Below are 114,618 nucleotides of genomic sequence, written 5' to 3'. Positions count from 1 at the left end.
TCGTGACCAAGCCGAGGCAAGATCACGTACCTTTTGTTGTAAGGTTACGGCATTAGAGCTTGTTTTTAAGAAAGAAAATTCAGGATTGTTCTTTAAGTCAACAATTTTATTAACGAGGTTGGTGGCATTGACAAACTCATTTTTAGCAAACATCTCAAACGATATTGCCAGCATGTGATTCCAAACAAAACGTGCTGAGCCGACAAGATTATTTAGAATAATCTCCTGCTCTGCATTAGGCTCAAGCCTAAATTTATACGCTTTGTTGATTTTCATAAACGCCCATTCATTTTACTGATTTTAATGTGATTTTTTTAATGTAAGTTCTAAAGTTTATTATAGCTTGTTTCAGTATATAATTTTTATGACTATATAATAAACACTAAGCGAAACTCACCTCTACCCTAATGTCGGGTGGCGCCTCTTTCGCGGTTTTGATAGAGAAAAATAAGGCCTGTGCAAGCAGCCTTGTTTAGACAACGCATCTATCGCGCGCCCTATGATACGTGATTTTTGATACAGACTCAAAATATTCACGTTGAATGACACAAACTAAACCGATAAAAAAAGCACCTAATGACTAGGTGCTTTTTTTCGTTCACTTCTCGTTCATATAATCATTGAGATTACAATCTAAGCCATGAACGTTCATCTATTATATGACTCATAGTAAACGCTGTCTTTATGCGTGTCATACGTTGTTATCAGCGTCCACTTTAAAAGAGTGGCTTAGTTTAAGCGCTCTTTTAAGTTTTTACCAGCTTTGAAGCTTGGTACTTTACTTGCTGGAATGCTAAGCTCTTCACCAGTCTTAGGGTTACGGCCAGTGCGGGCTTTACGGTCTTTTACGCTAAATGTACCAAAACCAACTAGTGAGATGCTATCGCCAGCTTCTAATGCTTCACCAACACTTTCCATAACAGCATTCAATGCATCGCCAGCTTGAGTCTTATTTAGACCACTTTTGTCTGCGATGCTATCAATTAATTCTGACTTATTCATAAAATTTCCTTCAAGTTTAAGGGGGATAATAAACGCTCACGCCAAGTATTGTAACGCTCTCATCGCATTTAAGCAATAAAAACCACCTGACTGCGTATTAACAGGTTTCGCTTTGTTATCGTCTTTATATCAAGGCAGCATAAGGAGCGCAAGCGATTTTACATATTTTTGTCCACTGTACTACGTATTTGACACTCAATGTTACGCAAAGCCTTTGCAACTGTCTGATTAGCTCGCTATTTTAGCTAAGATATAAGGTGTTTTTTGACATAAAACGGTTATCAGTTACCCCTCATAGTCACTAACCCACTGTTTTCATCCATACTAAGCATCAATATTAGTGTGGTTATTGACCATTAAATTATCAGTTAATAATTTAGCAACTGACAGAAACGAGCGTTACTTTTTACTATAAAGGCGTTACTATAAGCAAAATATCACTGCAGAACGGTGGGTAGACTTTAGCCCTTTATTTGCCTTTTGCCTCTGATTTATCAAATAAAAAACGGATTATTTTCATGAAGCGTTCTACGTTGTCTCACTCTTTTCTTAATATTATTTTGGTGTTCATCGAGTCGGCGCTGACACTATTGTTACGTTTGGACCCTGAACTACGTAAAGCTGCCTATCCCCTTGCCAAGCAAGGTACGGTCGTGGCGTTGCGTTTGTATTTGCCCCATGTCGAGATTTTTGCCACCTTTAGCCCCAAAGGTGTCTTACTAGATGCTCAATTGCCCGTGGGCCGTAGTGAACCTGATGTCGTTATTAATGCCTATAGTATCCAAATCATTAATGCGATCACCACTCATGATAGCGAAACCACTGAAAAACTCCAAATGCGCGGTGAGTCTGTTCAGGTGCAATTGGTGAAACAGTTCATCATGCAGCTTGGTCTTGGTAGCTTAATTCAAGGTTTGATTAAGAAATTCAAAGGTGGCAAAGGCAAGCACCAGCCTTCTGAAGCTGAAATGGCGGATAAAAAAGAAAGCTATCAGCTACGTATTAAGGAACAACAGACCCAAATAAACACCCTAACCATCAAAAATCGTGAGCTTGAAACCACGCTAAAAGAACTGCAAAGCAAACAAAAAACCCTAACTATCGTCGCTGTGGTGGCTGTCATTGTTATGATTGGGGCTATTATCGCACTGTTAATGAGTTAGTTTTGACCGTATGATCGTTCATAATTGACTTCTGCTGCTAACGACTGAAAAAAAAGCGCTTAACACTTCTTAAAGGGTGTTAGACGCTTTTTTCTATATTTTCAGGTTTTAGAAGTAAACTTACCATTGTATTTTAAAACCGTTAAATTCGCTTTATCCTCTCTTTAGTGCTCTTACCACTCCCACCTTTTATCAGCCATTGTTTTTATCAATCGTGTTAATAAGCTAGATTAACCATTTAACCACACTTTAATCTTGACTAAATTACTCAGGATTAAGTATAATTGGCTTAATCGTTGCACACATCGGGTTAATCATCTGTTGTTTAATAACGATAAGACACAACTTAGTCGCTTTGATGTTCATCCAATAGCTTTTAAATGACTTTATAAGCCATTGCGAATCTCATCTGACTAAGATCGTTGTTAAATAAAAATGACATAAAAGTTTGGAGATAACACATGCGTTTGACTACTCGAGGCAGATATGCCGTTACTGCGTTACTAGATTTGGCGTTACAAACCAGCCAACAAGATAGCGCCGTATCCCTATCTGATATAGCCAAGCGGCAATCGATCTCGATCTCTTATCTCGAACAGTTGTTTTCCAAACTTCGTAAACGTGGCCTTGTTACCAGTATTCGCGGCGCAGCGGGTGGTTATCATCTAGCAAAACCATTACATGAAATAGATGTAATGAGCATTATCTCTGCTGTCGATGAATCTGTTAATGCAATGCAATGTGAAGGACGCGGAGACTGTCAAGGTGGTACAATGTGCTTAACCCACGATTTATGGTGTGCGTTGTCTAATCACATTGAGCAGTACTTGAAAAATATAACATTAGCGCAATTATTAGACATGGAAAATGTGCAATCAGTGTCAGAACGTCAGCACACATCCACTAAAGATATTTCTATAAAAGACATCAATACTATTACTCTATCGAACAGCGAGGCAAACCCAGCATGAGCCAACATAACAACCTTATATACTTAGATTATGCCGCCACCACGCCAGTTGCTAAATCAGTAGCGGCTAAAATGAGCGAGTATCTGACTGTAGATGGCATCTTTGGTAACCCAGCCTCGCGTTCGCACGGTTACGGCTGGCAAGCGGAAGAAGCGGTAGAAACCGCTCGCGGGCAAGTCGCTGAAGTGATTAACGCAGATCCACGCGAAATTGTCTTTACCTCTGGTGCGACCGAATCTGATAACTTAGCTATCAAGGGTGCAGCCCATTTTTATCAGTCTCGTGGTAAGCACATTATTACCAGTAAAATCGAACACAAAGCCGTACTCGATACTTGCCGTGAGCTTGAGCAAGAAGGTTTTGACATTACCTATCTTGAGCCACAGCCAAGCACTGGTCTGATCTTACCTGAGCAAGTAAAAGAAGCGCTACGTGAGGACACCATTTTAGTGTCACTCATGATGGTAAACAACGAGCTTGGTACGATTACTGATGTCGCTGCCATTGGCGAAATCACTCGCGAAGCTGGCGTGGTATTCCATGTTGATGGGGCACAATCGGTCGGTAAAATAAAAATCGATCTCGAAAAAATGAAAATCGACTTGATGAGTTTCTCAGGTCATAAAGCCTACGGCCCTAAGGGCATTGGCGCCCTATTCGTTCGTCGTAAGCCACGTATTCGCCTGAAAGCAGAACAGCACGGCGGTGGTCACGAACGTGGCATGCGCTCAGGTACATTACCTACGCATCAAATCGTCGGCCTTGGTGCCGCATTTGCCTTAGCCAATGAGCGCTTTGATAAAGACCACGCCCATGTTGCCAAACTACGCCAAAAATTGTGGGATGGCCTGCAAGATATCGAAGAGATTTACTTAAACGGTGATCTTGAACATAGCGTCCCTAATATTGTGAATATTAGCTTTAACTTCGTTGAAGGCGAATCTCTCATGATGTCGCTAAAAGACTTAGCAGTGTCATCAGGTTCAGCCTGTACCTCAGCGACACTTGAGCCATCGTACGTGCTGCGCGCTATTGGTCGCCCAGATGAGTTGGCCCACAGCTCCATTCGTTTCAGCTTCGGCCGTTATACCACTGAAGAAGATATCGATACGGTCATCAAGCAAATGCATGAAGCGGTTGATAAATTACGCGCCCTATCCCCACTTTGGGATATGTACCAAGAAGGGGTAGATCTAAACTCAGTCGAATGGGCTGAGCACTAAAATACAGAATAAAAGAGCAATATGGTTATCAAATATAACCATTACTCCGTTCATCAGACAATTAAAGTTAAGTGTTTGACCCCAATTATCGATGAGTAGATAGCGTTTCAAAGTTAATAAGTGACTACTCATCACCTAACTAGGAGAAAACCCCATGGCCTATAGTGACCAAGTTATTGATCATTACGAAAATCCACGCAACGTTGGCAATCTTGATAAAAATGCCCAAAATGTTGGTACCGGTATGGTTGGTGCCCCAGCCTGTGGCGATGTGATGCGTCTACAAATCCAAGTGGATGATAATGGTATCATCGAAGATGCACGCTTTAAAACGTATGGCTGCGGTTCAGCGATTGCTTCAAGCTCACTCGTAACTGAGTGGCTCAAAGGCAAAAGCTTGGATCAAGCTGGCGAAATCAAAAACAACGATATCGCTCAAGAGCTGGCGTTACCACCTGTCAAAGTGCATTGTTCTGTACTAGCAGAAGATGCCATTAAAGCTGCGATTAGCGACTATAAAGGTAAGCATGGCACGGCAGCAGTAACAGAAGAAGCCGCCAGCTAAACCAATTAGCGTATGCGCTATTGTTTTATCAGCAATGCTTTGGTAGCGGTTCATTGAACCGCTACTAATGCTAAAGAGGTGACAATGACGCTTATGTAATTGTCACCTTTTATTTTCTAAACGTTGTTAGCATATTATTTTGGCAAGCTCGTCGTTTTGGTTGCCAGTTTATATAGAATTTTATTGATATTTATTATTGATAGTCAATGGGAGTTGGCATGATTGAAATGACAGAACGCGCCGCTCAGCATGTTCGAGATTTTTTGGACAATCGCGGCAAAGGTGAAGGTATTCGAGTTGGTATCCGTACAGCGGGTTGCTCGGGCTTGGCGTATGTTTTAGAGTTTGTCGATACACCGGACGAAAATGACACGCGCTACGAAAGTCGCGGCGTCAGCATCTTTATTGACCCTAAAAGCTTGGTCTATTTGGATGGGTTATTGATGGATTATGAAAAAGAAGGGTTAAACGAAGGCTTTAAATTTACCAATCCCAATCAAAAAGGGGAATGTGGCTGCGGTGAATCTTTTACCGTTTAAGGTCTCCAGTTTACAGTCACTGTGATCAAAACGTCTAATTTTCCCTTCGAGCAGTGATAAAATATTATGGCTACAGTGGTAGCCAGTATGATAAGCCTGTGCGCAAACATAGCTAGACAAAGAATTTAAAAATAAATAAAAACAAGGCGTATGATATGACAGACATTACTCCAGAAGCACAGTTTGATAACTTCTTTGCCTTATTTGAGCAACCTGTACAATTTGAAATCCATCAAGAGCGTCTTGATCAACAGCTACGCCTGCTACAAAAGCGTTATCATCCGGATAATGTGGCCAAAAACCTAACAGATACTGCTCAAGCCCAACAGCATTCTGAGCAAACCTCAGCACTAATCAACCAAGCGTATCAAACATTAAGCGCCCCTGACAGTCGTGCTAGCTATTTGTTAGATCTAGCAGGTCAAGCGCAAAATGTCGAACACTCCATCGCAGACTTAGACTTTTTAGAAGATGCGATGCAGATGCGTATTGAGCTGGATGACGCCATTGAGGGCAAAGATCGCCAGACCTTAACCCAGTTACATCCACAGATTGTAGAACGGCTGTCTAAACAGTCCAAGCGTTTTGAGGACGCCTACCAGACCAAAGACTGGCAAACGGCGATTGACGCCACCCAAAAACTAAAATTCTTAGTTAAATTAAATGCTGATGTGACCACGGGTCTTGATGAGGTAGCGACATCTGAACATTCAGATGATGACGATTTGTACGTCTAAATATCTAACAGCTAGATTTACATGATCCACCCTATCTACCAGCGTTTATGTATGAACATTTTTAACTTATGACTCTTATTTAAACGTCATGGTTAAAATAGTACCAACTATACCGTATAATCTCTTATTTTAAGGCACGCTTAACCACTACGTGCTCTGTCTTTAGAGTAAGGTTACAGCCGTTACATGGCCCTAGTGCCTGTGGTGTATTGGCTTTATTTCACTTATTTATTTTATCTCTGAGTTATCTTATGTCTTTATTGCAAATTGCCGAACCCAATCAAAGCGCCCAACCTCATCAACATCGTTTTGGCCTAGGAATTGATCTTGGTACCACGCGCTCATTGGTCGCAGTGGTACGGTCAGGCAAGGCGCAAGTCTTAGAAGCAAGCTCAAGCGCCGATAATTTACTACCTTCTGTTGTCTATTATCCAAGTACCGGCGCACCACTTGTTGGCTATGAGGCCCTATCTCACTTAGCGGATGATCCAAAAAATACGATCGTCTCGGCTAAGCGTTTTATGGGTCGTAGCCAAGCTGATATCAAATTCTCTCATCCTTATGAGTTGAGTGGCAGCAAAGATGATATGCCAGCGTTCGTTACTGCTCAAGGCGACATATCCCCTGTTGAAGTCTCAGCGCGTATCTTATCAGCGCTTAAGCAGCGCGCTGCGAGCGCATTACCTGATGACAGTATCGAAGGTGCGGTGATTACCGTACCCGCGTATTTCGATGAGGCTCAGCGTCAGGCCACAAAAGATGCGGCACAAGCAGCTGGTATCACTGTGCTGCGTTTATTAAATGAGCCTACCGCTGCTGCAGTCGCTTATGGTTTGGATCAAACCGATCAAGAGAATAACAAAGAAAGCCATTACCTGATTTACGATCTTGGGGGCGGAACTTTTGACGTCTCTATCTTAAAGCTGACGGATGGTGTTTTTGAAGTATTGGCAACGGGTGGTAATAGCGCACTAGGTGGGGACGATATTGATCGTTTGATCACCAATTGGCTTATCAAGCAGTTAGATATCGATCCTAAAGACGTGAGCCGTCATGACAAATCGATACTTGCACAACAAGCCAAAGCTTACAAGCAAGCATTGACGGATACTGAACAAGTCAGTATTGACATCACGGTTAATGGGCGATCTTATCAAGGAGTCTTAGGCCGCGCCGATATACTGGCTATCATAGAACCCGTTAGCCGTCGTACGCTAAGCGTGTGCGAACAAGTACTGCGGGATGCTAAGCTCTCTGGCGCTGATTTAGACGAAGTTATCTTGGTCGGTGGCTCTACTCGTATGCCTGCCATACAGCAAGTGGTTACTGAGTTTTTTGCCAAACAGCCACTTTGCCGTCTGAACCCTGATGAAGTCGTCGCCTTAGGGGCGGCACAAACCGCACATCAGCTGGTCAATGGCGATAGCGATAGCAATCTACTGTTATTGGACGTAACGCCTCTGTCACTTGGTCTTGAAACCATGGGCGGGTTGGTTGAAGTGCTCATTCCGCGTAATACCCCCATCCCTGTCAAAAAACGTCAAGTGTTTACCACGTATCAAGATGGTCAAACGGGCATGGTTATTCATGTCGTACAGGGCGAACGCGAAACGGTAGAAAACTGCCGCTCACTGGGCCGCTTTGAGCTGTACGGTATCCCACCAATGAAAGCGGGGTTTGCCCGTATCGAAGTAACCTTTAGCATTGATGCCAATGGACAGCTGACCGTCAGTGCGCAAGAGACCACAACCAAAACAGAAAGTAAGATTGAAATTGTGCCTTCATATGGCTTATCAGATGAACAAAAAGAGCAATTACTGGTTGCCGGGTTTAAGCACGCAGAAGAAGATAAAAACGCGCGCTCTTTGATTGAAACCAAAGTAGAGGCTGAGCGTGAAGTACTCGCTTTACAATCTGCCCTGAACGAATTTGCTACTTTACTGTCCTCTGAGGAACAGCAGGTATTGGCAGAGCAGATACAAAAACTACAAACAGCGCTTAGTACTGATGACCTAGCTCTTATCGAAGCCGAGCAAGCCCAACTCAAACCCCATAGTGATGCGTTTGCTGCTCGGATTATGAATCAAAGCGTAAAAGCCAGTATGGCCGGTACAAGTGCCCAAGATTGGTAAGTGGATACATTGAGCAAAATAGCTTAGAATTCGTACTAAGCTGGCCTCTTATATTTTTTATTTTTTAAATTGATTAGCATCGGAAAGACAATTTATGCCAAAGATTACTGTACTCCCCCATCATGAGATTTGCCCTGAAGGCACTGAAGTCGAGCTAGAGGCTGGTGAAAATTTGTGTAAAGCTCTCTTAGAAAAAGGTATTAAGGTTGAGCATGCTTGTGAGATGTCAAAAGCATGCACCACGTGTCATGTGGTGGTACGTAAAGGCTTTAATAGTTTAGAAGAGATGGATGATATTGAAGCTGACTTATTGGATCGCGCTTGGGGACTAGAGCCTGACTCACGCTTATCGTGTCAAGTAATGCTTGATGACGAAGACTTAACCATCGAGATTCCTAAATACACGCTCAATCATGCAAAAGAAAATCACTAAACGCTCGTAGCAAATACTACTTAGCTATTTAAGAAAAAGCCAGCTAGTATCATACTAGCTGGCTTTTTTATACCCGATGTCGAAGGCCATTTTTTCAACAGTTACTTATGAACAGCTACTTATGATGATTGTCACTGTGTTTGGCTTCTGCCGCGATAGTCACTGCCACTTTTTCTTGCTCCTGCTCGATACGTTCAAGCGCAAAATTTAAGCGATCCCTAATATCTTGATAGTCATCATCTTTCATGTCTTTAAAATTGAGATGCAAGTTAAAACCCGGTAAGGTGTGGTCAACCCATTTTGATAGATGACCTTTATGCGCATCCGGATCCAGTACTTGCCACGCATTTACCTTGTTATCAAAGCCTTTTAGCTGAAACGCACCCGCATGGTGACACTCATAATTATGGCAGATATAATCGTAGGTGCTTTCACTGACCAATATCTTGTCTTTACCCGCGCTAGCCTCAAGTCTTGCTGCCAGATTGGCCTCTTTGCCAATCAGTGTGTAACTCAGACGATTGTTACTGCCAAAATTGCCAACGTGGCAATAGCCCGTGGTAATACCGATACGTATGTATAATCCCTCAAAACCCATCAAGCGCCATTTTTGTCTTAAGGTACGCATTTCACGGCGCATGTCTATCGCCATTGCCACACAGTCCAGCGCATCTTGACGCGGACCACGACTGTCAGGCTCACCAAAAAAACACACCATACCATCGCCAATGAATTTATCAAGCACCGCACCGTGCTTGTTAGCAATCAAGGTCATACAGTGCATATAAGTATTCAAAATATCGGCTAAATTATCAGCGCTTAAACTATCCGACAGCTCGGTAAAGCCTATTATATCTGAGAACATAATTGTCAGTTTTGCCCGCTTATTGGACACACTCACTGGGCTATCTGCTCTTACAATTGGCTCCCAAACTTGTGGTGGTACAAAACGAGTCAACTTATTAATAACCGAAACCATGGTACTCAGACGCCCTGTTGCCTGTTTAGCACGGACTTTATAACCCGTATACTCTTGATAGACGCGCCGAAACTGACAGAGCACAACCACCATACTGGCCAACAGTATCGTGTTTGACAGCCAACCTTCACCACAGTCCATATCCGTGCCATCTAAGATGGTACTCACATAGTAAAAAACGATGGCCGTCACCAAGGCCACTGTGATTAATTTTAGATAATTTTCAGGGCCACTAATGATGATGCGTATGCCAATCAGAAACACCAAACTGAGGGAGATGACAGGGCAAAACTGGAGCGACCCAACGACTACGGAAAATAAAATAATGACAATATTAGACGTCCAAAAGCTCATTTTGCGCCGATAATTGTAAATAAGAATCATCAAACTCGGTAGAGTTGTGATAACCAGTAGTGCCATTGAGGTGGGCCGAAAATCATAGTGCAAAGCAAGCAGTACGACCGTCAGAATTAAGACAAAAACCTCTGGATAATCAAATCGACAAACTCCTTCATTTTTTGACGGGAGCTTCGGTCTCAGCATGTCTAAAAAAGGCATATGGAGTGTTCGCTTTATCTAGCAGGCTATCGAAAAGACTAAGGTGAATAAGAGTAATATAAGTACATCTTTGGTTTTATGACTGTCATATATAAGACGATCTAATAATACATTATACTTTTTAAATAAGACAAAGCCTAGGTCATCGACAACTAAAAAAGTACCATTTATCATTTAGATAACTGGCTCTCTCCTGCTGTCCCTTATCTATACATCATGGATTCATTTAAAGACGATTAGTGCTGCTGGAGTAAACTTTGCGCAGCCTCTGTCTGCGTAGACGCAGCAAGCAAGTAAAATTTATGCCAGCAAAACGTGACAGTTTTATTGAGGCTGAGTTATAACCTGTCTAAATAAATAACACCAAAAGACAAAGCCAGACACTACTACGTATCTGGCCTCTTAGAAGCTTTCGTATACACCAAAATCAAAGTCGCTATTACTGCCATAGGCTATATGAAGACAATAAAATCAAACTTTAAACATCAAATCAAAAGTCTAAAGTATTATTTCATTTGCCAATCAAACGGCATTTGGTGATGACCACGTAATGCCATCATTAAGGTCTGCTGCATTTGTGCCAACACTTCTTTGGTGTAAGGAACGGCAGGCACGCCCCATACTGGATTTGGCCACTGCATATCGTTTTGATAGCGGACAATATGATGAAAATGCAACTGCGGCACTTGATTACCGAGGGCTGCCACATTCATTTTATCTGCTTGAAAGGTTTTAGCCAGTTGGCTTGACAACCAACTTGATTCGCGCAAAAACTGCGCTTGATCAGCCTCAGATAACTCATACAGCTCTTTAATACCAGACACGCGCGGCACAAGAATCAACCAGGGAAACTGACAATCATTGATTAGGCGACAAGTAGATAATGGAAAGTCACCCACTAAAAAACTGTCGGCCGCAAGTTTATGATGGAGTTGGAACATAATGACGGTTCTCTTGTTATGAATCTTAAATAAAAGGAAATAAAGGCAAAATACAATTAGAGTACGTTAAAAATACAACAGATTGAAGAATAGTGGCGCTATTTTATCAGTTATCCGGCGGATAAAATAGCACCATCACCCATTGTATGGATCGCCTAACTCACTTAGCCAAAATACCCAATACCCAGTTACTGTTACTGTTACTGTTACCAATCAGTCAAACTAAGCCGACTCTGCCACCATATGCTCACTAAAGTAGCGGAGTAACTCTTGAATCACCGTAACGCGCTGTTGCGGCGTTGCCAGTTTTTTGGCATCTTGATAGCGAATACCAGAGGCGCCATTCATCCGATAGTGCTGTCCATCTTTTTGGATTAGCTTAATAATAGCCAATGCATCGACTGGGGTGTCCGGTGCAAACTCCAGAGTCATACTACTGCTATTGGCATCAATTTTATTAATTTTAAGCGGCTCCGCTTGTAAGCGTAACCCATGAACGGCAAATAGCTGCTTGGTTTGATCAGGCAAAGTACCAAAACGATCAATCATTTCAGTACGTATATCGGTAAGTGCCTCTTTGTCATCGGCGTTGCTGATGCGCTTATAAAACAACAAACGCTGATGAACATCGTGCAAATACTCTTCTGGTATTAGCGCGGAGCTGTGCAGATTAATCTCACTGGTTAGCGACAAAGGTGTACTCAAGTCAGGCTCTTTACCCGCTTTAATTGCCTTAGTAGCGCGCTCCAGCATATCCATATATAGACTAAAGCCAATCGCCTGCATATTCCCGCTTTGCTGCTTTCCTAGGATCTCCCCTGCGCCTCGAATTTCTAAATCTTCGCTTGCCAGCATAAAGCCTGCGCCGAGCGTATTCGCCCGCTCAATCGCATGCAATCGGCGCTTGGCGTCACCTTTTAGACCTTTAATAGATGGTACGAGCAAATAACAATAGGCTTGATGATGGCTACGACCAACACGACCACGCAGCTGATGCAGCTGAGCAAGACCAAACTTATCAGCGCGCTCAATAATAATAGTATTGGCATTTGGAACATCAATGCCCGTCTCGATAATGGTCGAGCAAATCAACACATTGAATTTTTTATGATAAAACTGCTGCATCACTTGTTCAAGTTGGCGCTCTTGCATTTGCCCGTGGGCAACCCCTACGCGTGCTTCGGGTACAAGCTCACGGATGGTTTCTGCCATACGCTCGATACTGGCAACATCGTTATGCAATAAATATACCTGACCACCACGCAGCAACTCACGTAGGATCGCCTCTTTTAGCAAGGCTTCTGTTTTTTGCATCACAAAGGTTTTAATCGCCAGGCGACGGGCAGGTGGCGTGGCAATGATCGACATGTCACGCATCCCTGAGAGCGCCATATTGAGCGTTCTAGGAATCGGTGTGGCTGTCATCGACATACTATCTACATCGGTCTGAATGGCCTTGATACGCTCTTTATGACGCACACCAAAGCGATGCTCTTCATCGACAATCATTAACCCTAGATTGTAAAACTTTACGTCAGGTTGCAATAACTTATGCGTACCAATCACAATATCAACCTTACCATCAGCCAAATCAGCCAGCACTGTGTCTTGATGCTTTTTGCCACCAAAGCGCGATAACGTCTCGATACGTACTGGCCAATCAGCAAAACGATCTCGGAAATTGTCTTCATGCTGACCTGCCAGCAGCGTCGTCGGTACTAATACAGCCACTTGATAGCCTGCACTAACCGCAATAAAAGCGGCACGCATGGCGACTTCTGTTTTTCCAAACCCTACGTCGCCGCAAATGAGACGATCCATTGGCTGGTTTTGTCTCATATCCTCCATCACTGCATGGATAGCATGGGTTTGGTCGGGCGTTTCTTCAAAGGCGAATTGGCTAGCAAACAGCTCATACTGTGAGCTGTCTATTTTAAAGTGAATACCGACCTTGGCTTCGCGCCGTGCTTGCATATTTAGAAGCTCTGCGGCAACATCATGAATTTGCTCTAGTGCTTTTTGCTTTGCCTTGTCCCATTTGCCACTACCAATCTTATGCAGCGGTGCCAATGCTGGATCTCCGCCACTATAGCGATTAATCATTTGCAAATTGGCCACAGGTACATAAATACTGGCATCATCGGCATATTTTAGGTGAATAAACTCTTGCTCACCATCCCCTACATCTAAGGTAATCAAACCATGGTAACGCCCGATACCATGCTCGATATGGACAACAGGGCTGCCTTCCGTTATTTCAGTCACGCTCTTGACCAAAAACTCTTCTGACACACCACTTTGACGGCGGCGGCGCGTTTGCAGAACCTGCCTACCAAATAGCTGCGTTTCACTAATCAACACCAGCCGTTCCGGCACATAAACGCCACGCTCAATAGGAGCAACCGTTAAACCGACCTGTGGACGTTGATTATCGTTAAGATCACTGTCGTTATCTGTCGCTAAAAAATCCTCAAAGCTATCGTAAGCTTTGATATCAATTTTGCCTTTAAATAACTCAATTAGAATCTCGCGTCGACCCGCTGTTTCAGCAACCACCAACACGGGTGTCACCGTTTGTGCTTGTAGATTTAAAAACTCTAACAGGGCACTCAAAGGCTCAGCTTTTTGATGGTTCACTGCCAGCTGCGGTGGCTCTTGAGCGCTTAGGGTCACTAACCCTGGTTGGTTATTGGCTGTAAGACGCTCTAGTGCTGCGTTTTCACTGTCTACTGCCGCGACATTAGTCATGGACGCCAGTTCATCACGCGCGCTCAGTATAACGCGTGGGTAACGATTGAGATGCTCATTTAGGGTATTTGATAACAGATATAATAGCTCAGGGGCGACGATAGGCTTATCAATATCGTGACGGCGCTCTTCGTAGCGGCGCTGGATTTGCGACCAATAGTCTACCTGTTTTTCGTTAATTAACTCATCAGTAATAAACAAGGCATCGCTTGGCAAATAGGCAAATAGACTACTCTCTGCCTCCCAATCCTTTAGATCGAAAAAGAGCGGTTGGTAGTACTCGATGCCACTGCTTGCAATGCCTGCCATCACATCTTTATGCAGCTCAAACTTACGACTACTGGCATTTGGAAACATCGCTGCAAAATTGGTACGGAACGTCTCACGCCCTTCATCGAGCGGAAACTCCTTTGCTGGTAGTATTTGAAACTGTGCAATAGGTTTTGAGATGTCTGGCAGTTTATGAAGTAGCGATAGTGACTCTTTCGCCATACTCATATCATTGCCAGTCATCATGGCATTGAGATCCTCAACGGTCAAAGTGCGCTGCGTCTGCGGATTGAAAAAACGGATGGTCTCAATTTCATCATCGAATAAATCTAGACGCAGCGGAAATGGCTGACCCATCGCAAAGATATCAATGATACTACCCCGGACGGCAAACTCACCCGGCTCAAACACATTTTCAACCGCTCGGTAACCTGCTTTTGCTAGTAGTCCACGCTGCGTATTGATATCAAATTGATCGCCAACGCTTAAATCAAAATGTTGCCCAATCAGCCAACTTGGCGGTGCCACGCGGTGCATCAGCGCCTGTACTGAAATCAGCAACACACCTGATGTTGGCATATCCGTCAACAGGTTAATACGCTCGCTCACGATGTCTTGATGCGGGGACAGCTCATCATACGTCAGGGTCTCCCAATCGGGAAACACGTAGGCATCGACACCGCAAAATGCCAATTCCGTCTCTATTTGATTGAGCTGATTTTGGTCGCGAGTCACCACGACTTTGAGACGGTCAACCACATTCCATATCGGTGCCTGCATCAAACTTGCCAGCCACAAACTACTGACCGCACCATGCACCGGGGCTAGCCAACGCCGCTGTGCATCTTGAATAGGAAACAACTGCTGGTTAATAGGATCAAACGCGTCAGTCAAAGCAGTGATAGGCATAAAGAATAGGGTCAAAGTTAAGAGTCAGATGGCTATTATACGAATATTTGAGCAATTACCAAAATTTATGCCGTAACGGTTTGTCACTTAGAAATGTCACTTAGAAATGTCACTTAGATACGCTACTTAGAAACGCCACTTAGGTTTGTTTAAAAAACCTCAGCCCACGGGTGGCCTGAGGTTTTAGTTTATGTACACGCACTTGATAACAGGAGGTTAGATGAGCGCTTTATCACTGGCGATGATGCCATTATTATCTGCGTAAATAAACATGCCCGAGTTTAGAGTTAAATCTCCAAAGCTGATTTCAAGATCCGTTTGACCTTCATCGCGACGAGTCGATTTACGAGGGATACAGCCTAGTGCCATCACACCAATATCCATCTCTGCCATATCATCCACATCACGCACGCAGCCATACACGACGACGCCAGCCCAGCCATTATCGATAGCTGCTTGCGCAATCATATCGCCCAACAGTGCACAGCGCATCGAACCACCACCATCGACCACCAGCACCTTGCCATTACCATCATTGTCTTTGCCATCACTGTTCAACAAAGATTTAACCCGGCTATTGTCTTCAAAGCACTTTACCGTCACAACTTCACCGCAAAATTTGGTTTTGCCACCAAAACTGTAAAACGACTTGCCTTCAATATTAGGCAAACATACCTGAGATTCAGGATTAGCATCCAATAAGTCACACGTCACAAAATTCTCTTTACTCATCTTTATTGCTTCTGACATGGTAGTCTCCTTGTTGTTAACTGACAGCACGGTTATTAGAAATTTTCCTTCATCATAGGACTAGACTTTTTTCTAGTAGTTAATGTTTTACTCGGGTCATCGCAAGCATCTGCTTATTTTCGATCACATCAACTTGTTGAGTCATCGGCTCAGTGCGGTATTTGTTACGCTCATAAATACCATGCGCACTCATTGCCATCGCACTAGCGACCCGCTTGGCAGAAATAGGATGCAATGACAATGATTCTGAGACTAAAGGGGAGATAAGTTGAAACGCTTTTTGACCAATACTTTCAAGCGGACGGCCTTTATGTTTACCAAGTAGCAGTGAAGGCCGAAAAATAACCAACTGCGTAAAACCTAACGCTATAATAGACTGCTCCGTCTCTGCTTTTACCCGATTGTACAAAAAGCGACTGTCCATATCAGCATTCATTGAAGACAATAAAAAGAAGTTTTCAACGCCTTTTTGTTGACAGAGCTTAGCAAAATTCACGTTATAATCACGGTCAACTTTTCGAAAGGCTTCATCGCTACCAGCCTGCTTTTTTGTGGTGCCAAGGCAGCTAAACGCGTCTGTCTTACGGTCCACGCCAACGCTGGTAAATATTTCAGCCAAGTTGTCAAAATCATTAACCTGATAAAAGCGCATACTCGCATTGATATAGCGTGGCGGACGCCGTGCAATCACAATTAACGTGTCATAAAGCTCACTAAGCTGCTTAACAAGATGCTGTCCTACCAATCCTGTCGCACCAATCACAATTGCTTTTCGCTGCATACCCTATCCACTTATATACGGTTAGAAAACGTCTAATGATGAGAAGATGTGTCTTTTAGCAGACCATCGCTTTAGTATCATACCTAAATTAATAGAGCACTGACGCTATTCTACAGAATTTATTGTAAGAGTTTTTATCAGCTCTGATGTTTTGAAGCCAATAATCTTAGCAGTGACCCTGATAGACACTCTAAAAACGAAACATCCATGTGCCAGCATAACTTCTTTCAGCATTAATCATCAAATATATTGTCCTAAGCGCGATAATTTGCTAAGATAACCGGCTTTACACGTCAACGCTGTTTAATTATTCCAAACAGTTCTGACGCTTGCGATGACCTACTAATATTAGATCGTTTAATATTAGACATCGACATCATATTTGACGAGACGGCTGCTCGTCACCGATGATTGTTAAACCCATTATTGCAATCAACATTCATATTTTATCTGTCTTTATCAAGGAGATACGCGTGGCTAATACTGCACAAGCTCGTAAACGCGCCCGTCAAAACACCAAACGTCGTCAGAACTCTGCGTCACAACGCTCTATGGTTCGTACTTACTTAAAACGTGTTGATGCGGCTATCGCAGCTAAAGATTATGACGCGGCTACCGAAGCTTACAAAAAAGCGGTACCGGTTCTTGATCGTATGGCTGACAAAGGTATTATTCATAAGAATAAAGCTGCTCGTCGTAAGAGCCGCCTAAACAAAACAATCAAAGGCTTACAAGCTTAAGATTTTTAGTGTTTAGACCACATCGTGCTTTAATAGTGAGATGACTAAAACCTTGTCACTGGTTCTAATACTGGGGCAAGGTTTTTTTACGTCTGCTCAAAATACAGCCATTCAAACAATGCCTAACCACCCAAACAATTTTGTAGACGTTCTCTTAGTGTGCTTAAAGTTGACATTACGTCCATTTCACTTCTGGAGGCAATAACAATTGATTAGGATGCAAGCCACCTGCACGGTAGCTGTCCAATAAAGAGCTAATCGGCCGTATATACACCTCACCGCGCCATACGAAATGCGCGTTTGCCTGCTCAAACGGCTTATCATCAAACCACAAAAACACCCCTTCCATCATCTTTGGCCAGTCATTCCAATCAATCTCAATCACATCAAACATCACCGCTAGAAATGCAGACAGCAAGGTATCATGACTAACCGCAAGCATTAGATGTCCATGCTGGGGCTGGCTTTGATAAAAAAGCGACAAAATATCTAGCCCCCCTTGATAGGCATTTTTAGTCCCTTCAAGATTGCCTTGTAAGAAGCGATTGATAAAATTAAGCACGCCAATTTCTTTAAACACGGGATTGGCAATTTCAGGCTCAGTGACAAGGCTACCAGGCTCAACCAATAATGACTGATGCGAAATATCACGTCGCAGCCCTGCTCCTTCTTGCATCAGTTGCGCGGTATCAATACAGCGACCAATCGGACTTGAGATACTATCGACATCAAGTGAATACGGCAGATGTCCTGCCAGCCAACGTCCCCAAGATTTCGCCAAGACACGGCCCTTTGGGGTTAGTGGTAGCTGATAACTGGCAAAACCATTCCCATCAGAGCGCTCACGAAGGGAGTGTCTGGTAAATAATATCAGCCGTTTATCTTCCGGTAGTAAGCGGACGGAAGAAATCATGCTGTCAGGTAAGTGTGATGGTGCTGGGGCGCTTGGACTGTGACTCGCAAGCTTAGCAGCGGACAACTTGGACGGGGTGGTAATAAGATATTTACTCATGCTAGCAAGCGTAGCAGATTTTTTATCCCGAAAGAACAAAATATAAATTCAGTTGCAATATAAGTATGAGTAAGTCTATTAGATTAGAAAAAGGACGTCTGAACGGAAATCCTATAATACCAATAGTAGCAAAGGCATTTGTACTTATTGGTTTGATTCTAAAAAATATCAACTACTTTATCCCACGCAAACGCTAATGCTGTGCTACTAATCTCGTTAGGATATGCTCGCGGATTAACAATCACCCGTGTCTTACCAATCCGGTAATCAAACGCTTCATGAGTGTGGCCATGTACCCAAAGCACTGGTGCCCAGTCCTGATACATCCATCCAGACAAGTCACTGACGAACGCTGCATTGCTGGGCAGATTGGCATACTTCTCAGACACAGATAGAGGGCTAACACTATGATGGCTCATCACGACCGTTTTTTTGCCAAGCACTCGCGCCGTTATTAACGCTTGCTGCAGCCACTGGCGCTGCTCAGCATGGATTTTCATCGATACCTCAGGAGAAAATAATTCACTACCGGCATAGATTTGCTTATAGTCACGCATAAAGCGTTTGGCTGCAGCCATAGTATCGTCATTGGCTTGATACTGATAATCTGTCCACAGTGTACAGCCTAAGATGCGTATATCCCCAATATCAATATACTGACACTGTAGCACTTTAACACCCTGCTGCAACTCATCACTATAGTTGTCCCAAGTCGCTAACTTTTTATCAAAATGCAGCACATCTTCATTAAAGTACTCGTGGTTACCAGCAATAGTAATCAATGGCACTTGTAAGCGTGCTGCTTGCTCTTGTAGCCAAGGCATACCACTGTCACTGTTGGCCGTGTCTCCTGCGACTAACAGCATATCTGCGTCGGTTTTAGGGATCTGCCCCACAGAACGCGATTGCCGTGCATAACTGTCAATATGTAAGTCACTTAAAATCTGTAATTTCATATTGTCCAACGTCATCCAATAATGTCATTATTAAAATTTGAGTATCAAAAAAAACCTTCATCACTCACGTTCCCGTCTAGGAAGTTAAACGTATTTGATGGCGTCCCTCATACTCTCGAGAATGGTATCAGTCTAAATTTAAGTAGTGTAGCAGCTTTTTCTCTACCATCAAAAAGTAAAAAGACAGCGGTTTAGGCTGTCTTTTATTTCTCTATAATAAGTACAACTTACATACTTTGAAGTATTTTCTGCAATTTAGCAGCGGGGTCTGCGGCTTGGGTAATGGAACGACCAATCACCAGATAATCTGATCCAGCGCTCAACGCCTGTTTTGGGGTACAAATGCGTTTTTGATCGTCAGCACTATCCTCTACCAATCGTATACCAGGCGTGACTAGTTTAAAGTCAGGCCCACATAGGGCTTTGAGCGTTTGAGCTTCTTGAGCGGAACATACCACGCCATCCAGACCCGCTTGCTTGGTCAATTGTGCCAATCGACTCACTTGCGTATCCAAACGATCAGGGATGCCCGTTTGCATCAACGCTTTCGCATCCATAGATGTCAGGACCGTTACCGCGATCAATAAGGTCTTAAGATCATTGTCTAACAAACGCTGTTTTGCCAATGACATCGCCTCTAAACCAGCGCTTGCATGGACATTAACCATCCACACGCCAAGCTCAGCGGCTGCTAAAACGGCTTGGGCAGTGGTATTAGGAATATCATGGAACTTTAAGTCCAAAAACACCTCAAAACCACGCTGATGTAGCGATTTAACGATATCTGGGCCACAGCGAGTGAACAGCTCTTTACCTACTTTTAATCGACACAATGTTGGATCTAATTGGTCAGCTAGAGTTAGAGAAGCCTCCATGGTCATATTGTCTAACGCGACTATGACTGGAGAAAGGACGGTTTTATTCATAGGGGTGCCATTTCATATCAAGGTTATCAAATTATTATGTATCGCCTGCACAGCAACTGATTCATCCTGTCACCAATCAATAATCTCGCTTTTTCTTGGTTAAGGTCGCACCTTCATCTAGACTGTGTGATGTTTCATCGTGCACGTTAGTGGCAGTCGCCCCATAAACCGCTTCCTCTACCGAAGGCGCATTTGCTTGGCGGTCAATAACGACATTGGCTTGTGTCAACTGCTCTTGCAGATTGGCATTGGCCTTTTGAAGGCGCGAGATTTCCCACTTATTCTGTAGCACGCGAAAGATAAGCAATGCTAGTAAAATACCAATGATAATGCCAAGTATCAGACAAAGGATCAGCAGCAACCCTAGATTCATCGTAGGTGCTTGTAAAAATAGTAGATTGACGCCAACTTCGGTATTATTTGCCAACACCAAACCAAGGGCGTAAGCAAAGCTTAAAAACAATAAGACAAACAGTAAAAATCGCATGAGAGGGATACCTCGGTTTGGAGTGTCATTTGTATGTTGAAGTTAAAGCCATACAGAAGCCGCTGATAAACCAGATTAATACTGGTTTTATCTCATTACCGCTTATGACTACTAACTGTTTGCAACTTTATCATTGACTGCTTCACGTAGCGCTTTACCTGGCTTAAAGTGTGGAATGGCTTTCGCGGGTACGGGTACGCTTTCTCCTGTTTTAGGATTGCGGCCCATGCGAGCACGGCGATGATGTAGACAAAAACTGCCAAATCCGCGAACTTCCACCCGACCATCATTGGCTAACGTGTGGGTCATTAGGTTTAATATTTCACGCACTGCATCATCGACCACGGTATCAGTCACATTTTCGCAGTTCGCACTCAGATTACTAATAAATTCAGACTTGTTAATCGTTTGCTGCATTATTACGCTTGCCTTGTTGATTGCTGGATAAGATGATTATGAATCAGACTTTTTTTTCAGTCACTGCGCTTAATTAGCGATTTTTTAAAAACTATTTTTAAACACGTAAGTACCTTAGAATCATAAAAAGAAAACTTCATAACTCAAACAATACTACGGTCTTAAATAATCTGTGATTCACATCTCGTTACTCAATGTACGAAATGATAGCGGATATTATCGTAAATGGAAATAAGAGTTTACCGGTTTAGGCAAAAACCTTACCGATTAACCACCGGATCAAAATTTAGTCACAAAAAAAGCGACCGGAGTCGCTTTTTTCACATTATTTTATATCAATAATCTATCGCTTACTGCATTTGTTCTTTGATCAAGTCACCAATGGTTTTTGGCTGAGCATCAGAACCTGCTGCTGCAGTCGTGTTGGTGCTACCAAGATCTTTAATCGCTTGACGCTCTTCAGCTTCGTCTTTCGCTTTGATAGACAAGTTGATGTTGCGTGTCTTACGATCAACACTGATGATTTTCGCTTCAACGTCATCACCGACAGACAGATGCTTAGTCGCATCTTCAACGCGGTCACGCTGAATCTCAGAAGCACGTAGATAAGCTTCAACTTCGTCAGCAAGCTCAATAGTAGCGCCTTTAGCATCTACTTCTTTTACTTTACCATTTACGATAGCACCTCGGTCGTTACCGACTAGGTACTCGTTGAATGGATCAGAGCTTAACTGCTTCACGCCTAGGCTGATACGGTTGGCTTCTGCATCTACAGACAATACCATTGCTTCTACAGTGTCGCCTTTATTGTAGTTACGGATAGCGTCTTCGCCAGTTTCGTTCCAAGAGATATCAGATAGATGAACAAGACCATCAATACCACCATCTAGACCGATAAAGATACCAAAGTCAGTGATTGATTTGATCGTACCAGTGATTTTATCACCACGCTCATGTTTCTTATCAAACTCATCCCATGGATTGGCTAGAGTCTGTTTGATACCTAGGCTGATACGGCGACGTTCTTCGTCGATATCAAGAATCATTACTTCAACTTCATCGCCCACTTGAACAACTTTTGATGGGTGGATGTTTTTGTTGGTATGATCCATTTCTGATACGTGTACTAGACCTTCGATACCTTCAGAAATCTCAGCAAAACAACCATAATCAGTCAAGTTAGTTACGCGAGCTTTCACTACGCTACCCACTGGGTAAGTACCGCCCACGTTGTCCCAAGGATCAGTACCAAGTTGTTTTAGACCTAGGCTTACGCGATTGCGCTCACGGTCAAACTTCAATACTTTAACTTTTAGGTCTTGACCAACTTCAACAACTTCAGATGGATGCTTGATACGGCGCCATGCCATGTCAGTGATATGCAATAGACCATCGATACCACCTAGATCAACGAACGCGCCGTAATCAGTAAGGTTCTTAACGATACCTTCGATCTCGATGCCTTCTTCAAGTTTGTTCAATAGCTCTTCGCGCTCAGCTGAATTTTCAGCTTCCATGACGGCACGGCGGCTAACAACAACGTTGTTACGCTTTTGATCAAGCTTGATAACTTTGAATTCTAGCTCTTTGCCTTCAAGATGCGTCGTATCACGGATAGGACGTACATCTACCAATGAACCTGGTAAGAATGCGCGTACTGAACCGATATCTACCGTGAAACCGCCTTTAACTTTACTTGAGATAATACCTTTTACGATCTCATCGTTGTCAGCGATTTTTTCAAGGAAGTTCCAAGTTTCAACACGTTTGGCTTTTTCGCGTGACAGTAGGGTTTGACCCATACCGTTATCAACCGCTTCAACTACGACATCAACGCTATCGCCAACTTCAACTTCAAGTTCGCCTTCTTCGCTTAAAAACTCTTCACGAGCGACGATACCTTCAGATTTAAGACCAGTATCTACTGTGATCCAATCGCTATCGATGGCCACAACAGTACCTGTAATAACCGAGCCACGCTCGATATCCAGGCCCTGCTCTTCAATGCTCGCTTCAAATAGTTCAGCAAATGATTCCATTATGTCTACCTTTGTATAGCCGTATCCTGTCCAGCACAGTACGGATCAAATTTATGACTGCATAAAACGAGAATACTGGTTTTATATCTTACGCAGTCATATAAAAAAACGTTTGTTGCTAATAAGCGAATGATTGAACAAACTCACTAGCAACAAGTGTCTTATGTAAGCTCTTTTTGCTTAGTCAAACTGAGTCTCTACGCTGTGGTTTGAAAAAAGCTCAAGTCTAACAGTATGATTTTATACTAAAAACCCCGCCTATGCTAAGCTTTTTAGTACTTACTATGTTGTTTTTATTAACTATTAAAACAAATACCTTGATCTTGGCAATGTTTTTTAACTTGTTCATAAACCGTATTTGCATCTAATGTTGAGCTATCGAGCAGCAGCGCATCTTCTGCAGGTTTTGATGGGGCCGTTGTCCGGTTCTCATCGCGTTCATCACGGGCTTTAATCGTGGTTAAAATCGCTTCAAAATCGGCTGTTTGACCAGCATTTAGTAGCTGAGTCACACGGCGTTCGGCCCGTGCCTCCGCACTCGCTGTCAAATAAACCTTAACATCAGCGTCTGGAAACACGACCGTACCCATATCACGCCCATCAGCGACGAGTCCTGAACGGGTTGCCATATCTTGCTGCAACTTTAGCAGAGCCTGGCGAACTGTTGGGAATACCGCTATCTGGGAGGCATAACCACCAACCGTTTCGTTACGGACTTGCTCACCTACTGCCTCACCGTTCACCAGTATATCGACACGTCCTGACTTGTTGTTAGGCACAAAGGCGATCTCTAAGCTTTGTGTTAACGCTAATACCGCTGTCTCATCAATAGTTTGGTTGGTATCGGCAGTGATCAACCCAGCTTCAAACGCTTTGAGACCTACGATACGATAGAGGGCGCCTGAGTCTAGCAACTGATAATCTAGTGCTTGTGCCAAGCGCCACGTCACTGTACCTTTACCGGCGCCACTTGGCCCATCAATACAAATAACAGGATAACGCAATGGCTTTACTTGGCTAGTATCATCACTACTAAGTGGAGTGTTATCAGCTGTAGAAACGGTCATAATACTCACTTAATAGTAGGCGTACTTATACGGCTGCTTGTAGGCTAGTACCAGCACGATATCCATTTATTGATCAAATACTTGACAGCAAATTAAGAAGCTCGCTACCAAATAGTGCAGTATTATAGCAAATAAACCTGCCTATCACTAGCCACAAGACCAATATCTTGTTAATTACTTATGTTGTTTTTCTTTTTGGCAGCTTGTCGGCGTTCACGGAAAAACGCCTTAAGTATCCGACTGCTATGCTCACGACACAAGCCATGATGCACGCCGATTGTATGATTATAAAACGGCTGTATTGACAAGTCCATCTGACTACCCACCATGCCGGCCCGAGGCTCACTCGCCGCATACACTAGCCTATCAACACGTGCGTGAATCAGGGCACCAATACACATGGTACATGGCTCTAAAGTCACATACAAAGTCGTCTGCAAGGGTAAGCGGTAATTTTTTGAACGGGCACAAGCATCCCTTAGGGCTACAATTTCGGCATGGGCAGTCGCATCATGGCGACCAATGGGTTCATTGAAGCCTTGACCGATAACCTGCTGATTATGTACCAATATAGCGCCTACTGGCACTTCACCAAGCTCAGCACCTTGTTTGGCCAACTTAAGAGCTTCTTGCATCCATTTAACATCTTGAGATGACCAAAAGGTACAACTCTCAAGCCTTGAGGGCGTTAACGGGTCAGCCATTAATTGCTGCGGCTGTAAATTAAAAGGAAGAGTGTTTATCATTTACTGTGGTAACTGCCAATCAATCGGCTTTTGCCCATGCTGCCGCAAATAGTCATTGGTTTTAGAAAAGGGTTTGGTACCAAAGAAACCACCACGGTTAGCAGCAAGTGGCGATGGGTGTACCGCTGTCAAGATCAGGTGCTTATCTGTGTTGATATATTTACCCTTCTTCTGTGCCTTGCTACCCCATAAGATAAACACGGTATGCTCTGTTTGTTCGTTAACCACATCAATCACCGCATCGGTAAACTGCTCCCAGCCTTTATTCTGATGGCTGTTGGGCGCTCCCTCTTGTACCGTCAGTGAGCTATTCAATAGCAAAACCCCTTGCTGCGCCCAGTAAGTCAGATCGCCGTGCGCCGAGGGCTTGATACCAATATCGTCTGCCATCTCTTTCAATAAATTGTTAAGTGAGGGCGGCTTTGGTATGGCTTTGGGCACAGAAAAAGACAACCCCATTGCCTGCCCTGGACGATGATACGGATCTTGCCCTAAGATAACCACTTTTACCTGTGATAAAGGCGTTAAGTTAAAGGCATTGAACATCAGCGGTGCAGGAGGATAAATACTCTCATCTGACTGATAAGCATCCTTTAGAAATTCCCGTAGATCATCCATATTATGGGAGGTTAACTCCTCTGCTAGTGCTGTTTTCCAATCCTCGGGCAGGCGGACATTGTCTAAAATCGCCTGCTTTTGCTCTGAGGTCTTCGTCGTCTTTTCGTCAAACAACTCCATACTGTTTCCTTTTTACTTTTTTGTAAGAATCTTTTTATAAGAATCACTGAATCAATGTTTTATAAAACCGCTGCAACTCAAGATTAATAAACTTGATAATAGCTTTGGCTAAATTATAGCAATAAAAAAACGGCTACCGCAGTAACCGTTTTTATAATGTAGTAATCGTTCTTATAATATTGGTATAAGACGCTTTAGCTGGCTAATGACTCAGAATCTGGATGGGGCTCATGAGTCTCAACAACCGTCAACACAATACGGCTGTCGGCTGCTCCTTTTTCTGAGCGCTTGCCTCTACTTTTATCAAGACTTACCGTATCGTCATCTTGTGCATCGGTAGACTCAGGCGCCAAAGTAAGCTGTACTACCCCGCCGTTGACCAAGTCACCAAACAAAATCATACTTGCCAACGGCTTTTTGATCTCATCTTGAATCAGACGCTGCATTGGACGTGCACCCATTAGACGATCATAGCCTTTATCAGCTAAGTAGTCGCGTACTTCATCATCAATCTCTAGCGTCACTTGTTTGTCATCGAGCTGAACTTGTAGCTCAACCAAGAACTTATCAACCACTGATACCACGACTGAGGTGTCTAGTGGATTGAACTGAATGATGGCATCCAAACGATTACGGAACTCAGGCGTAAAGACACGTTTGAGTGCTTCAGTGTTATCACGACTATGATCTTGCTGCGTAAAGCCCATGGACGAGCGACTGATGCTATCCGCGCCGACATTTGTTGTCATAATAACAATGACTTGCTTAAAGATAGCAACACGACCATTATTGTCAGTCAATGTACCATGATCCATGACTTGTAATAGCAGGTTAAAGACATCAGGGTGCGCTTTTTCGATCTCATCAAGTAACAAAACGCAATGCGGATGTTGATTGATTTTTTCAGTAAGCAAACCACCTTGATCATAACCGACATAGCCTGGCGGTGCACCAATTAGGCGTGAGGCGGTATGGGCTTCCATATACTCTGACATATCGAAGCGTACCAACTCGACACCGAGCAAATTGGCTAGCTGACGTGACACTTCTGTTTTACCAACCCCAGTCGGACCGGCAAACATAAATGAACCAATGGGCTTGTCAGGCGCTTTAAGACCAGCACGCGACAATTTGATCGCATCTGCTAACGTCTCAATCGCTTCATCTTGCCCAAATACTAAGTGCTTAAGGTCGCGATCTAAGTGCTCAAGAATACTCTTATCATCACTCGATACTGACTTGGGCGGAATACGCGCAAGCTTAGCAATGATCGCTTCAATATCTGCCACATCAATTTTCATCGGTGGTTTTTTCTTGGCGTTAGATGCTTTAGAATCATCAGACGATTGGGCACGGTCATTGGCTTTTGCCGCATCTGCTTCATCTTGCATTTCACTATCAGTCGCGTCATGAGCCACGTCGCTATCAACATCCTCATCAATCTGGGCGTCAAAGTCTTGTTCTAGATCCGCAATGAAGCTTTCTTCTGCATCAATATCATCGGCATCAGGAATCACACCCAAACGTTTATACGCACCCGCTTCATCAATCACGTCAATGGCCTTATCTGGCAAAAAGCGCTCATGAATGTGTTTAGCGGACAACTGTACGGCAGTGACCAAGGCCTCATCTGTGTACTCAACGTTATGAAACTCTTCGTAACGTGGTTTAAGACCCCGCAAAATATCAATACTGTCATCGACACTAGGTTCTTTCACATCGATTTTTTGGAAACGACGTGACAATGCATGATCTTTTTCAAATACCTGACGATATTCGGTAAAGGTCGTTGAACCAATACAGCGTAACTCTCCATTGGCAAGCGCTGGCTTGATTAGGTTGGACACATCCATATTACTGCTCATGGACGAGCCTGCGCCAATAATCATATGTATCTCATCAATAAACAAGATAGCATTAGATTTTTTCTTTAGGGCATCGAGCAGTGACTTCATACGTTTTTCAAAATCACCACGATATTTAGTGCCCGCAATCAATGAGCCAATATCAAGACTATAGATGACACAACCATTCAGCGGCTTCGGCGCTCTATCATTGATAATCAACCATGCCAAACCTTCAGCAATAGACGTCTTACCAACACCCGGCTCACCGACCAACAAGGGATTGTTTTTACGTCGGCGGCACAGTACTTGCGCGGCACGCTCAATCTCAGAGGCACGGCCAATCAGTGGGTCTGTTTTGCCCTCAGCAGCGCGCTGGTTTAAGTTAGTGGCAAATTCTACCAATGGGTCTTTACTGGTCTTCTCTGACGCACTACGGCGCTCACCAGTCATAGAAGCACGCGGCTCAGCTGGCTCGTCTTTATCTTGTCCATGTGACAAGTACTGGGTTAGCTCCAGACGGCTAATACCCTGCTTTTTCAGTAAATAAACCGCGTACGTATCATGCTCAGAAAACATAGACACTAAAATATCTGAGCCTTCGACAAGGCGGCCACCGCCAATAGACTGCACGTGGAAAATAGCACGTTGCAAAATACGATCAAAGCTTTGGGTTGGCTGCGGCGATTGTTCCGAATCTGCGTCGACGGTTGGCGTGTGCTTACTAATATAAGCCTCAAGCTCAGTGCGCAGCGTTGAAACATTGGCATTACACGCAGTTAAGGTATTGGCAGCGTGAGTATTTTCTAACAATGCCAGTAGTAGATGTTCAACAGTGAGATACTCATGCGATTTTTGGCGCGCAAGCGTCATTGCTAAACGTAGAGAAACTTCAAGATGACGACTTAACATAACGACTTCCTACGGTTATACCTATCTTTATAATTGATAGCTTTATGAATGAGTTAGTAAGTAAATCAGGGCGACAGATGGATTGTTCAAGGGCAACATCCGTATTATTAAAAGGTATCATGAAATGACATTGGTCATGCATTGCTTACCTAGCATGGTTACCTACTTATCATCGATCAAGAGAGTTAACCACTCACATTCTCTTTTCTTTATCTCAACACGATACTTCAGCAGAGTCAATCTATTAACACAGACTAAAATGTATCGAAGCATATTACATCTTGATAGACACAAAAATAATAGAGCAGCAACGCTCAGAAAACTGGGTAGATACAAGAGAGTTTGGTTATAAGATAACGAAGGGAGGTATAAAAATTTGGCTGTTTTTTATTTAAGCACGGAGCGGAACAAAAATTTCTAAGACAACGCTGCTTGAATATCGATGCTATTAAAAAACGATACTAGAAGAGGAGTGATACAAGACCTCTGGCTCTGCCCCTACTTAACGGGGTGACTTACTATATAAGGCTATATTAGAAGAAAATCAAGGTTGTGATAATAATACAGCCATTCATTCAGTATGTTTTATAAGAAAGATGTGATCAATGAGGACTTGGTGCAGAGTGCTTATTAAGCTGGCTATCAAGGTAAACTATTTATAAGCTGTACTGATGGTTTGATATCACAAGGCAGAGAAAGCAAAAGCAAAAGCAAAAGCAAAAGCAAAAGCAAAGTGAGAGTTGCACATTAACATCTGTACAATGTTTTTATTCGCCTTGGTGCGGCTCTATTTGGGTCAGTAGCGGATAGCCTTCACGATGGGCAAGGCTGTTCACTTTTTTGGCCTTAGTTTCAGCAATATCTTTAGGATAAATACCCGCAATGCCTTTGCTACTGTTGTGAATCGTCAGCATAATTTCCACCGCAGAATCCATACTATGACGGAACTCCGACTGTAAAATATAGACGACGAACTCCATGGGCGTATAGTTATCATTATACATAACCACGGCATACATCGGCGGCTTAGCCACTTCTGGCTCTGCCACCAATACATCTGCTTGCGGCGAGGTTTCCCCGTCGGTATCGCCCTCTTGTGCACGATGCGCAGGCATATTTGGGAAGTGCCAATCAGAAACCGTTGGCGTAGCTTGTAATATCATTTTTTTCATCATAATAAAAATACAGTTATCAGGTGTTTTTGAAGTAAGAAAGAGTAGACAGGCAGGAAACCACGCAGAGAACAAAACATCATTTAAGGACTATGTCATTATTGCTTTATGATTGATTAAGGCTCAATGGGACTTTCATCGACTTCCGGCAAGTCCAAAAGTGACAACGGCAGGTTATCAACTCGATCGCCAAGCTTCCAATCATACAGCTGTTCCGCTTTCTGCCCACCTGCTTGTACGCTCAGTTTCACTTGTAGAGGTTTAAAACCTGAGGGCATCATAAAGCGGCCCCGAATACGAGTGATGCCTTCAATGGAGTAAGTTACGGGATCTAATGGCACTTCTACAAAGTCATTGTCATTGAGTAACGTCAAGGTGGGCTTTAAACGCTTGGCTTCTCCATCACTTGCCAGCATACCGATATCAAAACCATATTCAAAGGCGTTCTCAGGTAGTGGTTCAATCTTAGCGCCAAGTATTTGTAAGGGCATACCACCTTTTTGGCTAATGAAATCAGCGTAGAGTTCATTCAGCTGCGCGACTTGCTTGTTTTCAATCGTTAATTCTTGCTGGTTTTCACGCAACTCTTTTAGATTGGCCAAGCTTATTGCCAGCTCTTGCTTGGCTGTAACGGCTTGAGTGGTCGCTATTTTATTACTGTGCCTTAATTCTTTTAGCGCTTTAGTTGCCTCAGTGCTATTGATTAACGCTTGCTTGGTTTCAGTTTGCATCGAATGAAAGCCGCGCTGATACCCCAGTTTATGACCAAATATAAGACTCACGCCCGCAGTCACTAGGATGACCACGACAAATAACGCCAGTACCAGTGTCGATGCCCCTTTTTGCGCCCTACCCGTCGTATTTGCTAGGCAATCCTGACTAATCAGAAAATGTGGTCTACGCTCCAAAAGAGGTAAAGCAGAATCTTGGCACGATGAACGTGCTGGCTGTGAGCAAAAGCGTAGTATGAGCTTAACACGCATTTAGACAGTATCTCTTAACAGTAAAGGCAAGTTATTATAGCGGAATTTATAATCAATACCTAGCACCGTAAATGTGAATAGAGTGGCGATAAGAACCGGTACTAAGGGACAATAGGAGCAAAGTTTAGCCCCATTGTTTCATCAAATCCAAACATAACATTCATATTCTGTACCGCTTGGCCCGCCGCCCCTTTTACCAAGTTATCCTGCACGACGATAACGGTTAGCTCAGCACGCTCATTGTCTTGATGCACGGCAATACGTAAGCGATTGCTGGCACGGACGCTACGGGTGTCGGGATAAATACCCTTTGGCATCACATCAATGAACGGCTCTGAGGCATAAACACTCTCGAATACGTGTTGCCAATCAATAGCCGCACCAGCCTCCGTAAGCTCCATGTGAATAGAGCTGAGCATGCCACGAATCATGGGCACAAGATGCGGTAAAAAACGAATGCGATGGGTAAACTGACTGTCTAACAGCTGGGCGACGCCTTGCTCAATCTCGGGCAGGTGACGATGTCCTTCAACGCTATACGCTTTAAAATTATCGGTGGTTTCAGCATAGTTAAGCGCAAGCTTTGCTTGACGTCCAGCGCCTGAAACACCAGATTTGGCATCAATGACAATACGAGGCTCAACCAGTCTTTGTGCCTGCTTATTTTGTGCTTCTATTATGGGTTTTAAGCCCAAAATAGCCGTGGTCGGATAACAGCCAGGATTGCCGACGACTAAAGCACTGGCAAGCTTATCGCGATTGACTTCAGGTAATCCATAAACGGCTGTTTTTAGCAGCTCAGGACAAGCATGCGACTGTTGATACCACTGCTCAAAATCGATCAGTGACTGTAAACGAAAGTCAGCCGCCAAATCGATCACTTTTACGCCTGCTTGAGTGAGTGCTTCAGCTTGCTGCATGGCAACGCCATGCGGTGTCGCAAAAAATACCACATCGCACTTTTGTAACGTAGCAAGTGTGTTATCACCTAAGTCACTAAAGACGATATCTGAGATACCACGTAAGCTTGGAAATATCTCATCAGCGCGTGTACCCGCTTCGCTACGCGACGTTAGTAAATCAATCGAGACTTTAGGATGCGCCGACAACAGACGAATCAACTCAACACCTGTATAGCCTGTACCACCAACAATCGCTGCTGAAATCATAAGATAGCCTTTTTTCTTGTACTCAGTAAAAACATTCTAAATCGCTATAAAAGTCAATTTTTAGCTTAATCAGCCAAAAAGTGATCGCTTCTACATTTTAGAGTGTTTAGATTTGATAGTCATGTACCGCATCAATAAACACTTTAGCATGGTCAGGGTTGACCCACTGAGTAATTCCATGACCTAAGTTTGCGATGTAGCCTGTTTTTTCACCGTTAGCATACGCACTATCAAGCATCGCATTCACTTCACTACGGATAGACGCAGGTGATCCGTACAAGGTTGCTGGATCCAAGTTACCTTGAATCGCTTTACTACTCTGTAGTTTTTTATGCTGTTTGGTCAACTGGCGCTGACTTTCAGTCAATACTTGCCGCGCACGATCGATCGGCATCGTCCAGTCTAGGCCAAGAGCATCCGCTTCGCTGTCCGCTTGAACATCGAGCCATAACCCGCCGCCCTTAGTGAATAGCACCACAGGTATTTGTGGATGGCGTACCTTTAACTCAGCGACAATGCGCTTGTTATAAGCGTGAGAAAAATCAATAAATTGACGATGACCAAGTGCCCCGCCCCAACTATCAAATATTTGTAAGACTTGAGCACCAGCGACCACTTGCGCATCTAAATAGTCAATCACAGCTGTTGCCAACTTATCTAACAGTTGATGTAAAAAATCAGGATTGCTATATAAAAAACCTTTGGTATAACGATAATCTTTTGAGCTACCACCCTCAATCATATAGGTCGCTAGTGTCCATGGACTACCAGAAAAACCAAATAATGGTACTTGACCATTTAGCGCTTTACGAATGCTCGTCACCGCACGCATGACATAATCAAGAGAGTCATTAGCATCTAGCACGGGCAGTCTATCAAGATCAGCCTGTTGACGAATCGGATGTTTAAACTTAGGACCTTCACCCGTCTCAAAATATAAACCCAATCCCATGGCATCAGGGATGGTCAAGATATCACTGAATAAAATAGCGGCGTCCAAATCGTAACGACGCAGAGGCTGCAACGTCACTTCAGTGGCGCGGTCTGTGTCTCTACATAGGCTCATAAAGTCACCCGCCTCAGCGCGAGTCGCCTTATATTCTGGTAAATAACGACCTGCTTGACGCATCATCCAGACTGGCGTGGTATCGATCGTCTCAAAGCGTAGTGCCCGTAGCAATCTATCGTTTTTTAACGGCGCAAATTCTTGCCCAATTGAGTCACTATTATCTGAAGCACTCATGTACAAATCTCCAAAACAACACAGTATTTATACGTCTTAATAGATACTATGCTGGTTAAAATAAGTTGAATAAAGGAATAAAAAACGCTTATACGTGTAGATAGTGACGTCTGATCTGAATGTTCTTAACAGCGTTAACTGATACGACGCTTTAGACTTTATAAGTATGATTTGCTGTGATGCTGGATAAAAATAGCTTACCTATACGATAGATAAGCTATTTCAATCAGGAAAATCTGCTTAACCATTCACGTACTATACTGTCAAAGCCAAGTTATCACGGTGCACCATGACGACGCGCTCTTCGTTACTACCAAAGATCTTATCAAAATGTTCTGTCCGCTCACGAGCCACTCGGCGCGCATCATGCGACGAGAAATTCACTTGTCCAACTGCGATACGCTCGCCTGTATCCTGATGAATAATCTCTACAACATCCCCTTCATCAAAGCCGCCACGCACCTCTACCACACCGACTGGTAACAGACTTCTATTGTGCTCAGTCAACGCCTTTGCTGCACCAGCGTCGACCACCAAGCTGCCTGACATGCGTAGATGCGCCGCCAGCCACTGCTTACGAGCAATAATTTTGTCTTCATCGTTGGTCGTCAAAAGCGTACCGACCGCTTCACCTGACACCACGCGCGTGATGACATCGTCAATAGCCCCGCTCACGATCACGGTTGGACAGCCACCCATTGCAGCAAGACGACCTGCACGGATTTTGGTCAACATACCGCCGCGTCCAAGCTTTCCGCCATCTCCTGCTATATCAAACAAATAATCCGCCATTGCACGCTCTTGACGAATCATCTTGGCATCAGGATTGTCACGCGGGTTATCAGTGAACACGCCCTCTTGATCCGTTAAGATAATGTACAAATCAGCATTAACCATCGCTGCTGCCATCGCTCCTAACGTGTCATTATCACCAAATTTAATTTCATCAATGGTAATGGTATCATTTTCATTAATGACGGGTAGCACGCGCCATTCTAGTAATTGTGTGAGCGCGCCTGTCGTATTGAGATAACGGCTACGATTAGACAAGTCATCATGTGTCAGCAGTAGCTGCGAGCTTTGGATACCATGTTGGATCAGTGCTGACCACCATGTTTCAATCAAACCCATTTGACCAATAGAAGCACAAGCCTGTAGTGCTGCCAGTTTTTTAGGGCGTTCATCAAGGTTCATGCGTACCACACCTTCAGCCACTGCACCTGATGATACCAGCAGTACTTCGACCCCTTGCTTATGTAGCTTAGCGATCTGCTTTGCCCACTCGTATATGGCAGTTCGATCTAGCCCTCGGCCGTTATTGGTTAACAGCGATGAACCAATCTTGACAATAACGCGCTGAATATCAAAGTTGCGAGTTTGTTTAATAAACCTTGCTTCTTCGGTCGTTTTTTCCATGTCACCTGCCATATAAACTCCTGTTTCTCATGTGAATTGATTACGGGGAATAATTAAAAAATTCTAGTATATCAGCTCAAGCGTGGTCGCTTAAGGAACATAAACCACCTCAACACCATCTTCATCGTCATCATCAAGATCGCTATCATTGGCTAAATCCAAGCCTTCACGCTGGGCTTTGCGAGCCGCGCGATACGCTTCACGCTGTGCTTCTGTATTTACACGTACTTCCGCTTCTAAACGCTCAAAGCGTTCTTTTTGCGCTTCAGCGAAGATCGGGTCTTCTATTTCACGCTCACGCTCACGCTCAATTTCATTCATTAAGTGGTATTTGACCGCATCCACGCCTTCACCAGTCAGGGTTGCGGTACGGAAAACCATACCTGTCCAACCAAGCTCTGCCACAATGTGCGTGCAAAGCTCATTCAAATCTTCGTCATCGACCTGATCAATTTTATTCAACACCAAAATTTGCGGTAAATTGGCCAATTCAGGAGAGAAGCGCTCAAGCTCATTTAAGATAACGCGAGCATTTTCTACCGGATCACTACCGTCAATTGGTTTTACATCGACTAAGTGCAGCAGGCGGCGCGTACGAGCCACGTGCTTTAAAAAGCGAATGCCCAGTCCAGCCCCTTCTGATGCGCCTTCAATAAGACCAGGAATATCAGCCATGACAAAGGAGCGATGACGCCCAATATCCACCACACCCAAGTTTGGCACTAGCGTGGTAAACGGATAGTCAGCAACTTTCGGTCTGGCAGCAGAGACTTGACGGATAAAAGTAGATTTACCCGCATTAGGTAGACCGACCAAACCCACGTCAGCCACTACTTTTAGCTCAAACTTGAGAATTTTTAACTCCCCTTCAAAACCTGACGTGGCTTTGCGCGGGGCTTGGTTCGTAGAGCTTTTGAAATGCGTATTACCCAGTCCACCGTCGCCGCCTTTGGCAATCAGTAATTTCTGACCAATTTCAACTAAGTCTCCCAGCACCTCATCTGTTTCAGTGTCGACCACAGTGGTACCAATCGGTACTGGCAAATAAATATCGTCAGAGCCTTTACCTGAGCAGTTTTTACTGTGTCCGTTTTCACCGCGCATCGCGTCATAGCGACGGGTATAGCGATAGTCGACTAAGGTGTTGGTGTTGTCATCAGCGATGACATAGACGTCGCCGCCACTACCACCATCACCGCCATCAGGACCACCACGCGGTACATATTTTTCTCGGCGAAAACTGGCGATTCCGTTACCACCGTCACCTGCTTTTACCGTTACGACGGCTTCATCAATAAATCGCATCTTACGTTCCTTAATTTACAATCCAGTGTATATACTGGTACAGCCAACGGCTGTCTTTTAGGTTGTTACTATATCGTGCTGCCCTAGTGAACGCAGCAAGCAATGGCATTGCTCTTAGCATTCATTATGACAATAACACCCGATAACCAATCGGACTATCGGGTGTTTGGTATGACACTTCAAATTATGCTTAATTTCTGACAGAAACCTCAAGTAAAATCTGCGCAAACCTAACGCTTACTACCGTATTTTATGAGGTTGCCACTTTGCCAAATTTGGCATTTTATGCTGGAATCTGAGTATAACTAATTCCAGCCATTTGTGTCGCCAAACGTAATACTTGAGTGCTGTAACCTACTTCGTTGTCATACCAAATATAAACAATGGCATGATTATCCGTCAAGATCGTTGCTTGTGCATCAACGATACCGACGTGCGTGTCACCGACAAAATCAGTCGATACCGCTTCTGTCGAATCCGTATAAGCAATCTGTGTCTGCCAAGTACTGCTGTTGGCCACTTTACGCATGAACTTGTTTAACGCCTCTGCACTTTCTGGAGCAGATTTAAGATTCAAGTTCAAAATCGCTAAGCTGACGTTGGGAGTAGGTACACGAATGGCATTACCAGTGAGTTTACCACTCAAGGCTGGTAACGCTTTGCCCACTGCTTTTGCCGCGCCCGTACTGGTGATCACCATATTAAGGACCGCACTACGACCACGACGATCTGCTTTATGGTAGTTATCAATTAGGTTTTGGTCATTAGTAAATGAATGAATCGTTTCAACGTGACCGTTTTCGATACCGTACTCATCGTTCAATACTTTTAAAGTTGGGGTGATAGCATTAGTGGTACAGCTCGCTGCACTCACAATCGTGTCATCGCCAACCGTGTCGTTATTCACACCGTACACGACGTTTTTGATATCGCCACCAGCTGGCGCCGTTAATAGCACTTTTTTTACACCTGTAGACTGCACGTGCTTACCAAGACCCGCTTCGTCTTTCCAGATGCCTGTATTATCAATAACCAAGGCATTGTCGATGCCATAAACGGTATAGTCAATGCTACTTGGATCATTGGCATAGATAACCTGGACAAAGCGACCATTGATAATCAAGCCGTTGTTTTCTTCATCTACCACCACGGCACCCGCGAAGCTACCATGAATTGAGTCACGCTCTAATAATGAGGCACGTTTTGCCAAATCACCAGCGGCAGCAGGACGGACCACAATGGCTTTTAGCTGTAGCCCTTTTGCACTTGACGCTTGTGACAATAATAGGCGCGTTAAGATACGACCAATACGGCCAAAACCATATAGCACAACATCGGTTGCAGGATTCACCGTACTTTCACTGATGTTAACCGCTTGAAGGGCCGCTTGTAAGCTGGTGTCATTGGCAATCAACTGTCCAACATCAACCTGTGCAGACTGGAGACTGTCATTTTCTGCCAGCGTTTTAACCATCGCTAAAGTAGCAGCGATGTCGATAGATTGGGCTTCTTGATTACGTAGCGCTACTTTTTGATGTAATGCTAATATTTGACCAACTGAGGTAGTATTTAGCGTGTCACCAAACAAGGTCACTTGTACGTCTTGCTCATTGTAGAGCTTATTCAATAGCCCCATAAGCTCAATCGCTTGTTGCTCTTGATTATTATAGTGGCCTAAGTGGTCTTGATGTAGTTGGCGTAAGGTATCAGCGTTGCTCACGAGAAACATCCTTATGGTCGGTAATGTATGATCAGTAAAGTTTAAAAAATATAGAGTAGATAGGTGATGCGCAGTTACTCTAGTATGGAAACCACACACTATTAGTGTCAGTGATAAAGTGTAGAGTAGATAGATTGCCTAGATTTTAGCCTAAAACGCCTTATTTTGCCAGTGATAACCGATCTGCTAGGGTCGATAAGGTATTTTATTAGCCTATATTGGTTATTATAAAAATAAAGGCAGCCAATTGAGCTACCTTTATTTTTATTGTCTTAAGTCTTGGATATGACATCAAGAGCTGCCCATCCTTTAACGTATCAGTTAAGCAGGTATAGACAATTATGGCACCAGATTCACCGTTTGATTGGTTTGCGGTGTCAACTTAAACTCTTTTAAGTCATAGCCTTGTTGTTGGGCAATCTGCCGATACTTAGCATAGGTTTCCTGAGTCACATTTGGTGAGCGCGCTAATAACCAGAGATATTCTTTATCAGGTGTCCCTACCAAAGCCGTTTTGTAGTCAGCGTCGCGTGCTAGCACCCAATAATCGGCACGGCCGACTGGCAACCAGCGTAGCCAAGAAGGTAAAAACGTGACTTTTAGCTTGCTTCCTGATTCATCAACTGGCTTAGCTAAACCTTCAGCAACGATGCTAGAACCGTCTTTATCCACACACTTATTAGTGACTATAATACCTGAACCATCTGTCTTTTCAGTGTAGTTGGCGGTCACATCACCAGCACAGTTACGCTGAAAATACATGGGCAAGCGTCCTATCTCATACCATGTCCCAGTGTATTTATTGAGATCGACATGATCCACAGTGGTCGGTGTACTGGCCGACTTATGAATGATGGCACTCGGCTTAATAGACAGCATTTCTGTCGTGGTTTTCTCAGTCGTTGCGTCAGCCGCCACACTATCACTAGTGTTAACCGGCGGCGTTGCAGCGTAAGCTGAAAATGCTGCTAGCGGTATGATAATAGCTAAGGCAATACCTGTGTGCTTGATCAGTCCATTCATAAATATACGCTCCGGTATGTCTTGATACGAGGTGTGAGTTGCGGTTGATGAGGCACTGATACTTTGCCCCGGTCCTCCTTTTCGTTCTAGTTTTTTTGGTAACACCTCTGCATGATCCTCTAAAAACCCTGACAGCATGGGTTCTTTTTCGGCCAGCTTTGTGGCCTGCTTATAGCCCTCAGAGTAATAGCCATTAGCAATATCCGTGCTTTCACTAACGCTGACGCTGGATCTTGACCCTTTATTTTTTATAGTGGTGCTGTCAAGCATACCAGACTCTTTGGTTTTTAACGTGCTAGTGTTTGCACTTTTATAGCCAAAATTACTGTCTTGCATGGAGGTGTTTTTTGCAGCCTGTTTTAAGTCGTTATCATTCGGAACATCATGGTTATAGCTAGCATCGTTGCTGGCATAGCTTGTCTGTCGCCCATTACTACCATTTAAGCAATAACGATTCGACTGGCTATTCTGCTGAGACTGAGAACCAGCTTCCTGTGAATCAGACCATACTGATTGAGGTAACTTATTGGTTTTCATAGGGGTACCATATTAATAGTGACTGTTAAAATTCTTTACTTATCACACTCGTTTGATCCAATCTATGGGCGTTATTTACTGACAAAACGCATTGACTGTGTGAGCTTGTGCGGCAAAACTTAAATATTATTAGATTAGAAAGGTTAAGATTGGCATTTGATAAGCAAACTGCTTATCATAATTAGAGTCAATTCTCTTTAAATTAGGTAGTATATATTAAGGGGAGATTGACTATTAAAACAGTGTTGCAATGTAGGGAAACGCAACGGTTTGTAAGTAATTATGTGCTTATGGTGTCCAACAAACACATAGTTACTCATCGGATAAATATGTTCAAAATCAGTTATTTGCTTTGCTGAGTTTCAATACCCCATCGCACTGTCGCGGCTAGCGTGGTTATGTCTACCAGCCGTTACGCTTTAGGTTTTTGTGATGAAAGAAACTGACGAATACCAGCCACACTAACCCCGCCGTATGAGATTGCTTGATCAATTAGTGTCGGTGATAATCCGCCCAAACCGATAATCGGTATATCAGACAATTGTGCCAATGCGGACCATGTCTCCCAACCAAGTGAGACAGCATCTGGATGGGTTTGGGTAGCTAACACAGGTGATAAGAAAGCCCCAACTACTGGAGGTAATTGTTGCTGCAATCGAGCTCTAGCAAGTTTATTAGCTGCTGTAATGCTGTCGGCATCATGGCAACTGACGATTAATGGATGAGAGCTTGAGATTCCTTGGTCAGGCATCGCAGCCTCCTGAGCATCATTAAACCATTGCATCAATGCCGTATGGGTTAAATGATGAGCAACAACGTGAGTATCAGTGCCTAAAAACTGGCTATCGGCGTGATGAGGGACAATCACATGGATATCTGGACGCGCCCGCGTTAACTGCGCAATAAGCTTCTCTGTGCCCGCTTCTTTTGTTCGCACATACACCCATGCTGCGACTGTTAGTTTTTCTTGATGACATTGCAGCCACGCTACCGCTGGGTCAGAATGGTCATCAAAATGTGACAGTGGATAAGTAATCGTTATATTTTCTGGCAATTTTAGCCATTCAAGCATCGTCTTGTTGGCAGCTGGCAAGTCATATTTCTCGGCCAATAAATCCGCTTTAGTTACCCACGTCAGCGCCTGCTTTTCTAGCCCGTATTGACAGTGCTTGTGCTGCTCATACTGCGGCGCTGTTAGCTCAATCTTATAAACTTGTAAGCTCACTTGCTTATCGCCATAGTCATGATGTAGGCGACCAAGTTTCACGATCGTGTTCTCATGAATGGCAAACCCTGTCTCTTCAGCGACTTCTCGGATAACTGCTTGCTTTGCATCTTCACTCGCCTCTATTTTACCGCCTACGAACTCATAACGATTACCCTGATGTTGCGCAGCGTTTCTAAATCCAAGCAAATACTGGTCTTTATAGTGAATAACTGCCACCGCGACGTTGACGACAGTCGCCTTCTCACAGATGGTTGAATGGTTTGATGGGCTTGGCATAGGAAGATCCTTTATTGCTATTTTTATGACGTTGCTGTCTTCTCACTTTATAAGGTGAAAAGAGCTACTAAATTCACGTTAACGTATGGTTTATCCATTATTGTGATAAAAAATATGACTTATAAGGGCGGTATCAGGCTTGCTTTAGATAAGTTTACACAATGACTGCAATTTATTTTATTAATTAGCTTGCAAAATCTTTAAATGTAAATGATAATTATTATCGTTAAAAGGCAGTCATTCTATTGCTCCTTCACTCAGCCACTTTTTATCAAAAGGAATTTACCATGAGCATGGTCATCTCTCGTTATTTAAATTGCCGTGAAAACCGCTTACCTACCTTACAATCGCAGCATCTGTTTGCACTCACCAAAGAAGTGCGTATTGAACATGAAGGTGAAGAGTATCGTCTACGTTTAACACGTAATAATCGCTTGATTTTGACTAAATAAGTAGAAAATAACGTCAGCACTCTTATAAAAAAACGCCTTCATTAAAAGGCGTTTTTTTATTGGAAACCAGTTATGAGCGGCGCATTTAATCTCTCAATTCTAGGTGTCGTCAATATCTAGGTATATCTTTTAAAACTGCCAACTATAGACCACATCCACTGCGTTTTCTGCCGCTGACGTGGCTTCAATGTAGATGCGGCGTGTCAGCTGATAGCGAATAGAGAGGCTGTTCTGCGCGTTAAAAACGCCCACGCCATAGCGAATATATAAGTCAGGACTCACGTAACCTGTGACATTGACATTGGTATCTTCGCTACCCCCTGAGGCATCCACCGTTAAACTCTGAAAGCCAAAAGCTTGACCGATTTGATTGGTTAGATTGCGCGTGCCACTCAGACCAAAGCTCAGTCCAGCTGCCGCTAAGTTATTGGTGACCTGCGACTTAAAGCCCTGCTCACTAATTTGTGTGGCGCTTCTGTTATTGATTCGCCCTGTAACTAGCGCATTCATGGCTTGCTGTTGAGTCAGGCCTGCATTATTAAAGACCGTGATATTTGGATTTTCGGTACTGCCCTTGACACGCACGCCTACGGTTTTGCCATCGATCGTTTTAACCGCTTCAATACTCAAGTTAGGCTTCATGACATCGCCGTTGAAGCGTACTTGCCCGTAGTTAAGCTCTAGATTCTGACCAAAGGCGTTGATATTGGTGCGACGTGATACCTGTACCACCCCTTTCGCCCGCATGACACCCGTTCCATTTTGAGTAACATTAATCGCTCCTGCTAACGGAATCACTGCCCCAAAACCACGGAAGTTTATGTTGTCACCCAAGTCGACACCAATGTCTGCATTGATGGACCAAGGTTTTGAGACCGCCAATACCTCATCAATATTACCAATCAGACGACGATCAAGCACGACTGCATCTTCAGTTTGCGTGATAATATCTTCACTGGCTTCTGGTGGACGAATGGTTGCTGAAGGCACACTCACGGCGCCTTTGATACTGACGTAACGGTCAGTTGGACGTATGATGATATCGATATCAGGATTAATCTCCGCGACTAATAATGGCGGCTGCGTGATCACCAAGCGCTCACCAACCACGCTAAGCTTGGCCTGTAACTTTTGTTGCCAGTTCACGGTGCCCTTCAGTGTGCCTGTACCTGTACCACTGTCAAAGCTTCCATCAATGGTCGCCTGTGTACCACGAATTTTAGCTTCCGTATTCACATTGGTTAAATTCACTGGTAGATCAAGCATCGCGATACGGCCATCAACGAGCTTCACATTCCCGTAGAACTGCGGCTTGTCTAATGTCCCGCCCAGTCCACCTGCCATGGTGACATTACCTTCTAGCACTCGCATACCTGGAAAGAAAGGCTTAAATATCGCTAGATTAAGCTCATTTAGCACCAACGCACCTGAAATTGGCTTCGGGGTCTTATAAGGATCAACGACCACTTCAGCATAACCACGAGCACCGCGACCCGTATTGATGTCTGTACGCAGCTTGATACCCTCAGGAACTGACATGGCAATGAGTGACACACGCTTATACGGCAAGGTCACAGGCGCGCTATCGCCATCTTGGATCAAACCAATTTTGCCATTATCCGAGTATAACGTCATATTGATGGTTGGTGGACGTCCCGCTTGCCAGCCCACAATAGCTTTACCATTAATCTTGCCGTGCCAATCGATGTCTTTGGGTAAAAAAACCGAGAACAATGACGTATCCAGATTTTGCACGGCAATATTGATATCGCCTTTATCGGGTGACGCAATTAAGTTTTCGCGTAAGCACAGCTTGCCGGATTGGTCAGTTGCCTGCCAACAATGTGCCGCCAGCTGTACCTTTAAGTCACTATTATTGCCACTTTGGTTATTAGGTAAATTTACAATCAACTGCGCAGGCTGCAACTGTTTTAAGGTCGCGTACTGGGATTCAATACGGCCCTTGCCAATCACACCCGACCAAATAAGCTGGTCTCGGTTAAAGCCACCTTTCAGCCGTGCGCTAATATCGAGCTGCTCATTGGCAACGTTAAGATCGACCACATGTGCCTGTTCAGTACCATTAAAGACGGCTTCCACACTTTCAAAACTTTGCCCTGCCGCATCTAAGCCTTCAGCGGTGACGATGAGCTGACTTGGACTGTTTGCCAAATTGACCAGTTTGCCGCGCACACGGCCCTGTCGCAAAATAAAACCTGGCAACGCAATACGCTCACCGACCAAATCGATATAAATGGTTGGTAATGCCTGTCCGGCTGGTTGCGTTAAGGTCGCGCCGCCCGTTACTTTACCCGCCAGTTTGTCTGAGAGTTGATCCAGACTGGTGATATTGATTTTGGTTTGTAATTGTCTGGCATTGCCATTGGCTGTTATATAATTATCACCCCAACGCAGCACGAGATTGTCAGCGTTCAAACTGTCGATTAAGGCATTCACTTGCTTATACTGCGCCTGCGCATCTTGCGTTTGGAGACGTTTAAAGTAGCTTGCTAAGTCTTTTGGCAAACGCAGTTTCGCCGCCAAACTGCCTTTCGCGCTAAGCGGTTGACCTTTTAACCTACCACTTAGGTTAATCTGCTCAATATTAATAACTTGCTGCGAGTCAGTCCAGCGTCCATTCGTACTAATGGTCCCAGTGATAAGGCTTGGCGTGTCTTTTAGGAAATATCCTACATTGAAACGATCCATCACGGCATTGATATCCCAAGCAATGCCTTGGCTCACATCAACGGTTCCTTTGGCATTAATACTGCCCGCCGCGCCTACATGACTAAAACGGTTGATACGAAACAGCTGAGCGTCACCACTGGCATCAATAATTAACTCACCTGCTGGTAGTTCTTCCGCGTCTAACACCCCATCGAAGTTGACCGAAAAACGTTGCAGCTTGCCTGCCGTATTGGTACTGTCTTTAGGCGGCGTTTGCCACTCACCGCTGGTCTGTAGGTCACCTGTGATAATCGCTGAGTTATTGGGTAAAAAATAACCCAAATTAAACGTCTCAAAGCGACCATCGACACGCCAACCGATGTTTTTACGCAAATCGATGACACCCTTCGCACTCACTGCGCCAGCCTCACCGTTGTAATTAAATTTACGAATACTGATAAGCTTTGGCGTACCAGCGGCATCGATCGAAAGCTGTCCTTTTGGCACCTCCGCTGTATCAATCTGACCATCGAAACGCGCGTCAAACACAGACAGCTCACCACCAATCATGTTGACGCTGGCATCACCGCTACCAGTAATACCGATCGTGCGGCTATCTTGCGTGTCATCAAGTTGCGCCTGCAAATCCGTTTCACTCAAAGTAACAATATGACGCTGACCGCTCACCCCATTCTTGGTAATGTTTAGCAAACGACCACGAGCGCTGACCCTTCCCGTTAAACGCTCAAGCGGTAAGTCACTGCGATATTGTTTGGGAAGTAAGCCATCGGTACGAGCGTCAATTTGCCAAGTCAGCGGCCGCTGTTTATTCGCCAGTTGAATCTGCCCAGTTCCCGTCAAGTTCCCGACGATTCCTTCGTAATCTAGGCGATTAATATCGATGGTGTCACCGTTTTTACGCACGCGTACGTCATAGTTACCTTTGGGTGCCGCGTTAAGCTCATTAATAACCGCATTGGCATCGACAGATAGCCGTGAACCACGAACGATGACCTCCGCTTGTCCGCGCGGACTGTCAATATTGCCAACATTCGGCACATTTTGGCGGACAAGGTTTTGCCATCTCGCATCAATGTACCAAGGTGCCACCTGCGTAGATTTCGCTGATGTTTTACCACGAACAATATTGGCATTAACCTGTTCGCCATCACGTTGACGTAAGGCTACATCCATCTCTATGTTACCAGCGCTGTTTTGTTGCTGATAATGAACAGACAGTCTGCCATTGAGTTTTTGCGGGGCGTACGCTTTAAAATCCGCGTACTGATCAGGAATAGCGCGGCGAATATCAAAATTACTACCAGTCGCTCGTACCTTTGCATCAAAGCTATTGTTCCAGTCTAAAATCCCCTGCAGTATCAAGTTTCCAGCGGGAACCTCTGCCTCTAAACGATCGACGCGTAACTGACTGTTTGCAATGATACCGCGACCTTGATAATGACCGGATGGAATATTATCCTTGGCGGTCAGTTCGGTGTTGATACGCAGACGTATCTCAGAGATCACCCCTGCTGCCGTCGCAGTACCGCTCTTTAGATGGATATTTTGACTGTCGGCATAAGGAATCAAAATATCATCCCATTGCAATTTGGCCTGAAACGGCGAGTCATCACTCAACCCTTGCACGACGAACTCACCGCTGACATCGCTGTCATTGTAGCGACTACGCACTTTACCGACTGTGCGTTTTAATGTTCCTGTTGCGGTGATATTTAGCGGGTCAATGTAGGCTTTTTCTAGCGCACTGACCTCGGCAATTGCGCTCAAGTCCAGTGGATAATCACCTTGTAAATCAATCTCGCCTTGTAAGGCATTGATTTTGACGATATCGGCATACTGTAAATCGCCACGACCCACCGTCACGGTACTACCGACCCACGTCAAGTCACGAGCAGCAATATCATGGACAACGATCGCCTCTTTAGTCACTTGCTTATAAATAATTTTTTTAATCTTAGCCTGGTCAAAACGCAGGTTGACTGGCAATTGCAAGGTTCTATAATCGTACGGCTCACCCGTTGGTGGCTTGGTATTGAGGATTTCAATGGTTTGTATGTCAGCATCACGCAAATGTACTTCTTTGGCAAAGATAGCGCGCCAGCCTACTTTGACATAGGCTTTATCAACCAATACCTCAAGATCTTCGGTCGCCTTAATATCAATGTCGGTAACCCAAATACCATCACGTAAGTTACCGCGGCCATATTTAAACTCAATACCCGTCTCAGCACTGATTTTCTCTAATATAAATTTAGTACCGGACTCTGTACCCATCGCATAGAAGAACACGGCAAACATAATCGCCAGTACGATTGTGACCAGTACTAGCAGCTTGAGTAAAAACGACAAAGGATACCAACGTCTGACTGCACGAGCGTCGCGCTGTGCTGGATCTTCATCTGGTGCGTTATTAGGCGGGGTATTTTTTGTCAGCATGACACTCAACTACGTTAAAGAATGATGACCAGCAATCGGCACGATAGATAATAAACAAAACAAACTACACGACTGAATTAAAGAACTACAAAGGCGAACCAATAAAGAAATGTAGTCTAACGGGAATACTGTCTTCTGTCACACCAGCAGCCACATCGACTCGCACGACACCGACAGGCGATGCCCAGCGAACACCAACGCCAACGCCAACTTTTGTTTCAGTTTCGAAATCTTTGTCGTAAGCATTGCCCACATCGGTGAAGAATGCCCCGCGAAAACCCGGTCTAAATTCATAGTTGTACTCGGCACTACCAACGGCGAGGACCTGCCCACCAGTGAGATACCCTTTATCTAGTGGTGATAAGCTTTCATAGTCATAACCGCGGATACTTTGATCCCCGCCTGCAAAGAAACGCAACTTGTAAGGCACGTCATAAAAATCATCGGCCCAAATGTAACCTGCATTCACACTGCCCAATACTTGATGTTTTTTGTCCTCACCAAAGCTATAAATACCACTCACACCCGCGCGAACGATTGCCAAGTCAGTGTCGCTAAGAGCCTTATCGGCACCGGCTTCAATGGCATAGTACTGACGTATCCCGCGAGTGGGGTTAGTCGCACTATCCACATCGGTTTTATTTATACCGTAACCAAATAGCAGCGCTTGCTGTTTGGGCTTGGAGGAGGTAAAGCGTATAGGCAAATCATCTAACTCCGTCTCATCGACGCCCGTTTCCAGTTCATCCAAACGATAACGTACAGAGTAGCTGCGATTCCAACCACTTTCACGGCGTATATTACGTGCCAAGGCTGCTTTTAAGGTACTGGTAGACAAATCAAAGTTACCTTCGCCTTGATCGATCACTTCTTCTTCATAGGTCAGACGCCCTTCTAATGTATCATTAAGCGGATGCTTCCAAGGACGACTGGCGTAGACGGTGACATTTTTAGTAATTCTTGAGACTTCGGTTTCTGCCCCTGCTTGATAACCTTGACGATTGAGCAGATTATAATCTATCTTCGCAGTGGCTCGTACACCCGTATCTGTACCATAACCAAGACCAACTTGGGCATCACGTGGCTTACTGGACGATACAAAGACATACAGCGGTACTTTTTTGCTCTCTGCTACTTCTTGCGGGGTTTTACGTCCTGCCAGCGTTGGTGGTACAAAGTTTTCATCAGCAAGGATACTTTCTTCGTCGGGGAATATTTTTTGAGCGATGTTACTGATTGAGTCGCTAATTTTGCCTAAAAGATTATCCGCCTCTTGGTCTTTTTCATCCAATACCCGATCATTTGGCAAGTTGCTTAAGCGTTCTGCCTTTTGTCTAATGGCTTGCAGTTTATCAAGCGTTTCTTCATCAGCCTCAAACTCGATAGCGGCAATATCGGCGGCATTGACTGTCTCTGTGTTATTGGTATCAAGACTGCTTTCACCTTCTGCAACAACCTCGTCACTATTGGTATTGTCACTCGTACTGTCTTGTCTGCTGTTACGACGATCATTGATTGCTGCTAAGCTTTCGTCCTCGTTACTGCCAGTCGTGTCTGTCACGCCAGCGTTATTGATATCATCATCTAGCTCGTTATTGCTTATGGCAGGGGCGTTATCAAAATCCAATGTACTGGCTTCACTGCGCTCATCTGGCGGTAATATCGACTCAACGTTGACCGTATTAAAGTAACGCGTCGCGGACAAATCATTGCTAAACTTGGTAACAGCGGGACGATAAAAAGGATCGCCTGGCTCAAAGTCAAATAACTGCTGTAGTAGCGATAGCTCAACGGGCAGCTTATCAGGGTCTTGAGTCAGTGTGTTTGTTTCTTCGTCATAAGTAAAGAAGACAACCTCATCAAATTCATAGCGATCGCCGGTGTTATAGACCAAAGAGACATCCGCTGTGTTGTCTGGCAAGATAATATCAACGGATTTGTTGAGCCAATATTCATCGAAATAACCGTACGTGTTGCTCAGTGACTCAAGCGCAGCTTTACTGTTTTTGTAGACACGGTGATTAAAGATATCGCCTTCTTGTGGCGGTAACGTTTCTTCCAATGTGACAAACTCTTCTTGCTCACTGCCTTCACCGCGAATGTCAACAATACGGCTATCCACACGGACAGGCTCGCCCAGCTCTTCAATAATGACGTCAATCGTGTCCCGATTAGGCTGGCGTAGACGTAACGTCACATCATAATAACCCACGGCTTTGGCAGCATCTAACGCTGTTTCACGTAACCGCGGCAAAGCAGCCGTAAAGTCAACGACCGATTGAACCGTCGTATCATCAAGTGCCGCTTTAATGTTTTTCATGGGCTGAACGTCATTATCTGCCTTAATTAAATTTGGCTGACCACTGACCGTTCCTGCAGACGCCTCTTGCTGTAAATAAACCGTGGTTTCTACGTGCGGCAGCGCCATCGCACCCCCATTAAACAAGCGGTTATAGAGGCGTTTGACGATATTACTACTATTACGAGCGAGTGGCTTCGGCTTACTCGCTTGTTCGAGGCTTTGATTGACGGCCTGAGTTTCGGTTTGATAATCGGGCAAATAATCATCAGGATTGATGACGTCTGACGGCGTATCGTCCTCAGTACTGGCATTCGCTACCATCTCACCACTGTTGTCACCTGCGTCATCCACACGGCCACTACTGACAGCGTCGCTCACATTAATCGGGCGCGACATAATCTCAGCAGTTTCGGCGTCTGTCTCATTCCTACCTAAGGTATCAAGATTGCTAGGAGCAGGCAGATTGGTGGCGTCTAGCTCCACATCCAAGCCAATTGGCGGCGTCGCATCATTTAGCGTCGCGATAGGCGTATCAAAATCGCTATCGTTAGGTACATTACCGATGTTATTGATATCTTGAGCATTCTGTAGATCCATGGCAGCCAGCTCACGATCAATCTGCTCGGGCGTCATCATCTGATAGCCCTGCTGCTGAACCGCTGCCGCTTGTTGTGACAAATCCTCATTGATACTACTAGGAAAATTCAGCTGAGCACTATTTGGACTATTGATATCTTCACTGGTATCAAATTCATCTTTGGCATTTGCTTGAGACGGCGCTAGGTTCTGAGATGGCGTGTCTGATTTTTTAATCCCTAGGCTTTGTTCACTATAGTCATCCAATACGGACTGCTCAATAATGCCTTGCTCTACTGCTTTTTTTAGGTGGAGTGCGTCCAGCGCCCTATCAAGCTGGGTATCATCATCCATAAGCGAGGTTGATGGGTTAGCTACTATTTGATTAGGCGCTACCTGATTTGTCATAGATTGATCAGGAGTATTGCCACTGTTAGTAGTATCAGCCAACGCCGCGGGGGCAATGCCAAAACCTACTAAGCTGGTGGCTAAAGCCGTAAAAAGCGCTGAGCGGGTAAAATGAGTGCGCGGGGCGGTAGTACGAGTGTGGCTTTCACTCTGTACGCTATTAGTATTGCGCTGCTGAACCGATATGTTGCTCGCTAGAGTTGAAGGCTGGTTTTTCATGTTGATGTCCTATCACCTCACGCGGCACAATACATGGACGATAGCTATCGCCAAGTCTTACCGGTGAATAAACTTATAGCAGTTGACTAAAATTATGGGTTGTGACTTTATGGGGCGTAACGTTGCTTGGATAAGGGCATCAGTAGCACAGATTTTCGCGCTCTATTTAGAGGCGCGCAGACTGCCAGACTTGAGTGATAGCAGCCCTTCGCCACCGCACAGACCTTATGACGCAACCACTTAAAATTTACAAATCATAACTTAGTTAATTATGAAATCATAGCATCGGCCGCATGTATTTTTACCTAAGCCTTGCTATTATACGGCTTAACAGTGATAAAACCTACGGTATATTTCGATAAGTTTTTGATACTGTTGATAATTCACTTTACCTTAACAGCCGTACTAGGCGCTCTTCTTTACGCTACCAGCCGCCACTCATCTGTAGGAATTTTCATGGCCAACCAGTTTCAGTTATTTAAGCACCGCCGTTTTAGTGCCATGTTTTTTACCCAGTTTTTGGGTGCGTTTAATGACAACGTTTTTAAGCAAGCACTCATTTTGGTGTTGACTTACACTGCTGCCAGTCAGCTGGGTATGGAAGTTAGCATTTTAAACAACTTAGCTGCGATGTTGTTCATATTGCCCTATTTTTTGTTTTCGGCATTAGCAGGTCAAATTGCTGATAAGTTTGAAAAGTCGAAGCTAACGCAATTTATCAAGTTGCTTGAACTAATCATTATGGCAATCGCCGCGGTTGGCTTCGTCTTTGAATGGTATGGACTACTATTTGTAGCACTGTTTTTAATGGGTACGCACTCGACCTTTTTTGGTCCAATAAAATATGCTTACTTGCCGCAAGCCATGAAAGAAGACGAGCTGGTTGGAGCGAATGGTTTGTTTCAAATGGGCACCTCCCTCGCCATCCTCCTCGGGATGATCATCGCGGGTGTTTTAACCCAGTTGTCGCAATCATTATATTGGATCAGTGCGACTGTGTTGATCATCGCGGTTTTGGGCTATTTAGCGGCGCGTTACATTCCTATGATGCCAGCGGTGCAGCCTCACCTAAAAATCAACTGGAATATCATCACCACCAGTCTCACTACCATACGCTACTTGTACTCTCTGCCTTTTTTATTCTTTGTCATCCTTGGCAATAGCTGGTTTTGGTTTTATGGCGCGACGTTTTTGACGCAAACGCCTGAATTTAGCAAAGTCATCTTACATGGTGATGAATCAGTGGTTATTTTTCTACTGACCTTATTTTCTGTTGGCGTATCAATTGGCTCTTTGTTGTGTAAATCATTGACCAAAAACCAAGTCAGCCTACGTCTACTACCTTTTGGTATTGCCGGATTGAGCATCTTTGCGATTGATTTGTATTTTTCCCTATCAGGTCTCAACATTGACGTGAGTAACGCCACACTACTCGGAGTCGGTGAGCTGTTTGCGATGAATAGTAGCTGGCGTGTTTTTGCTGACTTGTTCTTTTTAGGATTTAGTGGCGGTTTGTACATTGTGCCTTTGTATGCCTCTATGCAGGCGTATGCGCCTAGGAGCCATCGCGCCCGTATCGTTGGTGCCAATAACATTTTCAATGCGATATTTATGGTCACCTCAGCGATTTTTGCCATTGTTGTGCTAAATACGTTAGGGTTAACCCTACCGCAGCTATTTTTAGTCACAGGCGTGCTTAATCTCGCCTTTGGCGCTTTTTTATATACCAAGCTCCATAAACATGTTAAAAATGCCGTTATGCAAACGCATGACGACATCGTTCCATAGTTTAAATAGCTAAAAGTGCGCCATTGAGCCACGAATATTGGTGCTGATAATTTAGATTATTTGCTATAGTAATGTGTGTGAGGCAATGACAATAATTGCTTTGCAGTAGTCTCTATCCTTATTTTATTAAGCGTACTCAACCCCATCAGGAGTGAATTATGGCCCTGCGTCCTTTATCCAAAATCGACCAATTGTTGCTTGGGGTCGATAAGGCATTACGAGCTGTCGTGCCACATTCAAACCCCAGCACTCGCCCCCTTCCCGTGACTAGTGACGAGATTCCTGAGCTTACCATTACGCAGGCACGTCATGTCGCAGGTTTGATGCGGATCAATCACACTGGCGAAGTATGTGCGCAAGGCCTCTATCATGGGCAGGCATTTGCTGCCAAGGACAATGGCGTTAAGCAAGCCATGCAACAGTCCGCCAAAGAAGAGGTCGATCATTTGGTGTGGTGTGAGACGCGTTTAGATGAGCTTGGCAGCCACGCCAGTGTCTTTACGCCTTTATGGTATGGCATGTCCTTTGGCCTGGGTGCGGTAGCGGGTGCTATCTCTAATGAGTTTAGTTTGGGTTTCGTCGCAGAGACAGAAGCCCAGGTCAGCGAGCATTTGCAAGATCACATCAAACAGCTACCTGAACACGATCAACGCTCAAAAGAAATACTGGCGCAAATGGATGTCGAAGAGTTGCATCATCGTGAGCTGGCACTTGCAAGTGGCGGTGCTGCATTGTCACCACCTGTCCGTCAGACCATGCGCTGGATGGCCAACCGCATGAAGGCCACCGCTTACCATTTATAATGGCTGATTTTGCAGTAGTGAGTTTTATTATAGCCATTATGTTAGCTGTGTTACTCATACTGTTGAGACTCATAACTTCGCTTAAGGTTTCCTATTAACAATCCTACTACTGATGGCATTAAGCTTAATTTGCTAGGGTATTAAAAATTTGTACGATTTTGCACCATAGACATCACCGCATTACCCGTCAATTACTAAATAACGATTAAATAAGGTAACGATTTTTATGAAAGCCACTACCCAATCGATACGCTCTAGCAGCTTGTCTACTAAGGCGCCTAAGCTGGCAACTCTGACAGCACTTACGACAGCGTGTGCCATGCTACTATCAACGCCTGTCAATGCTGCTGAAGTTGATACTACAGCGACATCTGTCCCGAGTGCCATAGACTCAAGCAAGCGGGTGATTCGCCTCGCTCAACCTAACACTGCTGTTAGTACGGGGCAAACAAACACGCCAGCAATGTCACAATCAAACTCACAAGTTAATGCCGCAATCGCCAACCCTCAACAAAGCACTGCGCCACAAAGTAGTGGTCAGCCGACCCGTGCCTCTATGAGTACGGCGCAGCCACAGGCAGTTGCACCCACTGTCGCGACCCCTGAATTGACAGGGACGACTCGTGTCTATGAACCCGGTCCAATGACGGCGGCTGGCATTGATTTGCGCAGCGGACAGCTTACAAATATCCCAACGCCGCAAGTGCAACTGTCGGACGTGAGCTTTGTGCCAACGGTACTGATCCCGCAGCAAAAAGGTCTTGGCACCGATAAGCTGGATGTGAGCCTTCTTGATGATTTCATCAAAGATGTGTCCCCTAATGCCCGCCACTATCCACCAAACTTCCCTAACCGCTCTCAGCGGCACTACACACGTGAAAAAATCAAAGTGTTGGCGGAGTGGATTGAACCTTATGCGCAGTCGCCAAACGCCTCTTATGACGTGTTACTTCGTGCCGCCAAGCTTAATGGCATGGGACGTAACCTAGATTTGGGTTCAGACTATACGGTACGCGGCGGAAAGTATGTTGACCGCGCCATCAAAATTCAACCCGATAGTGCTGAAGCCAACTTTTTATATGGCATGATGTTATCAGAAGGCGGCGGCTTTAAAGAAGGTCAAAAGTACTTAGATCGTGCGGTATCTCTAGGCTACACAGAAGCCGAGCAAAGCTTGGCCCAATCAGATTTGTTAAGTGATCGTCGCGATAACGCACTAGAGCGCCTGCGTCGCCTTGAAGAAAAAAATCCAAACAATGACACTATTCGTCAGCAAATCAAACTCATCGAAGAGGGCAAATTCTATATTTGGGATATACCCGCTCCTAACATCAACGTCAAACCCACTGTCTAATGCTTACTTATTAATAATAGTGAGTGGTAGATAGTTCAAACGTAAAGGTGAGCGCCGTCGTTTTATGTTGATCACATCTCAATATAAAAAGGCGGCGCTTTTTGGTATCTGCTACAAGATGGTTAAAAGCTGCTGGATAACAACGCTTCGTCGACTCAGTTAAATAACATAGTCTAATATTGAAAGTTACGCTACACTCATTCTTGTCCTTGCTCATTTAATGAATCATACCATCATGACTACCGTTTACTGGACTGACCTATGACCTTCGCTAGCTCTATCAAACATGTGGTAACGCCCACTCATCAAAAAACCCCGTCTATCCTTTTAGTCGCGTTGATAGTAGCGACAGCGTTACTGACTGCGTGTAGTACCGTCTCAGTCAATAAACAGGCTTCTGCGAAGACCATTAGTGCCCAGCGCGGCAACATCGTCACGGAGAATAAGCTTAGCAGCGATACAGCATCAGCACTGCTATCAGCAGGCCTCAATGAGCAAGCCTGTATGCAGCAATTTGACTTATGCTTGACTCAGCTCACGGACAGTATGCTGAATAAACACTATCGACCTGCACTCGCGATTTTTGCAGAATTGCATTATACAAAAGCCCGCCAGCTTGCTGATTCGGAAAACTGCCGTAATGCGCTTGCCCGTCCCCCAATTGACCCTTATTACGCCAATGCACCACTAAGTGACAGCGCGGCTAAAACGCAGCAAGAAAACACCAGTCGTTGCTTAACCAATTATCAAGAACGGTTGTTTGATGCTGTCAAATCCAGCTATACCTATTTGTTCTATGACAGCTTGAACCATGATTTTGAAGGAGCTGACCAGCACCATAGCGACTCTCACGCGCAAAACCGCATCCCAACCGATAACGATATTCAAACCCAAGATGTTTATAATGCCGCCAGCAATGACATTATTACCCAGCTTTATAGATCAACCAATGGATCCAATAAATTAATGGGTGGCACAAAAGTAGAATATCTACCCACCACAGCCGCCAGCGTTGACGATAATAATCAAGCGGCTATTGCCAATCGTTCACCGCAAAAAGGCCAGCCGACCGACCAAGTCAAAGTCATGAAGGTACAAGTCGACGATTATGACCTCGGTATTTATTTGCCAAACGAAAACAACTACCTGCAAAATGCACGTAAGCAAATCTCTGCGTTGGCAGATTTGGTATCGACTTACGAGCTGCGTCTCTCTGGGCTTAATTCCATCAGTAAACGACCAGGCTTAGGGCTCAGTTTGGTCGCCTCATTAGACGACCGCTACACCACCACCATCCGCCAGTTATTGATATCGTCATTGTCAGGTCGATTAAACAGTGAAAAAAACAACGCCAGCACAGATGAGAGCAAGCCAAGTTCACGCATCTATCCTACTGGGCACTTGCTGTTGACTGGTCTTATTCAACCAAGCGGCGATAGTGTGCTGGATGTCCTGAGCAGTCGTCAACTCGATATCCATCTGTATAACCCCTATCAAAGTGAAAGTGTGCGCATCCTGAATAATGACTACCCACTAGCCGCTAACTTTTCTGCAGGTTACGGTTTATGGCTGTCAGAGAACCAGCTAGATGGCGTGGGCTATTTGAATTTAATCACGCGCCAGCCAGAGGAAAGGCTGCCCAAATTGTTTATGCTTGAACCCTATGACCCCAATAAGCGCGTCATTATTATGCTGCATGGCTTGGCCTCTAGTCCCGCAACTTGGGTCAATTTGACCAACGATATTCTTAATGATGATAAATTGCGGGAGAACTATCAAGTCTGGCAAATATTTTATCCAACCAATTTACCTATTTTAGAAAACCGTTATCAAATTCAACGCTTGATTAACAGCACTTACCAGCAAACTGACCCCAACGGACAAAACCGCGCTAGCAAAAACAGTGTGATTGTCAGTCACAGTATGGGCGCTATTATTGCTCGTATGATGCTGTCCGATGACAACTTGGTCGAGGACTTCGATAAGCTCGATGATCAACCCCTATTTTCTAGTAGTGAAAAACGTAGGATTCGGAACGCGCTCAAAGAAACGTTTGCCGAAGAACAGCTAAAAGAGCGTTTCGAATTAAAAGCGCTACCGCAAGTAGATACAGCTGTCTTTTTGTCTGCCCCTTTTCGTGGCACTGACTATGCAGACCGCTGGTTCACACGCGCACTGCGCCGCATTGTGTACTTGCCAGTCGGCTTGGTTAAGACGGTCACTGATAACTTAGCAACGATTGCCACACAAGGCGATTTGGCGCAAAACCCATTGGGGGCGCTATACTTACAAAATGGCGCCAGCCAACTAAGCGACAAGTCTTCTTTTATACAGTTGACGAAAGACATCACCATCAATGAACGCATTACCTATCATTCGATTATCGCCAATAACGATGCTGATATCACTAAAGGACTGGCCCAACTACAGCCTAGTGGTGCAAAAATTGACTTATCGCAAGCCACAGAAGAAGATAAAAAAGAGACTACCAATACAAGCGACACCTCAGACACAGCAAAAATTCCCGCTGAACCCCTGATCGCTGCTGTGACGGTTGATGAGAATATTAGCCAAGCGCTGACGGAACGGTTATCAGATGGTATCGTCCCTTATACTAGCGCCCATCTTGACGGAGCTGCCTCTGAGACGGTTATTAACGGTGGTCACAGTATTCAAACCAATCCACAAACGATTTTGACCTTACGTCGAATTTTACATCAGCAATTACAGGAGTAAGGTGCGCTTGGGTCACATACTAATTGGGTTACACACTAAAAAGGGGAAAAAGCGGGCTGATCGGCTCACTAAGTAAAAGCCGTTACTAAAACGGTTCACAAGCGACGCTTAGCCGTTACGTTGTAATCCCGTTAAAGCACTCCAATACCCATTGAATAAAAGGTCAGTTTTTCCTACTATTAATTCAAGCTTCTGAGGGGCTTTTAGCCTATTTAAGTCACGACCAGATATGTGACTGAGCCGTTGAGCGGCTTGCTTGCGTATCAAGGGAGGCGCATAATACGCTTATAGTAATGACAATAATATATTAATTTATAAGGATATAAGTTATTCAATCCAGCTAAACAGTTGTTAGCGTAGCCGCACTTTATCTCCAATGTTGCTGGCTATTTAACACTAAGCTATTGTCCGTAACGACGGTCACCTACCTTTGTGAGTCATTACGGACAGTTCATTAAGCGTTTTATGGAAGCCAGCGCTATTCAGCTAACAGATAAGGGTAACCGTTTATGTTCGCTACGTTTATGATTGACCAGCTTGATGCGCTGATGCTAGCGCGTATCCAATTCGCTTTTGTGATCTCATTTCATATTGTCTTTCCCGCTTTTTCTATCGGTCTTGCCAGTTGGCTCACGGTGCTTGAATTCCGTTGGTTAAGAACGGGTAAGCCTATTTACGCTGAAGTTTATAAGCAGTGGGTGAAAATATTTGCCGTGGTGTTCGGCTTGGGCGTAGTATCGGGCGTGGTCATGTCTTACCAGTTCGGTACCAACTGGGCCGTCTTCTCTGATAAAGCAGGTAACGTCTTAGGCCCACTACTGGCTTATGAAGTATTAACCGCCTTTTTCTTAGAAGCGTCGTTCTTAGGTATCATGCTGTTTGGTTGGGGACGGGTCAGCAAACGCATGCATTTTGCCTCAACAGCCATTGTCGCCATTGGCACGCTGATTTCAGGTTTTTGGATTTTATCAGCCAACAGTTTTATGCAAACGCCGCAGGGCTTTATGATAGGCGCAGACGGACTGCTCTATCCCACCAATTGGCTTGAGATTATCTTCAACCCTTCCTTCCCTTACCGCTATGCTCATATGATGACAGCAGCGTTCTTGACCACCGCTTTTGTCATTGGTGGCATCGGTGCGTATTACATTCAGTCTAAAAAACATACCGAGCACCGGCAGCATGGCCGGGTGATGCTAGGCATGGCGATGATTATGGCCATATTTGTAGCACCTGCTCAAGTATTAATTGGCGATGAGCATGGTCTAAACACCTTAGAGCATCAACCCGCTAAAGTGGCAGCGATGGAAGGCATTTGGGACGATGAACGCGGTGCTGCGCTACGCTTATTCGCGATCCCTGACCAAGAAAACCAAACCAATAAATACGAAGTTAGTATTCCCTACGTGTCCGGATTGATCTTAACCCATTCACTAGATGGCGAGGTGAAAGGTCTTAAAAATTGGGCACCCGAGGATCAACCCCCAGTTATTATTGTCTTTTGGGCGTTCCGTATTATGGTTGGTATCGGTATGTTGATGGTACTAGTGGGTTTATTCAGTCTCTATAAGTATTTTAAAAAACAACAGTTCAATCCTGACAGTGTCTGGTTTCACCGCGCGTGGATGATGATGACACCGCTTGGTTTTATCGCGTTATTGGCGGGCTGGTTTGTGACTGAGACAGGACGGCAGCCTTATACCGTTTATGGTGTGATTCGTACCGCTGAAAGTATGTCACCGCTCGCCGCACAGCAAGTTGCCACGACGCTCATCGGCTTTATTGTGTTGTATATTTTCGTGTTTGGCGCTGGCAGCTTTTATATTTTGCGCCTCATCGCACAAGGACCTAAGCCTTACGAAGATCCGGATGAAGATCATTATTATGATCATACAGTGACAGAAAGTCAGGGGCGCGCACTCAGTGGTGATAGTAGCCCGGGAGAGAGTACAAAAAAAGATATAGACACTCCTGCTAATGATGTTGATGATGGAGGGTTACGCTAATGTTTAACTACGGTGATGTATTAGACTTACCTTTGATTTGGGGCGGCCTTATCGCCCTCTCTGTCTTCATTTATGTACTACTTGACGGCTTTGATTTGGGTTGTGGTATTTTATTTCCGTTTGCAGGTTCAGATAAAAACCGTAGCCGGATGATGAACTCTATTGCCCCGTTTTGGGATGGTAACGAGACTTGGTTGGTACTTGGCGGCGGTGGTCTGTTCGCAGCCTTCCCAGTCGCTTATGGCATTATTATGACGGGCCTCTACTTACCCGTGACCGCTATGCTGTTCGGTCTTATCATGCGCGGCGTGGCGTTTGAGTTCCGTTTTAAAGCCTCTTCACGTCGACATGTATGGGACACTTTCTTTTTTGTGGGTTCAGTCATTGCTACTTTTTCCCAAGGTATTATGCTTGGAGCGCTAGTTCAAGGTCTTGAAGCAAGCAACCGTCTTTACACTGGTGGGCCATTCGACTGGTTGTCACCTTTCCCTATTGTTTGCGGCTTTGCCTTGATCATTGGTTACGCGTTACTTGGCTCTACGTGGCTCATCATAAAAACCGAACACACTTTACAAGTTTGGGCACGCAAAGTCTCAGGCTGGATGTTACTTGCTTTAGTAGTGGCAATGATCATCGTCACAGGATTTATGTATTTCTCAGACATCAATGCACTCGAAGATTGGTTTAGCTTCCCGAGTCTGTTGTATCTTGCGCCTATGCCCATTATCGTTGTGCTGCTGTTTTTCTTGATGCGTAAAGACTTAAAAACAGAGCGTGAGTATCGCCCTTTCTTATTGACTGTTGCGTTGTTTTTGATGGGTTATATCGGCGTTTGTTTTGCTATGTTCCCTTATATTGTACCGTATCAAATGACGATTTATGAGGCAGCTGCTGCGGATACCTCCCTGTCCTTTATGTTAATTGGCGCCGGTATCATGCTACCGATTATTTTGAGTTATACCGCTTTTGCCTACTATACATTCAAAGGTAAATCTGATCACAAACCCATGTATTAATCGCTCACAGCGGCACGTAACGGAGCAGCCAAAAAGTGGATACCATGACCATGCTTCATTTAAGGTAGCCACAATACGTAAGCCAATCAGGAGGTTTTCATGAAGAAGCTTAGTAAAAAACAATCACAGTGGTTGTGGTTTATTGGCTTGTATGTGGCAGGATTTTTGGTGGTTTTTACGATTGCGCAGTTAATCAAACTCGCCATGGGCGTTTAGTGCCCACCTCTCGTCTCATATAAAAAAAGCAGCGTTGAATAATCAACGCTGCTTTTTTATGTGAGACTGTTTCTTACAAGCTACTTTTAAAGTCTTTATTGTACTTATGAGCCGAGATGATTGTTGGCGCCATGACTCTCTATAAACGCGTTCACTTGCGTTAAGCGCTCAGGCGTACCGACATCTATCCAGTTATCAGTGATAACCTCAGCGGTAATTTGAAACTTTATCATCGCTTGCTTAAGAAGTGGTGCCAACGCTGCTGGTTGACCTGACACCAACCCATCAACCAGTCGAGGTGACATCACACTGATACCAGCAAAGGTATATTTGTCTGCCTCGCCAACTGGTTGCTCACTGGCGAGACCGTTATTAATAGCAAAATCACCCCCATCATTATGCGCAGGATTATCAATCAATAATAAATGAGCACGCTGATCCGCGCTCAGCGTATAGTCTCGCAGTTGGGTGAAGTCATAAGTCGTCCACACATCAGAGTTAACGAGAATAAATGGCTCGTCTCGTAGTTTGCCTGTTTGTAACGCTTGGAAAATACCGCCTGCTGTCTCAAGAGGTTCATCCTCTTCAACCGACCAATGCAGTGTGACGCCGTACTTCGCACCATCCCCCAATGTGTCCATTAATTTATCAGCCAGCCATGACGCATTAATGGCAATATCAGTGATACCAGCCGCCTGTAACGCTTTGATGTGCCAAACAATCAGCGGTTGTCCACCGACTTCAACCAAAGGCTTTGGGGTCTCAAGTGTCAAAGGACGCAGACGCGTACCCTTGCCCGCAGCCAAAATCATTGCTTGCGTAATCTTAGGTGTAGACGTTGACATGCATGCTCCTTTTAATATATGACGTAAGCTTTTAGCCTAACTCATGCGTATTTATACTACGGCGAATTTATCTTTATAATTAGGTAGCACGCTATCTTGTAGCCATTGATTAAAAGGGACCACTGCTTGTCTTATCTCATCACTACCCTTATCTGCAAGCCAGTCTAACTCAGTCAGCAAATCACGCATCACTTTGGGAATATCGGCCAAATAGCGGTCTTTGCCATCACGCTGGGACAAGCGAATAAAAATCCCCAATACTTTTAAATGACGCTGTACACCCATCACATTCACATCGTTCTCAAGCTGCTCAGCGCTTTTCGCTGTGGTTAATCCTGCCTGCTGCTGCAGTTGCCAAAAATCATTGATCCACTCAGATATTTGACTCTCTGGCCATTCAACATAAGCATCACGCACCAATGACACCAAGTCATAAGTATAGGACCCTACGACGGCGTCTTGAAAGTCAATCACACCTAAGCGCGCGTTATCCGCTTGATCTTGCATGAGATTGCGACTGTGATAATCACGGTGAACGATGACTTGTGGCTGTAACAAGATCTCTTTTATTAGGGCCGACTTTACATTGGACCACAACGGTTTATCAAGTGCGGCACCAACGTAAGGCATAAACCAGTCACTAAATAAATCCATTTCACGTTCCAATAACGCGCTATCATAATCTGGCAATTGGTGCTGGGATTTTGCCATCTCAATTGGGACGCTCTGTAGCGCCACCAATGTTTGCATTGCCAACTGATAGTACGTATTAATTTGGGCAGGCGACGCATTAACGAGCAAATGGGCAAATTCTACCGTGCCAAAATCCTGTAATACTAAAAAGCCTTTTGTCACATCTTGTGCGATGAGCGTCGGCACATTGATTGCTGGTGCCATCAATTTGGCGACATTGATAAACTGGCGCAAGGCATCTTGCTCGTCAGCAGAATCCATGACAATATAACGCGATTCTCCCGTATCATTCTCTCCTAACAACTGGAGACGGTGATATTGACGGGCGCTCGCGTCCCCAGGCAAGCTATCTAGATTAAATACTTGCTCTGTAAATACTTGCTGCAACCAGTTTTCTAACTGCTGTAAGCGATTATTGCTACTGGTTTCAGTCATGTTCGGCTCTAAAGTTTTGTGATCAGTCATAAAAGGCATCATAGGTTAGATATAAGTCAGAAACGAGTAAAGTAGTGATAAGTCGAGCCAATACTTGCTAAAATAGTGACGTCTGCGCCACAGTTGCTGCTATACATAGTCGTATTGAGTTATCATTCAATACACGTAGTGCTATGCACAATTTTAGCACCCATTTAAAAAACAGCTTGGCTACATTATAAATTTTGGTAAATAGTGTAGCTGATTTGGTTTTTTTTGACTATGATTAGTCGTCATTATATGTAAAATGCCCAAACTCTTAAAATTACATGAGCAATGAGTAGTCTTTTAGCCGGTTATGTACTATTCGATATGACTCAATAGTATGGCGACTAAACTCAGTAACGCAATCCAATAGGCTCTGCAATCATAGGTGTGCCCTTGTTATATTCTCCGCTTTACCAAAGCATCCGCTTGATTTTATTTGGCGCCTTAGGCTTATCAAGTCTAACGGTCAGTGCTGCCATCAATGACACCGACATACAGCCAACGGAGCCGCTAGTCACTGACAGCAGTGTTACCGTAGATAGTAACTATAGTGACATTAGTGACATTCGCTATCAAAACAGTCGTAATTATAAGGGCGATGTTCAGAATAATAAGTATCAACAGGCGGACGCTGGTGCTACGACTGATAACCACTCTTTAGCTAGTGACTTTGATAATCATACTGACAGTAATATTGACAACCCTTCTCTAGAAGTTACGGCCATCAATGATAGCGATCATGACGATTTTGTATCCGCTTCAAACGCAAGAAATGACGAACAAAGCCGTAACGTGACACGAGTCAGTGAGACGATTACCCCTCAGCCTGTTGTAGATCCTCTTGTAGATCATAGTGATCTTAATGTTAATGATGAAAGTATTCAAGACAGTCTGATGCGTTTGGCAGAGTTTTACGAGCTGACACCAGATACTGACACGCCACCGTTAAATAACACGGATGGAACAACAAACACTGAAGAAGACGGCATTCAAAATGCACTAACATCTACATCGACAACTATCCCAAAAGTGGGTAGCAACTTACAGTTATTACCGAATGCTGTGGATAGCGCTCAACGCTGCGAAGGCCAATGGGTGTATCCAAAGAGCAACCCTAACTACCAGCGCGCTGTAAATGAGGCTGGCGTAGCTAATGGCCAGCCAGCACCTAACCTGACAGACATCCCAAACAGTCAAGCGCCTTTGTTTACCGAATCAGACTACGGTTATTACGACAATGTTGACTACGCTGAACTATCAGGTAACGTGATTCTTAATCAAGGTACCCAGCGTATAGAAGCAGAAAAAATCGTACTAGATTTGAGCAATAGTGTGGCTGCTGCTCAAGGCAACGTCATGTTTACTGACCAAGCGACAGGACAGCAAGTGCCACGGAGTAGCTCGCCAAATAATACTCAAGCCAGCTTAGCTGATCAGGCATCACAAGGTGGCCTTATCGGTGTCGCAGATAGCTTAGCGTATAATACGGAGACGGGGCAATCAACGGCTAATGATGTGGCCTTTGCTAGTGTGGAGTTGCAAGCACACGGCTATGCCAAGCGCTTGAACCGTCCTAATGACAGTCAGTATGAGTTAGATCAGGTGATGTTTAGCACCTGTCCGCCCACCAATCGCAAGTGGCAGTTTGATGCCAAAAGCATTGATTTGAATACCGAGACGGGTCGCGGCGAAGCCTATAATACAACCTTCCGTATCGCTGATGTGCCCGTGTTTTATCTGCCGTATTTTAACTTTCCGATTGACAGTCGTCGTAGTAGTGGCTTTTTATTACCGAATGCCAGTTTTAGTAGTGAAAGCGGCGTCGAACTTGATGTACCTTATTATTTCAATTTAGCGCCCAATTATGATGCCACGCTCAACACCCATATTTACACTGATCGTAACCCTATGCTCTCAGGTGAGTTTCGCTACTTAACCGAAAATTATGGTGAGGGTATTTTTAACGGCTCATATCTGCCCAATGATAAAGAGTATAATGACGAAGATCGCACCAGTTTCTTTTATGATCATTATTGGTCATCTAGTAGCATTCCACGGTTAAGCGGTGATGCCAAATACAGCTACGTATCAGACGCAGACTATCTGAACGATTTCGACACGTTAGGCTTATCAGATAGCACCATCAACTTACCACGCCGTGCGCGCGTGAATTATTATAATGATTATGTTGACGGTGAATTAAAAGTAGAAACGTTTCAAACCTTAAATGCGTTTACCGATAATGGACAGCCGTTAAAAGATAAAGACAAGCCTTATTCACGATTGCCGCAGCTCAAACTTGATTATCGTCTGCCTTGGGCCAAAAACTTTGATATCACGGGCGTCAGTGATTCTGCTTACTTTAAAAAATCCATCGATGATGGCTCTGAAAATGAAAAAAGTGGCGTCCGTCTTTACAACAAACTCAGCGCTGCGTATCCAATCGAGAAGTCTTGGGGGTATATTGAGCCCAAACTAAGCCTACAGCATCTTTATACGTCATATGATGAAGACAGCTTAGCAGACAACCAGCTGAGTGACGAAGATGGCAGTCAGTCCGTGTTTGTACCGCAAGCCAGTATCGATGCTGGATTGAATTTTTACCAAGCAGGGTCCCCTTTTGGCGCTTTTGACGACACGATGGGTGGCTATCAGTTGCTTAGCCCGCGCTTAAAATACACCTATTCGCCCTATAAGAACCAAAACGACCTCCCTAACTTTAACACGCGTATTGCCTCTATCAACTACGAGCAGCTGTTTTCAGACAGCTGGTTCTTGGGCCATGATCGCTTGCAAGATTTGCATTCAATCACTCCTGGTATTAATTATCGTTACATCGACGCAACGGGTGTGACACGTTTTGATGGTAGCATAGCAGAGCAGTTTTATATCGATGATGGCCGTGTCACGCTTGACAATGATCAACCTGTCTTTAGTTCTTCTTCTTCAGGGATGGTCTGGGATACCAGCACGCAGCCTTATAATAACTTTTGGGTTGATGTCAGTGGTGCACTGACCAATGACTATGACTTAAACTATATTACGACTGAGCTGCGTTATCAGCCATCAGACAATAGCTTGTTTAACGTGGGTTTCGTGAAACGTCAACGTGATGAAAACACCAATCAGTTGCCGCTCTCAGCTTTTACAGCATCCGCAGTCTTCCCTATCAATAATAGCTGGCGTATATTGGCCCAAGGTCAATATGACTATAATCGTGATAAAATGCTTGATTCTCTGGTCGGCATTGATTATGAAGATTGCTGTTTTGGTTTTGCAGTTTATGGACGTCGTTACTATAATGACCTAAACGTCAAAGACAAACCAACGCAAGCGATTATGGCAGAGATTAGATTAAACGGTCTTGGTAGTGGTAGCAGCCGCCTAACACGCTTACTGACTGATAAGGTTTTGGGCTTTGAACCTGTCCAGACAGCATGGAAAGACTGATACATTGTCTGGTTACCAGATTAATAAATGGTTTGCATAGATAAGATACTGATATAACATTTTTCACCACCCAGTTTGCCACCCTATTATGGATAACGCTGTCTAACATTCGCCTATTAAGTGTGTGAGACAGCATTAACCAACTACCATCCAATGTGATGACATTGATGAGGAGCATCATGAGATTTTTTTCTTTACGTCAAACGAGCCGCGCTGTATTGCTATCTATGAGTGCCAGTCTGGCGCTTACATTAAGTGCCCAAGCTGCTACCATCAATGCAGCAGTACAAGCAACGCCTCCTGCTGATCAAAGCAGCATTAATCGTTTGACACCAGCCAATAGCACAGACGGCATTATTGCCTTGGTCAATGAAAACGCTATTTTAAAAAGCGAGTTGATCAATGCTATCCAGCAAACCCAAGCACGAGCACAAGCGGCGGGTGAGCCCATGGCTAATTCAGCGCAACTGCAGTCTGAAGTGTTAAACGCACTCATCCTGCGCGAGCTGCAACTCTCCATGGTCAAACGCGTCGGTCTGAATCCTGATGAAGCGGCTATTAATCAACGCCTTGCTCAAATCGCCCAGACACAGGGACTTAATAGCATCTCAGCGTTACAACAACGTCTAGACGCAGCACAACCCGGTAGCTATGCTGCGTTACGTACTCAATTGATTGAAGATGCCGCCATTCAAGCCTTGCAACAGCGCCAAATCAGCAATCGAGTACGCATTAGCGAACAAGATATTGATGCGTTTTTGGCCTCACCTGAAGCCAAGCGCCTAAATCAAAGCGAGTATCAAACCATTCATGTGCGGGTTCCTTACATGGATGACTACAGCCGCCTATCAGACGCTCAGCGTGAAGAAGCACTGAAAGTCGCACAGGCGCTGCGTGATCGTCTGCTTGCCCCCAATATCAATGTCGCTGAAGCTGTTGCTGCCAGCCAAGGCAGCTACCCTATCCCTCTACAAGGGGGCGATATGGGCTTTCATAAAGCAGCGGCTCTCCCTACAGAGCTATCGAGTGAGATTACCAAGCTTGATGTTGGCGCTGTCAGCGCACCGCTAGTGACTCCTGAAGGTATCGACATCATTAAGCTTGCTGACAAGAAATCCAGCGACACCATGCTCATACCGCAGTGGCATACTCGTCATATCTTGGTTAAAGTTGATGAATTACAGACGGATGCGCTTGCTGAACAAAAAATCAATGATCTGTATGAGCAACTACGTAACGGTGCTGATTTTGCTGGTTTGGCATCGACTTATTCCGACGATCCAGGGTCAGCAGGTCGCGGCGGTGATCTTGATTGGGTCAGCGAAGAAGATATGATTGGCCCATTTGAAGCCATGATGAAAAACACAGCGGTTGGTGATTACTCTGTCCCTTTCAAAACCCAATTCGGTTGGCACATCTTAAAGGTGGAAGGCAAACGTCAGCAAGACGTAAGTGACCAGTATCGTCGCAACATGGCGCGCCAAACACTGTATCAACGCCTAGCACCGCAAGCCAAAGAAGACTGGTTACAAGAGCTACGAGCGGGCGCTTATATCCAAGTACTTGGATAGTCTATTTATCCGTGTATCGATAAGATAAATGATCGCTAATAGTGTTTTATTAAGAAGGGTATGTGCTAAGGCATGTACCCTTCTTATTTATGATCTAAAGAAATAACGCACCGTCGGTTATCAATGTATGCTTTTGTACTTTCTGCCCATGCGTTAAACCCACACTCTTATAAATCAATAGTTTACACACAAAGAAAAGCCCCGAACCTAGGGCGATTGGTTCAGGGCTATGGCGTTTCATCTTGTTGTTATTATCTCTTCCATGTGGACTCATCCTAAGTCACAAACAGTAGCGTATATAAGACAGCGGGCTGACCTGAACTTTTATACTACTGCCTCAACACTGCATCCTTGCGTATCCTTGTGTTGATGATTGTATTTTAGTGCAATCCGCTTGATACGACTAGAGGCTAAAGACCTTATTTCACGTAAGCATATGCTTACGTGCTTATCGGGGCTTTCAATGACACTATGGGTGGTCATGTTAGCACCCTGTTAACCCAAGCCTCTCTGCACGTCTGCGTGCTCCTTTGAGACTTTTTCTCCTTCTTTTTTACCTTCTTCTATTTTACTCTCTGTCTCTTTGCTATCCTCTGCGGCCGCGGTCGGTGCGTTTTGCTCTTGTTGACTCGCTTCTTCTGGGGCATATTGTAAGGTAGTCATGACAGGAAAATGGTCGGAGCCGATAGAAGGCATACGTTGAATGTCTACCACGGTAAAGCAAGCACTATGGAAAATATGATCCAATGCCCAGCGCAAAAATGGATAATTGGCATGAAAAGTGTTGATGAAATGCCGGCCAATACGTGGATCTAACAACCCTGATATTCGCTGAAAGCGCCTGGTCGTTTTTGACCATGCCACATCATTGAGGTCACCGGCCAATATGGCCGTTTGCTCATTCTCTTTTATGTGTTTGCCCACCATTAGTAGCTCGGCATCGCGAGTGGTCGATTTATCCGCTTCCGTGGGGCTTGGTGGCATAGGATGCAAGCAATACAACCAAATCACGCGACCACTTTGCAGGCGTAACTGTGTGTGAATAGAAGGTATGTCATCGATCATCAAATACTTAACTTTAGGATCAATCAACTCAAGCTTAGAATACAAGTGCATCCCATATAGATTATCCAGTGGTACTTTTACCGTATAAGGATAGTCAGGTTCGATTTGATGCAGCGCCCTCTCCCATTTTTTATCACTTTCTAGCGTGATTAAAATATCAGGCTGTTTTTGCTTAACCAAATCGACCAGTTTTTGGGTTTCATCATTGGGCGTGAGAACGTTTGAGACCATGATTTTGAGCTGATACGACGCTCCTTCTGGCGTGTCTTTTGCTTCTTGTACTTCTTTTTTCCACAGTTTGGTATAAGGCAATACCATTCTCAGCTGGAACGCTAGAGTGACACTCAATACGATAAACAGCAGCCACTGACCTAGCTGCCAATTTGGCCAAAACGCCAACATGCCAATCCAAGCAATGACACCAAGCACCATTATCTGAATGCGTGGAAACTCAACGCCGCGCACCCACCAGTTATCAAGTGGCATCCAGCCCCAAATCGTCACAAATGCGATGAGCCCTGCGAGCCACTGTACGCTGTAATATAATAGTGAGAGATCCATAGTATGTATTAACCGTCTATTAAAATGGGCATTGAACCCTAGAGTTGATGTTCAGTGTTGGTTCAATAGTGAAGTCTTGCTTGGTTTTTATTGAGCTGACGTTAGGTACTTACTTTAGCATTTCATGAGATGATCACCTACTAATGAGTGTCAATTAAGGGGTAAGTGCCATAAAACGTTACAATTTATCGCATCTACGATAGTAAGTATTGCACACTAGCCTTCTTGCTTTTAGACACCATGTGTGTCCCCAAGCAATAGAAGTATCAGCATTATGTTAATAACTAAAAGTTATAATGAACATAGTTAATAGTGTATGAAAAACGCCTAAAAATCGCCAAAACGCCTTGCTTTTTAGGGCCAATCACGGCATTGTTATCGGCTGGCAATGCAATAAATAATTGTAAATAGGATTAGATTTCATGAGTAATTTAACAGTAGGCTTGGTAGGCTGGCGCGGCATGGTCGGGTCAGTATTGATACAACGTATGCTTGAAGAAAAAGACTTTGACGGTATTACACCTGTATTTTTTTCGACCAGTAATGCAGGCGGGGATGCGCCAAGCTTTGATGGTATTCAAACCAGCCAGTTAAAAGACGCTCATGATATTGATGCACTAGCAGCTTGTGATGTGATTATTACTTGCCAAGGCGGCGATTACACCTCAAAAGTTCATCAGCCATTGCGTGATAGTGGCTGGAATGGCTACTGGATTGATGCGGCGAGCACATTGCGCATGGAAGATGATAGCATCATCATCCTTGATCCAGTCAATCGCACCGTCATTGACAGCGCACTCGCCAACGGTAAAAAAGACTTCATCGGTGGTAACTGTACGGTATCTCTGATGCTAATGGCCATCGGTGAGCTGTTTAATAAAGGCTGGGTAGAATGGGTCAGCGCGATGACGTATCAAGCAGCAAGTGGCTCTGGTGCCAACAACATGCGTGAGCTAATCAGTGGTATGGGTCTGCTGCATGACACCGTCCGAGACGAGCTGGCTGATCCTGCGAGCGCTATCTTAGATATCGATAAAAAAATCGCCCAAGCTCAACGCTCAAATGATTTTCCTAGACAGTACTTTGGTGTGCCATTGGCTGGTAGCTTGATTCCTTATATCGACGCACAGCTAGAAAACAAGCAATCAAAAGAGGAGTGGAAAGGGGGCGTTGAAACCAACAAAATTCTTGGCAATGACCAAACCAATACGGTTCCTATCGATGGCATGTGTGTACGCATTGGCGCGATGCGCTGTCACGCTCAAGGTCTGACCATCAAGCTAAAAAAAGACATTCCATTAGACGAGATCGAAGCAGCTCTTAAAAATAGCGGCAACGAGTGGTTAGATTTGGTCGAAGATGACAAAGAAGCGACTATGAATCGTTTAACCCCAGTAGCAGTGACAGGGACGCTAACGGTTGCGTTAGGTCGCTTGCGTAAGCTTAATATGGGACCTGAATATCTAGGCGCGTTTACGGTGGGTGATCAGCTGTTATGGGGCGCGGCAGAACCATTGCGCCGTATGCTTAACATCATCCGTGAGCAAAAAAACTAGTCCCCCTTATATTAAACGCTCAAAAAAAAGACAGCCCATGCTGTCTTTTTTTTGCTTTATTTTGGCTGATACGCAATCATCACTTCATTGCGACGCATAAAGGGTAGCGTCCATGGCGGATTATAGCGTGCCAACTCAGGTACGCCCGTTATGGTTAAGTTGCGCTCTTGCATCCAAGACTGCAATGCCTCCGTTTTATTCGCTACTTTTTGACTGCCTGCCAATCCTGAAAATTTGATGACCCCGTAATTTTGCGCGGGCACTTCCACGATCTCAACATTTGGATTGTTTGGCTTAGGCAGCGTTTGCATTGTGTAGTGACTGGGCATCGTAAACTGTACGCGCCATTGACCATCCGCTTTTTGCATACTGACTGGTGCCGTCATCGCAATTTTTTGAGAGTCATTACTGTCTGTTTTGGTGTCAGGCTGCATCGTAACGGGCGCCGTCATCGCAATCTTGCCACTCTCCCCGCTAGGCGCTGTATTGTTACCAAAAATATAGTCCGCTAATACTTTAAACCCTTCACGACTAGCGCTTTTTTGATCCCCTGTCACCCAAGTTTGCGCCACCAGCTGCTCATCATAACGCCGCAATTCAAAGTCATCTTCTTGCGACAAAACCGTATAGTCTGGCTCTTCGGTAGCCATAGCGCCTCCTGATGTCAATAATAAACCACTTAGTAATAAGTAGGATGCCTTTTTCATAGTGTGTCTCCAGAGTCTCAAATCACAGTCTGGTGATTCGTCATCGTTCACCAACTGTTTTATACTTTACCAACTATCCTGTCGTCATGTCTGTATCTTTTGGTTGTAGCAGAGTGATATGGATAAGGGTCGTCAATGAGATTAAATATCCATATCCAAAAAAAACCTTAACAATGCTATAATTGGCGCTATTTTCATAGCTTAAATAGCGGTTATCATATGCAATTTGTCTTACATAAAACGGCCAGCGGTGAAACGCGTGCACGCCGTGGTACGGTTCATCTCAATCATGGCGATGTGCAAACGCCAGCTTTTATGCCTGTTGGCACTTATGGTACGGTCAAAGGCATGCTGCCACGTGATATCGAAGCCATCGGTGCTGATATCGTTTTAGGCAATACCTTTCATCTGTGGTTACGTCCAGGTACTGAAGTGATTGATAAGTTCGGTGGTCTGCATAAATTTATGCATTGGGATAAACCCATTCTGACCGACTCCGGTGGCTTCCAAGTGTTCAGTCTGGGTGCCATGCGTAAAATCACCGAAGAAGGGGTTAATTTTAAATCTCCTATCGACGGCGCCAAGGTATTTCTCTCACCAGAAAAATCCATGCAAATTCAGTACAGCTTGAATTCAGACATCGTCATGCAATTCGATGAATGTACCCCTTATCCCGCCACTCACGACGAAGCGAAAAAGTCTTTAGAGCTTTCACTACGTTGGGGACAGCGCTGCGTTGATGAGCACAAAAGACTGGGTAGCACCAATGCCCTATTTGGCATTATCCAAGGCAGTATGTATGCCGATTTGCGCCAGCAGTCACTCGATGGTCTACTCGATATCGGCTTTGATGGTTATGCCATCGGTGGCTTATCCGTGGGTGAGCCAAAGGATGAGATGATGGATGTCTTGGACTATATCCCAGATGATATGCCAGCAGACAAGCCGCGTTATCTGATGGGTGTTGGTAAGCCAGAAGACATCGTGGAGGCCGTGCGCCGCGGTGTCGATATGTTTGACTGCGTGATGCCAACGCGTAACGCACGTAATGGTCACTATTTTGTCACGGGCGACACTGACAATGCTGGCATAGTACGTATCCGTAATAGCCAATACCGTAATGATGAAGGCCCTCTAGATCCAGAGTGCGACTGCTATACTTGCCAAAACTTTAGTCGTGCTTATCTCTACCATCTAAATAAATGCAAAGAGATGCTAGGTGCCCAGCTGGCGACTATTCATAACTTGCGCTACTATCAGCGCTTGATGCAAGGGATCAGAGACGCTATTGAGCAAGACCGCTTTGATGAGTTCGTAAATGAGTTTTATAGCAAGCGTGGACAAACCGTTCCTGAACTAAATTTGCGCTAAGTATAATATTTTTTAGACGCATACAAGTAACAAAAAGGGCTTAAGAATCATCTTAAGCCCTTTTTATTATTGAGTGTTTTTCAAACCAAACAAGCAAATACGTTTAATCAGTCGCTATGCTATCCCATCAGTGAGGTAACAAATACAACGATAACCGCGATAGGGGCAATAAACTTAGCAACGATTTGCCAAACTTTCCATGCACCATTAGACAAGCCAAGCTCTTGCTGAATACTGCGTTGATCCATTTGCCAAGCAAGGAAGATAATCGCTGCAAGACCCGTTAAAGGGAGGATAAACTTACTGGTAATTTTATCCAAAGCATCAAAGATCCCGTTGCCCATAATGGTGAACTCAGACCATAGATTAAACGATAACAATGCCGCAACGCCCAATAGCCAAATCACCGTACTTGCAACGATGGTTGATACCGTACGGCTCATTGGCGTACGCTCTTCTAAAAACTCAACCGTTGGTTCAAGCAGTGAAATTGACGAGGTAAGAGCAGCAAAAGTAATAAGTAAGAAGAACAGGGTACCAATGATAGTACCTGCGCCCATGCTACCAAAAGCTATCGGTAAGCTAACAAAGATAAGACCAGGGCCTGAAGCAGGATCTAGACCATTGCTAAAGATAATTGGGAAAATGGCTAGACCCGCAGCCAACGCAATAACCGTGTCCAAAATCACAACCGTTCGTGCGGTTTTAAGCAGGTTCACTTCACGGCCCAGATACGAGCCATAAGCAATCATAATACCCATACCAATAGACAGGGTGAAGAAGGCATGACCCAGAGCTGCGAGCATGACATCCGCCGTCAGCTTACTAAGATCTGGCGTAAACAAGTAAGCCACTGCCTCACCAAAGCCTCCATTCACCACGTTATAACCAACGATAACGAACAGGATAAGCCCTAATAATGGCATCAAAACCTTCGCGGTCTTCTCAATACCGCCCGTCACGCCGATACCAACGATAATGGCCGTCAAAATCATAAAGACCGTGTGCCAAATCGTCAACGTACCGGCTGAAGCTAACATGGCATCAAAGGTCGCAGCGACAGAATCACTGTCTTGGCCTGCAAAACTTCCTGTACCCACTTTAGTAATATAGTTGAGCGCCCAACCACCAATAACACTATAAAAAGACAGAATTAAGAAACCACCTAAAATACCGGAAGCGCCTATAATACCCCAATTGCGTGACTTGCCTTCACTTGCCGCAACATCAGCCAAAGTATTGATGGGGTTTTTTTGACCACGACGACCAATTAGCCATTCGGCAACCAGAATCGGAAAACCTACCAGCGCGATACAGAATAAATAAGCGATAACGAAAGCAGAACCACCGCTTTCACCAACCATGTATGGAAACTTCCATATATTTCCTAAACCAACTGCCGACCCGACCGCTGCTAATACGAAGCCAAAACTTGAGCTCCACTGTGCATGTTCTTGTTTATTGATAGCCATTTTTTCCGTCCTCGTGCTTCAATTAACGTCGCTGATAATCTTCCTTGATTATCATAAAGCGCCACTCATAATCTCAGGCACTTTAATAAACGCATCAATGTGAGGCGTCCAGCAACATTAAGAAAGAATTGTTTACAATATCGTAAACGCTCAGTTTCTGCTAAGCGACCAAAAAAGTCAAGTACTCATAAACATAAAAAGCCATAACAATTGGTTATGGCTTACGGTGGTTTTTTCTATCGTTGACAAGAGTTTGCCTAATTGAAATACCAACGCTACATTCAGTCTTAAACAAAACTTCTCTACATTTTTAACGCACCACACCACGACGACTTTTCTGTAATGAGTCGATGAGCAGTTGAATTTTCGGCTCTTTTGGGAGCAGCTCGTTGTTTAAAACTTCTAGCGCTTGTACTGTCGTCAAACCTGATCTAAAAATCATACGATAAGCTTGGCGTAACACATCGATGGTTTCTTTTGACCAATCTTTACGGCGCATCCCTTCTACATTGAGACCATGCGTTTTTGCTGGATTGCCAGAGACCATCGTAAAAGCAGCCACGTCTTTTAAAATCAGACTCGCGCCCCCGATCAAGCTATAATCATCAACCGTACAGAACTGATGAATACCGGAGTTACCTCCAATAATCGTGTGATCCCCAATAGTCACATGTCCTGCGACCCCGACATTATTGGCCAGTACGTTATGGTCGCCAATCACACAGTCATGAGCCACATGCGTATTAACCATCAGCAAGTTATGGCTACCAATTTTGGTAAGTTCACTATCTTGGGCTGTACCACGGTGTAGGCTACAGGCCTCACGAATGGTATTATGATCACCAATCTCAAGCCACGTACGCTCACCAGCATACTTCAAATCCTGTGGGTCTTCACCAACGCTTGCAAACTGATAAAACTGATTGTGTTGACCAATACGAGTCAACTTGGTCACAACCACATGTCGGTGCAAAACCGTGTGTGCGCCAATAGTCACCTCATCACCGACAATACAATACGGGCCGATGACGGCCGTCTCATCAATTTGAGCGGATGGTGAGATGAGTGCTGTTGGGTGGATCTGACTCATAATTTGGGCCTTTGTATCATCTGATGCGAGTAAATGGTAAAACAAATACAGCCAATTTAACTTTATTAAATAAAATAAGCATGACGCTGCTGTTAACCATGGTTGCTAACTATCATTTTTACTGCTCATGTTAATAGGAGTCGCTAAAGATTTTGATTAGCATGAGCATAATAGCAGTCATTAAGCTTTACTGTGCTTGCCGAGCAATCATTATTTGGGCACTAGCAGCAAGCTCGTCTTCGACATGTACCGTACAATCAAACTTGTAAATACCATGCTTTTGCATCACTGTTTTGGCACGAATAATCAACTGATCCCCAGGAATGACTCGGCGCTTAAAGCGCACCTTATCAACGCCTGCGAACAGATATAGATAGCCATCTTCTGCGGTCAGGCCAGCACTAATAAATCCCAACACGCCTGAGACTTGTGCCATCGACTCTACCATTAACACCCCTGGCATGATCGGTTCATCAGGAAAGTGACCATTAAAAAACTCTTCATTAATAGTCACGTTCTTAACACCGGTAATACACTCTCCTGGTGTGCAAGCGATGATCTTATCGACCAACAGAAAAGGATAGCGGTGTGGCAGGTAATGCTTAAGAGTATGATAAGTTAACGGCAGGGTAAGACCTTGCTCAGCCAAGCTTTTAATTTCATTATCAGTTGAACTATCTATATCGTTGCTGCTCATAGCGGCACTTCCTTGCTGTGTTTGTAATTTTGATAACTTGTTTGTATTTATGCTATTCACGACCAAGCTGACGGAAACGTACCGCTGCCCGTCGCCAATTAGCCGTCGGCATCGCAGCCGTTCCAGAGGAATATGAACCAGACTTTTTGATGGATTTGGTGACCATGGTCATTCCAGATAAGATCACATCATCGGTGATCTCGATATGACCTGTAATACCGACAGCGCCGCCAATGATGCAGCGCTTACCGATACTGGTACTACCAGCGATACCCGTTTGAGCCGCGATGGCCGTACCATCACCAATACGCACGTTATGGGCCACTTGTACCAAGTTATCGATAATAACATGATTACCAATCACCGTATCATCAATGGCGCCGCGGTCAATACAGGTTTGGCTACCGATTCGCACATGATCGCCAATCACGACACGACCTAGTTGCGCAATGCGCTCCCAGCCAGTAACACTAGGGTCTCTGGTCGGGGCAAAGCCAAAGCCCTCTGAGCCAACACTCACGCCAGCGTGTAATCGAACATGGCTACCGATAACGCTATCGTGCCCGATAACCACTTGCGATTTGATCACACAATCAGGCCCAATCTTAGTATTTGCCTCAACCACCACATGCGCATCAAGTGAGCTGCGCGCACCAATTTGTACATTATCACCGATCACACAAAAAGGGCCAATATTGACGTGATCGCCGATGACGGCGCTATCGGCAATCACCGCACTAGGGTGAATACCGTTAGACAATGAATCACGAGCAAACAACTGACTGGCGCCCGCATAAGCCAAATAAGGACTGGTGACTACCAACGCGACAGCGCTCGCTGGCACTTGATCACGATACTCTGCCGTGACCAATACCGCCCCTGCTTGCGTGTCCGCCAGACTAGCAATGTAATGGGGATCCGCTAAAAAGCTTAATTGCTCATGATCAGCAGTGGTTAAACTACCAACACTACTGAACTCTTGACGTAACTGTTCAGCGCCAATCTCTGCCTTGTTCACAATAGGCTGGCGCTGTTCAATTTGAGTGATAAGTTGCTCAATCGTTATCATAGTTACTATTAACATTATTATGAATAAGGCAATCGCCAAGCTGAGAAATCATCTTGGCGACCTACTAATGTCTAACTGACACTTTATATATCTACATCGTTTTATATCATTAACGAGATAAATTGGGACAATTACCCTAAGTTAGAAAGTATTACCAATCTGGAACTGTACTTTTTCGGTCTCATCGCCTTCTTTATCACCGATAGGCACTGCGTAACTCAGAGAGATCGGGCCAATTGGCGTATACCAGGTCACGCCTGCCCCTGCACTAAAACGCATACTATTGTCTTGGGTTAATAGTGGCACACCTGTATCATCCCCTGTTTGAGGATCAACAAAGGTACGGTCTTCCTTATCAGTGGTATCAAACACTTGACCACCTTCGGCGAATAGTACCGGCCGTACTTGGTCCGCCCAATCACCTTTAAACGGCATCGGCAAAATCAGCTCACTACCGATGCTGACAAGCGCATTACCGCCGACTTCTTCATCTTGACCAAATCGCACATCATCATTAATGGCATCAGTATAACTTTGGGATCTAGGTCCAAGCGTGGACGCTTCATAACCACGTACTGACCCATAACCACCGGCATAAAAGTTTTCATAAAATGGCAGATCATTACCATAGCCAAGCTTGGTATAACCGCGTGCCACCCAATCTTTATAGAATGGATAGTACACGTTACCGCGATACACGAGTTTTTGATAGCTAGCATCACCAAGGCCAATGGTTGCATCAACCGTATGGCTCATCCCTTTGGTCGGGAATACCGGACGATCTAAGGTGCTGTAATCCCAGCCAAATAATAAGTTATAAGTTTGGTACTCATTTTTAAAACCTGTACGACCTTCAAAGTCTCCTGTGAAGTCTTCAACCGTACCGCCATCATCGATAATCTGCTGTACGTTTGACACGCCAAGACGGCTACCACCACGTACTGAGGTGTTATCCACGTTTAGACCCGCACTAACGCGCTTGGTCTCGTCCACAGGATAGCTGTAGTTCAGGGTGGCACCATAAGCATCGGTGACGTAATTACTGACGTTTCTGTCATCATACTTGGTTTCGCGATAGTAGGCGCTGATACCTTGCGACACTCCGTTTTCTGTAAAGTACGGATCGGTATAACCCAAGCTATAAGAATCACGTGTCTCTGAGCGTGATAGCGCCGCCTTGACACGGTTACCCGTACCCATAAAGTTATTTTGCGTCAAGTCTAACTGGAAGGTGACACCGCCACTTTGTGAGTAACCCGCTGCAATGGTTGAACTACCAGAAGGTTGCTCTTCAACAGTATAGTGAACATCCACTTGGTCGGGCTGATTAGGCACTGGCTTCACATCGACATTAACCGCTTTAAAGAAGCCGGTACGCATCAAGCGTGTCCGTGATAATTGAATTTTTTCGCTAGACGCCAGAGCGCCTTCTAATTGACGCATTTCGCGGCGCAACACCTCATCTTGGGTCTTGAGATTGCCCGTAAAGTTAATACGGCGAACATAAATTGGACGTGCAGGATCAATATAGTAATCAACATCAACCATCTTGGTATCATCGTTGATACGCGGCACAGGTCTGATCTGTGCTAAGTAATAGCCCTCATTACCATAGCGACTTTTAAGCGCTGCAGTCGTCGCCTCTAGCTTGGCTTGCGAGTACTTTTCGTTAGGGGCAAAAGCAACCAACTCGTTTAGCTCATTCGTGTCAAAAGTCGGTTTACCTAAAAAGCTCACGTCGCCAAACTGATATTGTTCGCCTTCGCTAAGACTCACTTCGATAAAGACACTGCTCTTATCTTCACTGATATTAAGCACGGCATTGTCGACTGCAAAACGCACATAACCGTCGTTCTGATATAGCGCTTTTAGGTTTTCTAAACTGGCAGCCAGCTTTTCTTTGGCATAGCGATCAGACTTAGACAGCAGACGTGTCCAAGACGATTCTTTCACGGCAAAGACGTCTTTAATCTCTTCATCGCTAAAGTGTTTGTTACCAATAATGTTGATATCAACCACTTTGGCAGGCTTGCCTTCGATAAAACGTACATCGAGCTTGACGCGATTGCCATCAAGTAGTGTTTGGTTAACCTCGATATTACTATTGTAATACCCTTGGCTGATATATTGTTGCTGTAGCTCATTGGCGACGCCTTGTAGCGTGGCTTGCTTAAGCACATCACCGACAGACAGGCCAGCATTGCTAAGCCCTTGCTCCAGCCCTTCTTTTGGAATGAGTTTATTGCCCTCAAAATTCACCTCAGCGATCGTTGGACGCTCAACGACATCAAATCGTAGCTGACCCCCTTCGACTCGGCTCTGAATATCGGCAAAGTTTTCGGTCGCATATAGCGCCTTAATACTGGCCGCCAAACTACTGTCATTCACCGTGTCCCCTACCGAAATAGGAAGCACCGGATAGAGGCTATCGGGGGTTAGGCGTTGCAGACCATTGAAACCGATGTCAGTGACTACAAACTCTGCAGCCTGTACAGGCATACTCATCATCGCTACCACTAACGGCAACCCTGCCGCGCTCATAAATAAAGGCGTACGCATAAACACTATCCGTCAATAAAAAACTTGCTTAAGTTAAGTTAAAAAGCCCATATTGTCTAGCCCGTTTTGCATAAAATCTTATATTCACACGCGGGAGACTCAGAACACTTTATATAAAATGCATCACAAAATAAACTAAAAATTACGATTAGTACAGTAGCCATGGTACAAAGCTTCCGCTCTATCATCGCCTTCATTAGCGCATAATAAGCGTAAAACCATTAGTGTCTCTTGTCTTATCCGCTCTATGGCTGATTACTTGCTCAAAAAAGACGACTGATATCATTACCAATTGCTAACACCATGAAACCTGCCAGCAAGAGTAAACCGATATTTAACCCCACCATTTGTACGCCTTCTGAGAGAGGTTTACCGCGAATCAGCTCAATGAGGTGATACACAATATGACCACCATCTAATACCGGAATAGGCAAAAGATTTAGCACAGCCAGACTCAAACTAATCAAAGCCGCGGTAGATAACACCATCTGCCAACTGATATCGAAGCTTTGTTTGGCGACTTTGGCAATGGTAATTGGGCCTGACAAATTGTCCAAACCAATCATGCCTGACAGCATTTTTCCTATTGAGCTTACCGTCATGACTGCCAGTTGTTCGGTCTTCTCAAATGACTTGATCAATGATTCGCCCGGCCCATAGACCACTGTGGTTTTGTAAGCATCAGGGATAACAATCTCAGACTGTGCCACCATAGCACCAATTTGCCCATAGTCGTTACCCAAATTGTCTTTTTTACCTTGTGGCATAATTGGTAGCTGGACAGATTTACCGTCACGTAACACCGTAAAATTAAGAAGTACTTCAGGGCTGTCGCGGATGATACGGGTGGCGCTAATCCAGTCTTTGATTGGCTCATCATTAATCGCCGTAATGCGATCACCTTTTTGCAGGCCTTGACGAATGGCCGCACCATCGGGCGCCAGATTTCCAATTATCGGCGCTATTTGTGGTTGCCACGGTAGCATACCAAAGCTGCTCAACGCATCTTTACCTTGCGCCGCGCCTTGCATGAACTGCTGCACTGGCGCTTGATACGTTTGGCGCGCGCTACTATTTTGTGGATCTGACTGCAAGGTAACACTGACCTCGCCTGTCTCACCCATACGGCCAGCAAGGCGATAATTGATACCTTCCCACGTCTGTACGTCATGACCATCAATCGCAACAATTTTATCACCGACAGGCAGCCCAGCCACGGCAGCCGGCGTATCAGGTAAGACTTGCCCAACTTTGGTAGCCAGCTGCTCTGTTGGCGTCATAAACAATACCCAAAACAGGGCAATAGCGATGACAAAGTTCATGATAGGGCCAGCTGCGACAATGGCAATCTTTTTTAGCGGATGCTGGCGATTAAAAGCCAAATGTTGCTCGCCTTTTGCAACCTCTCCTTCACGCTCATCCAGCATTTTGACATAACCACCAAGCGGTAATGCTGAGATACGATAGTCAATACCGCTTTTTTTACTGGTCCAACCAAAGAGCTTAGGGCCAAAACCGATAGAGTAAGTCAGCACCTTAACGCCGCAAAGACGCGCCACAATGTAGTGACCCCACTCATGTAAAGCAATGAGTGGACCTAAGACAAATATTGCCGCAAGCAGCGTTAATAAGAATGTCATGATCTGTTCTCGATTAAGTTGCTTTTGTTACGATGACGCCAGCTTTTTAATAAGCGCATCGGTGTGGCGGCGTGCTACTTTGTCAATCGCTAATATATCATCTATGTCGGCATGCTCATTTAATAACGGCACTTGTATCTCGGTGAGTGCCTGCTCATTAACATCAGCAATATCCGTCAAGCGAATTTGTCCACTCAAAAACGCAGCCACGGCAATCTCATTGGTGGCATTGAGCACGATGGTCGCTTGTGTGCCCGCTTGCATCGCTTGTCGGGCAAGACGCAGACAGGCAAATTTTTGTAAGTCAGGCTCAATAAATTCAAGCCCACTTAGCGCATACAAATCTAATGGTTGCGAGCCGCTATCAATGCGGTTGGGGTAGCTGAGGGCGTGCGCGATTGGGGTTTTCATATCAGGACTGCCGAGCTGCGCTAAAAAGCTGCCATCGCTGTATTCTACCATTGAGTGAATGATACTTTGTGGATGAATCACCACATTTATTTTATCTTCAGGCAAATCAAATAAATGGCACGCCTCGATGAGCTCTAAGCCTTTATTCATCATCGTGGCAGAGTCGACCGATATCTTTTGCCCCATTGACCAGTTTGGGTGTTTGACTGCTTCAGCAACGCTTGCTTGGCGCATCTGCTCAAAAGACTGTTGCAAAAACGGCCCACCAGAGGCGGTCAACCAGAGCTTGCGTACACCGTGGTCTGGCTGATGAATTTGAGTGTGGTCTTGTTGAATAGCAAGGGGTAGACACTGGAAAATAGCGTTGTGCTCAGAATCAAGCGGTAGCAAAGTAGCACCATGCGTTTTAACCGCATTAATCATCACTTGGCCTGCCATCACCAGTGCTTCTTTATTGGCAAGCAAGATACGCTTGCCTGCACGCGCTGCTGCTAGAGTGGAAGGCAGTCCTGCCGCTCCCACAATAGCAGCGACTACCGTATCAGTTTGTACGTCGGTAGCAATATCTACCAGCCCCTCTGCACCGCCCACCACGTCAATATCAAGACCTGCTGCACTTAGGCGCTCGGCAAACTCATCGACCGCTGCAGTCGGTACATTGACGCGTCTTGGCAAAAACTGCTGGCATAGAGCAAAAAGCTTGTCTAAACGGCGAAAACCTGACAAAGCATAAACGTCGTAATCCTGTGGTTGCGCCGCTAATATTGCCAACGTGCTATCGCCAATTGAACCTGTCGCGCCTAGTACGGCGATGCGTTGCGTCATAACCATCGATGCCTATAAAAGATACTATAAAAAAGAGAACCAAAAGAAGAAGTAAGGCATAAAGCTCAAAAAAGCCCGTCGTGATATCTTGCCAAAAATGCCATCAAATAATCGACACAAACCCGTGGCTCAGTGCCTCTGCTAAAACAAGAATGCGCCCTAGCCTTGCCGCTTTATACCACTATCAAACCCAGTTGCTGTATCGCCCAAAAACCAAGCGCGAATATCGGTGTGGCCGCCAACAGTGAGTCGATACGATCAAGAACGCCGCCATGCCCAGGCAAAATATTCCCTGAGTCTTTTATATCAGCGCGGCGCTTGAGCATTGACTCAAACAAATCACCAAGTACGGACGCTAAAATCGTTAAAGCGGATAATGCCACAAAGGCGATTAACGACATGCCTGTTAGTTGTAGCTTAAAGACACTAATGCCGATCACGACTAACAAGCCTGTGACTAAGCCACCCGTCAGCCCTTCCACACTCTTATTGGGTGAGACATTCGGTGCCATTTTGCGACGACCGAGTTTGCGCCCAACAAAATAAGCCCCACTATCCGCAGACCACACCAATAAGAATACATAAAGAAGCCACCAAGCTGACAGTTGCCACAAATAAAACATAGCAGTAATGGCGGCAGTTAATATCACAGCGCCCATCAAGGCCAGTTTTTTACCATACCAATTGGTATGGGTGGGAAAGACCTTAACCCAAGACAGCGCCATCAACCATATTGCCAGTGATGCCACCCACCAAAACAGCCAAGTCACCTTAAATATGAGCGACACCAATGTTATGACTAAGACCAATAGCACATACAGCATAGGCTGGCGCCATTTTGGCATCAGCTTTGTCCATTCATGAGCGGCAATGATAACGCCAATCGCTAATAGCGGGGCAAATAAGATAGGAGTTTGGCTCGCAAACATTGCAATACCAACGATAATAACGAGAACAATTGCCGTCTTAATTCGTTGCCACATACTTATTGAGCCTTATAATAATGAAAAACGCATGGTCAAAAAGTGCATTATAGCAGTTAATCCACAATAGCCCACTAATAGCACTTGACACTCATGAACGCGGCTTATTATTTCACAAACAAGGGGTATTAACTACTGATCGCCTACCAACTTTGTAAGCTGGGGCCCAACATCCTAAGGTAGAAAACCTTTTAACGCGTCGGCTGCTCTGTCCCTATCTGTTCGCTGGTTTTGCCAAAGCGGCGTTGGCGCTGGGCGAACTCTGTTACCATCGTAGACAATTCATCTGCACCAAAGTTTGGCCACAACGTTTGGGTAAAAAACAGCTCTGCATAGGCAGATTGCCACAGTAAAAAGTTCGATATTCGATATTCGCCGCCCGTCCGTATCAGCATATCTACCGCTGGCGCATCGGCTAATTGAACATACTTCCCAAGCCTCTCTTTATTAATGTCTTCCGCCCGTAATTGCCCTGCCTGTACTTGCTGTGCTAGCTGTTTTGCCGCATGGGCGATATCCCATTGGCCACCATAACTGATAGCAATCACCAATGTCATGGCTTCAAAATTGGCCGTTTTTTCTTCTGCATCGGCCATCAGCGTTTGTAAGTCATCACTGAGCTGACTGCGGTCGCCAATAAAACGCAAGCGAATACGGTACTCATTCATACGCGGTAGTTGTTCATGAATGGTCGAGGCTAATAGTTGCATTAGCAGCGCCACCTCACTGGGAGGACGTTGCCAGTTTTCACTAGAGAAGGCAAACACCGTTAATACTTCAACACCTGTATCGACACAATAGTCGACAATAGGGTCTAGCGCATCTTTTCCTGCTACATGGCCTTGGCCTTTACCTAAATTATTAGCTTTACCATAACGATTATTGCCGTCCATGATGATAGCGATGTGACGAGGAAGAACAGCAGGGGCCAAAACGGCTGACGTAGACATAGGCAAACTTGCTTATTGTTAAGGTGAGATAATAATAACGCGTACTGTGACAGTTAAAAAGGGCAATAAACACCATTCACAAATGTATCATAAATCAAGTACGCTAAGAATTGCAAAAAATAGCCTGTAAAGCTGGCTTGCAAATACTTGTCAGACACGCAAAAGCTGCACATGTACTACTGTATCGTACTGATCAACACAATAATAAGCAGCCAAGAGCAATGGCACATTGGCTGCTTAACGTTAGAGTTTTGACTTAACTGACGTGGGGCATAAATAATAAAAAGCCTGTATTTACACGTCCATCAAGTCGCTTTCTTTTTTACTCAGACGGCTGTCGATGCTTTCAATATATTTGTCAGTGATTTTTTGGATATCATCACTAGCGCGGCGCTCATCGTCTTCTGAGATTTCTTTTTCTTTCGCAAGCTCTTTGATGTCATTCATCATATCACGGCGGATATTACGAATAGACACGCGACTGCTCTCCGCTTCTCCGCGCGCCAGCTTCTGCATGTCGCGGCGGGTGTCTTCTGTCAGTGCTGGCATCGGTACACGAATCACATCAGCCGTCATTGGATTGAGACCCAAATCAGCTTCGCGAATGGCTTTGTCAACCGCTTGTACCATGGTACGGTCAAATGGCTGAACCAGTAACGTACGCGAGTCTTCAACATTCACACTAGCCACTTGGTTTAATGGCGTAGGCGCACCATAGTAACTGACCATTACACCTGACAACATGCCAGGATGCGCGCGCCCTGTACGGACTTTACTAAAGGTACTCTCAAGCGCTTCCAAGGTTTTTTGCATACGCGCTTCGCCGTCTTGCTTAATCTCTTTAATCATCATGTGTCCTTATTTATCGCTATCGACAAATCATTCATTACTGTTAGTTATAAAAATTATTAGGGTTATCGTGCTCTCATAAATTAATGATAAACACGCGTACCTTCATTTTCGCCCATAATGACGTTTAACAAAGCATTGGGCTTGGTCATGTCAAAAACTTGTAGCGGTACGTTATGCTCGCGGCATAAAGCAATGGCGGTTAAATCCATCACACCCAGCTTTTGCTCTAATACTTCGTCAAACGTTAAGCCGTCATATTTTTTGGCATCAGAATGTAGGCTTGGGTCTTTGTCATAAACGCCATCTACTTTGGTTGCTTTTAAAATCAAACCTGCTTCGATTTCAATACCACGCAAGCAAGCAGCGGTATCTGTGGTAAAAAATGGATTGCCGGTGCCAGCCACAAAGATACAAACTTCACCATTTTTAAGGTAGCGAATCGCATTCCGGCTGCTGTAGCTTTCAGTCACTTCCCCAATAGGTAGGGCTGACATCAAGCGCGTTTTAATATTGCGGCGCTCAAGAGCGTCACGCATCGCAAGCCCGTTCATCACAGTTGCCAGCATACCCATTTGATCACCGGTGACACGGCCAACCAAACCTTCTTGTTGCAACTGTGCGCCGCGATATAAGTTACCACCCCCAACAACGATACCTACTTGCACACCAAGTCCACGCAAATGAGCGATAGACAAGCTCATTTTATCGAGAACTTCGGTATCAATACCCATGTCTTTACCACCGGCCAAAGCTTCGCCTGAGAGTTTCAACAAGATACGAGAGTAACGCGGGTTTTTGTCAGACATGAGGTCACCTTGTTAGCATTAAATTATCATTAAAGTCATTGGTAAAACACAAATAGCATTTGCCTATCGCGCCATACTGAGTAAGAGACGTCGTAAAAGGCTAAATTGCGCTAATTGTAGCAAAAACTGCCCGCTATTGGGCAATTTTCACTTTATATTGGCCCTATTTACCCTCTATAACTGGCAAACAAGTCATATTCACTAGCATCATCGATTGTGACCGTTAGGAACTGCCCCACTTTTACTTGAGCGGTAATCTCATCCACATAGACATGACCGTCAATCTCGGGCGCATCAGCGTAGCTACGACAAATCGCAATGTTTTCTTCGCGATCAATCTCGTCAACCAATACCATTAAGGTCTTGCCCACTTTTTCTTGCAGTTTTTGCGCAGATATCTCTTGTTGTATTGCCATCAGGCGCTCATAACGAGATTGCTTGACCGCTTCAGGCACATGATCTGGCAAGTCATTGGCGACCGCGCCTTCAACTTCTGAATAAGTAAATGCGCCAACACGATCAAGACGAGCTTCGACCAACCAGTCAAGCAAGCACTGAAAATCTTCTTCGGTTTCACCAGGGAATCCAACCACAAAGGTCGAACGAATGACGATATCAGGACAAATGTCACGCCACGCTTTGATACGGGCTAACGTGTTTTCACTATGCGCCGGACGTTTCATGGCTTTTAAGATACGGTGACTGGCATGTTGAAAAGGAATATCCAAATAAGGCAATAACTTCTTTTCGCCCATCAGTTCAACGACTTTATCCACGTGTGGATACGGGTAAACATAATGCAGGCGTACCCAAATACCTAAATCATTCAGTGCTTGGCACAAATCATAAAATTTTGATTTAAGCGGCATACCATTCCAAAAACTGGTCTTATACTTCAAGTCCAGCCCGTAAGCAGAAGTGTCTTGCGAGATGATAAGCAACTCTTTTACGCCAGCGTTTTTAAGCGCCAATGCCTCATTCATCACGCTATCAATCGGACGCGAGACCAAATCACCACGTAAGCTTGGGATAATGCAGAAGGTACAACGATGGTTACAACCCTCAGAGATTTTTAGGTAGGCATAATGACTGGGCGTCAATTTTATGCCAGCCTCATTAATCAAATCTATTTTTGGGTCATAGCTGGCATCCAAATTGCGGTTTGGTTTGGGGACATGCTGCGCCACCGCCGTAATCACCTCATCATAAGCATGAGCGCCGGTCACTGCTAGTACTGCTGGATGCATTTCACGGATTTTGTCCGCCTCTTTACCCAAGCAGCCGGTGACAATCACTTTGCCATTTTTGCTAATGGCTTCACCGATTGCGTCGAGCGACTCTTGTACCGCTGACTCAATAAAACCGCATGTATTGACCACGACAAGATCTGCACCGCTATAATCATTGGCAACTTGATAGCCATCACGGCTAAGCTCTGTGATGATACGCTCACTATCCACCAATGCTTTTGGGCAACCCAGCGATACAAAACCAATCTTTGGTGCCGCACTTACAGGCGCGTTGGCAGTCGCGGACATGGCATCACTACTTTGCGCAATACTCCGGTTTTGATTGTGATTGGCTTTATGATGGTAAGGCTGGTTAGAGTTTGCTTGACTGACATCTGCCTGACTCTGCTCTTGCGCTAGATTTGGCTTGGCAGGATTAAAAATAGTGGCTGTGTTTTTAGGGGCGTCTTTGGGTGCAGTAGAAGCTGGCTGTGAGGTGAGAGTCGTTACATTCATCGACTCGGTAGAAGTTTTGGGCATGGCTGACCTTGCTAGAGATAATTGGCTGTGCGCATTGTACGTTTTTTTTGCAAAAATCGCCAGTTTTGCCGCTCTATAGTGTTGATTTGTGGTTAAATATTATCACGAGTATCCTTTTTCTTAGGCCCTACCTATGACAACCGATTTGATCACGGCAAAACCGACCCCTGACTTAGCCTTTATATCACAGCATTTGTTTACCGCTATCTTATGGGTCGATGATATGCTATCCATCACTTGGTTAAATGCCCAAGCGGAGCACTTACTTGCTATCAGCAGTGGCAGGTTACTCAATCAGTCTGTCTTGACGCTACTGGCCCCCGAGGAGTTAAAATCAAAAAACAGTACAGCTACTCATGATGACCAGATAGAGGCGCAAACTTGCTCTTTGACCGAACGCTTTTATCAAGCAAAGCAGTACCAACAACCCTTTATCGACCATGATCATATTATCAACACACCGTTAAACGGTAACCTACCCCTGTCAATTGACTATAGCGTGACGCCCGTCACCTACGAGCAGCAGCCTTATTTTATCATTGAGATATGGGGCAAAGACCGCCAAAGCCGTATCTCAGAAGAGCAGCGCCAGCAACAACAGTACGGGGTTGCCCGTCACATGCTACGCTCGGTCGCTCATGAAATCAAAAACCCGCTGGCTGGCATTCGCGGGGCTGCACAACTACTCCAACGACAATTTATCAAATTTAGCGACACGACTACTTTTAGCCCTCAATCTTCTGATACTGCGACTCCTTCAACGTCTATCTTAGATCATAATAGCAACCTGCAAAAAACAGCCATAAAGCTACGTAACTATACCGATATCATCATCTCAGAGACAGATCGCTTAACCCATCTTATTGGGCAATTTCTGGGTTCCAATCAATTGCCCAGTTGGCAAACGCTTAACATTCATGAGCCACTAGAGCATGTTTTAACCTTGATACGGCATCAATATCCACAAGTGACACTACAGCGCGATTATGACTTGTCGTTACCTGAACTGTGTGCGGATAAAGACCAGTTAATCCAAGTATTTTTAAACCTGATTAATAACGCTTGTGAATCCATGACGGAGTTTGAACAAACGCTGCCGCAAAACGAATCCCCTCAATCTAAAGACTCCCCTTCTTTGTCTTCACAGACAGATAGGGATGGTGATGGCGGCAACTGGGCTTACCAGCCGACGCTGCACATTCAAACACGGGTGGCATTTCAACATACCATCAGTGGTCAACAGCACAAGCAGGTGGTGCAAGTTAACATTACTGACAACGGCTCAGGAATTGACCCTGCCCTTATTGGACAGATATTTTTCCCCATGGTGACAAGCCGTGCGACAGGGACTGGCCTTGGATTGTCTATTGTGCAAGATATCATCAGCCATCATCATGGTATGATTGACGTCAGCTCCACTCAATCACACAGTCCTAACGACAGTTTTAAAAATAACCATAGCAATAGCCAAACGTGTTTTACGCTATATTTACCGTTCACCCAGCCACTCATGGAAGCGTAAACATGGTGCTACATAGATAGAACGATCACCTCGCAGATGACTAAATCATAACCTACACCAACTCATTGCTCATTAGGCCTGATATATGACTGAATATAATGACAAGCGTACCCCTAACAGCGACGATCAAACCTCGAACGGTCAGACAGTGACTGACCCAACCATAAAAGTAACGGTCAACAACGCCGCTGATAATAACCCTGCTACTTTATGGCTCATCGATGATGATGCCGCCCTACGTTTGGTATTGGCTGACACTTTTGAGGATGCAGGACTGGACGTGATTAGCTTTACGCAAGCCCAAGCAGCATGGACACGCCTAAATGACATCTTGCAAGGGTCAGCCGAACCCTTACCAGATGTGATATTGACCGATATTCGTATGCCAATGATGGATGGTTTGTCCTTTAGTGATTGGGTGCATAAACACTTCCCTAAGCTGCCGATTGTCATTATGACGGCGCATTCAGACCTCACTTCTGCCATTAATAGCTATCAGACAGGGGCGTTTGAATATCTACCAAAACCGTTTGATTTAGATGATGCGGTCGCAACGATTTATAAGGCCATTAATCATCAGCCCAACATGCCAGTGAAAAGCAATACAACTGAGCCTGACTCTACTCCAACCACCGATAAACCAGCTGACAATGATGCGACGTTTAGCACCAACACAAAGCCTGTCCGCAAAGTAAGCTCAGCCAATAAAACCAATAAAGTAAACGATGATAAAGCGGCGGTTAAGACTGACACCAAAGCACAAAGCAACCCCAGCGGAATCATTGGGCAGTCGCAAGCCATGCAGACGGTGTTTCGTGCCATTGGCCGATTGGCTCATTCGCCGATCACTGTCTTGATTACGGGGGAGTCAGGCACAGGTAAAGAATTGGTCGCAAGCGCCTTACATCAGCACTCACCCCGTCGCCAGCAGCCGTTTATTGCCCTAAACATGGCCGCCATTCCACATGATTTGATTGAGTCTGAGCTATTCGGTCATGAGAAAGGTGCGTTCACAGGCGCAACCACAACGCGGCAAGGTCGTTTTGAGCAAGCGGATGGCGGGACCTTGTTTTTAGATGAAATCGGTGACATGCCGTTTAGCACCCAAACCCGTTTGCTACGAGTACTGGCTAACGGTGAATTTTATCGCGTGGGTGGTCAGCAGCCTGTCAAAGTAGATGTGCGCATTATTGCCGCCACCCATCAAAATTTAGAAGAGTTGGTAAAACTGGGTCGATTCCGTGAGGATTTATTTTATCGTCTGAATGTCATTCGTCTACCCTTACCGCCTCTGCGCACGCGACCGGAGGACATTCCCGCTTTGGCCACCTACTTTATGCAGCGCGCCGCTGAGCAAATGAATACAGCACCAAAGCAGCTACATCCTACGGCGCTACAAATTATGCAGTCTTTTGAGTGGCGTGGTAATGTCCGCCAACTTGAAAACGTTTGCCTATGGCTAACCGTGATGGCAACGGGCGATACCGTCATGGTCGACGATCTACCACCAGAGTTACTCGAAAATCTCCCCTCTCATTTAGAAGCGCAGCCAGCGCACACACTCTCTTCTCAAAACATACCTCAAAACCACAGCCAACCTAGCCCAGTTCATCATAGTTCTGACGTCTCAAATTGGCAGCAAGCATTGGCTACTTGGGCTGAGCAATCTCTAGAACAAGGAGAAACCGATATTTTGCAAGTGGCAACCCCTGAGTTTGAACGTATCTTACTCACGGCAGCACTCAAGCACAGCGGCGGCAAAAAAATAGTAGCGGCCAACTTACTTGGTTGGGGACGTAATACCCTCACCCGAAAGTTGCAGCAATTAGATATGTCTTAATTAATAATAGGAGTAAGACCATCTTTAAAGACAAAAAATATTGAATTAAAAATCAAACAATATCAATTGCTTATAAAATATGATAAAAATATTCGTTAAATAATTAAAAATATTTGCAAATAGGGGTTGCCAAAAGATTCAAACTCTATATAATAGCCAACCACTGAGACGCACTACCGAATCAGTTAACTGTCTAGATAGCATTTGAATTTGACTGCTTTTGATGATAGAGTAACGAAAATGGGGCTGTGGCGGAATTGGTAGACGCACCAGATTTAGGTTCTGGCGCCGCAAGGTGTGAGAGTTCGAGTCTCTCCAGCCCCACCATTTTCGGATAGTACATCTTAGACCAGATATCAAAACCTGCTTATTAGCAGGTTTTTTTGTGTCTGGATTTTAGTCTAACACTCAGAACCCTTCAACGTAATCATAAACCTACTAAGTCTACCAGTACCGCCTCTATCCTCTTATACCGCTTCTCTACCCGCTTTGCCAATGCACCATCTACGATAAACTGATAACGGCTGTATTCTGACGGCAATTTTGGCACAGGCTGCTGACAATGCTGGATAGCCCAATCCATCACTGAATCACGACTGTGAGTAGGTATCTTAAACGGTCGCTCACCCATTAATATCTCAACCATCATGATGCCAAACGCGTAAATATCGCTTTGTACGGTTGCGCTTTGTCCATACCAGCGCTCAGGCGCAAGATACGCTGGTGTGCCGGCAGCGCTTACCTTTTTTGGTTTATCCAACCTCTCTGCTAAGGCAAAATCGGTCAATAATAAATCAGGCACTCTACCGCTGTTGTCAGCGCTGCCTATCGGCATGTCAGCGAGCAAGAGATTACTGGGTTTAATATCATTGTGTAGCCAGCCAGCGTGATGTAGATTGGCTATAAGATGAGCCGCCTGGACAATAAAGTGATGCTTTTGTTTAGTGGTTAATGACCCATACTGTTGAGCAGTAAGCTGCTTTGCCAAATTTCCATTTGGATAGTGGGGCATGACGAAAGCCATTAACTGCTGACTTGCTCCCAAATCTTGAACCTCTACGCTGTGATAAGCAAGGAGAGATGGTGCGATAGCCATAGAGTTAGATTGGATTTTCGATAAACTATCTAAGGCTTTTAAGATAGCGACTTCGTGATTTAAATCAAATGAGAAATCACTGTCATGAGAAGTTAGCTGCCATTTAATCATCACATTACCGAACTGCGGATGCGTCGCGCGCGTTAAGCCCTGATAACAATGAGTGTTAGGATGTCGCGTCTCGGTATTCTGCTGAGCTAAACGTTGATGCGCTATCTCGCTATATTGCAACGCTATCAATACTTGCGTCATTGTCGGCAGTAGCTGCTCAGCGTGGGCTTGCAACGCTTGTATAATAGATGGATTACTGGCATTATTTTTCATGGTATGATTTTTCACGATACTGTTTTTCGTAATATGGTGAAGTCCTAACAAAGCTGCGATTACGCCCTTCAAAACCAACCTGAACTGTTAGAGTTATTATGTCCCAACTAATCAACGCATCTCAGCCTGCTACTCATTATGCTCTGCCTAGCCCTTTACTGGATTTACTCAGTCAATACTTACAGGAGCAGGTCACACCAACGGTTGAGATAGACCCTGCCCAGCTGGCCTATCGCTGGGTCGGTGGTCACAACGGCCATTTAGAACCACTGGCAGTCAATCTGTTTTTAAGTTTAGATGACTTACAGGGTATTGATACCCAAAAATCAAAGCTGATACAGAACACGCGCCAATTTTTAAAAGGCTATCCCGCCAATCACGTTTTGATGACAGGCACACGCGGCGCGGGTAAATCCTCGCTGATTCGAGCATTACTACAAGCCTATCATAGTGAAGGTCTGAGAATCATTGAGATTGCACGGGACGATCTACAGGTACTTGATAAGATCCGTACAGCGATTAAGGGACTACCCGCTGACAGTGAGTGTCGTTACATAGTGTACTGTGATGATTTGGCATTTAACGGTCAGGACGAGAGTTACAGAACGTTAAAAAGCGTTTTGGATGGCGCGCTTGATTCGGAGCAAGACAAGCTCTTGGTCTATGCGACCAGTAACCGCCGTCACCTACTCCCTCAACTGATGAAGGACAATGTCAACATTTATAATGGTCAGACCGATGAGGTCAACCCTTATGAGACCGTTGATGAGACCGTATCGTTGTCTGATCGTTTTGGGTTATGGCTGTCTTTTCACCCCATGGATCAGCAGACTTATTTACAGATTGTGCAGCACTATCTGAATTTAGAGCAACAGAAAATCTTGGCCGAGACTGATACAGTCACTCATTTGGAAAGTAATAGTTTGCCTGATAATATCAGAGCCGATGCGCTACGTTGGGCCTCTGAACGTGGCGGCCGCTCAGGACGAGTCGCTTATCAATTTAGTCGTTATTGGAGCGGTAAAACCCAACTGTCCATTGCAGACAATAAACGCTAAATCGAGTCTAGTTACTGCGTGCAGAGCCTAAATAATGTACGCGGTCCGTCCCTTTACTGTCTACCAAGTCATTTGCGCCATTGACCATGTACTGGTCAAAGTCTGCTGCCAGCCACAAACTGCCTTGATAAAAACTTTCGGCGTCTGCACGGATATAGCCCATGTTTGGGGTGCTGCTATTCTGATTGTCAAAGCTTTGGTAGCGGGCGCTAAAATGCGTCAGAATTAAATGCTTGAGGCCGACATTTTGAGCAAACTTACCCACCAGTTGCGCGCTACTATGCATCGGATCAAAGTCTGGATTTTTGGACTGAATCCTAGTTAAGACGTCAGTCGTATAAGTGGCTTCATGTATCAATAAATCAGCATCCGTCACCGCAGAACGAAGACAGTCTGGTCTATCGTTATCGCCCGCCACCACGACACGTGTACGCCGCACCTCTTTATCGACATAATCTGCTGAACGCAGTTGCTGACCATCATCAGTCACCACGTCAAAGCCTTGCTGCAATCTTCCCCAAAAACTACTGGCAGGAATACCGGCTGCCATAAGCTTGTTGGTGTTAAGCGAGAGCCGATGGATATTTTGAGTGATGCCAAAGCCATAAGATGACACACGATGCGACAATGGCGTAATATCAATACTCAGCTGATGCTGGGAATCTAAAGCGATATCAACCTTACCCGCTTTTGTCTCTAGAACTTCTTCAATTGCTATGAAATCGATAGCAAATGGGAAGTACAGCTCTGTGGTCAGCTTGATAGCCTCAAGTAACGTAGCAATCGATTTTGGTGCAATGAGGGTAAGCGGCTCAAGGCGCCCTAACATAGCGGCACTCGCCAGCAACCCCGGCAGACCATAGCAATGATCTCCATGCACATGGGTGATACAAATGGCGCTCAACTGATGCATGGACAGCTTAGTGTGCAAAAGCTGATGCTGAGTACCTTCGCCGCAGTCAATCAATATCCATGGACGCGACTTTTTATGTTGCTGGGCATCACCCGACTTAGATAAATAAGGATTCAGGCATTCAATCGCCAACGCCGTCACGTTACGCTGTTTGGTTGGCACACCTGCTGATGTGCCTAAAAAGGTTAGCTTTAGCACAGATGGCTTCTCTTATTGATAACATTCACCGGCTATGACAATTGGCACATCATGGTTTTTTGGCCGTCAACCATTTGACCACCATTGGCAGTACACTCATTGACCATATTGGACTCGTACGACTTCCAGCCCCCATAAAAGCTGGCCATACATAGCAATACCACCAATATCTTTTGTGTCCACGATTTAATGGAGACCTGCTGCGCATGGATCATTTGCTCAGGAATATTGCTCTCATTGTCAGACGTTATATTCTTGGCCAATTTGTTTTGGTCGCTCATGACACTACCTTATTTATACGCTACTGTGTTAGATGTGAATTAAAAACGCTCACCATAGCATATTATATCTTTAAAATTGCGGCGTCCCGCCTTTTTCTTCAGCACGCTTAAAGGCTGGACGTTCTTGACAACGCTTGAGCCAGTTTAATAAATTGGCATATCTAACTTTGTCCATTCCTGCTCGTGCATTAGAAGCTGCTACCACGATATACATTTGTATGTCCGCCGCACTAAACGCTTCACCTGCAAACCAATGATTGTCTTGTAGCTGCTGCTCCATGAGTTTTAGGTTATTCGTGATGTTGTTATTAATCATTCCATCTTCAACTTGTTTACGAATGCCTTTGCTAATCGGTTTGATAAGCAGGGGTGATCTTTCAACCACTTTACTAAACACCAAACGCATGACCAGTGGCGGCATGGCCGAGGCTTCAGCAAAATGCAACCAAAACGTATAGGCTTCCCACGCCGCTTCATTGTCATCAGAGGGCTTAAACTGATGCTCGGTATCATAGTGTCTCAGCAGGTACTCAATGATAAAACCTGACTCAGCCAAGGCGCGATCATCGACTTCGAGTACAGGCGTGTGTCCAAGCGGATGAACTTTCTTGAGGCTTTCAGGAGCAAGGTAGGCTTTCGTACGCTGGTAACTGGTCAGTTGATAGTCCAGCTCCAGCTCTTCTAGTAACCATAAAATACGAAACGAGCGCGAATTGTTTAAATGATGCAGATTTAACATAAACCATCCTAGTTTAGAGTGAATAAGCGACAATATTCTATGCATTATGCATTATAGATAGGGCCACGCATGCAACCAAGCGTGACAGCATTCATATTGATAATAGCGTAATTGCCCCACCTTTAATACGAGACTGTTTGACATACTCCCACCACTTTCGCTGCGCTCAAGTGGGGGATTCTAAAAGCGTTAGCCTTTAGGCGACCTTCTTACGAGGGTCACTTGTTTTCTGTTTCATTGGGCGACCTTTACTGCATCCTCCCTCCGCAGACAAAACGGCATGTCCTGCCGATAAAATATTACGAGCTGCATTAATATCAGCGTTGGCTTTATGACCACATTTGACGCACTCGAATTTGGACTGAGTTTGTCTGTTTTCCTTGGCGATATGCTGGCATTGAGAGCAGGTTTGGCTGGTGTAGCGTGGGTTTACTTTGATAAGTAAGCCGCCTTGCCATTGCTGCTTGTACTCAAGCATATCAATCATTATGCCCCAGCCTTGATCTAAGATAGCTCTGTTTAATCCTGACTTGGCTTTGACATTACGCCCTTTCTGAGCGGTTGTACCGCTGGCTGATGTCGACATATTAGCGACTTTTAAATCCTCACAAGCAATCATGGCGTGGTTTTTGCTGATGCTGGTGGTGATTTTATGCAAGTAGTCATGACGAATATTGGCGATATGGTGGTGTAATTTTTGAATCTTATGCTTTTGCTTTTTCCAGTTTTGGCTAAACAGAACCTTTCTGCTTAATTGGCGCTGTAATTTGGCCAGTTTGAGCTGGTTGGCTTTAAAGCTGTTTTTGGGTTTAATGGTTTCACCGTTTGAGGTGGTGAGTAGTTTTGTGATACCCATGTCCAAGCCAATGGCGCTTTTAGAGGGGTGACGAGGATTCTCAGTCAGTTCGCGCTCTGTGCCAAACGACACGTACCAGTGACCTGATTTTTTGCTGATGGTGACGTTTTTAATCGTGCCGATGATGTCTTGTGATTTTCTGAATTTCACCAAGCCAATACCATTAGGTAGTTTGACTCGGTTGCCCTCAATACGGCAGTACTTATCAAACTGAACCAAGCGAATGGAGTCACAGCCATCTGCTTTGCGCTTAAATTGTGGCATTAGAGGTCGATGCTGGATCTCCGTGCCATCAGCCAGTTTAAAGAACTTGGGTTTACGAGGTTTGTTTTTATTTTCTTTGAGTCTGGCGTGTACTTTGGGGTCAAAGAATCGTGACCAAGCTGCTGCTAAGTCACGTACCTTTTGTTGTAAGGACACGGCATTGGCATGAGTTTTTAAAAAGGCAAAATCAGGGTTGTTCTTTAAGCCAATGATTTTATTAACCAAGTTGGTGGCATTGATAAACTCATTTTTAGCAAATATCTCAAACGATATTGCCAGCATTTGATTCCAAACAAAACGTGCTGAGCCGACAAGATTATTTAAGATAATCTCCTGCTCTGCATTAGGCTCAAGCCTAAATTTGTACGCTTTGTTGATTTTCATAGTGCCGATTCACTGTGTTTTTTAAAATAATTTCTAAAATTTATTATAGCTTATTTCAGTATATAGTTTTTATGACTATATAATAAACACTAAGCGAAATTCACCTCCACCCTAATATCGGGTGGAGTCCTCTTTCGCGGTTTTGATAGATCAATAACAAAAAACAATGTCTAACAAGTCAAACTTAGCTCTTCACGCTCGCCAACCTTACTTTGAGTGTAGCACTTCAATTTTACGTGTCATCTTATCTATTTTTTGCTGATATTTTCTAATTTTACGAAATCGATGCGCCGTTAGCACGCCTTTGATACGACGATTTTTCAGACGACGACGCGGTGGAAAGCTCCCCACTTGTGGTTCGTTGTATCCATGCAAGCGGTCATCACGCTTACGGGCCCAGTACCCTAGCGCACTATCAGTAATCATCATCAGCAACGCGATAAAAATCATGCCGTACATAAATAAAGAGCCACCCTCATCGATACCTTGATGCAAAATAGTGACTGAAAACAAAAACAAAAATATCGGCTCAAGGTAACATAAGGTCCCAAATAGTGAGACGGGCAGTTTTTGGCTGGCCACCATGGTCAGTGACATCGCAGCGGTACTGATAATACCTAATAGAGGCAGCAGATACCAAAACTTATCAGTGGCTATCGCCAACTCAAAACCGCCGTTCATGTACAACGCAATCAAGACCACAGGGGTCAATAATACAAGATCAGAGATAAGTCCTGTGATTGGTGGCACTGCTAACTTTCGGCGTAACAGATAATAAGGCGGATAACCCAAGCAAACAAATAAGGTCGCCCATGATATTGCGCCATATTGCACGACATCATATACGATACCGATGCCCGCACATATCGTGGCAATCCACTGCAGCAGACTCATGTTTTCATTATAAAAAAACCGGCCAACCATAATCATAATCATGGGGTATAAAAAGTAACCCAACGTCACCTCGAGACCCAAATCATTGACTGGCGCCCACATAAATATCCAAATTTGCGCACCCAATATAGGCGTGGGTAATATAAATAACACCCATTCTTTAGGTGTTTTCAGTGTTCTTAAATAGTCAAAAATATGCTGCCATTGCTTTAATACACTGACCAGTAACACCAAACTAAACAGCATCATCAATACGCGCCACGAAGCGACTTGCGTACCTGATAACGGCTGCATCAGCAACCCGAATAAAAACAGCAATGAGTATAAAAAATTGGCAGCCACCGCAGCGATGGTGCCTTGCGACGTCTGATTGGTAGTAAGCATAACAACGACCTTTAAAAATTGGTGCACTTTTTTGGCAATTTTAGAAAAAAACAAAAGCCTCCGACGCTAACGTCAGAGGCTTTTTCTAGAACAGTAAAACGAGACTGACCAGTTAATTACTGAGACAGTGAGTCGTTATAATCTCATTCATTGTTATTGGCAATATCGATCGAGTCGTTAACATCCGTCGTCGCTGTGGAGCCAGCCGCCGTATTAACTTCTACCTGCTCTTGCCCTTCCACATCAAATGTACCGTCTTCCTTCATGGCTTCGATGAGTTCATCGTCATTTTCTTCGTGCTCCACACGTGCCATAGCGACCAATTTTTCATCTTTTGATAGACGGATTAGGGTGACACCCTGTGTGTTACGCCCAGAGCTAGCAACATGCTCAACTGGTGTACGCACTAGTGTGCCTTTATCTGAGATTAAGATAATGTCGTCTTCAGGCTCAACTTTAGTAGCGCGGACTAAGGCTCCATTACGCTGACTGGTCTTAATAGCGATAACGCCGCCACCACCGCGATTTTGGGTATTGAATTCATCGATATAGGTACGTTTACCAAAGCCGTTTTCACACGCGATCAAGATTTCGCGCACATCATCTTCGATAACCACCAATGACTTGATAAACTCATCATCAGCCAAGCGCATACCACGTACGCCTTTTGCTGTACGACCCATAGAGCGCGCATCATTTTCATCAAAACGAATGGCTTTACCGCTTGAGGCAAACAACATGACCTCTTGACTGCCGTTGGTGATACGAGCGCTCACCAGTTTATCGCCATCTTCTAGACCAACAGCTATCAGGCCGTTAGAGCGAATACTTGCGAATTGCTCAAGCTCAACACGCTTGACCGTCCCATTGGCTGTCGCAAAAAACACAAAGTGACCGCTGACTTCATCAGACATTTGCGGAATGGGCAGTATCGTGGTGACCGTTTCATCACCATTCAAGCCAATTAAGTTGACCAATGGACGACCACGAGCGCCGCGACTGGCAATCGGTACTTCAAAACCACGTAAACTAAAGACGCGGCCACTATCCGTGAAGCACAGCACTGTCGCATGCGTTGATGTGACTACCAAATGATCAATCACATCATCTTCTTTCATTGCGGTTGCTGACTTGCCTTTGCCGCCACGTTTTTGCGCAACATAATCATCGATCGGCTGGGTTTTAGCATAGCCAGTACGCGACACGGTCATGACCACGGTTTGCTCAGGAATCAAGTCTTCACGGTTAAAATCAGTACGTGAATCGATAATATCTGTACGACGCTCATCACCGAAGTTATCACGAATCTCAATCATCTCATTAGAGATAATGGTCATTAGCTTATCAAAATCGCCTAAGATAGACTCTAAATGAGCGATTTCACGTAGCAAATCCTGATATTCTTCAGTTAATTTATCTTGCTCAAGGCCTGTCAAACGATGCAATTGCATATCTAAGATGGCATTGACCTGCTCAAGTGACAAACGATAGCGCTCTTCGCCTTCTATTAAGCCGAACGGTGCTTTAGGGTCCTCGCCTTCGATAAAGTCAGGACGCACGGATTGGCTACCAGCGGCCGTGAGCATCGCAACGACGCTACCTGAGCCCCAAGTGTTGTTCAGCAGGCTTTCACGTGCCAAGCCGCGGTTTGCAGACGCTTTAATCGTCGCAATAATATCATCAATATTCGCTAATGCGACGGTCAAACCTTCGAGCAGGTGACCACGTACGCGGGCTTTGTTTAACTCATAAATCGTACGGCGCGTCACGACTTCTTGACGATGGCGGACAAATGCAGCGATGAGCTGGCGCAAGGTCAATAGCTTTGGCTGACCATTATCGAGCGCCACCATATTAATACTAAAGCTAGACTCAAGCGGTGTTTGTAGGAACAAGTTATTGACAATTACTTCGGCTGTTTCGCCGCGACGCAAGTCAATAGCGATACGCATGCCGTCTTTATCAGACTCATCACGAATCTCGGTGATGCCTTCGATTTTTTTATCACGCACAAGCTCAGCAATACGCTCGATGAGCTTCGCTTTATTGGCTTGATAAGGGACTTCAGTGAATACAATACGCTCGCGATCACGGTTGACACCGGTATCACTCATGGGCTCGATATGATAGCGACCACGGATATGCAAGCGACCTTTACCCGTGCGATAGGCGTCTAAAATACCCGCACGACCATAGATAATACCGCCTGTGGGGAAATCAGGGCCTGAGATGTGTGACATCAGCTCTTCAGCCGAAACCTGCGGGTTCTCTGCATAGGCCAAACAAGCATTGATCACTTCAGTCAGATTATGCGGCGCCATATTGGTGGCCATACCGACTGCAATACCAGTGGCACCATTGACCAATAAGTTCGGAATACGCGCCGGCATCACGCTTGGCATGCGCTCAGAACCATCGTAGTTGTCTTCCCAATCGACCGTGTCTTTGTCCAAATCAGCGAGCATCTGATGGGTCAGCTTGGTCATACGTACTTCAGTATAACGCATCGCCGCCGGTGGATCATCATCAATCGAACCAAAGTTACCTTGACCATCAACCATCGGATAACGCAAGCTAAAATCCTGTGCCATCCGCACGATTGCATCATAGACCGCACTATCGCCATGCGGGTGATACTTACCGATGACATCACCGACCACACGAGCTGACTTCTTATACGGCTTATTATAGTCATTAGATAACACGTGCATGGCGTACATCACACGGCGGTGTACAGGCTTGAACCCATCACGCACATCAGGCAGCGCACGCGAGACAATCACGCTCATCGCATAATCCAGATAGGATTGCTTTAATTCATCTACGATGCCAATAGGACTGACCGATTCGCTCATATACACTCCTTCACTCACATTCTTTTACTAATGCTGACACTTTTACTTGAGACACTCATGAGCTACACAAAAATACAGCTGCATCAATACGCAGCTCCTATCAAAATATAGACCACAAAAAAACACTGCTAAGCGTGCAAAACAATAGGAAAATGGCGATAGTTTTAATGTTTAATAAAAGAAGCTATTTTAGCACAAAATTGCTGATTTAGGGGTATCTGACTATCAATAAAAACAAGCCACACGGTTCATTTCCAGTGATATTTTGAATGATCAACACGGGCTAAAACAATCCTAATAGCAAGTTTTTTTTGATTGACTGATTTTGCCGTTTTTACAAACAAACTTACCATCTTTTGAGCATTACGATATCCCGCCCATCTTGCCCGAGCAAGGGGTATTTTTTGCCTGTACTTGACTGATAGGCAAGGTAATAAAGGCAACCGCGAGTAGTGACAGTAGCATCGATTTCATACTTTCTCTCTTATTAAGTATTGAACTACCTACATTAAAAAAACTGCATCCATTGGACACAGTCTTCTGCCATCAAAGCAATGTTGACACTCAAACTTAAGTCATACTAAGTTGCTTTGAATTCTTGGTCAAAGAACTCACGAGTGGCTTGCGTACAGGCATTAGCGACTAAACTGCCATGATAATCGCCCAAAAATGCTGCCCCAGCTGCACGTGTTGCAACTTCAATAGCTTCAGTTTGGTTTTTGCCATCTTGAAGTGCTTTTGTATACGCTTTAGTGTATGCAGTAGTCTGAACTGACTGTGCCTTTACAGCAAATTTACTCTGAACACTATCAGCAACAGCTTGTATGTTCCATGTGTTCATCGATGCTTGGCCTATCATAACTAATGGTGGTTGATTTGGTCTTTTGTTTTCATTGGTAGCATCAACATCAAGTACTGTCACATTAATGTTCTTTGCGCTTGGATCAAGAATACTTGCTGCCTTTAATAATCCATTCACAGCCCCTGTATTTAGGTCGTAAAACACAGTGGGGTCTTGGTTGCCACCACATAACAAAGTAGGCATATTTGGTCTATAGTCACGCAAATCATTATCTTTCAAAGCTTTACGCAAAGCATTTTGTGGATTAGCTGCAGTCTTACCTCCGTTTACAACGTTTGGTATTAGACCGTCAGGATTAGCTAAAGAATCCTCTATAAATGCTGCTCGAAAATCAGTATTGATAAGATATTTAGTCTCATCAAACCCTAATGCTGCAAATTGCAATGTAGACGGTGGCAGAGCGACTAACGTAGGATCATCAGGCGTTCGCTCGAAAAGTGCAAATTCAGGTAATTTATTTTCATCTACTAAGTCATCAAAGCTAAGCAAACTTGGTAATTGAGTATTGGCATAGTTACTCGTAAAGATCTCTGATCTATTGTCATAGATATCTGTGTACTTTTTATCTAACCCTATAGCTAGTAACGGCGCAAAGCGAGTCGCACCAATATTGACATTGCCTCTAAATATAAAATCTCCAAATGCAGCCAATGCATAAGGGCCTGATGAAGGCGCGATTGCTGTTATTGACTTGCCCTCTTGCTGTAACTTACGTGCAGTTGCCATAGCAACATGACCGCCTTGTGAGTAGCCGCTAATAAACAACGTACCTGAGTCATCAATGTTAGTGTAATCGCTGTCATTAGCACGCTGCTGTCTGGCAATTATTTCGCGGGCGCTATCTAATGCATCAGCCATGTCAGTGGATTGCTGCTCCTCTATAAGATATGGATGATAGTCAAGATCAGAGTCATCATAACCAGCATAATTTGGCGCAACCACAATATAACCTTGAGCAGCAAAATTCGCGGCGATCAAGCTTGCCTCAGAATTGGCTGAATTGTCAGAAGTACCGATTTGGGTGAGGTCATAGGATTTATCCAGCGTCGTACCATGTGCGTACAATAGTATAGGACGGTCGCCCTGACATTCTTCAACGTCACCAGTTGGCAGCATGAGAGCAGCCGTGGCATTGGTATTCTCCCCTCCAGCACCTTTAGTAGCATAGCTGACTTTTTCAACAGCAACACCGCAGTCGGCCGCTGGTGCGCCGATGCTAGCGCCAAAACTGTCAATTTCACTGGTGCTCAGTGAGTTGATTGACTCAACTGTCGTACTATAGCCAGTAACCCTTTCATTGTCATCATCCCCGCAACCAACCAGCAGTAAACTACTGGCAATGGCTACCGATAATAGACAACGTGACATGGTTGGTGGGCGAATAGTTGGTGGGCGAGTAATAGTAGAGGCTGAGAAGCGAGTGTTACCAGCAGGTTTGGCGCTTGTACCGGTGGCAGGTTTTAGTTTTATCATAATTGCTATCCTTAGCAGTAAAAAGTCATATGTTTGCTGCGAGTCCTTGGCAGTCAGTCATTTCAGTTTGATAGACCCTTTTAATCAATAACTATTCTTGAACACTTATCATTGAAGCCTACTCAAGAACAATTGTTTCTGAAACCTTACTATTTATACCGTAAAAAATTATGAAAAGCCACTGGAAAACATGTACTTGGTAACCCCTTTATTCTTCATAGAAAAATACTACCAGTCGTTGAACAGTCCTAGCTTAGCTATTGTCTTTGTTGTACGATGTTCCAAAATACAACTCTGGTACAGACAGTTTCCCTATGCAAACGAGCCATGAAAATATAAAGAAAAATGAAAGCCAATTGATAGAGTCATCAAAGCAAGCGACTCAACAAGAAGACATACGCACTGATCGAAGCTTTGATACCATTGCTGATCATTTTGAAAAAAAGGTGTACGGTGGTTTAAAAGGTGACATTCGCTTGGCCGTATTGCGCCGTGATATTTTTGAATATAGTACACAGATGCGTCAAAAACTTGGACGACCGTTACGTATTTTAGATGTGGGTGCAGGGCTTGCACAGATTGCGATTGAGCTTGCTACGCAAGGTCATAGCGTGGTGATCAATGATATTTCAGCCAATATGCTTGAAAAAGCGCAAGCGAGCGTGGCACAAATAGATAAAGACTGGGATCTTAAAGATTTGGATATCACCTGGTATGTTTGCCCCTATCAAGCGCTTCAAGACAAGTTAGCAAAAGAAACAAATAAGTTTGATTTGATCATGTCGCATGCTTTGCTCGAATGGCTAGCGGAGCCAGCAAAGGTCATGGACTTTTTTGACCAGCACCTAACAGATGATGGGGCGCTGTCCTTATGCTTTTATAATCCGGCGAGCTTTGATTATCGCAACCTCATCATGGGTAACTTTAACTTACTCGACAATACGGACTACAAGGCTGACAACAAAAAAAGTCTGACGCCCAACTATCCCGTTGCCAAAGAAGAGGTAGAGTCATGGTTGGCCGCGCATCATTATCACATTGTGCGTACCAGTGGTCTGCGCGTGTTTCATGATTATGCACCGCTAAAACGCGGGGGCCACAATGACCCAGATGCCGTGATAAGGATGGAGCTGCGCTATTCACAATTAGAGCCGTACAAATGGCTCGGACGTTATTTGCACATACTAGCCGCTCGGCACGCTTAAGCGTGATAACGCACCCTAGCTCAGGCAAAGTTTGATAACATTTCTGTTAGTGTGCTTTTTACACGCTTTAACAACCGTTACTTTATTTCTTCCACTCTCTCTGATCTATCATACTCTGACCAAGTCGTGGCATTGATGTCTTTTTCGTCAAACACCACGACGTGCTCTAGCAGCGGTAAGATGCCAATCTGTGACCCAATCTCATGATTATGATGACTGGCGACTAATGACAATACGGTCTGCCCATCATCGAGTTGTAAGCGATACAAGTAATTGGCACCGCGAAATACCCGCCCAATCACTAGGGCCGTCTGTGTACTGTCATCATCATGAATAATGTCATCAGGACGTACCAGCACTTTGATTGGCGTACCGTTTGGATAGTCATACTCACAATACTGCGGCTGTCCTAATGCGTCACACACTTCCATGCGCCGATAAATATTGCCCAGTGCCGTCTCAACATGGCCTTCTTTGATGATGCCGTCTATCATCGCCCCTTCACCCACAAACTCGGCCACAAAAGGACTGACTGGCTCATGATAGAGCTCACTTGGGGTTGCCCACTGTACCAGCTTGCCTTTATCCATTACCCCCACTTTATCGGCGAGTGCAAACGCTTCATTTTGGTCATGAGTCACCAAAATCGCTGTGGTATTGGTGCGTTTGAGAATGTCACGGACACTCATTGCCAATGACTCACGTAATACCACATCTAGGTTAGAAAAGGGTTCATCTAGTAAGAGCAGCTTGGGTTTTGGTGCCAGTGCGCGTGCTAAGGCCACCCGCTGCTGTTGACCACCCGAGAGCTCATTTGGACGTTTGTCCGCATGTTCAGTCAATTCGACAAGGCTTAACATTTCAGCCACACGGGCTTTTTTGTCAGCGGTAGACCATTTATTCAGTCCAAAGGCGATGTTTTTTGCCACGCTGAGATGACCAAATAGTGCATAGTCCTGAAACACCATACCCATACCACGTTTGGCGGGGGCTACGGCAAATGAGTGGCGAGCGGTTTTATCAGTAAGGCATTGACTATTTAAATAAATGCTGCCGCCGCGGCTTGGCTCTAACCCTGCAATCGCTCGTAGCGCCGTGGTTTTACCACAGCCGCTATAACCCAGAAAACAACCAATCTCGCCTTGTTGTAGCATTAATGACAGCCCATTAACGATGGTAACATCGTCATAGCCCACGATTAGATCTTGCACACTAAAATAAGCGTTACTCGCGATATCTGACTCAGCTGCTTGGCTAAAGGGGCTGTCTGGTTTCTGAATTTTTTTAGGCGGGGTTTGAGGCGTTTTAACTTGTGCTACTGGTGGTTTTGTTGCATGCTCAGAACTTGCCTTAGTCTTTATTGACTTGGCTTTTACGGCGTTAGGGTCTGATGAGTCGTTCATTGAATCGGTGTACATAGACGGTACCAGTTAGCTATTAGTAAAATGAGCTGTCTTTAAAACTGCTTTTATCCTTGCTTATCACTTTGACGCAATAATATCCAAACAGGGAGTAGTCCAACCAGCACTATCAATAAGCTTGGTAAGGCCGCACGACCCCACATGCCTTCACTGGTCATCTCAAACACTCGCACCGCCAGCGTATCCCAGCCTTGGCGACGTGTCATCAAGGTAATCGGCATCTCTTTCATCACCTCGACAAACCCCATCAGTAAGGCCGTCAGCACGCCGGGGCTAAGCACTGGTAACATCACCTGTCGCCAACGCTGATAAGGGCTGTCACTCAGCAGATTGGCTGCAGCTTCTTGATTGACTGTCAAACGCTGTAACTGCCGATCGACGGGCTGAAAACTCACCGTCATAAAGCGCGTTGATAATGCCAGTAGCATCACAATCACACTACCGGACAGAAATTGCTGCGAGGTAACACCAAACGCAATCATTTGGTTGTCTAGCCAAGCGATGGGAATAAAGATGCCCACCGCCAAAACCGTACCTGGTACCACATAGCCCAAATTGGCCAAAGTGGTCATCAGCTTGGTTAATTTATCAGGGTACTGCCGCTTAATCCACGCAATAATCACCGCCAAAAAGGCAATAAAAAGCGTGGTCATACTCGCAATCATAAGGCTATTGGTCACAAAATCAATGTAACGAGCATCAAAATCTTGCCGAAAATTCAATGCGGTCCAATAAATCAGCTGCAAAAACGGTATTAAAAAGGCGATTGCAAATACTAGTGTACACAAGAGCGTCATGGCCAGTTTAGCAGGTTTACTGGCTTCAAAACGTTGGCTGCTGCCTTGTGTGACTGAGCTTCCACGCTTGGCCTGCCAATACTGCTCAAACAACACCACGATAAAGACCACACCGATTAACAGCGCCGCCAACTGGGCTGCTGTCGTTAAACTAAAAAAACCAAACCACGCTTTATAAATAGCTGTGGTAAAGGTATCGACGTTAAACACCGAAACCGCGCCAAAATCTGCCAAGGTTTCCATGCTGGCCAGTAGCAACCCACCAATGATCCACGGCAGCGCTTGTGGCAGTGCCAGCCGAAAGAACACGCGACCACGGCTAAGTCCCAGCATCTGCCCCGCTTCTATCGCCCGCCTGCCTTGAGATAAAAACGCTTGGCGCGCCAGCAAATAAACATAGGGGTAAAATGCCAGAGACAACACCATACCTGCGCCCCAGACATTACGTACCGAGGGTATCGCCGTATTGATGCCCAAATCCCGCAAGCCCGTTTGTAACGGCCCGCTAAAATCCACAATACCGACCGTGACAAACGCCAACACATAGGCCGGAAACGCCAACGGCAACATCAATGCCCACGAAAAGAACCGCTGCCCAGGGAAGCGGTACATGCTGGTCACCCAAGCAAGCGCGGTGCCGATAGTGCCAGAAATAATAGTCACCATCAACAATAAGATAGCAGTGTTTTTAAGGACTTGAGGCAGTACATAATCTGCCATGTGCGTCCATATATCGGCTACTGGCTGCGTCCACGATAACAACACGATCAAAATCGGTACAAGCATAAACAGCGAAATCAGTCCTAAGACTGATTTCGAGATCATACGTTTACGGACGGCGTGGTCTTGGCTGACAGCTTTTTTATCATTGACCCTGTCATTACCTGTGTCGTTTTGCCCTACAGACGTGTCTGGCGTTGTGATCATATATTGTTACCGTGTCACATGCATAGATGCCTTACAGATCAATACCAACCTCAAAAAATTTGAGATTGGCATGTCTGTTGTTACTCTATTTGTAACCCGCCTTGTCCATCATTTGAATTGCTTGGGTTTGTAATTCGCCAAACTTCTGCACGTTGATATCGTCTTTTTTGAACGGACCCCACGATCTGAGCATCTCTGATTCATCCACCCCTTCTTTTACTGGGAATTCTTTATCAGAGCTGGCATAAATGCCTTGCGCTTCATCCGATGACAGCCACTCGATTAATTTAAGCGTCCCATCTGGATTGTCTGAACCAGCAACCACGCCAGCGCCTGAGACATTGACATGCGTGCCTGTCGTGCCTTGATTTGCCCAGAATATCTCTACTGGGAAGTCTGGTTTTTCATCCAACAGACGACCATAATAGTAACTGTTAGCAATACCTACTTCACACTGACCAGCGGCAATGGCTTCTAGCATGCTGGTATCATCGCTGAATACATCAGTCGCTAGGTTATCCACCCATCCACGGATGACTTCTTCTGTTTTTTCTTCGCCCAAATGCTCTATCATGCTGGCCACAAGCGACTGATTATAAACCTTTTTAGAGGTACGAAGACACAACTTGCCTTTCCATTTTGGATCCGCCAAATCTGCGTAAGTCGATAGCTCATCGGCACTAACTTTACTTGGGTCATAAAAGATAGTACGGGCGCGTAATGATAGGCCTGTCCACTGACCTTTTGGGTCACGATATTTTGCAGGGACATTTGCTGCTAAAACGTCTGAAGCCACTGGCTGAAGTAAGCCTTGCTGCGCAGCTTGCCACAAGTTACCTGCATCAACCGTCAAAAGCATGTCAGCTGGGGTATTTTGCCCTTCCGCTTCTAAACGCGCCAGCAATGGCCCAGTGCTGTCCGTGACCAGCTCAACCTTCACCCCTGTCTGCTCAGTATAACGATCTAACAGTGGCTTAATTAACTGCTCATTACGTGATGAATAGATAGTAATCGTTTGATCATCAGTGCTGGTAGCACCATCGTTAGCGACGCCTTCTTCCGTGCTAACTGCCGTCGTTTCTGCATCTACGCTCTCTTCTGTCGTAGATGAGTTGTTACAGCCAGTAAGACCCAGCATCATGCCAAATACGGCAACAGGTAAGGTCAGCTTATTAGAGGTTAAAGTGGCGGTGAGGGTGTTCAATGACATGGTTTTCCCCATAATGGCGCTATAAAAAGATGAGATGGATGGTGAAACAAAATTGTGCTACCAATCGCGGTATCGATCAAGCATGGTTCAGACTGATAAGACCATAATGTATGGAAACAACATACTAATGCAAATGAGATTAACTATCAATACATTTGTTAATTCAGAAATTGGTCTATGATGCGACTTAATCTGCGCGTTTACAGGGCTACATCTATCGCCCATCGTGTTTACTTATTTTTATAGCTGATTTAAGTGAAAGCACACGTTACTGCTTTATAGTAGCCACTGCCCCAACAGAACATTAACGGCCGCTTCAGTCCGTAATATGCGCAGGCCTACATGTACTGCCTCGCAGCCTTGGGCGGCAAGTAATTCTATCTCGTAATCAATCCAACCACCCTCAGCACCAATACAAACCAGATTAGGCATGGCCAATGCTGGCGGCTTCTGTAAGTCCTGTTTTTGTAAATACTGCTTTTTTAAGTACTGTGTCAATGACTGGGAAGTATACGGGTGCGCCACGATAGCGCCTTTGCTCACCAACCGAGGCAATTCATCTTCGACAAATGGTTTAAAGCGTTTTTGTAGACTAATACGAGGCGCTATTGTATCAACGCCTTGTTGTAGCCCTTCTAATACAAACTCATCAAGGCGCTTAAGCATCGGGCTTTGCCAATAGCTTTTTTGCGTACGGTAGCTATTTATCAGGATGATATCGCGTACGCCAAGCGCGGTCATATCCATAATCAAGCGGCGCAGCACTTTGGGACGCGGTAGTGCTAGTATCACCGTCAAATCTAGCTTAGCTGGCGGTGCGATGCTGAGCTGGACATCACGCAACTGGATACGATCAGAGGTCATGTCATCAATAACTGCCGTCCCTAAATGACCGCCGAGCTGACCAATTTTAAGGGTGTCTCCAACTTTTGCCGCCAATACATTGTTAACGTGATCAATTTGTGGCAGTGCGTTAATGTGTGCCGTATCGTGCAAGAAGTTTGCCGCTGGTAGTAATATACAGTTCATAAAGTCTCTGCGTGTGAGTGTTGCTCGATGACACTGATAATCATGGCAAGTTGACGGGGTAATACCGCTTGCTGTTGTTTGGTCATCTGCTCGCCTGCGTATCCCGCCTGTTTTGCCAGTTCTAGGTGACTGAGCCAAAACGCCAGCTGCTGATAAATACGGGTTTTGTCGTCATTGTTAGCAGCAGACTGTTTGCCAGAGGGCGCTTGGTTGATATTTGCCTTATTATGAGTGGCTACTTGCTCATCTGTAGCAGTAACAGTAGGGCCATTTGTTGCCACCTCTTCTACCGTAACGGGACGATAGCAAGGATTTTGCGGTTGATATAGCGCCCCTACCTCAGACAGTTTGTCCACCACACTTTGACACGACTGAGTATAGCGCCCCATTATCACAGGCGTTGCGACGCTCGCAGGCTCAACAGGATTGTGCCCGCCGATATCAACCAATGAGCCACCCACTAGTGCCACATCTGACAGTGCGTACCATGTCATCAGCTCGCCCATACTATCTGCCAAATAAACGGGGGTATCTATGCTAACAGCCTCTTCTCTACTACGCCGCGCCATTTTTAACGTTGTGTTTTGAATGAGTGTTGCTACTTCATCAAACCGTTCAGGATGTCTTGGCACGATGATTAACAACGTGTTGGCCAGTGCTGAATTGGACAACAACTGCTGATGCAAGGACAGCGCCACTGCTTCTTCGCCGCTATGCGTGCTTGCCGCCACCCAAATTGGTCGACCGACTATACCCAGTTTTTCTGCTAACTCGACCTGACGATGAGCTAGATACGATGTTTGTACCATCGTATGCGCGCCTTGAATATCAGCCGCCTCTGTGACGCTGGCGCCGGCAGCAAGCTTAGGGGCATTAATCACCCACTTTAACGAGCCTGCCACCCGAATCTGCGCACTATACGCCCCCAACTGCCGAAAGCGTTTCGCAGACTCATTGTCTTGTGCAATGATTAACGTCAGGTTTTTCATCATACTGGTACTGACGGCTGCAATTTTTTGGTAGCTTTTAAAAGACGCCGCCGACAGCCGACCATTGACTAGGATACTAGGGACATGATGCTCAGACAGTTTGGTTAAGATATTTGCCCACAGCTCTGTTTCTACAAACAAAGCCGCCATGGGCTGGACATGAGCCAAAAAAGTCTCAATAACGACCGGGCTATCTACAGGGACGTAGCTGTGGCTCATGCGACCTTGAGTAATCTCATCAGCGAAACGACTGGCGCCGCGAGCAAAGCCTGTCTGTGTGGTGTTGGTCAGCCATATCTGATACCCCTCTGCCAACAAAGCCTCTAACAAAGGGGCCACTGTGTTGGTCTCACCCAATGAGACCGCATGGCACCAAATCACGCCTTTATTCGCCTGCGACTCAGTAGTAAGCGTGGCATCAACCAATGGCCGTGCAGGATACCGTTTACCAAAACGCTGCTCAACCTCTTGTTGATAGTTATCGCGCTGATGTGAGCGTCGCCATACTTGCAGCCGATACAAGGGCTCGAGTAAGCCGATAATCAGTTGATAATAAAGGGGCGGCGTATAAACAGCACAGCTAGGCGACGATGCAAGATCAGAGGATGACTTTGCAGAACAATCAGAGGAGGTATGAGAAGATGGCATGAAGCAGCCTAGATTAGTAATTGATCAGATAATAAAAACAGCCGTAAAAAACGCGCCAATTCTACCTGAATTTAGCGCTTAATAATAAGCTTTTAAAAGCGATTTACCATAAAATATTTTAGACAAAAATCAATATCAACAATGCTATTACGCCCACTACGCCAAGCAATATTTGATAGCGTTTGATGCTATGCTGCTCTTGCTTTTTTGTGGTCATCAGCACTTGCGCTTGTTGCCAATGTGCGACCAAATCGGCGGCTTCAGCATGACCATTTTTGGCGGCTTGCGTGAGCCAATATTTACCATTGTCTATGTCTTGGGTGACTCCTAGTCCTTGGTAATACATCTTACTTAGTAGGCGCTGGGCATGGCTGTCATCTTGGCTGGCTGCCTGTTTAACCCACTCAACCCCAGACGCTGCACCAGCTACTTTATCACCGGCTAAGCCCTCACCAAGTAGCTCATACATGGCCAAACGCAACATCGCAGCGGTATGACCAGCATTAGCAGCTTCTTGGAGTGCCAGCAGCGCCTGCTTTTTTGCTGCCAAATGTTTCTCTGAAAACACAACTTGCGCCCGAGGCTTATTTTGCTTGGCAATATGCCGCTCAAACTGTGCCAATACCTTATTAGCTTGCTGATATTCAGTATTACCCGCACTTTGCTCTACTGCTATGTCATCTAGCTCTACAAGCAGCTGTGTGAACATCTCTGGCGTTGGTGAGGTTTTTGGTGCTGGTGCGGGTTTTGTTATGACAAGCTGCTCTGACGGATGATTGGTTAATAATGTCTCTGCTTTAGCCAGCTCAGGCTTATTATTTTCAGATAAATCACTTGCCGCTGATACCTCCTTGCCAGCTATGTCATTGAATGTTTTTTGAACAATCGACACTTCACTAGTGTTTAAATGGACATCGGTACTGGGATTAGCATTCTGAATATCGCTATGAGTGGCTGATTCAGTCACTTGGTGATCACTGTTATTTGGTAACCTATTATTAAGTAACCTATCATTCGGTAGTTTTGCGCTGACTGCTTGGTATAAGCCGCTAGCCACTTGACCACCTTGCACTGCCGCAAACTGCCGATCGATATGACCAAACAGACGCAGCCCTATTGGCTCTAAAGCAAAAAATAGTGATGCCACGGCACTATTGTCCGTGTTATCACGATAGTTTACGGCCATATGTTGATAAAAATCATCGGTTACTAGTGATAGCTCAGGATAGCGCTTGCGTAGCTCAAATTGACCATACCAATGCGGCGTACTTTGCCACTGCTTCGCCAATACTCGCCCTGCATAAAACGCTAAAAACATCATAAAATTACGATGGCGCTCATCGACTAATAGTGCCTGCTCATTCCACTGATCCGCCTTAATCATGTTACGGCGTAGCTGTGACAATAACATGTCCACTCGCTGCAAGCTTGCCAGCGACTCGTCCAACATACAGTCGCGAAGCTCAGCTTCATAAGCGATGCCGCCTGCAATCGGACGCTTGGCTAAGAAGTCTTGCCAATAACCGGCTGCAATATAATCAAGTGGCGTTACGGGCGATGCAGACATAGACAACCGGATCCTTTCTGTAAACGAGTTGATAATCAAAATAGTGAAACCAGCAGAGTCATAAGCTCATACACATAAGTTAAGGCAGCCTAAAGTGTGAGGCGCTACAATAAAGGACTAAATAAGCGTACCACATTATCAAACAAACGCTCAGCCCCGTGGCGCTGACGCCACTCTTCTAAGCCCAAATACCGGCAGTTTTGCAAATACACCTCTTGGCAGTCAGCCACTTGAGCGACCATCGCTGGCGTGTAAATTGCCAAACTGACCTCCATATTAAGATAAAAGCTACGCTGATCGATATTCACGGTACCAAACAGACAATAGTCATCATCGATAACCACCGTTTTAGCATGCAGCAGCCCGCCCTTAAATAAAGCAATGGTGACACCTGCCTCAAGCAATTCTTGATAGCAGGCTTGTGATGCATGCTGCACGAGAAACGAATCGACTTTTTCAGGCACAATAAGCGTCACTTCAACCCCGCGCTTGGCTGCTATTGCGAGTGCGCCTGACAATGCTTCGTCGGGTACAAAATACGGGGTAGTAATACGAATGCGTTTGTTAGCACGATGCACCACCGTTACCAACGTATTATAAATCACATGGGCCGTCACTTGTGGTGCTGAAGGTATCAGCTGCGCCAGCACACCTTCGACGACTGGCATTCTGGGTATGATAATCGATGTCGAGCCAATATCTGGCTGCTTGTGATAGTCAGCGTGATCGCCTAACACTTTTACCCGACTGTTTAAATCATTGATGGTTGGGTCCATCACGTATAGCCGACGAGTATAGCTGTTTACCCGCTGATTGAGGGCGTGTAGATTGTCGTTGTTTTCAGCACCGATATCCGTTGCGATGACCTTTGCCATGGCCATCGTAATACTGATCGAGTGCCGACTGGTGGTGCGTATTGCTACATCAATCCACTGTCCCACGTTTTTATTTTGTTTAAAAAATCTCGGATCGACCAAGTTAAAACTACCGATATACCCGATATGTTCATCAATGATCACCATCTTACGATGATTGCGCAAATCTGAGCGCTTAAACAGCGTCTTAAATAGCCCCACTGGCAGCGACTGATGGACAAAAACACCCGCTCGCTCTAACGTACGATGAGCGCTACTATTAAAAAAACTAAAACTCCCCACACTATCAGCCAGTACGTGGCATTCTACGCCCCGCTCTGCTGCTGCCGATAGCGCTTCTATCACCTCTAGCACCTGTCCCTTGGGATATACAATGTAAAACTCCATCAGGATAATACGCTGCGCCGCGTTTATATCCTCAATCAGACTCTGAAAAATGGCATTAGACTCAGTGAGTAACTGCATCTTGTGATCAGGAAATACCCCAAGCCCTGTCCAGCGTGTGCCGATTTGGCTGACACCGCGATAATTGAGTGGTAGCAAATCTTGTCCCTGATCAAACACCAAATGCTCGCGGCGCGCCATATCGTTCATCAGTAGGCTAGCTTGATCCACTCGCTCACGATAGCGCCGCCCAATCATCGGCTCCCCCAACAGGATATAAGCAATAAAACCAAACAGCGGCAATGTATAGAGCACAGCAACCCAAGCAATCGATACACCGATATTGCGCTGCACCGATACAATCCGTAGTGTCATTACTATCATTAGCACCACATGCAATACCAAACCTAAGCCCGCAAAGTCTCCCCAAGACCAGGTGGTAAAAGTGTGTTTAATAGTAGAAGTGTCTATACTAGCCTCCGGCAATCAAGATAAAAATTAACGCATAATACAGTATATTGACACACTCCCCCCCCCACTTTCGCCAAGCTCAAGTGGG

General features: G+C 45.0%; 84 protein-coding genes and 1 tRNA gene. 26 read left to right on the top strand and 59 right to left on the bottom strand.

Annotated elements, in window-relative coordinates; genetic code table 11:
- Positions 1 to 276: helix-turn-helix domain-containing protein (locus B2P60_RS08345; protein ID WP_286740655.1), on the bottom strand; the 276-nt coding region annotated here is incomplete at its 3' end.
- A 453-nt stretch (positions 277 to 729) separates the two neighbouring features.
- On the bottom strand, positions 730 to 1,002 hold the full coding sequence (locus B2P60_RS08340) for an HU family DNA-binding protein (RefSeq protein WP_045445077.1): 273 nt from the start codon (positions 1,000 to 1,002) through the stop codon (positions 730 to 732).
- A 518-nt stretch (positions 1,003 to 1,520) separates the two neighbouring features.
- Between B2P60_RS08340 and B2P60_RS08335 the strand changes: the two genes are divergently transcribed.
- From B2P60_RS08335 to fdx, 8 genes are all read left to right on the top strand, one after another.
- On the top strand, positions 1,521 to 2,165 hold the full coding sequence (locus tag B2P60_RS08335) for a hypothetical protein (RefSeq protein ID WP_198334484.1): 645 nt from the start codon (positions 1,521 to 1,523) through the stop codon (positions 2,163 to 2,165).
- A gap of 461 nt (positions 2,166 to 2,626) precedes the next feature.
- Positions 2,627 to 3,136, top strand: a complete 510-nt coding sequence (locus tag B2P60_RS08330; RefSeq protein WP_193005361.1) for an Rrf2 family transcriptional regulator — start codon at positions 2,627 to 2,629, stop codon at positions 3,134 to 3,136.
- The gene (locus B2P60_RS08325; protein ID WP_286740650.1) at positions 3,133 to 4,359 is read left to right on the top strand and encodes an IscS subfamily cysteine desulfurase; all 1,227 of its coding nucleotides are present in this window, start codon (positions 3,133 to 3,135) and stop codon (positions 4,357 to 4,359) included. Before B2P60_RS08330 ends, B2P60_RS08325 begins: the two co-directional genes overlap by 4 nt.
- A 154-nt stretch (positions 4,360 to 4,513) precedes the next feature.
- Positions 4,514 to 4,924: a Fe-S cluster assembly scaffold IscU gene (iscU, locus tag B2P60_RS08320; RefSeq protein WP_193005359.1), complete on the top strand. Its 411-nt coding sequence runs from the start codon at positions 4,514 to 4,516 to the stop codon at positions 4,922 to 4,924.
- Between the two features lie 218 nt (positions 4,925 to 5,142).
- Positions 5,143 to 5,463: an iron-sulfur cluster assembly protein IscA gene (gene iscA, locus B2P60_RS08315; RefSeq protein WP_021814983.1), complete on the top strand. Its 321-nt coding sequence runs from the start codon at positions 5,143 to 5,145 to the stop codon at positions 5,461 to 5,463.
- Between the two features lie 155 nt (positions 5,464 to 5,618).
- The gene (gene hscB, locus B2P60_RS08310) at positions 5,619 to 6,200 is read left to right on the top strand and encodes a Fe-S protein assembly co-chaperone HscB (protein ID WP_286740647.1); all 582 of its coding nucleotides are present in this window, start codon (positions 5,619 to 5,621) and stop codon (positions 6,198 to 6,200) included.
- A 251-nt stretch (positions 6,201 to 6,451) separates the two neighbouring features.
- Entirely contained in the window at positions 6,452 to 8,332 is a 1,881-nt protein-coding gene (gene hscA / locus B2P60_RS08305) for a Fe-S protein assembly chaperone HscA (RefSeq protein WP_286740644.1), read from the top strand.
- Between the two features lie 94 nt (positions 8,333 to 8,426).
- On the top strand, positions 8,427 to 8,765 hold the full coding sequence (fdx, locus tag B2P60_RS08300; protein WP_193005356.1) for an ISC system 2Fe-2S type ferredoxin: 339 nt from the start codon (positions 8,427 to 8,429) through the stop codon (positions 8,763 to 8,765).
- Positions 8,766 to 8,880: 115 nt separating this feature from the next.
- Here fdx and B2P60_RS08295 read toward each other — a convergent pair whose 3' ends face one another.
- The 5 genes from B2P60_RS08295 to B2P60_RS08275 all read right to left on the bottom strand — a co-directional run bounded on the left by B2P60_RS08295 (position 8,881) and on the right by B2P60_RS08275 (position 16,701).
- Positions 8,881 to 10,302: an adenylate/guanylate cyclase domain-containing protein gene (locus B2P60_RS08295; protein WP_286740642.1), complete on the bottom strand. Its 1,422-nt coding sequence runs from the start codon at positions 10,300 to 10,302 to the stop codon at positions 8,881 to 8,883.
- Between the two features lie 506 nt (positions 10,303 to 10,808).
- Positions 10,809 to 11,243, bottom strand: a complete 435-nt coding sequence (locus tag B2P60_RS08290) for an HIT domain-containing protein (RefSeq protein WP_193005354.1) — start codon at positions 11,241 to 11,243, stop codon at positions 10,809 to 10,811.
- A 222-nt stretch (positions 11,244 to 11,465) separates the two neighbouring features.
- Complete coding sequence (gene mfd, locus B2P60_RS08285; protein ID WP_286740641.1) at positions 11,466 to 15,170, bottom strand: transcription-repair coupling factor; 3,705 nt, start codon at positions 15,168 to 15,170, stop codon at positions 11,466 to 11,468.
- A gap of 216 nt (positions 15,171 to 15,386) precedes the next feature.
- Positions 15,387 to 15,902 (bottom strand): ribonuclease E activity regulator RraA, encoded by a 516-nt coding sequence (gene rraA / locus B2P60_RS08280; protein ID WP_286740662.1) that lies wholly within the window; start codon positions 15,900 to 15,902, stop codon positions 15,387 to 15,389.
- A 97-nt stretch (positions 15,903 to 15,999) separates the two neighbouring features.
- Positions 16,000 to 16,701 (bottom strand): NAD-dependent epimerase/dehydratase family protein, encoded by a 702-nt coding sequence (locus B2P60_RS08275; protein ID WP_193005352.1) that lies wholly within the window; start codon positions 16,699 to 16,701, stop codon positions 16,000 to 16,002.
- 473 nt (positions 16,702 to 17,174) lie between these two features.
- On the opposite strand from B2P60_RS08275, the gene rpsT reads away from it, so the two are divergent.
- On the top strand, positions 17,175 to 17,441 hold the full coding sequence (gene rpsT / locus B2P60_RS08270; RefSeq protein ID WP_010200097.1) for a 30S ribosomal protein S20: 267 nt from the start codon (positions 17,175 to 17,177) through the stop codon (positions 17,439 to 17,441).
- A gap of 175 nt (positions 17,442 to 17,616) precedes the next feature.
- On the opposite strand, the gene B2P60_RS08265 is transcribed toward rpsT, so the two are convergent.
- The 19 genes from B2P60_RS08265 to B2P60_RS08175 all read right to left on the bottom strand — a co-directional run bounded on the left by B2P60_RS08265 (position 17,617) and on the right by B2P60_RS08175 (position 40,657).
- Positions 17,617 to 18,453 carry a histidine phosphatase family protein gene (locus tag B2P60_RS08265; RefSeq protein WP_193005351.1) on the bottom strand — a complete coding sequence of 279 codons (837 nt, stop codon included), beginning with the start codon at positions 18,451 to 18,453 and terminating at the stop codon, positions 17,617 to 17,619.
- A 158-nt stretch (positions 18,454 to 18,611) separates the two neighbouring features.
- The gene (locus B2P60_RS08260; RefSeq protein WP_286740637.1) at positions 18,612 to 19,409 is read right to left on the bottom strand and encodes a metallophosphoesterase; all 798 of its coding nucleotides are present in this window, start codon (positions 19,407 to 19,409) and stop codon (positions 18,612 to 18,614) included.
- Between the two features lie 227 nt (positions 19,410 to 19,636).
- On the bottom strand, positions 19,637 to 20,335 hold the full coding sequence (gene pyrF / locus B2P60_RS08255) for an orotidine-5'-phosphate decarboxylase (RefSeq protein ID WP_286740635.1): 699 nt from the start codon (positions 20,333 to 20,335) through the stop codon (positions 19,637 to 19,639).
- Between the two features lie 76 nt (positions 20,336 to 20,411).
- Positions 20,412 to 20,822: a lipopolysaccharide assembly protein LapA domain-containing protein gene (locus B2P60_RS08250; protein ID WP_193005348.1), complete on the bottom strand. Its 411-nt coding sequence runs from the start codon at positions 20,820 to 20,822 to the stop codon at positions 20,412 to 20,414.
- Positions 20,823 to 20,933: 111 nt separating this feature from the next.
- Positions 20,934 to 21,239 carry an integration host factor subunit beta gene (locus B2P60_RS08245; RefSeq protein ID WP_193005347.1) on the bottom strand — a complete coding sequence of 102 codons (306 nt, stop codon included), beginning with the start codon at positions 21,237 to 21,239 and terminating at the stop codon, positions 20,934 to 20,936.
- Between the two features lie 350 nt (positions 21,240 to 21,589).
- On the bottom strand, positions 21,590 to 23,278 hold the full coding sequence (gene rpsA / locus B2P60_RS08240) for a 30S ribosomal protein S1 (protein WP_193005346.1): 1,689 nt from the start codon (positions 23,276 to 23,278) through the stop codon (positions 21,590 to 21,592).
- Between the two features lie 296 nt (positions 23,279 to 23,574).
- Positions 23,575 to 24,345, bottom strand: a complete 771-nt coding sequence (gene cmk / locus B2P60_RS08235; RefSeq protein ID WP_286740633.1) for a (d)CMP kinase — start codon at positions 24,343 to 24,345, stop codon at positions 23,575 to 23,577.
- A 170-nt stretch (positions 24,346 to 24,515) separates the two neighbouring features.
- Positions 24,516 to 25,091, bottom strand: a complete 576-nt coding sequence (tadA, locus tag B2P60_RS08230; protein WP_286740632.1) for a tRNA adenosine(34) deaminase TadA — start codon at positions 25,089 to 25,091, stop codon at positions 24,516 to 24,518.
- Entirely contained in the window at positions 25,092 to 25,829 is a 738-nt protein-coding gene (locus tag B2P60_RS08225) for a uracil-DNA glycosylase (protein WP_193005343.1), read from the bottom strand.
- Between the two features lie 194 nt (positions 25,830 to 26,023).
- Positions 26,024 to 28,585, bottom strand: coding sequence for an ATP-dependent Clp protease ATP-binding subunit ClpA (gene clpA, locus B2P60_RS08220; RefSeq protein ID WP_286740628.1), 2,562 nt, complete (start codon positions 28,583 to 28,585; stop codon positions 26,024 to 26,026).
- A 767-nt stretch (positions 28,586 to 29,352) separates the two neighbouring features.
- Positions 29,353 to 29,748: an ATP-dependent Clp protease adaptor ClpS gene (locus B2P60_RS08215; RefSeq protein WP_198334498.1), complete on the bottom strand. Its 396-nt coding sequence runs from the start codon at positions 29,746 to 29,748 to the stop codon at positions 29,353 to 29,355.
- Between the two features lie 125 nt (positions 29,749 to 29,873).
- A complete protein-coding gene (locus tag B2P60_RS08210) occupies positions 29,874 to 30,740 on the bottom strand; it encodes a hypothetical protein (RefSeq protein WP_198334499.1) in 867 nt (288 codons plus the stop codon).
- Positions 30,741 to 30,841: 101 nt separating this feature from the next.
- On the bottom strand, positions 30,842 to 31,909 hold the full coding sequence (argC, locus tag B2P60_RS08205) for an N-acetyl-gamma-glutamyl-phosphate reductase (protein WP_286740623.1): 1,068 nt from the start codon (positions 31,907 to 31,909) through the stop codon (positions 30,842 to 30,844).
- Between the two features lie 106 nt (positions 31,910 to 32,015).
- Positions 32,016 to 33,152, bottom strand: a complete 1,137-nt coding sequence (gene hemE / locus B2P60_RS08200; protein ID WP_193005794.1) for a uroporphyrinogen decarboxylase — start codon at positions 33,150 to 33,152, stop codon at positions 32,016 to 32,018.
- A 255-nt stretch (positions 33,153 to 33,407) separates the two neighbouring features.
- Complete coding sequence (gene proB, locus B2P60_RS08195; RefSeq protein ID WP_193005793.1) at positions 33,408 to 34,580, bottom strand: glutamate 5-kinase; 1,173 nt, start codon at positions 34,578 to 34,580, stop codon at positions 33,408 to 33,410.
- Positions 34,581 to 34,658: 78 nt separating this feature from the next.
- Complete coding sequence (gene cgtA, locus B2P60_RS08190; protein ID WP_193005792.1) at positions 34,659 to 35,873, bottom strand: Obg family GTPase CgtA; 1,215 nt, start codon at positions 35,871 to 35,873, stop codon at positions 34,659 to 34,661.
- A gap of 283 nt (positions 35,874 to 36,156) precedes the next feature.
- Positions 36,157 to 37,602, bottom strand: a complete 1,446-nt coding sequence (locus tag B2P60_RS08185; RefSeq protein ID WP_198334502.1) for a glyceraldehyde-3-phosphate dehydrogenase — start codon at positions 37,600 to 37,602, stop codon at positions 36,157 to 36,159.
- A 330-nt stretch (positions 37,603 to 37,932) separates the two neighbouring features.
- On the bottom strand, positions 37,933 to 39,153 hold the full coding sequence (locus tag B2P60_RS08180) for a lipocalin family protein (protein ID WP_286740564.1): 1,221 nt from the start codon (positions 39,151 to 39,153) through the stop codon (positions 37,933 to 37,935).
- A 412-nt stretch (positions 39,154 to 39,565) separates the two neighbouring features.
- Positions 39,566 to 40,657, bottom strand: a complete 1,092-nt coding sequence (locus tag B2P60_RS08175; protein WP_286740554.1) for an NUDIX domain-containing protein — start codon at positions 40,655 to 40,657, stop codon at positions 39,566 to 39,568.
- Between the two features lie 293 nt (positions 40,658 to 40,950).
- Here B2P60_RS08175 and hemP point away from each other — a divergent pair, with 293 nt between their 5' ends.
- Entirely contained in the window at positions 40,951 to 41,109 is a 159-nt protein-coding gene (hemP, locus tag B2P60_RS08170) for a hemin uptake protein HemP (RefSeq protein WP_227672156.1), read from the top strand.
- Positions 41,110 to 41,238: 129 nt separating this feature from the next.
- Here the strand turns inward: hemP and B2P60_RS08165 are convergent, their stop codons facing one another.
- Positions 41,239 to 46,236, bottom strand: a complete 4,998-nt coding sequence (locus B2P60_RS08165) for a translocation/assembly module TamB domain-containing protein (RefSeq protein WP_286740526.1) — start codon at positions 46,234 to 46,236, stop codon at positions 41,239 to 41,241.
- A gap of 85 nt (positions 46,237 to 46,321) precedes the next feature.
- Entirely contained in the window at positions 46,322 to 49,741 is a 3,420-nt protein-coding gene (locus B2P60_RS08160) for an autotransporter assembly complex protein TamA (protein WP_286740522.1), read from the bottom strand.
- Positions 49,742 to 50,197: 456 nt separating this feature from the next.
- Between B2P60_RS08160 and B2P60_RS08155 the strand changes: the two genes are divergently transcribed.
- The 7 genes from B2P60_RS08155 (at position 50,198) to B2P60_RS12370 (ending at position 59,660) form a co-directional block, all read left to right on the top strand.
- Positions 50,198 to 51,529 carry an MFS transporter gene (locus B2P60_RS08155; protein ID WP_286740520.1) on the top strand — a complete coding sequence of 444 codons (1,332 nt, stop codon included), beginning with the start codon at positions 50,198 to 50,200 and terminating at the stop codon, positions 51,527 to 51,529.
- Positions 51,530 to 51,693: 164 nt separating this feature from the next.
- A complete protein-coding gene (gene coq7, locus B2P60_RS08150) occupies positions 51,694 to 52,332 on the top strand; it encodes a 2-polyprenyl-3-methyl-6-methoxy-1,4-benzoquinone monooxygenase (protein WP_286740661.1) in 639 nt (212 codons plus the stop codon).
- A 226-nt stretch (positions 52,333 to 52,558) separates the two neighbouring features.
- Positions 52,559 to 53,686 carry a hypothetical protein gene (locus B2P60_RS08145; RefSeq protein ID WP_286740519.1) on the top strand — a complete coding sequence of 376 codons (1,128 nt, stop codon included), beginning with the start codon at positions 52,559 to 52,561 and terminating at the stop codon, positions 53,684 to 53,686.
- 261 nt (positions 53,687 to 53,947) lie between these two features.
- On the top strand, positions 53,948 to 56,422 hold the full coding sequence (locus B2P60_RS08140; RefSeq protein WP_286740518.1) for an esterase/lipase family protein: 2,475 nt from the start codon (positions 53,948 to 53,950) through the stop codon (positions 56,420 to 56,422).
- 509 nt (positions 56,423 to 56,931) lie between these two features.
- Complete coding sequence (locus B2P60_RS08135) at positions 56,932 to 58,428, top strand: cytochrome ubiquinol oxidase subunit I (protein WP_414706638.1); 1,497 nt, start codon at positions 56,932 to 56,934, stop codon at positions 58,426 to 58,428.
- Positions 58,428 to 59,444: a cytochrome d ubiquinol oxidase subunit II gene (gene cydB, locus B2P60_RS08130; protein WP_193005781.1), complete on the top strand. Its 1,017-nt coding sequence runs from the start codon at positions 58,428 to 58,430 to the stop codon at positions 59,442 to 59,444. Before B2P60_RS08135 ends, cydB begins: the two co-directional genes overlap by 1 nt.
- A 99-nt stretch (positions 59,445 to 59,543) precedes the next feature.
- A complete protein-coding gene (locus B2P60_RS12370; protein ID WP_404672111.1) occupies positions 59,544 to 59,660 on the top strand; it encodes a DUF2474 domain-containing protein in 117 nt (38 codons plus the stop codon).
- Between the two features lie 104 nt (positions 59,661 to 59,764).
- Here B2P60_RS12370 and murU read toward each other — a convergent pair whose 3' ends face one another.
- Together murU and B2P60_RS08120 are read right to left on the bottom strand one after the other, a co-directional pair.
- Complete coding sequence (murU, locus tag B2P60_RS08125; protein ID WP_286740515.1) at positions 59,765 to 60,505, bottom strand: N-acetylmuramate alpha-1-phosphate uridylyltransferase MurU; 741 nt, start codon at positions 60,503 to 60,505, stop codon at positions 59,765 to 59,767.
- Between the two features lie 51 nt (positions 60,506 to 60,556).
- Positions 60,557 to 61,663, bottom strand: a complete 1,107-nt coding sequence (locus tag B2P60_RS08120) for an aminoglycoside phosphotransferase family protein (protein ID WP_286740513.1) — start codon at positions 61,661 to 61,663, stop codon at positions 60,557 to 60,559.
- Between the two features lie 390 nt (positions 61,664 to 62,053).
- Here B2P60_RS08120 and B2P60_RS08115 point away from each other — a divergent pair, with 390 nt between their 5' ends.
- Together B2P60_RS08115 and B2P60_RS08110 are read left to right on the top strand one after the other, a co-directional pair.
- A complete protein-coding gene (locus B2P60_RS08115; protein WP_286740511.1) occupies positions 62,054 to 65,110 on the top strand; it encodes an LPS-assembly protein LptD in 3,057 nt (1,018 codons plus the stop codon).
- A gap of 179 nt (positions 65,111 to 65,289) precedes the next feature.
- Positions 65,290 to 66,681, top strand: a complete 1,392-nt coding sequence (locus B2P60_RS08110) for a peptidylprolyl isomerase (protein WP_193005777.1) — start codon at positions 65,290 to 65,292, stop codon at positions 66,679 to 66,681.
- Positions 66,682 to 67,176: 495 nt separating this feature from the next.
- Here the strand turns inward: B2P60_RS08110 and B2P60_RS08105 are convergent, their stop codons facing one another.
- Positions 67,177 to 68,307: an endonuclease/exonuclease/phosphatase family protein gene (locus B2P60_RS08105; protein ID WP_193005776.1), complete on the bottom strand. Its 1,131-nt coding sequence runs from the start codon at positions 68,305 to 68,307 to the stop codon at positions 67,177 to 67,179.
- Positions 68,308 to 68,729: 422 nt separating this feature from the next.
- Here B2P60_RS08105 and asd point away from each other — a divergent pair, with 422 nt between their 5' ends.
- Positions 68,730 to 69,863 carry an aspartate-semialdehyde dehydrogenase gene (gene asd / locus B2P60_RS08100; RefSeq protein ID WP_230709650.1) on the top strand — a complete coding sequence of 378 codons (1,134 nt, stop codon included), beginning with the start codon at positions 68,730 to 68,732 and terminating at the stop codon, positions 69,861 to 69,863.
- Positions 69,864 to 69,919: 56 nt separating this feature from the next.
- Here asd and B2P60_RS08095 read toward each other — a convergent pair whose 3' ends face one another.
- Entirely contained in the window at positions 69,920 to 70,513 is a 594-nt protein-coding gene (locus B2P60_RS08095; RefSeq protein WP_286740507.1) for an SOUL family heme-binding protein, read from the bottom strand.
- Between the two features lie 276 nt (positions 70,514 to 70,789).
- On the opposite strand from B2P60_RS08095, the gene tgt reads away from it, so the two are divergent.
- Complete coding sequence (gene tgt, locus B2P60_RS08090) at positions 70,790 to 71,941, top strand: tRNA guanosine(34) transglycosylase Tgt (protein ID WP_193005773.1); 1,152 nt, start codon at positions 70,790 to 70,792, stop codon at positions 71,939 to 71,941.
- 119 nt (positions 71,942 to 72,060) lie between these two features.
- Here the strand turns inward: tgt and B2P60_RS08085 are convergent, their stop codons facing one another.
- The 12 genes from B2P60_RS08085 to rimO all read right to left on the bottom strand — a co-directional run bounded on the left by B2P60_RS08085 (position 72,061) and on the right by rimO (position 87,064).
- A complete protein-coding gene (locus tag B2P60_RS08085; RefSeq protein WP_193005772.1) occupies positions 72,061 to 73,413 on the bottom strand; it encodes a sodium-dependent transporter in 1,353 nt (450 codons plus the stop codon).
- Positions 73,414 to 73,723: 310 nt separating this feature from the next.
- Positions 73,724 to 74,503, bottom strand: coding sequence for an acyl-ACP--UDP-N-acetylglucosamine O-acyltransferase (lpxA, locus tag B2P60_RS08080; protein WP_193005771.1), 780 nt, complete (start codon positions 74,501 to 74,503; stop codon positions 73,724 to 73,726).
- A gap of 187 nt (positions 74,504 to 74,690) precedes the next feature.
- Positions 74,691 to 75,200 carry a 3-hydroxyacyl-ACP dehydratase FabZ gene (gene fabZ / locus B2P60_RS08075; RefSeq protein WP_193005770.1) on the bottom strand — a complete coding sequence of 170 codons (510 nt, stop codon included), beginning with the start codon at positions 75,198 to 75,200 and terminating at the stop codon, positions 74,691 to 74,693.
- 52 nt (positions 75,201 to 75,252) lie between these two features.
- Positions 75,253 to 76,269: a UDP-3-O-(3-hydroxymyristoyl)glucosamine N-acyltransferase gene (gene lpxD, locus B2P60_RS08070; RefSeq protein WP_286740502.1), complete on the bottom strand. Its 1,017-nt coding sequence runs from the start codon at positions 76,267 to 76,269 to the stop codon at positions 75,253 to 75,255.
- 141 nt (positions 76,270 to 76,410) lie between these two features.
- Positions 76,411 to 78,828, bottom strand: coding sequence for an outer membrane protein assembly factor BamA (bamA, locus tag B2P60_RS08065; RefSeq protein WP_286740499.1), 2,418 nt, complete (start codon positions 78,826 to 78,828; stop codon positions 76,411 to 76,413).
- Positions 78,829 to 79,091: 263 nt separating this feature from the next.
- Complete coding sequence (gene rseP, locus B2P60_RS08060; RefSeq protein WP_286740497.1) at positions 79,092 to 80,468, bottom strand: RIP metalloprotease RseP; 1,377 nt, start codon at positions 80,466 to 80,468, stop codon at positions 79,092 to 79,094.
- Positions 80,469 to 80,495: 27 nt separating this feature from the next.
- Positions 80,496 to 81,710: a 1-deoxy-D-xylulose-5-phosphate reductoisomerase gene (gene ispC / locus B2P60_RS08055; protein WP_286740494.1), complete on the bottom strand. Its 1,215-nt coding sequence runs from the start codon at positions 81,708 to 81,710 to the stop codon at positions 80,496 to 80,498.
- A 167-nt stretch (positions 81,711 to 81,877) separates the two neighbouring features.
- Positions 81,878 to 82,687 (bottom strand): phosphatidate cytidylyltransferase, encoded by an 810-nt coding sequence (locus B2P60_RS08050; protein ID WP_286740491.1) that lies wholly within the window; start codon positions 82,685 to 82,687, stop codon positions 81,878 to 81,880.
- Positions 82,688 to 82,878: 191 nt separating this feature from the next.
- Positions 82,879 to 83,637, bottom strand: a complete 759-nt coding sequence (uppS, locus tag B2P60_RS08045; protein ID WP_230709635.1) for a polyprenyl diphosphate synthase — start codon at positions 83,635 to 83,637, stop codon at positions 82,879 to 82,881.
- Positions 83,638 to 83,931: 294 nt separating this feature from the next.
- On the bottom strand, positions 83,932 to 84,486 hold the full coding sequence (frr, locus tag B2P60_RS08040) for a ribosome recycling factor (RefSeq protein ID WP_286740656.1): 555 nt from the start codon (positions 84,484 to 84,486) through the stop codon (positions 83,932 to 83,934).
- A gap of 83 nt (positions 84,487 to 84,569) precedes the next feature.
- The gene (gene pyrH / locus B2P60_RS08035) at positions 84,570 to 85,295 is read right to left on the bottom strand and encodes a UMP kinase (protein WP_193005763.1); all 726 of its coding nucleotides are present in this window, start codon (positions 85,293 to 85,295) and stop codon (positions 84,570 to 84,572) included.
- Positions 85,296 to 85,462: 167 nt separating this feature from the next.
- Positions 85,463 to 87,064 carry a 30S ribosomal protein S12 methylthiotransferase RimO gene (gene rimO / locus B2P60_RS08030; protein WP_286740486.1) on the bottom strand — a complete coding sequence of 534 codons (1,602 nt, stop codon included), beginning with the start codon at positions 87,062 to 87,064 and terminating at the stop codon, positions 85,463 to 85,465.
- A 133-nt stretch (positions 87,065 to 87,197) separates the two neighbouring features.
- On the opposite strand from rimO, the gene B2P60_RS08025 reads away from it, so the two are divergent.
- From B2P60_RS08025 to B2P60_RS08015, 3 genes are all read left to right on the top strand, one after another.
- On the top strand, positions 87,198 to 88,586 hold the full coding sequence (locus B2P60_RS08025; RefSeq protein ID WP_193006203.1) for a two-component system sensor histidine kinase NtrB: 1,389 nt from the start codon (positions 87,198 to 87,200) through the stop codon (positions 88,584 to 88,586).
- Positions 88,587 to 88,671: 85 nt separating this feature from the next.
- The gene (locus B2P60_RS08020; protein ID WP_230709629.1) at positions 88,672 to 90,426 is read left to right on the top strand and encodes a sigma 54-interacting transcriptional regulator; all 1,755 of its coding nucleotides are present in this window, start codon (positions 88,672 to 88,674) and stop codon (positions 90,424 to 90,426) included.
- Between the two features lie 242 nt (positions 90,427 to 90,668).
- Positions 90,669 to 90,753 (top strand) — tRNA-Leu (locus tag B2P60_RS08015).
- 100 nt (positions 90,754 to 90,853) lie between these two features.
- Here B2P60_RS08015 and B2P60_RS08010 read toward each other — a convergent pair.
- A complete protein-coding gene (locus B2P60_RS08010; protein ID WP_286740483.1) occupies positions 90,854 to 91,861 on the bottom strand; it encodes a protein kinase domain-containing protein in 1,008 nt (335 codons plus the stop codon).
- Positions 91,862 to 91,944: 83 nt separating this feature from the next.
- Between B2P60_RS08010 and B2P60_RS08005 the strand changes: the two genes are divergently transcribed.
- On the top strand, positions 91,945 to 92,904 hold the full coding sequence (locus B2P60_RS08005; protein ID WP_193004623.1) for an ATP-binding protein: 960 nt from the start codon (positions 91,945 to 91,947) through the stop codon (positions 92,902 to 92,904).
- A 7-nt stretch (positions 92,905 to 92,911) separates the two neighbouring features.
- On the opposite strand, the gene B2P60_RS08000 is transcribed toward B2P60_RS08005, so the two are convergent.
- The 7 genes from B2P60_RS08000 to B2P60_RS07970 form a co-directional block, all read right to left on the bottom strand.
- Complete coding sequence (locus B2P60_RS08000; RefSeq protein ID WP_286740480.1) at positions 92,912 to 94,015, bottom strand: ribonuclease Z; 1,104 nt, start codon at positions 94,013 to 94,015, stop codon at positions 92,912 to 92,914.
- Positions 94,016 to 94,047: 32 nt separating this feature from the next.
- Positions 94,048 to 94,296: a hypothetical protein gene (locus B2P60_RS07995; RefSeq protein ID WP_230709626.1), complete on the bottom strand. Its 249-nt coding sequence runs from the start codon at positions 94,294 to 94,296 to the stop codon at positions 94,048 to 94,050.
- A gap of 70 nt (positions 94,297 to 94,366) precedes the next feature.
- Positions 94,367 to 95,035, bottom strand: coding sequence for a glutathione S-transferase (locus tag B2P60_RS07990; protein ID WP_193004626.1), 669 nt, complete (start codon positions 95,033 to 95,035; stop codon positions 94,367 to 94,369).
- Positions 95,036 to 95,231: 196 nt separating this feature from the next.
- Positions 95,232 to 96,539, bottom strand: coding sequence for an RNA-guided endonuclease InsQ/TnpB family protein (locus B2P60_RS07985; RefSeq protein WP_286740477.1), 1,308 nt, complete (start codon positions 96,537 to 96,539; stop codon positions 95,232 to 95,234).
- Between the two features lie 207 nt (positions 96,540 to 96,746).
- Positions 96,747 to 97,817 (bottom strand): EamA family transporter RarD, encoded by a 1,071-nt coding sequence (rarD, locus tag B2P60_RS07980; protein ID WP_193006754.1) that lies wholly within the window; start codon positions 97,815 to 97,817, stop codon positions 96,747 to 96,749.
- Positions 97,818 to 97,960: 143 nt separating this feature from the next.
- Positions 97,961 to 100,672 carry a DNA gyrase subunit A gene (gene gyrA, locus B2P60_RS07975; RefSeq protein ID WP_286740474.1) on the bottom strand — a complete coding sequence of 904 codons (2,712 nt, stop codon included), beginning with the start codon at positions 100,670 to 100,672 and terminating at the stop codon, positions 97,961 to 97,963.
- Between the two features lie 580 nt (positions 100,673 to 101,252).
- A complete protein-coding gene (locus tag B2P60_RS07970) occupies positions 101,253 to 103,007 on the bottom strand; it encodes an alpha/beta hydrolase family protein (protein WP_286740472.1) in 1,755 nt (584 codons plus the stop codon).
- A gap of 314 nt (positions 103,008 to 103,321) precedes the next feature.
- On the opposite strand from B2P60_RS07970, the gene B2P60_RS07965 reads away from it, so the two are divergent.
- Positions 103,322 to 104,212 carry a methyltransferase domain-containing protein gene (locus B2P60_RS07965; RefSeq protein WP_286740470.1) on the top strand — a complete coding sequence of 297 codons (891 nt, stop codon included), beginning with the start codon at positions 103,322 to 103,324 and terminating at the stop codon, positions 104,210 to 104,212.
- Between the two features lie 77 nt (positions 104,213 to 104,289).
- On the opposite strand, the gene B2P60_RS07960 is transcribed toward B2P60_RS07965, so the two are convergent.
- The 7 genes from B2P60_RS07960 to B2P60_RS07930 all read right to left on the bottom strand — a co-directional run bounded on the left by B2P60_RS07960 (position 104,290) and on the right by B2P60_RS07930 (position 114,545).
- Positions 104,290 to 105,630 carry an ABC transporter ATP-binding protein gene (locus B2P60_RS07960; protein ID WP_286740467.1) on the bottom strand — a complete coding sequence of 447 codons (1,341 nt, stop codon included), beginning with the start codon at positions 105,628 to 105,630 and terminating at the stop codon, positions 104,290 to 104,292.
- 50 nt (positions 105,631 to 105,680) lie between these two features.
- Positions 105,681 to 107,357 carry an ABC transporter permease gene (locus tag B2P60_RS07955; RefSeq protein ID WP_286740465.1) on the bottom strand — a complete coding sequence of 559 codons (1,677 nt, stop codon included), beginning with the start codon at positions 107,355 to 107,357 and terminating at the stop codon, positions 105,681 to 105,683.
- Positions 107,358 to 107,442: 85 nt separating this feature from the next.
- Positions 107,443 to 108,567 carry an extracellular solute-binding protein gene (locus tag B2P60_RS07950; protein ID WP_193006747.1) on the bottom strand — a complete coding sequence of 375 codons (1,125 nt, stop codon included), beginning with the start codon at positions 108,565 to 108,567 and terminating at the stop codon, positions 107,443 to 107,445.
- A 276-nt stretch (positions 108,568 to 108,843) separates the two neighbouring features.
- Complete coding sequence (locus tag B2P60_RS07945) at positions 108,844 to 109,596, bottom strand: 16S rRNA (uracil(1498)-N(3))-methyltransferase (protein ID WP_286740461.1); 753 nt, start codon at positions 109,594 to 109,596, stop codon at positions 108,844 to 108,846.
- Positions 109,593 to 111,233 carry a 3-deoxy-D-manno-octulosonic acid transferase gene (locus tag B2P60_RS07940; protein WP_286740459.1) on the bottom strand — a complete coding sequence of 547 codons (1,641 nt, stop codon included), beginning with the start codon at positions 111,231 to 111,233 and terminating at the stop codon, positions 109,593 to 109,595. The genes B2P60_RS07945 and B2P60_RS07940 overlap by 4 nt, the downstream gene beginning before the upstream one ends.
- A gap of 118 nt (positions 111,234 to 111,351) precedes the next feature.
- A complete protein-coding gene (locus tag B2P60_RS07935; RefSeq protein ID WP_286740458.1) occupies positions 111,352 to 112,800 on the bottom strand; it encodes a tetratricopeptide repeat protein in 1,449 nt (482 codons plus the stop codon).
- 104 nt (positions 112,801 to 112,904) lie between these two features.
- Positions 112,905 to 114,545, bottom strand: coding sequence for a cardiolipin synthase (locus tag B2P60_RS07930; RefSeq protein ID WP_265088178.1), 1,641 nt, complete (start codon positions 114,543 to 114,545; stop codon positions 112,905 to 112,907).
- Positions 114,546 to 114,618 lie beyond the last annotated feature (73 nt).

The sequence above is a fragment of the Psychrobacter sp. UBA3068 genome (assembly GCF_002366815.1).
Lineage (GTDB): Bacteria > Pseudomonadota > Gammaproteobacteria > Pseudomonadales > Moraxellaceae > Psychrobacter > Psychrobacter namhaensis.
Note: the sequence above shows the minus strand (reverse complement) of the source record. Positions and strands in the feature narration are given on the sequence as shown.

Bases quoted from the DNA above. Each gene is read 5' to 3' on its own strand.
- hscA (WP_286740644.1), top strand. From the start codon at position 6,452: ATGTCTTTATTGCAAATTGCCGAACCCAATCAAAGCGCCCAACCTCAT.
- B2P60_RS08275 (WP_193005352.1), bottom strand. From the start codon at position 16,701: ATGCAGCGAAAAGCAATTGTGATTGGTGCGACAGGATTGGTAGGACAG.
- B2P60_RS07945 (WP_286740461.1), bottom strand. From the start codon at position 109,596: ATGAACTGTATATTACTACCAGCGGCAAACTTCTTGCACGATACGGCA.
- B2P60_RS08330 (WP_193005361.1), top strand. From the start codon at position 2,627: ATGCGTTTGACTACTCGAGGCAGATATGCCGTTACTGCGTTACTAGAT.
- B2P60_RS08050 (WP_286740491.1), bottom strand. From the start codon at position 82,687: ATGTGGCAACGAATTAAGACGGCAATTGTTCTCGTTATTATCGTTGGT.
- B2P60_RS08295 (WP_286740642.1), bottom strand. From the start codon at position 10,302: ATGCCTTTTTTAGACATGCTGAGACCGAAGCTCCCGTCAAAAAATGAA.
- B2P60_RS08335 (WP_198334484.1), top strand. From the start codon at position 1,521: ATGAAGCGTTCTACGTTGTCTCACTCTTTTCTTAATATTATTTTGGTG.
- fdx (WP_193005356.1), top strand. From the start codon at position 8,427: ATGCCAAAGATTACTGTACTCCCCCATCATGAGATTTGCCCTGAAGGC.
- B2P60_RS07960 (WP_286740467.1), bottom strand. From the start codon at position 105,630: ATGTACACCGATTCAATGAACGACTCATCAGACCCTAACGCCGTAAAA.
- bamA (WP_286740499.1), bottom strand. From the start codon at position 78,828: ATGCGTACGCCTTTATTTATGAGCGCGGCAGGGTTGCCGTTAGTGGTA.
- hscB (WP_286740647.1), top strand. From the start codon at position 5,619: ATGACAGACATTACTCCAGAAGCACAGTTTGATAACTTCTTTGCCTTA.
- B2P60_RS08210 (WP_198334499.1), bottom strand. From the start codon at position 30,740: ATGCGTGTTAAGCTCATACTACGCTTTTGCTCACAGCCAGCACGTTCA.
- cydB (WP_193005781.1), top strand. From the start codon at position 58,428: ATGTTTAACTACGGTGATGTATTAGACTTACCTTTGATTTGGGGCGGC.
- rpsA (WP_193005346.1), bottom strand. From the start codon at position 23,278: ATGGAATCATTTGCTGAACTATTTGAAGCGAGCATTGAAGAGCAGGGC.
- iscA (WP_021814983.1), top strand. From the start codon at position 5,143: ATGATTGAAATGACAGAACGCGCCGCTCAGCATGTTCGAGATTTTTTG.
- B2P60_RS07985 (WP_286740477.1), bottom strand. From the start codon at position 96,539: ATGAAAATCAACAAAGCGTACAAATTTAGGCTTGAGCCTAATGCAGAG.
- clpA (WP_286740628.1), bottom strand. From the start codon at position 28,585: ATGTTAAGTCGTCATCTTGAAGTTTCTCTACGTTTAGCAATGACGCTT.
- rseP (WP_286740497.1), bottom strand. From the start codon at position 80,468: ATGACATTCTTATTAACGCTGCTTGCGGCAATATTTGTCTTAGGTCCA.
- B2P60_RS08155 (WP_286740520.1), top strand. From the start codon at position 50,198: ATGGCCAACCAGTTTCAGTTATTTAAGCACCGCCGTTTTAGTGCCATG.
- rimO (WP_286740486.1), bottom strand. From the start codon at position 87,064: ATGCCCAAAACTTCTACCGAGTCGATGAATGTAACGACTCTCACCTCA.
- B2P60_RS08225 (WP_193005343.1), bottom strand. From the start codon at position 25,829: ATGGAGTTGTTTGACGAAAAGACGACGAAGACCTCAGAGCAAAAGCAG.
- B2P60_RS08250 (WP_193005348.1), bottom strand. From the start codon at position 20,822: ATGCGATTTTTACTGTTTGTCTTATTGTTTTTAAGCTTTGCTTACGCC.
- B2P60_RS08085 (WP_193005772.1), bottom strand. From the start codon at position 73,413: ATGGCTATCAATAAACAAGAACATGCACAGTGGAGCTCAAGTTTTGGC.
- B2P60_RS08120 (WP_286740513.1), bottom strand. From the start codon at position 61,663: ATGACTGATCACAAAACTTTAGAGCCGAACATGACTGAAACCAGTAGC.
- ispC (WP_286740494.1), bottom strand. From the start codon at position 81,710: ATGGTTATGACGCAACGCATCGCCGTACTAGGCGCGACAGGTTCAATT.
- B2P60_RS08005 (WP_193004623.1), top strand. From the start codon at position 91,945: ATGTCCCAACTAATCAACGCATCTCAGCCTGCTACTCATTATGCTCTG.
- B2P60_RS08290 (WP_193005354.1), bottom strand. From the start codon at position 11,243: ATGTTCCAACTCCATCATAAACTTGCGGCCGACAGTTTTTTAGTGGGT.
- B2P60_RS08325 (WP_286740650.1), top strand. From the start codon at position 3,133: ATGAGCCAACATAACAACCTTATATACTTAGATTATGCCGCCACCACG.
- argC (WP_286740623.1), bottom strand. From the start codon at position 31,909: ATGATTTCAGCAGCGATTGTTGGTGGTACAGGCTATACAGGTGTTGAG.
- tgt (WP_193005773.1), top strand. From the start codon at position 70,790: ATGCAATTTGTCTTACATAAAACGGCCAGCGGTGAAACGCGTGCACGC.
- iscU (WP_193005359.1), top strand. From the start codon at position 4,514: ATGGCCTATAGTGACCAAGTTATTGATCATTACGAAAATCCACGCAAC.
- hemP (WP_227672156.1), top strand. From the start codon at position 40,951: ATGGTCATCTCTCGTTATTTAAATTGCCGTGAAAACCGCTTACCTACC.
- B2P60_RS08165 (WP_286740526.1), bottom strand. From the start codon at position 46,236: ATGCTGACAAAAAATACCCCGCCTAATAACGCACCAGATGAAGATCCA.
- cgtA (WP_193005792.1), bottom strand. From the start codon at position 35,873: ATGCGATTTATTGATGAAGCCGTCGTAACGGTAAAAGCAGGTGACGGT.
- asd (WP_230709650.1), top strand. From the start codon at position 68,730: ATGAGTAATTTAACAGTAGGCTTGGTAGGCTGGCGCGGCATGGTCGGG.
- mfd (WP_286740641.1), bottom strand. From the start codon at position 15,170: ATGCCTATCACTGCTTTGACTGACGCGTTTGATCCTATTAACCAGCAG.
- fabZ (WP_193005770.1), bottom strand. From the start codon at position 75,200: ATGAGCAGCAACGATATAGATAGTTCAACTGATAATGAAATTAAAAGC.
- cmk (WP_286740633.1), bottom strand. From the start codon at position 24,345: ATGACCGTTTCTACAGCTGATAACACTCCACTTAGTAGTGATGATACT.
- lpxA (WP_193005771.1), bottom strand. From the start codon at position 74,503: ATGAGTCAGATCCACCCAACAGCACTCATCTCACCATCCGCTCAAATT.
- B2P60_RS08245 (WP_193005347.1), bottom strand. From the start codon at position 21,239: ATGCAGCAAACGATTAACAAGTCTGAATTTATTAGTAATCTGAGTGCG.
- B2P60_RS08215 (WP_198334498.1), bottom strand. From the start codon at position 29,748: ATGATATTACAAGCTACGCCAACGGTTTCTGATTGGCACTTCCCAAAT.
- pyrF (WP_286740635.1), bottom strand. From the start codon at position 20,335: ATGAATAAAACCGTCCTTTCTCCAGTCATAGTCGCGTTAGACAATATG.
- tadA (WP_286740632.1), bottom strand. From the start codon at position 25,091: ATGATAAACACTCTTCCTTTTAATTTACAGCCGCAGCAATTAATGGCT.
- B2P60_RS08185 (WP_198334502.1), bottom strand. From the start codon at position 37,602: ATGTTTCTCGTGAGCAACGCTGATACCTTACGCCAACTACATCAAGAC.
- B2P60_RS08340 (WP_045445077.1), bottom strand. From the start codon at position 1,002: ATGAATAAGTCAGAATTAATTGATAGCATCGCAGACAAAAGTGGTCTA.
- rraA (WP_286740662.1), bottom strand. From the start codon at position 15,902: ATGAGTAAAGAGAATTTTGTGACGTGTGACTTATTGGATGCTAATCCT.
- B2P60_RS08180 (WP_286740564.1), bottom strand. From the start codon at position 39,153: ATGAAAACCAATAAGTTACCTCAATCAGTATGGTCTGATTCACAGGAA.
- B2P60_RS08025 (WP_193006203.1), top strand. From the start codon at position 87,198: ATGACAACCGATTTGATCACGGCAAAACCGACCCCTGACTTAGCCTTT.
- B2P60_RS08145 (WP_286740519.1), top strand. From the start codon at position 52,559: ATGAAAGCCACTACCCAATCGATACGCTCTAGCAGCTTGTCTACTAAG.
- B2P60_RS08095 (WP_286740507.1), bottom strand. From the start codon at position 70,513: ATGGCTACCGAAGAGCCAGACTATACGGTTTTGTCGCAAGAAGATGAC.
- B2P60_RS07995 (WP_230709626.1), bottom strand. From the start codon at position 94,296: ATGAGCGACCAAAACAAATTGGCCAAGAATATAACGTCTGACAATGAG.
- B2P60_RS07955 (WP_286740465.1), bottom strand. From the start codon at position 107,357: ATGATCACAACGCCAGACACGTCTGTAGGGCAAAACGACACAGGTAAT.
- proB (WP_193005793.1), bottom strand. From the start codon at position 34,580: ATGGCAGGTGACATGGAAAAAACGACCGAAGAAGCAAGGTTTATTAAA.
- murU (WP_286740515.1), bottom strand. From the start codon at position 60,505: ATGTCAACGTCTACACCTAAGATTACGCAAGCAATGATTTTGGCTGCG.
- B2P60_RS08260 (WP_286740637.1), bottom strand. From the start codon at position 19,409: ATGAAATTACAGATTTTAAGTGACTTACATATTGACAGTTATGCACGG.
- B2P60_RS08105 (WP_193005776.1), bottom strand. From the start codon at position 68,307: ATGGATCTCTCACTATTATATTACAGCGTACAGTGGCTCGCAGGGCTC.
- B2P60_RS08160 (WP_286740522.1), bottom strand. From the start codon at position 49,741: ATGAAAAACCAGCCTTCAACTCTAGCGAGCAACATATCGGTTCAGCAG.
- lpxD (WP_286740502.1), bottom strand. From the start codon at position 76,269: ATGATAACGATTGAGCAACTTATCACTCAAATTGAACAGCGCCAGCCT.
- B2P60_RS08020 (WP_230709629.1), top strand. From the start codon at position 88,672: ATGACTGAATATAATGACAAGCGTACCCCTAACAGCGACGATCAAACC.
- B2P60_RS07950 (WP_193006747.1), bottom strand. From the start codon at position 108,567: ATGTCATTGAACACCCTCACCGCCACTTTAACCTCTAATAAGCTGACC.
- B2P60_RS07940 (WP_286740459.1), bottom strand. From the start codon at position 111,233: ATGCCATCTTCTCATACCTCCTCTGATTGTTCTGCAAAGTCATCCTCT.
- B2P60_RS08265 (WP_193005351.1), bottom strand. From the start codon at position 18,453: ATGAGTAAATATCTTATTACCACCCCGTCCAAGTTGTCCGCTGCTAAG.
- B2P60_RS08175 (WP_286740554.1), bottom strand. From the start codon at position 40,657: ATGCCAAGCCCATCAAACCATTCAACCATCTGTGAGAAGGCGACTGTC.
- B2P60_RS07935 (WP_286740458.1), bottom strand. From the start codon at position 112,800: ATGTCTGCATCGCCCGTAACGCCACTTGATTATATTGCAGCCGGTTAT.
- frr (WP_286740656.1), bottom strand. From the start codon at position 84,486: ATGATTAAAGAGATTAAGCAAGACGGCGAAGCGCGTATGCAAAAAACC.
- B2P60_RS07965 (WP_286740470.1), top strand. From the start codon at position 103,322: ATGCAAACGAGCCATGAAAATATAAAGAAAAATGAAAGCCAATTGATA.
- B2P60_RS08135 (WP_414706638.1), top strand. From the start codon at position 56,932: ATGTTCGCTACGTTTATGATTGACCAGCTTGATGCGCTGATGCTAGCG.
- B2P60_RS12370 (WP_404672111.1), top strand. From the start codon at position 59,544: ATGAAGAAGCTTAGTAAAAAACAATCACAGTGGTTGTGGTTTATTGGC.
- hemE (WP_193005794.1), bottom strand. From the start codon at position 33,152: ATGAGTGCTTCAGATAATAGTGACTCAATTGGGCAAGAATTTGCGCCG.
- uppS (WP_230709635.1), bottom strand. From the start codon at position 83,637: ATGTCTACGTCAGCCGTTTTGGCCCCTGCTGTTCTTCCTCGTCACATC.
- rarD (WP_193006754.1), bottom strand. From the start codon at position 97,817: ATGCTTACTACCAATCAGACGTCGCAAGGCACCATCGCTGCGGTGGCT.
- B2P60_RS07970 (WP_286740472.1), bottom strand. From the start codon at position 103,007: ATGATAAAACTAAAACCTGCCACCGGTACAAGCGCCAAACCTGCTGGT.
- B2P60_RS07990 (WP_193004626.1), bottom strand. From the start codon at position 95,035: ATGTTAAATCTGCATCATTTAAACAATTCGCGCTCGTTTCGTATTTTA.
- gyrA (WP_286740474.1), bottom strand. From the start codon at position 100,672: ATGAGCGAATCGGTCAGTCCTATTGGCATCGTAGATGAATTAAAGCAA.
- B2P60_RS08140 (WP_286740518.1), top strand. From the start codon at position 53,948: ATGACCTTCGCTAGCTCTATCAAACATGTGGTAACGCCCACTCATCAA.
- B2P60_RS08110 (WP_193005777.1), top strand. From the start codon at position 65,290: ATGAGATTTTTTTCTTTACGTCAAACGAGCCGCGCTGTATTGCTATCT.
- pyrH (WP_193005763.1), bottom strand. From the start codon at position 85,295: ATGTCTGACAAAAACCCGCGTTACTCTCGTATCTTGTTGAAACTCTCA.